This window comes from Psychrobacter sp. DAB_AL43B, assembly GCF_900168255.1.
In the GTDB taxonomy this organism is placed as follows: domain Bacteria; phylum Pseudomonadota; class Gammaproteobacteria; order Pseudomonadales; family Moraxellaceae; genus Psychrobacter.
The window spans coordinates 2363445-2478787 of the sequence record NZ_LT799838.1; the positions used below are offsets into that span (position 1 = coordinate 2363445).

Here is a 115343-nt window from a genome sequence, read left to right on the forward strand (position 1 = left end):
TACGTATAGCATAGTCAATATGACCTACCGAACGATCGGCTGTATTCATTGTGCCTATGACATATAAGTTTTTAGGCAGTTTAATATCTAGTGTATTTTCATACTCATACATAGATTCAACGCTCTCACCACGATATTCAAGCGCATAAATAAGCTCACCTAGGACAGATGGTAGATTAGCGCGATTAATCTCGTCGATTATAAGAATGTACTTACCATTAGGGTTATCAATAGCTTTTTTTGCAAACTCAGCGAGAATCTTATTCTCAACTTCATAGCTGATATTTCCAGCATCATTAGTCTTGGCAGCAATACCTCTAACAAAGTCTTCATAAGTATAAGCAGGATGAAACTGAATTATTTTATACTCACCATGTGTCATCACTTCATCAAACTCAGATAAATCCTCTCCATCCTCTAAATTAAAGTTATTCCAAAGAATGCTAATAAACTCAATATTCGTAAGGTCAGTATCTAATTGATTGTTTTTACTAAGGTAAATATCATTTAGCTTAGTGTTTTTTGCAATTACTCCTAGTTTCTTGTCGTAACTACCAAATAGCTTTAGAGCATTATTCAATATTTTCTCACTGTTTACAGGAAAATATTCATCTGGATAGTAGCTATGTAACACTTTTAACGTGAAACATGGACCAAAAAATTTAATGGAATCATCAAGGTCAGTTTTTTGAATTAGCTTTGATAGCTCATTAGCAATCTGTTTCATTGCAGACTCATCATCAGTTGAATTAGCAACCTTTTTATTGAGCATGTATCTATCGTTCTTCTTACTCCAATATATAGGGTAGTTGTTTGAAAATCCTGGTGAGAATGTACCCAATCTTTCTAACCCTACCTCTAGCCACCAGCAGAGCGAGTCGTTATCCCCATGCCCAATTGCATATTCTGACAAAGAAAGTCCGCTTAAGCACTCCTTAGGAAAAGATTCATAAAATTTAGATAATAATTTATCGTTTTTTGATCTAGCTGATTTTACTTCATCAGACTCTGTATCGAAGTTTTTCACTAAATCATCAATTATGGATTCAGGTGTACCCTTAAGTTCAGGTTGCGTCAAATTCTTAGCAACCAATTTAGCTAGTCGAGTTTTACCTGTGCCTGGCGGGCCTTGTAAAATTACTTGATGCTTGTATTTTAGGAGTGCAGATACTTCATTAATTTCAGTGTTACTCATAACTTTCTCATACCATTTTTTAATATTGATGTTGGTTTCTGCATTGCTATTGGTCATGTCACATCTAGTTAAGGTCTTCCTACCTACAATTTTTAGATCATATGCTGTACGATACCAATCTAATATTTCAACTTGACGCCTTCGCTCAAACCAATCGAAATTTCTATTGGTTTCACTCTTGTATTCATATTCTCCTATTACTTTCACTAAAGCTATTAAAGTTTCCCCTCTTTTAATAGCTACAATGTCTCCAATATCCATATCATTTTGAAAGCTAAGTTGTTGAGCTTTTCTTTTTTCTTTCCAGTCACCCATACCAATGTAACCTACTTGCTCGAGAACCTCTTTTTCACGTTTCCAATTTATATTATCTTCATGCAATTGCATATGCCAAAAATTCATTCTATTACCTTACTCTTATCGAATAGTTAAACGTTTTTTCCTATTCACGGGTTTAATGGCTACAATATTTGTTTACAAAGCAATGTTTGGCATAGTATCACTAACCCTTAGCATTGAATAATACTTATTCCAACAGTTGTTGGTCTTAGCTTTATCAACAATTTTCAGCTATATTAGTCTATTTAAATTCAACATTAAGATTGAACGTGAATATGACAACAAATCAGCGTCCAGAAGACATCGCCCGAGACAATATTGATCGCCAACTTAAACAAGCTGGTTGGTTGGTACAGAAACTCAAGGACTATAATCCTAATGCCGGTCTAGGGGTTGCGGTTAGGGAGTATCCAACTAGCACGGGCCCTGCTGATTATGTGCTATTCATAGATAGAGAAGCTGTCGGTATCATTGAGGCAAAAGCTGAAGACTATGGGCAGAAGATAACGACGGTTGAAGAACAAAGCGCGCGCTATGCCACTAGCGACTTTAAGCATATTGATGAAGCAGATATTGCTTTTCTGTATGAGTCTACTGGTGTTATTACTCGCTTTACCAATCAAAATGACCCTAATCCTCGCTCACGAGAAGTCTTCAACTTTCATCGTCCAGAGACGCTAGAAAAATGGTTTGCCGAGGGCAAGAACACTTTACGTAAGCAACTGCAAGTAATCCCTCCGTTAAATCCAAATAATCTGCCAGCTTCAGAGCTTGATCTGCGAGACTGTCAAGAGCGTGCTATTGTCAATATAGAAAAGTCATTCGCTGAGGCTCGTCCGCGCGCATTGATTCAGATGGCGACAGGCGCAGGTAAAACGTATACGGCTATCAGTATTATGTACCGGTTGCTTAAATATACTGGCAAGCGACGTATTTTATTTTTGGTAGATACCATCAACCTAGGCGAGCAAGCCGAACAGGAGATGATTGTATTCTCGCCACATGATGACAATCGCAAGTTTACCGAACTTTATAACGCGCAAATTATTACCTCGCCACACGTCCCGTCAGGTGTCCAAGTCTATATCTGCACTATTCAGCGTATGTACTCTATCCTCAAAGGTGAGCCGCTAGACCAAGCATTGGAGCAAGAAGGTCTAGAGGAGTATGAGAAACATATCAAAGAGCCATTGCCCGTGGTTTACAACAGCGCCATTCCTCCTGAGTTTTTTGACTTTATATTTATTGACGAGTGTCATCGCTCTATCTATAACTTATGGCGTCAAGTGCTTGATTATTACGATTCGTTTTTGATCGGTCTGACAGCGACTCCTGATAGCCGTACCTTTGGGTTTTTTAATCAAAACGTCGTCAGTGAGTATACCCACGAAGAAGCAGTCGCTGATGGGGTCAATGTAGGCAATGAGGTCTATTTAATAGAGACCAAAATCACTAAGGAAGGCGCAAAACTAACGGCTGAAGAGCTGATAGAACACAGAGAAAAAGTCACTCGTAAAAAACGCTGGGAGATGCAAGATCAGGAAGAAGAATACACTGCCAAGCAATTAGACAAAAACATTGTCAATCCAAGTCAAATTCGTACGGTAATCAGAAGCTTTAAAGATAGCTTGCCCAGTATTTTCCCTGCGCGTAACGAAGTACCTAAAACTTTAATCTTTGCCAAAAGTGACAGCCACGCTGACGATATCATCAATATTGTCCGAGAGGAATTCGCTAAAGGAAACGAGTTTTGCAAAAAAATAACTTATAAAGCGGGCCAAGATAGAGTCGATGATGAGGGCGAAATCACTGAAGAAGGTGAAGCGGCCAAAACCGTACTGGCGAACTTCCGTAATAGCTATAATCCTCGTATTGCGGTTACGGTTACCATGATAGCCACAGGTACAGATGTAAAACCGCTTGAATGTCTGCTCTTTATGCGTGATGTCAAAAGCCGCAATTTCTTTGAGCAAATGAAAGGCCGTGGCACACGTACTCTCGATAAAGAAGGCCTACAAAAGGTCACTCCTAGCGCTAGGAGTGCCAAGACGCATTACGTCATCGTCGATGCTATCGGTGTCACTAAGTCGCTAAAAACCAGTAGTAGTCAGTTAGATACCAAGAAATCCGCAAGCTTTCGTGACCTCGCTACGGGTATCATGATGGGTCAATCTGACACTGATACGGTCAGCTCATTTGCCAGTCGCTTAAAACGTCTTGATATTGCTTTGGAGCCTGAGCAACACGCTACGGTAGAAAAAGTCACTGGCGGTGTGCCATTAAGTGAATTGGTTAAACGCCTATTTACTGCTATCGATATCGATCTCGTGCATGAATCAGCCTGCCAGCTTGAGGGTATCAGTTTAGACGCGACGCCTAGTGATAAATCTATGAAGAAAGCGCAGCATAAACGCGTGAAAGAAGCCAGCAGATGGCTCAATGGTGAGTTAATCACAGAGCTTGAAGAGATCAGACGAGAAAGTGAGCAGAAAATTGATCACCTGAACATCGATGAGGTAACTAATATAGGTTGGGAAACCGATCAAGTTGAAAAAGCCGAGAGTCTTGTCAACCGATTTACTGATTATATAGAAGCCAATAAAGACAATATTACGGCGCTACAAATCTTGTATAATCAGCCGCATCATCGTCAGGCACTCAGTTTTGCGATGATAAAAGAGCTATATGAAGCGATTAAAGCAAGCAAGCCGCCCTTAGCCATATTCAGTGTTTGGGAAGCGTACTCCATCATCGATGGTGTTACGTCGCAAAAGGTGGAAGACGAGTTAACGGCTCTGGTTAGTTTGGTGCGCCGTGTGGTCGGTATTGATGATAAGCTAACGCCTTTTGACAATACGGTACGTAAAAACTTTCAAGATTGGGTGTTTGCCCACAACGCAAGAAGTAAAAGCCCCTTTACAGTGACCCAGATGGAGTGGTTACGATTGATTCGTGACCATGTGACGACCTCGTTTGCGATAGCTTCAGATGACTTTGAGCTAACACCGTTTAATCAATATGGCGGTCTAGGCGAAGCTTATGAGGTGCTGAGTGAAGGTTTGGACTTTGACGAATTACTAAACGAAATAAATATTGAGTTAATTGCATGATAAATGAAGAAAGTAAAAAGAATTACCCCACATCTTGGGAGATCGTAAAACTCGGTGACTTTGCTGATAGTGAGAAAGGTAAAAAACCAAAAAATCAGCAGCCTTTGCAAAATGAGGAATTTCATCTCCCTTATATAGATATTGAAGCATTTGAAAAAGGTATATTCAAAAGCTTCACTGACGGTGAAAAGTGCATTATTTGTGATGATAGTGATTTTTTAATGGTATGGGATGGCTCACGTTCAGGACTAGTTGGTAAAGGTCTAAAAGGTGCTTTAGGTAGTACTCTAGTACGTATTAACCTTCCAATGATCAACAATCTTTATGGTTATTATTATCTACAATCTAAATATTTAGAAATCAATACTAGAGCAAAAGGTGTTGGTATTCCGCATGTTGACTCTTTTTTATTATGGAGTTATGACTTTCCTATTCCTCCAGTAAATGAACAAAACCGTATTGTCGATAAAATTGAAGCGCTATTTTCAGAGGTCGATGCGGGTATCGCTAATCTTACTTTAGCCAAACGGCAACTTACGCAATATCGTCAGTCGTTACTTAAGCATGCTTTTGAAGGCAAGCTGACGGCTAGATGGCGTGAAGATTATGCTGAGAAGCATGGCAAATCATTACCTAGCGCTGATGAGTTACTAGAACAAATTCAAACTGCACGTCAGGACTACTATGACCAGAAAATTACGGATTGGGAGCAAGCGGTTGAAGCTTGGGAAGAGCAAGATAAGGAAGGCGCGAAACCAAGAAAGCCGAGTGCATTTATAAAGCCAGAAAAAAACTCCTCAGTAAATAACTATCTAATAGATTATTTTTATAAAAAAGTAAACTTTTCTGAACTTTACGATGTTTTCATAGGTTCAACTCCTAGTAGAAGTATTTCAGAATATTGGAATGGCGATATTAACTGGATTAGTAGTGGTGAAGTGACATTCTCAAATATTCGCTCTACTAAAGAGAAGATTACGCAGTTAGGGTTAGCCAAAACATCTACAAGTGTTCATCCTATTGGAACTGTTATGCTAGCTATGATTGGTGAAGGAAAAACAAGAGGGCAAGCAAGTATTTTAAAAATTGAGGCGTGTCATAATCAAAATACAGCTGCTTTAAGGGTTAATAACGATTTACTAAGTTCAGAATATTTATATTTTTACTTATTATATAGCTATGAAATGACAAGAAGGATTGGCTCTGGAAATAATCAAAAGGCACTTAACAAAACTGTTATTCAAAACATGACCATACCTATCTGTTCATTTGAAGAGCAAACAGAAATTGCTCAAATTTTAGAAAGACAGAATAACGCTATTGAATCCTCAAAACAAACTTTAGATAAATATTTAAAGAAAGCTACTCTACTAAAAACCTCAATCCTTCATAAAGCCTTTCAAGGTAAGCTCGTACCACAAGACCCTAACAATCCGCCAGCCAGCGAACTATTAGCGCAGATCAAAGCCGAGCGCGAAGCCAAAGCACTGGCTGAAAAGCAGTCGAAACAAGATAAAACTGCGTCAAAAAGCAAAGCGAAAACCAAGTCTGCTAAAACGCCAAATAAATCTAAAAAAGATGAGCAGATAACTTTGTCGCTTTAATTGCTAATGCAAAAGCCATTCAGTTTATCAATACCAGATATCATCCATACGAGAGAAAACCATGAGTGACACAGCAACTCCAAATATTTTATCAAGCAGTCAGCAAATGAGCCAAGCCAGCTCTATCGTCTCCAAGGTTTGGAGCTTTTGTAATACCCTACGTGATGATGGCGTCAGCTATGGCGATTATCTAGAACAAATTACTTATCTTATCTTTTTAAAAATGGCACACGAATACAGCTTTCCGCCTTATAACCGAGATATTGGCGTACCAGAAGGCTTTGAATGGGATAGCTTGATGAGCAAGTCAGGTGCAGCGCTCGAAATCCACTATATCCAGTTACTAAGAGAGCTTGGTAAACAAAAAGGCTTGCTTGGTCAAATCTTTACTAAGGCACTAAATAAGATTCAAGATCCTGCTAAGCTTGGTCGTCTCATTGACATGATAGACAGCACCAAATGGGTACGACTGGGCACTGATGTCAAAGGCGATATCTACGAAGGTATCTTGGAGAAAAATGCTGAGGATACCAAATCTGGCGCAGGTCAATACTTTACCCCAAGATCGCTTATTCAAGCCATCGTTGCTTGTATGCAACCCAGTCCTGATATTACTATCGCTGATCCAGCAGCGGGCACAGGTGGCTTCTTGCTTGCAGCTTATGATTATATAGAGCAGCATCATAAGCTTGATAAAGAAGAAAAGGAAAGCCTAAAGCACAATACATTTTCGGGTAATGAAATCGTCGCTAATACTCGCAGACTGTGCTTGATGAATCTATTCTTGCATGGTATTGGTGAGATTGATGGTGATAGCCCTATCAGCTCAGATGATGCTTTGATTGGATCAGCAGGTAAAAGTGTCGATATGGTACTTGCTAACCCGCCTTTCGGCAAAAAAAGTAGCATAACCGTCACGAACGACGAAGGCGAACAAGAAAAAGAAGATTTTGTTTATAACCGTCAAGATTTCTGGGCGACGACCTCTAATAAACAGGTTAATTTCCTACAACATATTTACACTATGCTCAAGATCAATGGCAAAGCAGGTGTCGTTTTACCTGATAACGTCTTGTTCGAAGGTGGTGCTGGCGAGACTGTCCGTAAAAAGCTACTAGAAGTAACCAACCTGCATACGATTTTGCGTCTCCCAACAGGCATCTTTTATGCCAATGGCGTTAAAGCAAACGTCTTATTCTTTGACAACCATCCTGCTCAAGAAGATGCCGTCACTAAAGACGTATGGATATACGATTACCGTACCAACGTTCATCACACCCTTAAACGCAAACCGATGACGCTTGAGCATCTACAAGACTTCATCACTTGTTATAACGCTGACAATATCCATGAGCGTATCGAAACCTATGATCCTGAAACCAACCCTACCGGACGCTGGCGCAAATACAGTATCGAGGACATTAAAAAGCGTGATAAAACTAGCCTAGATATTTCATGGTTAAAAGACGACTCATTAACAGACCTAGATAACCTACCTGACCCTGAAGATCTAGCTAGCGATATTATCGATAATATTGAAGCTGGGCTGGCAAGCTTCCGTGCAGTTTTGGATGAGCTTGAGGGTTAGTTGTTTTTGATTGTCTAACGTAGATGTAAAAAAGACGCCTATATATTTTATAGACGTCTTTTTTATTCGCTTGAATATATTTGGCTTACATACAGAATTTTCGCGCGAGATTATTTACTACCTGTTGAGGTATTATGTAATCAGCTACTGCTTTGTCTAAACTTTTAGAGTCTTTGTCACCCTCTATTCTCGAATATCGAGGATTGTCACAATTCACGTTAATAATTCCTCTGAATCCGCTCATTTTACCGTTAGCTGTTAATGCTACTAACATAGTTGATGGTATATTTTGTTTAGCGCCAATATAACTCTCAACAGTCATTGGATAAGCCGTCCAAAGCGTTGAATAAACGCCTTCATGTTTGTCATCAAGTATAGTTATACCTTTAGGAAAACTAGGCGCTGCTACAGCAACAGTAGAGATAAGAGATGAAAGTGTTAAAACAGCTATAGATAGTAAAAAAGGCGATTTCATAGTCGCTCCAATATTAGGATTAATGTTACGCAATTATTGCTTAGTAAATATAGCACAATAGAAGTCGCTAAACGCTAGCTAAGCAACCCGTTTTCAAGGTGCTTAGAAGCCTGTCTAACTGCATAGCCATCCGACTTTAATAAATCATCCCAAATATCTAAGCATACATTCAAAATACCTTCATCCTCATCATCAACCGCTTCATCATATATTCTTTGCAGTATCTTAGTTAGTCTATCCATTTCACTATGAACACTCTGTTTAGCTTCAGCGGATAAAGTAGATGTAGCTATTTCAGAGAATAACTGTAATAACATACTTTTATAGCCTTCTAGGTTTAAAACATGATTCTCTAAAGCATAAAACAAGTGATATATCTTTCTATGTGCTGTTTGGGAGTTCATGTAAATATCTAATAGTTCCTCGGTAACTCCTTTATTCCAAAAGTTCTTCTCTCGAACAGAATGTAGCAAGTTATCTCTTACTTTCTGCGAGCTATCATTAATTAAGGATCTGTATACATTCACTAATTTGTGCTCTTGCTCTGCGTAATCGTCCACCGTTAGAAATTGAACTAGAACTTCGGCAATACCTAGCTTAACTGACTCATCAGCTGTTAAAACAGATGATACCTCATTCTCAAATAAACCATTAAAAAGGTAGCGTGCAAAAACTTGTATGCCAGCCTGCTTACGAACCTCTTCATATTCAGAAATAAGCATGAGTTTAACTAATGCCACATACTGCTCTCTAAAGTCATCTGTAAAAGCTGAATTAAAAAAATGATAAGATTCATAAGCACAGCTCATTCTTAAGTCAGATTTACATAAATCTAGAAACCTTTGCAATGCATAATTTATGTCGTAATTTAAGAAAGGAGTCAATAATCTGACTGCTACTATTTTTACAGCCGGATGAGGATCATTTATAGCAGAGTCAATCAAACTCAAATTATCCCGTGCATACTCTTCATTATCCCAAAATATTTTGGCAATACCACCGTATGCAATCCCTCTATAACAGTTTATAGAATTTTGCATTAGACTCTCAGCAGTGGTGTATTCAGCATGATCTCCCTCTTTAGGGTCATATACATTGAGCTTGTTATTGTTAGGATTGGATGAGTGAAGAGCGATTCCAATAAGCTTATTAAGCATATCAGGATAGTCTATAATCTTTGGAGTATCTGCTAATAATCTTGTCAGTGCTTGGCTCTCATTAAAACCTTCAAAATGCCTAATAACTTTATAACGAAGGTCTAACGGGCAAGGTTGCCAGTTTTCCTTGAAATCTTTAGCTAAATTAGATGAATTGTTATCTGCTAATCCATAGCAAATATTTTCAATAAACTCTTTATTAATATTCTTTGGCAGTGTTAATGCCAGTTTTGCAAATCTCGCAGGTTCGTTTTTTACTGCTGTACTCAAGCTTTGTGCAAACATTCGTATGCTAGACTCTGCAATCACATCAGTACTTACAGCTTTCATTTTCCATGTATCGAAGCGTTTCTCATCATTCAGTATGATTTTTTTCCAAGCTTTATCAGATAGTTTGTTTACTTTTATTAAAGGCGATGTGAGAACACCACCAAAAGTTGGGTCATGAGAATAAAAGTAAGTATCACTATAACCTTCAAATCGTCTTTGTAGAACATTATATAAGTCTATGGATCGTTTGCTAATACGATGATTATCAAGTTTATTGAGTAAGAAGTATTGGGCTTCTCCCCAATAACTTGTCCAAAAGTTTCCAAATTTTCTTCTTATTTCTAAAGCATATTTTATACTATCAATATTCTTGTTAAGACCAACATCAAATATTGCAAGTTCAAGATGGTTGAACGTTTCTTTCTCACAATGAGGCGAAAACTTTTCAATCAATTTCCCAGACAGCACCCATTTTGGCTCTTCATAATCATTCCCACAAGCTAACCTAGTAGTAGGATTATCGAGTAGCCATTTAATAACTTGATCAGAATACTTAATAGTTAAGTTAAGCAGAAGATTTGCAATAATGTGCTCTACAACTGGATGCTTATTCGTTAAATATAATGTCAGTAAATTGAATAGCTCATTTGGTTTATCTGTATATTGTTTACCTGCTTCGAAAAGGATACCTAATACACCTCTTATTAAAAAATCTCTATGTTCATTAAATAGAAGTCTGTCTCTGTAAAGCCATATCCTTGTATAAGAGTTTTCATCAATCGAGCTACTAATTATTTTAAAAACCTGAGGCATTAACTTTTCAAGAACATCGTAAGGCAAAGCTTCTGAAATACTTTCTAAGTCTTCGATCTGACCTTCTCTCCATACCTTTCGATGTAGATAGTTATCTAACTCTTCAGATTCTTTAATCTCAAAACTAGAGTCTGTTAATTCTTCTTTATAACTTTCTATGATTAACTGTATCAATTCAATTGCCTTCCTTGGATGATTTTTTGATAACTCATTCCAATTGATATAATTAACTGAACAACCTAGTTGTAAGAGCCTTTTACGTACTATAAACATCGCTTCTGAGTCGTCTTGGATATTCCAATTCAAAGCAGAGTAGCATCTATTATTCCATTGCTCAGATAAACCAATAAATGGCTCAATTTCCTTTATAACAATGCCAGGTGCTTTGTCAGCTATAGAAATTAATAATCGAATAGCTAGATCCATTTGCGAGTCAGATCCATTTAGCCATCTAGAAATCACATTTTGTTCTGAAAGTACCTCGACTATTTGCGGGTGTCCAAAACAAGCATGGTCAATAAAAGGCTGACTTAATTCTTCATTGTCTATTAGACTTATTATTAGGTGGCGTAATGGCGCTTTAATAGTTGTAACTTCACCAATCACATTGATAGCTAAGTACTTAATATGAAAACGAATATCAGTACTATTGAGCAAAGCTAAAGCATTTTTACAAAACACTGATTGTTTAGATTGGGCCAATAGCTTCAGAGCATACTTAATGTGCTCTCTACGGGTGAGTGTTTGTTCAGACTTTGAACCAATCTCTTCAAGCAGCGCATCACTTGACCGTTGAGCGGTATCAAAGAGACGTTTTCCTAAGTGATAATCGAATAGTGCTTGATGCTGGAAGCTGATTTGATTCTCATGCTTATGCAGTATACCTACAGAGATTAGTGCCTCTAATGCATTAGGGTTAGGATTGCTAAGCAAACTTATAGGTATAGAAAACTGCATATTTTGGCTTGCTTTTTCTACAAAATTATCAACAATTGAGTTAGCCAAACTCGTATCAGTTAATATTTTACTCAGCTGTTTTATTCTATCTTCCCAGTACAAGCGAGTAAGGTCTATCTTACTGGTGAAGTCAGGATTGTTATGATTATCTTTAATAATTCGTAAATATAAACTTAACCATATCGGAATTCTCAGAATAGACTGTTTAATAGGTGATAAAGAGTCATAGTTCTCGTAAGGGTCTAAAATTTCTTTAACTTGCTCAGCAGGTAACTCTGATAATTCTATATGAGCAACCTTATCATTGAGATCTAATATCCAATGTTGCAACTGTGGATCTTCTTTTAAGTCAAAATCTCTACAGGCAAGTACCAAACAGATATCATGATTACTTTCTCTTAATTGAATAACTTGTCTGGCAATCTCCTGACATACTTGCAACGCATTACTAGAGTGATTCGCTGTCCAACGTATTGCATCCAACTGATCTAAGATAATGACTGCTTTTGTATCACCCGCAAAAGTATTTAAGCAGAATACAGGTGAATGAGTTAATCCTAAATCACGCCCAAATGTGTCGGCGTTTTTTTCAGGGCGATTTCTATCTAGTCGTATAGGCAAAGATATGTATTCTTGCTCATTAAGGTAATTACAAAGCTGTAGTAGAAAAGCACTTTTACCCATACCTGCTTCTGCTTTGAGTAAGGTGATAGGATAGCTATTCATGAATTCAAGGCATTCTTCGAGTTCCGAACGTTTAATTAAGCTATCCTCAATGAGGAAGGGTTTTATAGTGGATTGAAAGTCACAATTAATCCTTTTTATCTCGGAAAACACCCTTTCATCATTTTCATAAACTCTTAGATTAAATCCCCGCATCTGCATGTCATTCAGTAGTTGGGATGTAGTGATTGGCAAACGGAGTCTATTAGAGCTTATGGGATAGTTTTCTATGAAATCAAGAACATTGTTTGGTTTATCAAGAAATAACCGTTTAGCTATTTTAACGAGTTTGTTCTGTGATTCAGAGTTATTATGAAAAGCAACAACTTCGAAGTATTTTAAAAAATTAATAGCTTTAAGAATATCAGGTTTTTTATCAATGTCTAAATCTAATCTATCACATAACTCTCTAAAAAGTTTACGACGTCTTTCACTTTGGTTTACCTGCTCTTTGATAAAATCTTGAGGATCATCAGTCGTATTTTTAGCACTCAAACTTAGATGAGACAATTGTGTGAAAGACAATGGAGAGACGATCTTAAAAGTACATTTATCTCTTTTAATTTGATAAAACGCTTTTTTTAGCACGCCAGCTTGATCAAGTCTTGATAATGTCCATACATCTGCATCACTATTGCTAGATTTACATTGATGAAACTCTCTGTGACCATCTATTGCTCGGATAATCAAATCTACGCCTATTTCATCTTTACCCAATGGCTCAATGGTAACAGAAGCTATTTCTTCTTCAGCTAGCCTTAATAATTGCTCAGCAACCCAGTTTGACTCATAGCTATTGCCAAACTTATCTGCGAACCCACCACCTTCTAATGCCATAGCTGAATTACCTTCATTAATACCAGTATGTTGAAAATAGTAGCATGAAAGGATGTTTAAAGAAGATAAATGTAGAAACCTTCAATCAAAAAAACCAGAGAGCATTAGCAATCTGGTTATTAAGTACTCTTTAAATTATTACCTACCAACTGTAAGCTGCCCGCCAGAAAAACTTATACATGATTCGCAGAACCAATATGATTGTTTTCTGATATAAGGTATATCTGCTGGTACATCAAGTTGATACGGCCGTCCACAGTACTCACAGTGCACATCATCTAAGTAAGCCTGGCACTCCGCTAATACGCCGAACAAAATATGATAATCGATATGGTATTGTCTGCAGAGTATCTCTATATGTTCTACATAACGTCCATCATGCCCGTATGCCCAATAATCTTCGCATAGTTGTATGTCGGACTGATCTGCATTAGCGCTAAAAATAAGTTTTAAGCTCATGTTTATCTCCAAACCAAATAATTAACGTTAATCACAACGAATAAGGAATCTCGTAATGATTCATAATGTCCAAAAATTTGGTCTCAAGATTCGTTAAGGTATAACGATTCAGCGCTAATCCTTCATTTAGCTCACGTTGCACCCATATTCTAACCGCTTCATCATTATAGAAGATGGGGTTAACGCCTAGCATCTTTGCTAAATGTGAACCCTGTTGTATTTGCAGGTTTACCATAAGCTTGGTAGATAGCGATATCGCTTCAGCACTCAGCCAAATTGAAGCATGCGGCGGTTTAATAAATGTGTTCATGTATAATCTCCTGTAGATTAATATTTACCCCTGTTAGTCGTAATGACTTTCTACAGATTAAATTATACATACATTTTGAGCTATTGCAACTGAAAATAACCTTCTATAGATCTTTTTGTTACTAAATAGAACATTTAACCTATTTGAGAAACTATAGTTTGCTGCGTATTATTTGTTGTAATAACTGATAAGCGCAGCGTTATCTTGGATTCTAAAAGGAGGAACGTTTATTTTTCTTCCTTAACTATCTCATAAAGGTCGCCCACTTCAATATCCAAATATAAACATAGCTTCTCGACAACTTCTAGATCCACTCTAGTGGCTTCTTCGTTATACATGCGTGTGATTGTGCCTCTGTTCACATCAGTATCTCTAGATACATCAGCAATCTTTAGTCTTTTCTCACCCATAATTCTAGATAAATTGCACTTCACCATAACCTCCTCCATATTAAAATAACCTACTGTAGATAAAAATGTCTTGCAAAAGATTATTTTTAGTGTAAATTATGTTCTATAGCAGGTCATAAAGCTATCAGATAATAACACTTTAATCTTTAGTAAGGATTTTACTATGAGTTATACCTATTTAACAACTGAAGAGCTGTCACAACGTATTAAATATGACAGCAAGACCATACGCAACCAGCTTAAAGATGCGGTATTCATTGAGGGCGTTCATTACATCAAACCCTTTGGAGGTAGAAAGATCCTTTTCATATGGCAAAAGATTGAAGAGCTGATGCTGACAGGCTACGACGATACCATTCCATTTGCAGCGGGAGTGTAATCATGGCGAGTATCAATAGCCGTAATGGCAACCTTTATGTAGATTTCCGATACATAAATCAACGTTGTAGAGAGCAAACCTTACTGTCAGACACTAAGCCTAATCGAAAGCGTCTAGAAAATTTCGTTAGCAAAATGGAGGCAGACATTCAATTAGGTAGTTTTCGATATGAAAACTATTTTCCGCAAAGTAAAAAGCTTGAGCAGTTTCAAAGCTTAGAGCTTATGAGGTCAACGAATAGTCATAAGGACTCAAGCTCAGGCTTTGATAGTTTTAGCAAAGTTTGGTTAGAGGAGAAAAAGCCGGAATGGCGGGACTCTCAAATAAGTAATGTGGAAGATATATTTAGAATTTACCTAATTCCTCATTTTAGCAATTTACCGCTAAATACCATTAGCAAAGCCAAAATCATGAATTTTCGAGGCAAGTTAGTCAAAGATGGTAATAACGGACGAACTTTATCAGCGTCTCGCATTAATCATATTATGACGCCATTACGTATGGTGCTGATCGAAGCCTCTGAGCGTTTTGATTTTGACAGCCCTTGGAAGAATATAAAACCACTCAGTGAGCCTAAAAGTAATGTCAGTCCTTTTACTCTAGAAGAGGTCATGCTGATTATCAATAACGTGAGAGCAGATTATAAGCCTTACTATATCGTACGTTTTTTTACAGGTATGCGTACAGGTGAGATTGATGGCTTGCCTTGGAGAAATATAGATTTTGAGCGCCGACAAATCATTATTGATCAGGCAGTCGTTAATGGTGTCATAGGCGAAACTAAAACCTCAGGTTCGAATCGTATTATTCAGATGAACCAACTGGTTTATGATGCGTTAATTGGTCAGCAGAAACTAACTAAACATCAAAGTGAGTTCGTGTTCTGTACAAAAGCGGGTACCCCTTTAAATCATCGTAATGTGACAAAGCGAATTTGGTATCCGTTACTACGATATTTAGAGCTTGATAAGCGAAATCCTTACCAAAGTAGACATACGGCCGCGACGCTTTGGCTTGCTGCCGGAGAATCTCCTGAGTGGATTGCTGCACAAATGGGTCATAGCAACACAAAAATGCTATTCACAGTGTATTCTCGCTATGTGCCAAACCTTACTCGTCAAGACGGAAGTGCTTTAGATAAGCTACTGATAGCACGAGGAATATTGCAAAACATATGAAAAACGCTATATTTAACAAAAAGACATCCGAACAGGTGTCTTTTTTTTGTTTTATCGCTGGATGCTTTGTATAAATGGAGCTACAGTTATTTGAATGGCTTGTAACGGTGGCAGAATAATGGCTAATGAAGATAATCGCTTAAAACAGAGCAATCATATTGAAAAATGGCTAAATTCACATATTTTAGAACTGGGTCATAATCATGAGATCGAAAGCCTGCTTATTGAGCTTACTTTCTTATTAGATACCACCCCTTCTCATTACAAAATAGAGCTTAGAGACGAGCATCAATATTTATCTGCGTGGATTAAAAAACAACGTTCCAACTCAGACTTAATAGATCCTAAAAATAGTCCTATTTACAATAATGGGATTCAAGACAAATCATTTTTACAAGAAGTTAGTGAACGCTATGTTATTGCGTTTCTAGCAAGCCGTGCTTCTTGCCTTAAAATCAATACATATCGCTCAGTTTACTTTCTACTTTGCCTAAAAATGGTTAAGTTAACAGACTATGAGAGCCGTATTAGGACAACCTTAAACGAATGCCGTTATCTGACAACCAAAGTTAGAAGCTTTTTAGTACCTTTTTTGCCAAATATTCTACAAACTCAGGGATTACAACAATTATGGCAGACACTTGAAGAAGGTAGAATTCAATCAACGCAACAAAATGATGTAAATAAAAAACTATCAAGCTACATTTATGAGTTTATTTTACCGATTGAAAACTGCTTTAAGAATGAATCTGGTATTACACGTAACGTCAAACAGGCTGAGAAGCTTGTTGATGGTTCTGAATCTATAGATGACACCACAGGGAACACGATTAGTGATTTAGTTTTAGTTACAGAAGTGGTTAACGATAATAGCGCTTTTGAAGTAGAAGAACGTCAAGATGATGAAGAGCAGTCATTTGCGCAGGTGTCCATTACACAGCCTACTAATTATTATTTGGATAGAGTACGAGCAGAGCAGCAAATAAATAGTCGCCATCAACGGACTATGAGTCAAACGACCGATGTGAACAATGCACATCCAGATGACATCAAGGTCTTAGTTAATAGCTTAATGCCTACGTTACTAAAATTGAGGTTAGAAAAGTTAAACGATATATATGATCAAGATAATATAAACATTGAGTTTGATATCAATCATCAAGCAGAGCTCTATTTGCTAATGCTTTTATTGTCAGGGCTGCCTAATATATTCATCTCTGAAAACCTTAAATTAAGCTATCAGTCTTATAAGTATTCTTTAGAGTTCACACCGACCCGAAGCGTCATTCAAGAGAGCTGGGATGCTAGTCTGTGTGCTGATAACAGAGACAATCTGACGCTTTTTTTTCCTGAAATTGTAGGAAGGTTGCATTACTGCATTGCAAACGATATAAGTTCAAAAGTTTTTGAACAGGTTATACAGCAAGCAAGTAATCAGCTTAAAAATATTAATAAAGAGCATAGAACCAGGCTGACGATAAACAAGGTTAAAAACTATATTTCCCACTTTTTAACTCAGAAAGGACGTGATACTGCTTTGATAGACGTGCTAACGGAACAGCCCATCAATCATCAATCAGCGCTTCCGTATTTTAATGTCAGTCAATACGATTTATATAGTTGCCAGTATGATTTTATTGAACACTTAACTAATATGCTTGACGAGGATCTTTCTTGTGGTAGATATGCATGTCAGTTTTTTACATTGCTAGAAGATAAATTAACTGGGTATTGGGAAAAACAAACGGGCAGTGCTTTAGCTATCAGTGAAATACGTTTAAAGGATGTGGTATCTACACTGCGTGATAGATTACAAACGCAGATTGATGATAGGCATCTTGATGATTTCGAATCAATGGTTGAGATGCACAATACGTTTACTGACTATTTATATATTATGCTATCAATATCTAGTGGTTATCGTCCCGTTAGTGAACCATTTGGTAGGCTCGATCATATTGATACCCTTACTAAGAAATTTTTTATCAGTGATAAAGAAAACCATCAAGATACGCAAGGACGGTTTATTTATCTACCAGATACGGCAAATGAGCAGATTAAAAAGTATGTTCACTTTTTGCAGAAGAACGCTAGTATTCTATCCAGACTAGATAATCCGCTTGGTCATATTTACCAAAGTATCCTTAAAAGTAATATTGGATTAATCGTCTATCTTAATTTTGACAAGGAAACCGATAGGATTACCGAAGTCTCTCTCAACAAAAACTATCTTCATGAACGACTGTCTAAGCATATCAATCTACCTATGAATTGGCATCGTCATTTTATCCGTTCGTTCCAACCCATTGAAGTAGGTCTATATTCTACAAATGAGCATTCAACGCATGAAGTATTTAGTCACGATTTGATTGGCGCATGGATGGGACATGCTGACGCTCTTGGTTTTGATTTCTATAATCGATATAGTGGCCTTAAACGTAGCGAATTGAGACGATTTTCGGTGTACTTGGATCAAGTGCTTAAGAATATTGGTTTTAAGACGATGACACTGGAGAGAAGAAAGTGAATCAGCGTGCATCTGGTATTGAAAAGAGAGAGAAAAATAGAAGTGTAAATTTAGAAAAAAGCCGTAAACAAGCGCAACGTTTGGTTAAAAAGCACGTTGATTTTGATTTGATTACACAATCAGAAGATCAGCAAGAAGTTTTTAATATTATGTGGGAGAAGTTTGACAATGAATTAAAAAAACATAAAAGTTTTCGTAACTATCGCAGCTATGTCCACGGATATAACGAAGCCATCCGTTATTGCCAAGATTATATTGAAGATCATGACATCAATGTAGGCTTTCCAAAATATATTGTGGTCTCTGATCGACCAAAGAGTTTTCGTACTGAGTCATGGTTTATAGACGGACAAAAAATACTTAGATTTTATATTAACTGGATGGATGATCTAACTAATAAAAAACAACTTGTATTAGAAGATCTGATGTTGTCAATGATTTTTCATAGCGCAGTACTAAAAGCACCAGTATTACAGACCATTTTAAATAGCGTTATTGATGGTTCATTAAATATAGAAACTATTTTTGGTTTGCCTTCAATCAGTATCATAGTTGACGATACGACGTATCATACGAATACCATTATAGACTCAAAAGCGGTACATCAAGCTCGAGTATTTTTATCACCATTAACCGCACGATTAATCGACTTATACCATCAGCAACCAAAATTTGATCAAAAAACGACTGGTGCTGAAGTCAAGGACTTATATACCAGTCTACGAATGCGGCTATCGAATAGTCCGACTCCATTGGATATGAGGTTGAGCAATTTTTTGAGTGGGTCAATATATGTGTTGGAGGACTACCTTGGTATAGATATTCCTGAGCACACATGGTATCTGATTATTGGTGAGGAGCATACATACAGTCTACCAAGAGATAATTGGCAATCTATTATTTATAACATCAGTCATCACGCTGACATGCATTATGACTTAAAGCCCCATACATTAAACGTTAGCGTGACCAAAATCAAAAAACCTAATCACTCCATAGCTATAGAAATCGCAAAATTATTTAAAAGAAAAAAAGATCAAAAAGTCTCAAAAACTACGTTTACAGCAGACTTAGAGCAACTTTACCAAGGTTTGCTGTCTGATAGCGCCCCCTTGAATGAACTGGCTATTGTAGGATGGCTTTTGTCTAAAACTGATAACTGTCAAGTCAGTAGCATTCAGACCTATAGTAATATGATCACTTATCGCTGGTTAGTTGTAACTGAAAGTGTGGATTTTTATGACTGTTCTACTGAGGACTTTGAGTGTATTTATAATGAATTGATTGAACTTGGTAAGACTGAAAAAGCTAAGAACACCATAGCTGGTCATATTGACGACATTCATCGTTATATGGTTAATATTTTTAATATTGAACCCATCGCACCGCTATCTTCTGCAACTCGAGCGCATCATAAAACAGGCTATTTATCAGAGACCATGTTTCAAGCTGTTCTAACTAATGCTCAAAACCTTAAGGTAGCTAAGGATGAGTCAGAGGCGATACAGCTTTCATTGATATTAGCTCAACGCTGCGGGCTTAGAATAGGCGAAATAGTTAAAATCAGGCTAAGAGATGTCGCCCAGTCATCAGCTTATCTAGAAGTGCGTGATAATAAATATGGAAATAACAAAACCAGCTCTGCGCTACGGCGAGTACTCTTAAATCAGCTATTGACTGACTCAGATATGTTACTGCTTAAAAGAGTAGTAATCAGGCGGTGTCAAGGAACAGGAGACACTCTCATAGCTAGTCAATCTGGTAGACCTTATCTGTCAGGTGAGATGTCACGTATTTTGACAGACTTGATTAAAGGTACTACTGGTCTTGCATATTTGACAACACATCATTTAAGGCACAGCTGTCTGACCAATTTTCAGCTCATGTCTTTTTTATATGATAACAGCTATCGTTTTGATGATTATGAACATGACAGCTTGCAGGCGCTAAAAAAATTATTGCCCTATGATGAAGACAAGGCACGTGAAATATTGAACTATATCGAAACATCGATACAGTATAAGAAAACATATGCATTAGCTGGCATAGCGGGTCATGCAAGCCCAAGTACTACTTTCGCTTCTTACGTCCATTTGGTAGATATTGAGCTAGGGCTGCTTCTTTATCACACAAATTTTATGCTACAACCTGAACACAGTGACGTGCTAGATGTGCCTAGACGTAGAAAAAGCGAGCTTAAAAACGATCCGATTGCTTTGAATGGCTATTTCATTAAGAAAATAAAGCTCAAGCCGCTTATGAGGCCTAAAATCAAAAGCCAGCTTATAGACCCAGTAGGCGTAAAGCATAAAAAACTTAAGAAATATGCGTTTGATGAAGTACGCCAAGTTCTGAATGCTTACACGAAAAAAGGAGACTATACGCATACTGAGTTAATAGATATTTTTGAGATAGAACCGCATGTTTTTGACGGTTGGCTTAGTAATGCTCAGCTCCTTAGGAATCATGCTGATTTTCAAACCATCCATAATAAACCAAGATTATTTATGTCCGAAAATAGTGATCAGCTCTTGCCGACTTTAGATAGATTTGTTGAAGATAGAGACTTAATGAAGAGAATGACTAATAAATTTCGAGAATTGTACAAGGTGGATAACAAAGATTTCGTTAATCAGTTTGTGTTATATACGCTCAAAAAATCTCAATATCATAAAAACCATATTGGGTTTAATGACTCCGACATACTAAGAGATTATCTAAAAACTCTTCTAAAGCTAGTATATAAAAAAGACATACGCTTAAAAATTTATAATTACGAACAAGCAAATAGCGACGACTTAAAACAATGGCGTTCAAACATTAAAAGTTTTCCAAAATCTCAACTAGAATTCGTGCAGCAGAGTAGCATTCAGAATGTAGGTGCACAATATCAGAAAAAAATACGTGTTGATTTATCACTAGTTAGCCAAACCGAAAATGATAGGATTGAAAAAAGAACCGAGTCTGATCTGCCTATCAGTGCATGGACGGTAAGAACGCTACAAATATTTTGTCACTATGTATTTATTATGATTGGTGATCTTACACCAAGTAATCATCCTCAATGACTTAGGAATAACATAATGAACTTGGCTTCTAAAACCATAATTCCAAACAGTAAGACACAGTTTAGTTTTCACAGTTTAGCTAAAAATCTATATAAAATTATTAATGAAGCCTATTTGTTTGGTGACCAACAGGATTTTTTAGCCGATATGACTCTGAGACCCTTGCCTCATAGAGGACTGCCAATTAACAATATATCGATGATTAGCCAAGGATCAGGGACAAATGCTTATCGTATAATAGGAGGCTGCTTTAATCCCATATTTGATATCAATAACATAAATACTGAAAATACGTTGTTCCACAGTTATAGTCACTCTAAAAAAAGTAGCAAGGGTGAGTTCGAACAAGAGATTATAGATTTTATCTATATGGACTTTATTAGATCTATCTCAATTTTATCCTTAAAAAAGCCTGGGGCTATGGAGCCTCAACTACGGGTGCTTAGCAAAGAGTATAAGAGTGACATCTGGAACGCATTGCTTGATAGCAACAAAAGCTATTTACGCCAGATTGATTTTGCAAACTTGCTAGATACAGAGCGCGATACGATAAGCAAGCAGTGCAAGTCCACTGTTAATAAGAAAAATGGCAGTAATTAGAGCTATGTATTATTGGAGCCTTAGCATTGTTAGTTAGTGTTGAGTTTTAAGACTTGTTTGGCTATATTTCAAGGTAGATTCATTATTAATCACGAATGGTGTTTACCGATGGTTCGAACATAATGATATTATCTACATCCCGCTTGCACGCGTGTGTAGCCAAACGAGGCGTTACTTGAGCTTTCAAAGCCTGACATTAAACTATGGAAGCTTAGCAAATATAAATCAAATCAAAAATCTACGTTATAGCAATTGATATCTAAACTGCTCAATTTAAATACTTATCCGCGGCATAAATCTTTATAGGAACAAGCCTTATATAGATAAGCTTATTCCTATAAAGAAGTATCCATTTAATACAAAGTAAGTACTCAAAAGTATATTAAAAACAATGAAGTAGGTATTAATAGACAATGCAAAAAAAGCTTGCAATGAGCTGCTATCAATAGCATAATTTTGCCATTATAAAAATGGTGGGCTTATGTATACAAGTATTTTTGGTCAGAATAGCGCAGGACATGGGTGGCGGTTTTTATCGATCAGTGTGGCAAGTATTTTGATGAGCATGGCCGCTCAGGCTATCACGCCTGAGCAATACCAAGAGCAGCGTAGTGAAGCCTTAAAGCAGCAACAGCTCGTTAATCCCAATGTTACGATCGATACCAATGTCTTTAAGCCTGCGCCTTCAGCCTCTATCACACCTTCTGCTTCTCAGGGTACTGACCCAGCCTCTCTTCCTTGTTTTGATATCAATCACATCTATCTAACGGGCGAGCTGAGCGAAAAGTTCACTTTTGCATTGACCCCTTATACAATGGGTAAGTCCTCCTTATTTGGCAGCTGTCTATCCGTCAATGACATCAATCAGCTGGTCACCAACGTTCAAAACCGTATTATTGAAGAAGGTTACGTGACTACTCGCGTCTTGGTACAAAACCAAAATCTAAAATCTGGCAATCTATTCCTCACCCTCATTCCGGGTCGTATTGATCAGATAACGGCGGTTGATATCAAAGCCAGTCGTCCTATTTATGTCGATAGCCGCCTCAATAGTGGGGGCAACCCTGCCAACTTTGCGCCTGCCATGCCAATGCAGTCCGGTGATTTATTAAACGTTCGTGATATAGAACAAGCGCTTGAGAACTTTAAGCGTGTCCCTACGGCCGATGCCGATTTCTCTATTGCCCCAAGTAGCCGTATGAGCACGCCGGGTTACAGTGATATCCAAGTCAAATGGCAGCAAGACAAGCGCTGGCGCTTATCTGCCTCTGTTGATGACTCAGGACAAGAGAGCACGGGTATCTATCAAGGTAACGTAACCCTTTCACTAGACAACCCAACTTGGCATAACGATTTGTTGTACCTCTCTTATAACCATGATCTTGATGGCGGTAATGACAAGAATGATGGCAGTTGGGGCTATAACGTTGGGTATGTATTGCCCATTGATAATACCCAACTGACCCTCACGCACAGCGGCTACAACTATGATCAGACGGTTGCCGGTGCCAATCAAGATTATGTCTATAGCGGTGAGTCTTATAACACGGAAGCATTAGTCAGCCATTTGGTTCACCGTGACAACCACAGTAAAACCTACCTAAAAGCGGGCGGTTATGCCAAGCAACAAAACAACTTCATCGACGATACTGAAGTTGAAGTACAGCGTCGCAAAACCTCAGGGTATAAAGCAGGTATTGGTTACGAGACCATCATTGGTAAAACCCAATGGATCGGCGATGTGATCTATCAGCGTGGTACGGCTGCCTTTAATGCCATCAGTCCGCCTGAAGCCTTATTTAATGAAGGCAGTGCGCGTGCCGGTATCATCAAAACCAACATTGATGTCAACCAACCTATTAAGCTTGCTGATAAAGCACTCAATTACCATGCAGCGTTTAAAGGGCAATATGCGACAGAGGCATTGACACCCAATGAGCGCTTTAGCATTGGTGGTCGCTATAGTGTACGCGGCTTTGATGGTGAGCGTAGCTTAAGTGGCGATCATGGTGCTTTACTAAGACAAGAGCTGAGTGCCTATCTAGGAGATAAGCCGCATGCCGTTTATGCCGTTTATGCCGGTATTGATGCTGGTTATGTCAAGCTCGACAATGCTGCGCAAGATGATCTGCTGCTTGGTAATCATCTGGTTGGCGGAGTCGTTGGCGTTAAAGGTTATGTGACGCCGATTAGAACCAGCTATGACTTATTTGCCGGTTACCCATTAGCACAGCCTGACAATTTTAGTGATAAAGAATGGGTAACGGGTTTTAGCTTGGGTTGGCAGTATTAAAGCCTAATTCTAAGCGCTATCAAATTTCTTAGCTCAAAAAAATATTTGTCATCAACAATGTTATACCTAAGGACATCATTATGAACAGTGGTTGCTACCGAGTTATCTTTAATAAAGCCCGTGGTATGCTCATGGTGGTGTCAGAGGCGGCACGCTCTCAAGGCAAAACAGGCAATCCTGCTAATGGCGGTAGTGAAATCAGCCAAGTAGCAGGTGCTTCGCAAACGGCTGCTCAAACCAATAGTACCTATCAAGGCGGTCAGCTTGTAGCGCTGCGCTCGCATGTATTGCTAGCGCTAGGGCTTGCCACCATCGTTGCTAGCAGCGTCAGTATCAGTAATAGCGCTTATGCTGATGCCACGAGTATTGTCGCTGATCGTAACGCTGCTGCCAATCAACAAGCAACCATATTGAAGTCTTCGAACGGCACCACTCAAGTGAATATTCAAGCCCCAAGCGCGGCTGGTGTCTCGCGCAACGTCTTTAGCAAGTTCGATGTCGGTCAAGATGGTGCCATCCTAAATAACAGTCGCACCAATGCTCAAACCCAGCTTGCTGGTTGGGTTGAGGGTAATCCTTATCTGGCTCGCGGTGAAGCCCGCGTTATTCTAAATGAGGTCAACTCAAGTGACCCAAGTCGCCTAAGCGGCTACACAGAAATTGCAGGCGGACGAGCTGAGCTGGTGATTGCCAACCCTGCTGGTATCAGTTGTGCCGGTTGCGGGTTTATTAATGCCTCTCGTACGACATTGACCACCGGTAATGTTTTGATGGATCAAGGCAAGCTCACTGGCTTTGATGTGACAGGTGGTAAGGTTCGTATAGACGGTGATGGTTTAGATACCAGCGGCTCTGACTACACGCAGATATTAGCAAAGACTTCTGAGATTAATGCTGCTGTCTACGCTAAGAATTTAGATGTCATCACTGGTAGCAATAAAGTCAGCTATGAGGCTGATGCTCAAGACACTGTCATCAGTTCAGCGAATAGTAATGCTAGCAACACTACAACCGGTGTGGCGCTTGATGTGTCGGCACTTGGGGCGATGTATGCAGGAAAAATCCGTCTGATCGGTACCGATAAAGGCATGGGCGTGACCAATGCTGGTAGCATCATTGCAAGCTCTGGTGGTCTGCAGTTAGACAATGATGGTAATTTGATTAACTCAGGGAGCCTGATTGCTAATCAAGGTAAAGTCGCTGTCAATGTTGGTAGCAACACTATCAATAACTCGGGCACTATCGCCAGCAGTCGAGATGCGGCAACGCTCAGTAGCAGCTCGCTTGATAATAGCGGGGTGATTAGTAGCCGTGATACTTTAAGTTTACAGCAAACGGGCCTTATCACTAACTCAGGTGAGATCGCCACTGGTAGCTTTGATGTAAAAGCTAACGCTCTAAACAATAGCGGTAAATTATTGCAAACTGGCAGTGGTCAGTTGGCAATTGATACCAGCGCTTTAGTTAATCAACAAGGCGGCATTATTGGGCAAGATTTATATGCTGACGCCAGCATTCCGCCTACAGTCATTCCTACCAAAAAGCCACCAACAACTGCGACTAATGGCAGCAGTGTGGGTATAGATAATAACGATACGACGCAGCCGTCTGAGCCCAATCCTGTACCACTACCTGTTATCTCCCGTGATGGCAATATCAGCGCCAGTAATGTCACTAACACTGGTAGTATTTATAGTAATGGTAAAATTAACATCGCTACCGACACTGTGGTTAACCAAGGCAAATCCAGCTTAGCCGTCAGTCGCTTAGATATTGCTAATAACGGCAGTCTAACCAATAACGGTAGCCGTTTGCAGCTTGAGAACATCGACTGGCAGTTGGCAAACTTCGATAACAGTAAAGGTCAAATCACAGCGACTAATACTATCGCTATTACTTCTGCCGATCAGGTTAATAATAATAAAGGTACTATCGAGGCTGTCGGTAATATTAAGCTTAACGCACAAAACATGCTAGATAATACCAGTGGTTCAATACGCTCTAATGGCACCATAACCACGCAAATCTCAGCGTTTGATAACACTGAAGGAGAGCTTAGCAGTCAAGGGGATATCACTCTTGATAGCCGTGGTAACTTGACTAATAATAAAGGTCGTATTCAAAGCGATAAAAATCTAACTATTAATGCCAAAGGCTTTAGCAATACCGATGGCACTATTATCGGTGTACAACGTGCTAATATTAGTGTCACTGATGACATCACTATCAATAGCAGTAACAATAATATTCAAGGCACTACTCTTGCCTTAACTAGCCGAGGCAATTTTACCAATAGCAGCAAACTGGCGGCTCAAGACGCGCTCACTATTAGCGCCAATAGTATTGACAATAAGCTTGGAGGTGAGCTGATTAGTAATGGCATAACTGAACTCAATGCAAAAACTGATATCAATAATCGCGGATTAATTAACGGCTCGAATACCTACTTAGATGCTGGTAGTACTGTCAATAATTATAGTGGTGGTCGTATCTACGGCGATCAGGTAGCAATAGCGGCTAACACGCTCAATAATACTCCAGACGCCATTACTAATACTGATAACTCAACTCCTGCGCCTGTCATCGCGGCCCGCAATCGCCTAGATATCGGCGTCACTACCCTAAACAATAATCCCAATCAGGCACGCGCTGGTAAGTTTAATACAGACTTTAATGGACAAGCTCGTCTGCTGAGTAATGGCGAGCTGCATATCGGTGGCGCTTTAGATGCGAATCATCAAGCCATGGGCCGTGCCACTACTGTGACCAACAAAGGCGCTTCTATCGAGTCTGTCGGTGATATGAGTGTCAGTACAGATCTGCTTAACAATGTGAATGCGGACTTTAGAAAAAAGACCGTTTTTGTTCGTGGCGACAAAGTTGTTGAATACTCTCCTGCAAATCAAACCACTAGATATGATAAAGATGATATCGAAATTTATGTTCATGGTTGGGATGGTGATTGGGAGAAGACGTTAAGAACGGCGGACGGTGACTATAATGATTATGAGAAGTTTGAGTACGACGCCAAATTGTATAAAGATGAAACGCTTAGCAGTGATGCTAGCTTAATCAGAGCAGGTGGTAATCTTAGTATAAATTCAAATAATGCTATCAATGATCATAGCTTAGTGGTTGACGGTCTTACCTTAACCTTAAAAGATGATCCTACTCAAACCTCTCGTTTTGGCTTTCAAAACATAGGTTCTAGTGGTAATGAAACAGTTAAGCATGTCAACAGCGTCTATTATTCTTATACTACTAAAGATAAAACAAGACCAGATAATCCTCTTAGCGATCGTCCTTACACCTATGAAAACGGACCTTATAACGTAGCTGACGAGAGTAAGGTCATAAATACCTATCAAATGTCTATTCTAAATCAAGACATAGACAAAACCGTTATTGCATACGATGGTATTACTGATAATGATGGACAGCAGATAGATAAAGGGGCAATCGATGAGATACGCAGTAGCAGCACTGCGCCAACCTTACCTAACAGTGGTCTGTACGGGACTAACCCTGATAATAATGCCGACTATCTAATTGAGACCGATCCTGCCTTTGCTAATTACAAGAACTGGCTGTCATCTGGCTATATGTTGGATCGACTTCAGCTAGATCCTAGTATTACTCAAAAGCGCTTAGGGGATGGCTATTACGAGCAACAGTATATTCGTGATCAGATCATGGTGCTGACAGGTCGCTACTATCTTGCCGACTATAACAATCAAGACATCCAGTATAAAGGACTCATGGATGCTGGTGTCACTGCCGCGCAGACTTTAAATCTACGTCCCGGTATCGCTCTCACCGCAAGCCAAGTCGCTAATCTAACCACAGATATCGTTTGGCTCGTACAGCAGGATGTCACCTTAGCTGACGGTACTACCCAAAGCGTCTTAGTTCCTAAAATCTACACCCGGCAAGCGGCGGGACAAATAGATGGCACAGGCAACCTAATCGCTGCTAATAACATCGACATGCAGCTTACGGGCGATCTGAGCAACCAAGGCAATATCGTCGGTCATAAACAGGTTAAGATTAATGCCAGCAACTTGACTAATCAAAACGGTGGCGTTATTGCAGGCGACTATGTTCAAATCGGCACGGTTAACGACTTAAATAACCTTGGCGGTACCTTGCAAGCGGACAACGCCATGCAGCTTAACGTCGGTGGCGACCTGAATAACCAAAGCACCACCTACAACACCGAAGCTGTTAAAGCAGCTAGTACAAGCAGTCGCACAGGCATCAATCAGATAGCCAGCATCTATGTGGGTGATGGTCTCAAAGGACAAGTAGACGCTGATGGTAATCCACTTACCACCTTTGTCGCCAATGTTGGCGGTAATACCACCTTTGCCGCTGGCCGTCTTGATAACCTTGGCGGTAGCAGCTTTATTGACACCAAAGGCAACGTTGCTCTTGATGCCGTTAATGTCAGCTATCAGTCCAATAGCATTGGCGATGCTAACAACTACTACAAACAAGGCGCCTCTCAAGACATTGGTAGCCAGCTAAACAGTAACAACGACCTTATTATCAAAGCAGGTAATGACGTCACTGGCACTGCCGCTCAAATAAATAGTCATAATGGCACCGTTGGCGTCATTGCAGGCAATGACGTTATCTTTAGTGAGGGTCGTAGCACCCAGAACCTAAATACAGCCGTCAAAACGGTTGATAAAGGTACCTTTAGTACTACTAGAACCCAAGATCGCTTTGACTCACAAAGCGATAACGCCATTGCTAGCAACATTGAAGGCAATCAAGTCGCTATTCAAGCGGGTAATGACATCAGCCTAACGGGCACCAACGCCATCAGTGACAAAGGCACTAGTCTCACCGCAAGCAGCAACATCGACATTCTAGCCGCGCAAAACACTTCAAGCGAAAGCACCTTTAGTCAAACTAAAAAGTCAGGATTATTTGGTGCCGATGGTGGCATGGGCTTTACCATTGGCAAACAGCAAAACGATGACAGCAATGCCAGCACTGCACTAACCCACACCGCAAGCAATGTCGGTGCCATCGACGGCAACGTCATTATTAGTGCAGGTGGTAAGTATCAGCAGACTGGCAGCAATATCATTGCAGGTATGGGGGCTGATAGTGATAAAGACATCAGCCCTACGGATCGCGGCAACACCGTCATCCGTGCAAAAACGATCAACATCGATAGTGTCAAAGACGTCTATACCAATCAAAGCGAAACCAGGTTCAAGCAAAGCGGACTTACCGTCTCAGTCTCTAACAGTCTTGTTGACAGTGCCAAAAGCATTGACAGCTTAATCGACGCTGGAGGCAACACCGACAACGTACGCATGAAAGGCATGGCAGGTGTTGCTGGTGCGCTAAAGGTCAAAGCCCTTGCTAAAGAAGCTAACAAAGCCGCACAAGGACTACTTACTGGCGGTGTCAATGCACAAAGCCTTAAAGGCCTTGGCAACACCCGCATTCAAGCCACTGTAGGCAGCCAAAAGAGTCAATCCAACAGCTCAAGCTATAACGAGGTTAACCAAGGCTCAAATATTAACACTAATAACCTAGCGCTTATCGCAACCGGCGCAGGTACTGATAGTAATATCAATATTAACGGTAGTAATCTAAACGTCACCAATAATGCCCTATTCCAAGCGGACAATAACTTCAACGTCAGTGGCGTAGCACAGAACAGTAATACCCGTAGCACTAATAAAAGCTCAAGTACCGCGATTGGCGGTTATGCCGATACCTCAGGTAGTGGTGGCATCACAGCTAGTGCTAGTCGAGGTAAAGGCTATGCCAATAGCGACTCAGTGACCTATGCCAACACTCAAGTCAACATCGGTGGCATCACCACCTTTGACATTGCTAACGACGTCAACGGTAAAGGCGTCGTCTTTAACACCAACAAAGTCCAAGGTCTTATCCGTGGTAACGTTAACATGGAATCACCACAGGATACTTATACCTATGACAGCAATCAAAAGAGCGCAGGCTTTAACCTTGATGTTGACATCATGGGTAACGGCAAAGGCTCAAGTCTCTCAGCCAATGGCGCTAAGACCAACATCACTGCCGACTCTAAGATGGTAGCCCAGCAAACAGGCCTCTTTGCCAATGAAGCCGATCTAGTCGTTGAAGGCAAAGGCACCTTTACAGGAGCCGTGTTCCTGACCTCAGAGGAAGCACAAGCTAATGGCAAAAGTAACATTGTCTTCAAGCAAGGCGTCACCTCAACCGACATCATAAACACCACAAGCTATGAAGGTGATGTGATCTCTGTTGGCCTCAGTGTTGGTAAAATCAAAGATAAACCACAAGCGACGATGAATGGTCTCGGCTATGGCAGTGACGGCGATAGCAACAGTAGTATTACCAAAGGCGGCGTCAGTGGCTATAACGACGAGCAAGGCATATTCACGACGGACAACCGCGAAGCACTTGCTGGTAAGCTTGAGAGTGTGTTTGATGCCAATCGTGTCACTGAGGAGCTGGGGGCGCAGACGCAGATTACTAAAGAGTTCGGCAAGGAAGCGCCGAAGGCCGTTGGAGACTTTGCCAATAATCGTATCAAAGCGATTATAGCTGACACGACTCTCAGCAATGCAGAGAAAAATGCAGCTATTGCCAAATGGGATGAAGGCGGAATCTATCGTGTCGCTGCTCATACGGCGCTTGGTGCATTAGGTACAGGTAGTGTCGAGGGTGCATTAACCACAGGTGGTGTTGCAGCAGCTGCGCCAACGCTCAATGATGTGCAAGCTAAACTAGCTAAAGCACTCATTGATACAGGAATGAGTGAAGATGTAGCCAAAGGTGCCGCAAGTGGTGTGATTAGTTTAACTTTACTAGGTGTTGGCAGTGCCGCTGGACTTGATACGTCGAGTACAGTGACCGCTACTAATGTGGATGCGAACAATAGACAGCTGCATCCACAAGAAAAAGAGTTAGCTAAAGTACTGTTTGAAAAAGCTAAAAAACAAGGGTGGAAAAGAGCAGATGGTAAATCTTATACTCTGCAAGAAATAGAAGATGCCTTACGATGGGCGAACAGTACGAAATATAATGAGAAATATAACGATGATGTAACCATTAGAGTTGGCAATAACGCCAAGGGTGCTGCTATTGATAAAGTCATGTATGACAATGGCGTAGGTGCTGATTTTGAATCAAGACTATGGAAAAATACAGCTTCTACTAGTAAGACGACAACCTTCACTCAGAATTTTTCAAATATTAAGAAACCTGATACCAATCTAGTTAACTTAATTCAAAATCAGACAAAGAGTTATGGTTATAGCTGGACTGGCGGTGTGGTTCAACCTTATAAAGGAAAAACAGCAGGACCTACTACTAGTAAACCCAAACCTCGTGGCAATCAAGCACCAGTCATGACTCAACGAGAGCTGGATGCTCAGAATGAAGCAACATTGAATAATAACGGCTCTGTTCTTTCTGGTGCTTTGCCAGCTTATCAACAGCAACAGAATCAAGAGACCTTTGACAATCTAGTGACAGTAGTTGAAGTTGCAGGATTAGTAATAGGTGCTGGAGAAGTTGTTATTGTTGTAAAAGGTGCGGGTAAGGTTGCAACGCAATATATTGTCAAAAGATCAGCCTTGAACAAGGCTAGAGACGCGGCTAAAAAAGGTACAACCTCTGTAGATGACTTAGTTAAAGGGAGTAAGCCATATACTGGTTCTATATCTAATAGCCAAAGAGGATCTACAGGTGTTACTAAACCTGATAAAATTGATAATGTGATTAGCGACGATCGCAACTATCAAGGTATATACGATCCAAAAGAAGTTAGAGCAGATTTAGAAGCAGTATATGGTCAGAATAATGTAACATCAACCACCATACCTAGAAAACCACATCAAGCTAGTTCGAATAGAGGTGATGTAGTTACTGACATGAATGGTAATAAAGCAGTTGCAATTGAATTGAAAGATGGTTCAACAAAGATGATTCCCTATGATCAACGTGGTTTAGCAATATTTGATGACGTTGTATCTTTCACTACTAAAATTGATGAGAGTAAATCTTATACTGGACAAATGGGTCAAGCATCAAAAGATATGTGGGAAGCTATCAAGAATGATCCAATAGCTAAAAGTAAGTTTAATAATAATCAGCTGAATGATATACAGTTAGGTAAAGCAAAGGTAGAAGGCTATACTTGGCATCATAACCCACAATCTTCTCCTAGCAGTATGCAGTTAGTACCTAACGAAATTCATTCAAATAAAAAAATACCCCATACTGGTCAAAATTCATTAAAAAATGGTAAATAAAGTAGAGGCTAAACTATGAATATTTATAGAGATGGTGGAAAGGTTGATATTGAAACAATATTCGAGGCAGAAAAAGATATAGGCTATGTTTTTCCGAGCAAATATGTTGAAATAGTATCTATGCATGACGCTTTAAGACTGGAAAATAACGTTTTTGATTTTACTAATATTTATGGAGATAGAGATGAAAGAGATGTTAACTTTTTAAGCTTTAAGAAAAATCATCTTGACGGTGATATTATTAGTAATCAAATAAACATATCAGACACTGAAAATTTTGGTCATGAAAATATGGTGTTATTTGGAATAACTGCTAATGGTGATTATGTTTGTTTTGATTATAAAGAAGATATTAAGGCAAATAATCCTAGGGTCGTTCTAGTCTATCATGACGATTTTGTAGACAATGATGATGGTACAAGTTCTATGGCCATTAATCATGTAGCTGAAACCTTTGAAAATTTTATTAATATGTTGCATGAATAACTTTATATAGTGTGACAAACGAGTGTAATAATTACAAAAAAAGCTACGACTCTATAAGACTCGTAGCTTTTTTACGTCATGAATCCAAAAGCAGGTGAAGCACCACGAGTTTATCAATCTTCAATTGCACCGACTACCAATCCTTCTGGAGTGACCAATGTGGGTAATGCAACTCAAACTATAGTACCAAACCGTACATTATGGGATGAACCCATCAAAACTGATGATGTTATTAAGGTGAAGTAACATGAAAGGACTTAATATGGATAAAGAAGAAATAAAACAAGCAGCTATTGAGTTTAAAAAGGCGCTTATAGATTGGAAGTCAAGAGAAAAGATAGCGAGAGTAGCTTCTATTCATCGCCCTGAATGGGTAGAAGAAGATATTCAAAAATCTATTCAATTTAACACCAGACTAGTCAAACCAGTATTAGAAGCATTCGAGCCCATATACCGCCTAGCTATACAGGGTAGAATGGAGAAGCCTTTTTCCTTTCAAAGTTATATGATGACTTATGTTGGTCGAGTACTCGGCGATGAGTTGTCATGGCCTGAAGTTCGTGAGCCGTATCAAAGGATGATTAATAGTTTAAAAGGTGGTCTAACCACAGAGGAGCTAATAGACAGTATTTACTACAGAAATAATTTATTACCCGAGCATTACGACCAAGTGGTTAAAGAAATCGTAGCAGAGGGTTGGAGTCATAATTCGCCACTATAGTTACTAAGAATATTTTTGAGAACATCCCGAGTTCTGTGTATTTGCTCTTGACGATGGACGAGGCGTGAACCCAATCATTAAATATAGGTTGCCCATGCCTCGCACATTTCACGACCATTGAAGAACTCAGGTGTAGAGGCCATGATTTTTATTTGTTAGCTCTTATTGTTTATCATTCCGCACAGGCGTTGCTCTGACCCCTGCCGCTAATCCCGTGCAGTTAAACTTGAGAGGTTTTGATCATGCAGCTTAACAGTAAATCAAACTACGTCTAGTTTAGAGATTGTAGGTAGTCCTTCGCTAATAATGAAACAGTGGCATACGATTTTGGAGGATTAAAGATGTATATTGAGGCTCTGTTAGTAATGCCAATCTAAAATATAAGTATAAAATATATACTTATATTTTCATGCTAAAGTATAATTTTTATGCTTTATTAGTGACCAAAATCAGTATATTTGACTTGATAAATAACTTTGAATTACGCTAAACGTCATTTGGATTATTGTTCTGTATCCCTTTATTTATAATAACTTGCAGGTTAATATAATTTAATATACATTAACGAAATATGGTGGGTCTAGCCTGTCACGCCGGGGGTCGCGGGTTCGAGTCCCGTCCGCTGCGCCATATTTAAAACGAATTTAAACTCTCGAGTTTAAGCAAGTTTCGCCTCAAACATTAGATTGTTTGAGGTTTTTTTGTGTCTGTTAGTTTATATGAGTATTTGATTTCTATAGGTTTTATATTTCATCTCTACTTTCTCGTTAGAAGCAGCTTACTCTTTATTATCATATACGATATAAAATAATCAGCAGACAATCTATCTTGAGGAAATTGGTGACCAACGGCTCGGTGACCATTTTGTGACCAAGGTTGTTAAAAGCCGGAACTGAAGTCGGTCCTGTTTGACAATATTTATAAAGTAGTCTAATTTTAAGAACAGCAATAACAATCGGTAATTTACAGAGCCTAGCAAAGCTTTTAATTGATATGACGATAGTTAAACCTTTGCAGGAGTTCAAATTTTTCACCCGGATAAGTAGTATAAGCTACTAAACACACTGTCCTAAAATTAGGAAGAACCACCTATGTTAAAGAATGTCTATCTTAGCCTTGTGCTACCCTTACTTTTAATTGGATGCACACAGCAATTTGTTGGCGAGCAAGAGCCAATCAAAAATGAAGTTAAAACAGTATCTTGGGATACGCTTGTATCTACTGTCAATACAGGCGCTTATCAATCTGTTGGGCAGCAGCATGATAAAACGGTGAGGTTAGTACTCAATAACGGACAAGTGCTTCAGGCGAAAGAGCCTAATATTGATGATATCTATGAGGTCGTAAAAAACTGCAAAAAATGCGCGAATAAACCATTTCTAACAGAATAATAGCAGTCATCATCTTCCCAAGAGAACTTTATGCTCAACATAGCCAAAAATAATTTTTATACTGGTCAAACATCGCCTCTATTCACTGTAGAAATTGCAAAGCAAGTCCGTGCATTTCATCGTCAAATTGAGGGTTATCAACCGACACCTTTGGTCTCGTTACCATTATTGGCAAAAAGACTGGGTGTAAAATCAATTTTGATTAAGGATGAATCCCACCGCTTTGGGCTCAATGCCTATAAGGCGCTCGGCGGCTCTTATGCCTTAGGACGTTTATTGGCAAAATATCTTCAAACTGATATAACAGACATCGATTTGACAACCGTTTCTTCTAAGCTAGATAAGCCTCTAGTATTTACTACGGCAACTGCGGGTAATCACGGTACTGGCGTGGCATGGGCGTCTTATAAAATGGGACAAAAAGCAGTTGTTTATATGCCAAAAGGGACTTCATTAGCGAGTGCTGAACGTATTCGCAGACTGGGCGCAGAATGCATCATAACGGATGTCAATTACGATGATACCGTGCGCCTAGCAAATAAAACCGCAGAAGAAAATGGCTGGATGCTAGTGCAAGATACTGCTTGGGATGGCTACGAAGAAATACCCACTTGGATATCTCAAGGCTATATGACTATGCCAGATGAAGCGATTGAACAAGCCACTGCTCTAGGTGAAGGCCTGCCAACCCATATAATGTTGCAAGCAGGTGTCGGTTCTATGGCTGGTGGCGTATTGGGTTATTTGGTAGACAAGCTTGGCGCAGACAGCTTTCAAACCATTATTGCAGAGCCTACTGCTGCCGATTGTATTTTTCGCTCAGGTACGAGTGTGCAAGGCGATATAGTCAATGTCACAGGCGAGCTAAACACTATTATGACAGGACTTGCTTGCGGTGAACCAAACCCAGTAACTTGGCCCGTATTAAAAGACAGCAGCAATTACTTTGCTCGCGTTGATGACAGTGTATCGGCAGTCGGTATGCGAGTATTAGGCAACCCTGTATTAGGCGATACTCGGATTATTAGTGGTGAGTCGGGCGCAATCACACTGGGTTTGCTTTATAAGGTTTGTAGTGATACCTCTAACCATGATGTGCGTGAAAAACTGGGATTAAATCAAGATTCAGTAGTCATGATATTCAATACCGAAGGCGATACCAATCCGGCTAGATATAGAAATATCGTATGGGGTTGCCAGAATAACTAATGCTATCAAAACCCTGTACGGAATAACGTACCGACCACCACAAACGTGACTGATAACAACGTCACCAAAACAATATTAACAGCAAATCCATTCAGATTGTCTGCTGATAGGCGTGGTATCACCCAAAAGCGTGCGTGCATAGCAACAGCAGCCGTCATCAGCAAGAGTATTAACTTTATTCCAATCAAAATACTAATATCATTATCAAAAGCAAACCAAGCGCTCACATTGGGCAAGATGTTATGTGCCATCCATAAGCCTGTAATAATCTGAATGGCTAAAGCTGGCATCCCAATCTTTTCAAACTGCTGCTCAAATTGTAACAATGCGTCTAGATTACGTGAAGATAGCACTTTAGGCAGTATCACTAATGCTAAGATTAAATGCCCGCCTGTCCAAATTGCTGCCCCGAGTAAATGCAGGATTAATAGATAGTTGAACATACAGCATCCTTCCAAATAATTAACAAATCATGATTTCTCGAATCATTAAGGTATTGTATTATGAAGCGCGCCAATCAATTACAGCCATTATCACGCCAGCACCATCTTGGGCTTAACCTGTCTCGCCATGCTAAAGAATGCACTGATGAGCCTGAAGAAATTGCCAAACACTGGCTTAACCTCAGCTCTTATATCAGCGATATGCAACATCACTTCCAGATTGAAGACAATTTAATCGCTCATGCTTTAGAGCCTTACCGCGTCTCGCACTCTGACGTTGCCTCGGTACTTGATACGCTTGATGGTCAGCATAAGCAGTTACATAAATTGATGGATACCGTCGAAAAATCTGGTGGTAAAGACGTTACAGTTGCGCAAGTTAAAGAGCTTGGCAACCTATTATACGACCATATTCGTTTCGAAGAACGAGAGTTATACCCTACGGTAGAGAAATATCTAACAGAAGCTGAACTGGACACTGTTTATGCAGCAAGTCCAGATAGTATTAAGCGTGCCGATGAAAATCGCTAGCTGCAATAATAAGATAAAACGTTGATAATATCTTACTTTTAATTGATTCAAAAAAAGTCCTCAGACAAACCAGCCCAATAATGGCGCTCGGTTCATCTGAAGACTTTTTTCTTATCATGCTACAGGCTAGCTTATATTCTAAGGTATCAACTTAAAGAAATGCTGACGATAGTGTTTTAGCTCACGGATAGAGTCGCGAATATCATCTAACGCTAAGTGACTACCGCCTTTTTCAAAGTTTTTAAGAATGTCAGGACGCCAGCGGAAGCACAGCTCTTTAACTGACGACACATCAAGATTACGATAATGGAAGAATCTTTCTAATTCTGGCATTTGACGCGCCATAAAGCGGCGATCTTGGCAGATTGAGTTACCACACATTGGCGACTTGCCACTATCGACCCATTTGTTTAAAAACTTAATCGTTTCAGCTTCAGCTTCAGCCAAGGTCACGGTACTACGGCGCACACGATCGACCAAACCCGACTGCCCGTGCTGCTTGGTATTCCAATCATCCATACCATTTAATTTACGATCAGATACCTTAATGGCAAAAACAGGGCCTTCAGCAAGGACGTTTAAATCCTCATCGGTGACGACAGTCGCTATCTCGATAATCTCATCAGTTAAGGTATCTAATCCGGTCATTTCTAAATCAATCCATACCAGCCCTTTTTTACCTTGATTTTTAATTTTGATCTTATTGGGATGGTCGCTGGTGCTCATAAAGTATCCTATATTTAATATGGTCAATCAATGTTGAGTAAATAAATCAAACAGGTTATAAACAATCATATAAATGGTCTAAGGTTTGCATCCACCACGATTAGAGCGTTACAAAACCACTGTCTAGCGCAGGCGCTTTAAGCTGTATGTTAGCAAATTTTCACGCTACACTGAGCAATATTTTTTTAATAGGTCACAAACCCATGGCATTAATCCGGCAACGCAAACTGACTAAACAACAGATTCGTCGCATCGACAAACAACAGCTGATCAGTCAAGACAGCATCGATGACAGTTTGATGAATGGCGTGGTCATGGCGCATTATGGCAAGCAATTAGAGGTGCAAGTGACCAGTTTGCCATCTGTTATCCCTGAGCAGCCTGAGTTTGCCCCTGATGATCCTGAGCCATTTTGGCAAACACTAGCATTGGGCGACATTTGGCGCTGTCATGTGCGTACTAACTTGCCGATGCTAGCCGCTGGCGATCAAGTGCGTTGGAGCGCCGACTCAAATACGGGCTTTGGACGTATCGAATCGGTCAAACCACGTACATCTCTTGTCTCACGTCCTGACCGTTATCATAAACTTAAGCCTGTCGCCGCCAATGTCGATATTTTGGCCATTGTGTTTGCGCCACTGCCTGCTGCTGCCCCGACCCTAATCGATCGCTATTTAGTCGTTTGCCATCATGCTGGCGTCAAGCCACTATTGGTGCTCAATAAAGCCGATTTACTGGCACAAGAAAACGGCGTCGATACCAATGAATTATTGGCACAATATGCCGCGCTCGGTTATGAGAATGTATTAACCTCAGTCGATTGCCCGGAAAACGTCGCTGATAGCGATGAACAAGAAGGACTTGACGAGCTAAAACGCTATATAGATAAAAAGCTGGTTATTTTTGCGGGTCAATCTGGCGTTGGTAAAAGCAGCTTAATCAATGCCCTACTACCTGAATCTGCACAAAGCGTCAATGTTATCTCTGATAACTCAAAGCTCGGTCAACATACCACCACCACCAGCCGCTTATTGCCCTTTAATCCTGATGACTTGACCCAAGGCGGCATCGTCGATACACCGGGTATTCGTGAGTACGGCATTTGGCATTTGACACCTGATGATATCATTTCAGGCTTTGTCGAGCTTGCACCGCTTGCTGGCGACTGCCAGTTCCGCGACTGCCGCCACACTCATAACAGTAAAGGCTGCGCGTTGTGGGAGGCCGTTGCTGATGGTAAGGTATTGCAGCGCCGCGTCGAAAACCTTATCACGCTAAGAGAAGAGGCTGACACTAAACCTTATTAAGTTTTATTCATTGTTAATCGCTAGGTTGACCATCACACGTTTACTATAGATGACCTTATCGGTATAATAACGCCTTGTTCAATTCGTTAGGCTGTTTTCTCAGCTTAATAGAACACTAATTTTTTGGAGGTATGGTTTGGATCGTGCGCTGGAATTTGTGGGCAACCACCCGTTTTTATTTGGTATATTAGCCGTACTTGCCGTGCTATTTTTTGCTATTGAAAACAAACGTAGTGGCAGAAAAATATCGCCCAATACCCTTGGTATGATGGTTAACTCGCAAAATGCGCAGCTTATCGATATTCGAGCCAAAAAGAAGTTTGCCACCGGTTATATACAAGGCAGCCGCAACATCCCTTTCACAGAGCTTAAAGACCGCATAGAAGAAATCCGTGCGATTGAGCAGCCAGTGATTATCATCTGTGATATGGGCGTACAAGCAGGCGCTGCAATACAAATGATTGGTAAAGACGACGTCTATCGCTTAGAAGGTGGTATTGGCGGCTGGCAAGGCGCTGGTATGCCACTCGTTGGGCTAAAAGATGCCAAGCCCAAAACTAAAGTCAAAGCAAAACCGAGCTTGCATAAGTAGTTTGATAAAGCGCTTTATCAAACGACGACTTGCTATCTATCGATAGTGAATAAAAAAGACACCTCTTCATAGGGTGTCTTTTTTTATGGGGCAATTCTGTGACAGCCAAGACTTTTCGACGCAAATAGCTTGAATTTATCCTACCTATCCCCACTTTATAGTGAGCATAATAGAATATAGGCTTGTGATTTACTTGATTGCAGCCTCTATGAGCACATTTTATAATATTATTCTCTATCCTATAACGATTGCTCTATAAATTTATAAATAAGGATTTACCATGACTGTATCTGTTAAAGTTTACACCACCCCTATCTGCCCATATTGCTCAAATGCCAAGCAACTGCTTAAATCTAAAGGTGTTGAATATGAAGAAATTGGCATGCATGACATGAGCAGCGATGATCGCCGTGCTTTAATGCAAAAAACCAATAACTATCGCACCGTGCCACAAATTTTCGTTGGCGAAACCTTTGTCGGTGGTTTTGATGAACTCAACCAAATGAACCAACAAGGTAAACTTGACGAGCTATTAGCGGGTTAATTTGTTATCTTGCTTTACTGCTTGTCTTTATCTATGTAAATAATATCTGTAAATAACGTCTGTAAGTCACGATAAAGACAGCAATAAAGAGTATTGCTAAAAAATATCGAGATTGAGTCTCGATTTATATTACAATCTTATTTTATTACAATGACAGTTTGCCCAATCATTTGATTAACTTTTAGAGGAATTATCATGGCTGAAGAACAAGTACAACCACAATTGGCACTAGAACGCATTTATGTAAAAGATATGTCACTTGAAGTCCCAGGCGCTGGCGTATTCACTAAAGAGTGGAACCCTGAGCTTGATATCAATTTATCTAGCAATGCCGAAAAACTTGATGACGATCACTATCAAGTCGTATTAACTGTTAGTGTCACGGCGAAAAATGCAGAAGAAGCGGCATTTATTGCGGAAGTTCATCAAGCCGGTATCTTCTTATTGAAAGATATTCCAGAAGATCAGATCGGTCAAATCCTAGGTGCATATTGCCCTAACGTTTTGTTCCCATATGCGCGTGAAGTCATCAGCGACATCGTGACACGTGGTAGCTTCCCGCAGTTATTGCTAGCTCCAGTCAACTTTGATCAAGCCTATGCGCAAAGCCAACAGCAAGCTCAAGTCGATGCTGAAGGTAATGCGTAAGTATTAATTTAAACGCTACTGACTCTATCAGTAGGACGTTTTAATGAAAAAGCCGTTTACTTATGATAAGTGAACGGCTTTTTTACACCTACATTTTGCAGTATTTTTATACTAATAATTAAGTATTAAAAAACCCTGCTGATTGGCAGGGTCTTCAATCACAATAATCAGTAAACAAGCTCAGTGAACAATTTCAACAAAATAACATTAGCCTTTTAGGGCTGATAAGATTTGCTGCTTAACGTCATCAATCCCTTGCGTACCATCAAATTTGTCATATTTAGGAGCATCGTCGCCTTCTTTGGCTTTATCTTGATAGAAACCAACCAAGGTTGATGTCTGCTCATGATAAGTGGCTAAACGGTCGCGAATGGTGGATTCTTTGTCGTCTTCACGCTGAATAAGCGCTTCACCAGTCACATCATCAATACCTTCTTGCTTTGGTGGATTATGATCAATGTGATACACGCGACCTGAACCTGCATGTTGGCGACGACCAGATAGACGCTTGACGATTTCATCATCAGGCACACTAATTTCAATTACATGGTCAATCGCAACATTCGCATCGGCAAGCGCTTGGGCTTGCGGAATGGTACGTGGGAAACCATCTAAAATACAGCCATTAATACAATCAGGCTTAGCGATGCGTTCTTGCACTAGGTTAATAATGAGGTCATCAGAAACCAAACCACCAGCATTCATCACGTCTTTGGCTTGTTTGCCAAGCTCGCTGCCTTCTTTGATTGCTGCACGCAGCATATCGCCCGTTGAGATCTGCGGAATATCATATTCTTTAGAAATGAACTGAGCTTGGGTGCCTTTACCGGCGCCTGGTGGACCTAGCAAAATAATACGCATCATTACACGACTCTCCTTAATAGATAGGATTTTGGGACTAGTAAAACTTAGGGATTGGTGGTTTGCAGAGCTTACCTTACCTTGTGGCTTTCAAAAGCTCAAGTATTTTTAGTCTTGATGCGGAAAGTTATGATGACTTATCTGTTCATGGGACAGGGTTGCGCGCCATAGAAAAGACGATGGCGCGCATTTATTACATACTGATATTTTTATATTTTGATATTGACTCATTAAGGAACTTGTTGATTAATCTCAACATTGACCTGATTTTGATCTGCACTAATCACCACAGGATTACCTGATAAATCTCCTGATTCTGCCGTAGCAGTGCCGCTATGACTAATGCGAGCAATAACTGCTAATTGTACTTTTTCAACACGAGCAGATGCCAGCGTACGCTCAGGCATCATCGCATCCAAATCACTTAGGCTAATACTGGCTTCACCTTGCTTAATAACGCTAATCGGTAAACGTTTAGCGGCAAACGGTGGACCACCTTTCACATCACGTATCGCCACAAACAACACGTCATCAGCTTTTACTAACGGTAGCAGGCTCGCATTAATAGATACGGTCACGTCAATACCTTCAGAGGCTTGCTGCTGCTGAGCCGTTACGTTCGTACTCAGCTCATCCAGACTGGCCAGCGCTTGGGTATGATCACCTGGTTTGGCGGCAATACTATCACGTAAACGCTTAATCCAACCTTGTGCTTCTTCAAAGTTATTACCACGCGCCTCACCCATTGCCATCAGCATCTGTGCCCCTTCATGCTGCGGATTTTTAGCCAACACATCTTGGAGGACACGGCGACTATTGGCATCCAACTGACCTTTATTGGCAAAAAAGCTAATCTGCGCATAGGTGGTTGCAATCTCTTCGTTATCTGGCGATAAACGATAAGCACGCGACAAGGCTTCGATTGCTGAGTCAGTTGCTTCTAATGATAAGAATAACTCTGATAGCCGCATCCAACGATCAGGGTCATCGGCGTGACGATAGACGTTGGTCTGCATAGCACTGATTAATTGCGTACCATCTTCAATCGCCCAAGCTGGTGGCTGATCAATCTTACCGGTCAATAAATCATCCGCCACTTGAGCCACTTTATCTTCTGCTGTCCACAGATTAAATACCGGTGTACGGTCGCTGACTAAGAAATAAGCCAATGCTGCGAGTACTGGTACCCATATCACAACAATCAGGCGACTTTTGATACCAGGCGCCACCATTGGCGTTACTGTACGCTGAGCATCCAATAGTTGACGCTCAAGCTCAATCTTTTGATTTTGATAATGAGTGTCATCAATCGTGCCACTGTCTTTATCCGTTTGCAGTTCTGCTAGACGTTCACGAAATACCCCAATATTGATATCTAGTAGTTGATTGTCAACTGGGTTTTCTCGTAAGCGTGACGCTCGTAACCATGGCATGATAACGATGAGCGCCAGTATGAGTGCAATCAGTAAGCTTAGGGCAATAAATAAGCCAAAAGTAGAAAATAGGGTCATTTTTTATCCTCGAGGCTTGTGATGTCATGATCGTTATTGTCATTACTATTACTATTGGCACGCGATAACAGACGATCAAGTTCAGCTTTTTCTACCGTTGTTAACGCTGCAGCGTTATCTACTGTGACGCCGCTTTGACCGCGCGCAACCCGTTGACTGCGTCTACTTTGCCAAAACCAACCAACTATTAGAGAAATCAGCAGTAATGGTGGAAAAAACCATAGTATCCATGTTGAAGGACGCAGCGGTGGCTTATAAGTAATAAAATCGCCATAGCGCTCTTGCATATAAGCGCGTATCTCTCCATCACTACGACCTTCTTTAATTAAGTCATAGGTTTTTTGTTTTAAATCTTGGGCAATGGGCGCATCAGAACCCGCGAGGTTTTGGTTTTGACATTTTGGGCAGCGCAGCTCTTCGATAAGACCGCGATACTGGGCCTCTTGCTGTACTGAATCAAAGTTATAAACATCAATCGCTGCATAGACACTAATACTAAGCAGGCAGGCTATTATCAAGCTTACTAACTTCATAGTGATTGCTTTCATTTGAATCGCCATCATTTGCACGCCTCCTTGACCTGATTAGGGTCTGGACTAACATTGCCTTTATCGGCATCATTGAGCACCATTAAGCAAGGCGTAATACGACTTTGCCAATTGCTCTCATTAATCTCACCGACAATATGCTGGCGAATAATACCTTCACCATCGACCACAAAAGTCTCGGGCGCACCTGTTAGGCCTAAATCTAGCGCAAACTGGCCCGACAAATCCTGAATAGACATCGAAAATGGATCACCGCCACGGTTCAAATAACCTAGCGCATTGCCAATATCATCTTTATAGTTAACTCCAACCAGATTGACACCGCGCTCTTCTAATTGCATTAAAAAAGGATGCTCAATAATACAAGTTGGACACCAAGAGCCCCAAATATTCATCAAAAATGGCTGATCTGGTAGATTATCATTGGTCATTATACGGCTGGTATCTGACAATAATGGCAGCTCAAAAGTCGGCACTGGACGCTCAAGAGCGGTATTGGTCACGATTTCAGTCGGCTGACCCAAACGCAGATACAACATGATTATGAAACCTGCAAAGACGATCAGCGGTATCAAAAACCATATCTTAATTTGGCTTTTTTTCATCGTTTGACTGCTGTTTTTCTTAGGACTTTTTTGAGGAGACTTATCTGACTGAGTCATATTATTTCTCCCCGATTGTTGCACGTGTTTCTATATCAGCAGCGGTCGTAAAACCTGCTTTATTCGCCGCAATTTGTGCAGGTGTCTTTGGTTTCTTAATTCGGTAGCGCTTATCAAGCATACTTAGTAAACCACCGAAAGCCATAATAAGAGCACCAAGCCATATCCAGCGAATTAACGGCTTCACATAAATACGTACTGCCCATTGATCGCTACCCTGAGCGATAGGTTCACCGAGTGCGACATACAAATCACGCATGAGGTTGGCATTAATTGCTGCCTCAGTCGTCGGCATCGTACTAATGATGTAAGTGCGTTTTTCAGGATGAAGTATCGCTACTACGCTACCCTTCTTAGTGACTGTGACTTCGGCTTGTGTTGCATCAAAGTTACTGCCTCTAGTCTCTCTTAAATCAGTTAATGCAAAGTCATAGCCTTGGACATTGACCGTTTCACCAAGCCTTAATGCCACATCGCGCTCGATACTTAGAGTACTGGTAAAAGCAACACCGATGACGGCTATTAGCACCCCAATATGAGCGGTCTGTTGACCCCAATAGCTCAAACGTAATTGACCCAAACCTTTAAAGAAATTCGGTGCATTTTTGGTTTTGTCTTTAAAGTCGACCGCCATCCAAAACAATACCCAAAAACTCACCGCTAACGTCACGCCGATATTGAGCATGGCAGACGGGCTAACGAAGTAAGTAATGATTGCTGCTAAGACAAGGCTGCTCACAGCAATGACCATACCAACGCCTAACAATGGACGCTTATCTTGTTTCCAGCGGATATTAGAGCCCATACCCATTGCAACCAGCAATAGCCATGTTAAAGGCACAAATAGCGCATTAAAGTACGGAGGACCTACTGATACCTGACCCAAATTAAAGGCATCAGCAATGATAGGATAGAGCGTACCAAGCAGTACCACTAAGGTTGCAATTAAAATAATAACGTTATTAATAACTAAAAACGACTCACGCGAAACCAGTTGATACTGACTTTCAACCGTTAGACGCCAACCACGGATGGCAAACATCAACAAACCGCCGCCAATAATCACGCCAAGTATGGCTAAGATCACAAGACCACGCGTTGGGTCAGCAGCAAAGGAGTGGACTGAGGTAATGACCCCTGAGCGTACAAGGAACGTGCCAAGTAGGCTCAGTGCAAAGGCAAAGATCGCCAGCATAATGCTCCATGCTTTAAAGACCCCGCGCTTTTCAGTGACCGCAAGCGAATGTAGCAACGCCAAACCTGCCAGCCAAGGCATCAACGATGCGTTTTCTACCGGATCCCAGAACCACCAACCGCCCCAACCAAGCTCGTAATACGCCCACCACGAACCCAAAGCGATACCAACTGTTAAGAAACCCCAAGCTGCCAGCGCCCATGGGCGCGACCAGCGTGTCCATACAGCATCCAAGCGTCCTTCCCACAAAGCTGCCATACAAAAAGCAAACGGCACGACCATACCCACATAGCCCATATATAGCATCGGTGGGTGAATAATCAAACCAAAATCCTGTAGGACAGGGTTTAAATCGGCGCCATCGACTGGCAAGTTTGGCAATGTGCGGTCAAACGGTGATGAGGTAAAGATTAACATCGCCAGCATCATCATCTGTACGCCTGCTAATATCACCAATACTCGCGCGCGCATCGACAATGGCAGACCACGACTAAAGTAAGATACCAGCGCACACCACGTTGCCATGATAGTCATCCATAGCAATAGCGAGCCTTCATGCCCGCCCCAAGTTGCTGATAACTTATAATACCAAGGCAACAAAGTATTCGAGTGCTGCGACACGTAGACAAGACTAAAATCATTATAATAAAAGCCTGCCATCAACGCGCCAAACGAGGTAATCATGGCGGCAAACTGCGCCCATGCCAAGCTCGGTGCCAAACGCTGCCAAGCAACATGGTCACGCATAACGCCTATCGTTGGTAATACTACCTGCAAAATCGCCAACATAAAGGCGGCCAGCAAGGCAAAATAACCCAATTCTGTGATTAACATACGGTCTAACCTTGTTTACCTTAATACGGTCATTGTTTATTTTAGGGATTGGTATTTCAGGATATTCGAAAGTATCCCATATTCGTTACTGCTGGTATTTTCTACTGTGATTATTATCTAATTATCCCCATTAGCCATTGCAGCTTAGGGCACTTACAGCATGGTACATTAGCGTCAACTTGTCACGTTTCTGTATCCACAGTGTATGCGATGTGTATAAAGAGTATGAAAAGCTGCCTATCATTGCATCGCTGGAAAAAACACCAATACCAGATGTAACCAACCTGCCAAAAACCCAGTCAAGCCGCCAAGCACAATCAGCGTCAACTCATCTTCACGAAAGGCGGGACGTAATAAGTTTTGAAACTCATCGGGTGACAGTGCGCGAATACGGTCACGAAATAGTCCAAATATTTTACTAGCACGGCTTTCATTGAGCTCAGGGTCACGCAGCGGTACCATCGTTGCGACGATTGATTTATCAATGATGGTATTTTTTAACTGTCCAAACTCGCGGCGACCCAGTCCTACTCGTAAAGTCGTACTGATTACTGGTGACTCTAATACTTTGTAAAGATGCGACTTCATCAACTCACGCGTCTCGGCGGCGCGGTCACCATACATCATCTCATTCATGATGTTCTCTAACGTCACTAAATCCTTAACGACAATCTCGGCAAAAACCTCAGAAACCTCCTCTTGGCGCTTCATAAAGCCACCTTGAAAACGGTATTGAGCGATATGCGGTAATTGCGGTCTAATAAATGGAAAACGACTCTGCAAGGCAAAAAACTTCACATAAGGGATAAAATGTGGCTCCACTGGGTTAAAGACCATCCAGATCGCAATCCAGTTGGTGAGACAACCCCAAACAGCAGCAAAAAACGGTACTGTCCAGTGCTGCGGCACGACTAAAAATATAAACATTTGGATAATGCCGAAAATCAGTCCTATTAGAGCACTAATATGCCAAATAAAATCAATCTCTTTTTGTCCAACTTTTAAGAACATATTAACCATCAAACGCCGATCACTTTCCATTTTATTGACAATCATCTTGCGCATATCGACTAAATCTTCGACATGATAAGTCAAGTCAGTCACCAAAGATTGCATAATACTCGGCAGCTCTTGGTGTGCTTGGGCATACACACGGCGCTTGAGTGCATAAGGAAGATTGCCCCACAGCGCTGGTGAATGATCGAGCATAATCTCATCAATCAAATTTTCGAGATTTCCATCAACCGTATCAGTGATAAATACCGCCATCTGCTCCGGCTCCATCGCTTTAAAAAACTCATCAAGCGAGCCAAGCTTAGAGAGCGTCTGATCAACGATAACCCCTGATATCTTGCCCGCTTTTCTTGGGACAATACCTTGCCAACCGATTCCCGGTAGCCCAAAAAATGGGAAGTTCGGAATACGAATACCCCAGAACTTAATTGGATAAAACAGCATCTTCAGTGCCATCCACACATGTATCCAAGTCACAAATGCTGTCACCGGTGGAATGGTGAGCATGGCAAAAAACTCGGGGTGCTCAGCTATCGTCTGCCACAATGAAGTTACATCCATGACTTTATTTATCCTTGCCGTGATGATGGTCGATGCTAACCAAATATCCTTAGCAGATTAAGAACGCTCAGCAAAAAGAGGCTCTATCTCTAATAGTTATTATAAAATAAATCGCCTGATTTTAGCATACTTGCCACCCATTAGCACAGTTAGACCCTAGGCAAGTTGTGACTAGAGATGACACGTTTTGCACGCGCCCCTCACTCATAAAACCCTTAAGATAATCTGCCAGTGCTGTCAATGACAGCAGCCTCAATGCTCGCAATAGTGTCAGCGACAAAATAAATGACTGGGTACTGCGCCATAGCATTTGTTCTGTTATAATTTACGGTTAAATTTCACTGAATATCAGCAAATAAATGAATGCAAATTAATTGACATTATATTATCGTCATATCGCGCTATGTTATTGAAATACTTTAGCTTATCCTTTATGCTCACCTCGCTTTGGCTTAACGAGACTTGACCTTAAGCAGACTTAATATAGCTGGCTTTTATTTAACCCATATCTCCTTTAATCCCTCTCCTTCTGATTTATCGATTCACCGACCGTCTGGGTACTGACTTTATATGAAAAAACCGCTAACTCCCGATACCGAACAGGTCAACAGTATTTTTACCAGTCGAATTGTTATCCTTGGATTATTGATGTTTTTGGGTTTGATGGGTTTAATAATGCGTTATGGTTATTTACAAGTGTATGCCCACGATAAATACACCACCCAAGCGGATAATAATCGCATTAAGCTGATTTCTGCCCCGCCAAGCCGTGGCTATATTTATGATCGTAATGGAATCATTCTTGCGGACAATCAGCCTGTATTTACCGCCATGCTCAGTCCTGATGAAGTTGAAAACCCAGAGCGCACCTTAAATTTACTGGCGCCTATTTTTGATCTGACGGATGAAAATATTACCGACATTCTAGCGCGGCTAAGTAAAAGTAAAAATGATCCAGTGACGATCAAGATTGACTTAACCGATGCGCAATTGGCGCAGTTTAGTGAACGCAAACCTTTCTTTCGCGGGGTCAGTATCCAAAGTAAGCTGACGCGCTCTTACCCTTATGATGAACTGTTCGCACACGTTATCGGCTATGTGGGACGCATCAACGACAAAGAGTCTAAGCAAATAAATAAGGATCGCTATGCCGGTACCGATCTTATCGGCAAGATTGGCATCGAAGATTTTTATGAAGATATTTTACTTGGGCAACCAGGTTATCAGTCGGTAGAAACCGATGCGTATGGCAATATTCTACGTCAACTCGATACCAAGCCACCGATCGCCGGTAATGATATTACCCTAAGCTTAGACTATGGCTTACAGACTGTGGCCCAGCAGCAGCTTGACGGTCGTCGCGGCGCGATTGTGGCGATAGATCCAAAAAACGGCGACGTATTAGCGTTTGTTAGTAACCCAAGCTATGACCCCAACCCTTTTATCTCCGGCATCTCTTTTAAAGACTATGGCAATCTGCGCGAAGACCTTGATCAGCCACTATATAATCGCGCCCTACAAGGTACTTATCCTCCTGGCTCGACCATCAAACCCTTTGAAGCCTTAGGTGGTATTCATTACGGTTTACGTAATTGGGAAACCACTATTTATGATCCTGGTTATTTTAGCTTGCCTGGAGATTCACACCGTTTTCGCGATTGGAAAAAAGGCGGTCACGGTACCGTCGATCTAAAAAAATCTATCATGATGTCGGTGGATACTTATTATTACAAACTGGCTTATGAAATGGGCATTCAGCGCTTGCATGACTGGATGGTGCGTTTTGGTTTCGGTGAAGAAACCGGTATTGACTTGCCCAATGAAAAATCTGGGATTATGCCATCACCAAAATGGAAAAAAGACACCTACGATAAAGGCTGGTTACCGGGTGAAACTATCTCGGTTAGTATCGGTCAAGGTTATTTCTTAGCGACGCCCCTACAGATCGCTAATGCAACTGCCATGACCGCGAATCAAGGTAATCATATTACTCCGCACTTGTTAAAAAGTAGCGACGGTGCAGCGGCAGTCGACGTCATCACCAAACCGGATGGCAAGATTGATTATAATGGCAAACCATCTGACTGGCTACGCATGCATGATGCCATGGAACAAACGGTCAAAGCAGGTACTGGACGTGGCATCTATACGCCGCGCTATCGTATCGCCGGCAAAACGGGCACAGCACAGGTAAAATCAATTGCTCAGGGTAAAAGCTATAATAAATCCGCGCTGGATAAGCGCCACTGGGATCATGCTTGGTTTAATGGTTTTGCACCAGTAGAAGACCCCGAAATTGCCCTAGCGGTATTGGTCGAAAACGGCGGTGGTGGTAGTGTCGTTGCTGCTCCTATTGGACGCGCTTTATTTGACTATTGGGTATTACAACGCAAATCTAACCCTATCTTGCCGCCAACTGCTGATCAGTTAAAAGTTATTAAGCGCCAAAAATCCTTTGAAAAATTGATGCGTGATGCTATACGTGATAAAGAAGACAAAGCATTAGAAGCAGAAAAAGCAAAGCAAGAAGAAAAACAGAAAGAACAAATTCAAGCTGCTACGACCACAGCAAGCGCTGAGTAAAATATTGAGTATCAATTAGGCAGCTAAGAAAAAATGATGAAAAAGACCTCAAGCACGCGTAAGCCTAACCCAAACCATAAAGCGAAACACGCTGCTGCTGGTGATGTGCGTATCATTGGCGGTCAGTTTAAGCGCCGTACTGTGAATTTTATTGATGCTGATGGCTTACGACCAACCCCAGATCGCCTACGTGAGACCTTGTTTAACTGGTTAATTGCCGATATGCACAGCGCTCACGTACTCGATAGCTGCGCAGGTAGCGGCGTCTTAGGTTTCGAATCCTTATCACGTGGGGCGGCACATTGCACTTTTATAGAAATGAGCGCCGCTCAAAGTCAAATGCTACGTCAAAGTGCCGAACAATTACGCCTTGACCCAACTACTTATCAAATCATTCAAGGTGCAGCCGAGCAAGTTTTGACTCAAAACCCGCTAAATCAGCGCCATTTTGATGTGGTATTTATCGATCCGCCTTATGCAGAAGAGTTGTGGCAACCTATTTTGACCACCCTTATTACGCAGGCATTAATCAATACAGAAACGCTGATTTATTTGGAAGCAGATAAAGCGTTAGAGGAACAATTGAGCGAGCTGGCTGCTAAGCTTGACGAAAAATCGTTCGCTCAAAAAAGCATTAGCCAAGGAGTATTGGGTTTTGAGTGCCTGAAACAGACTAAGGTTGGACAAGTTGTTGCTGGACTTTATCGACTATCATCGTCATAATTGTCTGGTTAAAGAAATCGATTAATAAATGTAAAAAATGTTTAAAACCGCTGAAAAACTGGCCCAACGCTGCAGTTTAATGTATATAAGGCGAAAATAAACCCCAATGCAGCTTGCAAGCGTAGGCGCTACTGCTTATAATGTGCAGTCTGTTTTTTGAGAGCCCCGTTCCCAAGCTAAACTCTCAACGAATTTTAATTTTAAGGTTTTATCATGAAAACACTTAGTGCAAAACCAGCTGAAGTGACCCATGACTGGTTTGTCGTAGATGCTGACGGCAAAACTCTTGGTCGCTTAGCCACGCAAATTGCTAGTCGCTTACGCGGTAAGCATAAGACTTGTTATACCCCGCACGTTGACACTGGTGACTTCATTGTCGTCATCAATGCCGAAAAAATCGCGGTAACGGGTAAAAAAGCGCAAGATAAAAAATACTATCGTCACAGTGGTTACCCAGGCGGTATCAAAGAAACCAACTTCACAAAGCTGATTGCACGTAAGCCTGAAGATGTTCTACACAAAGCGGTTAAGGGTATGCTTCCAAAGGGTCCTCTTGGCTATGCGATGATCAAGAAGCTGAAACTATATGCGGGTACTGAACATCCACATGAAGCTCAGCAACCTAAAGAACTAGACATCTAAGGATATACTTATGGAACGCAATTACGGAACTGGTCGCCGCAAGACGTCTACTGCTCGTGTCTTTTTAGCTAAAGGTACTGGTAGCATTATCGTTAACGGTAAGCCACTTGATGAATATTTCAGCCGTGAAACTTCACGCATGGTTGTTCGTCAACCATTAGAGCTACTTGACTCGCCTACTGCTTATGACTTATACGTCACTGTAAAAGGTGGTGGTATCAGTGGTCAAGCGGGCGCTATTCGCCACGGTATTACTCGTGCGTTAGTTGAGCTCGATGAGACTAACAAGCCTGCACTAAAAGCTGCTGGTTTTGTTACTCGTGACTCACGTCAAGTTGAACGTAAGAAATTGGGCCTACGTAAAGCACGTAAACGTCCACAATTCTCAAAACGTTAATCAAAGCTATCTCTTATTTTCTTGCAGCTGCCGTCTTTATCTCAGAGCGATAGTAAAAGCATTCAAAGAAAGAGTAGATTTGCAAAACCTTATAAGCTGGTCACAGCTTGTAAGGTTTTTTTATGGGTGATACTTTTATTTATGATACTTTTTTATGTATCATGATTATTTATACATAAATGCTTTTTATAAAAAACCACCTTGTCAATTAGCATCTAATGACAGTGCGTGAATTACCTTGCAAAGTAAAGCTTACTACCCCATCATAATCATAACTTTTCATCATTAGTAACGATCTTATGAAAGCGCCTGAACAGTTTGATCCCAGTAAGTCTGATTCAAAAATAAGCATGCCACCATCTGAGGCGGCAATGCATGGCAAACCTACTAAATCACCCGCCATTCCTGATGGCATGCCAACGATTAAGCAAAACCATAAACGAATCGGGCAAATAGATAAAAAACCCTTTGAATGGCAGTTTTTATTGCCTAAATACTGGGGCATATGGCTACTAATGGCCATCATTGTGCCATTAGCCTATCTGCCATTACGTTGGCAATTTTGGCTGGGTCGTAAGCTTGGTATTTTAATCTATAAAGTAGCAGGTACACGGCGACGGGATACGCTGATTAATCTCAGATTGGCATTTCCTGACAAGCCAGAAGCTGAGCGTGAGCTAATGGCGAAACAGGTTTTTGTTAACCAAGGTATCGGCGTATTTGAAACCCTATGCACCTGGTTCCGTCCTAATATATTTACCCGTACGGTGTCTATCTCTGGGCTACAGCATGTGATCAATGCTCAAAACGATGGCCGTCCCGTTATTTTACTTGGCGCTCATTATACGATGCTCGATCTAGGCGCTATGCTATGCACCCAGTTTTTCCCTATGGATGGTATGTATCGACCACAGAACAATGCGCTACTTGATTGGTTCATTTATAACGGCCGCGCTCCCGTATTTGGCAAGCTGATTTCTAGCCGTAATATGCGTGGTTTAGTCAATATTATTAAAGAGGGACATATCGTTTGGTATTCGCCTGACCAAGATTATGGTCTTAAACAAGGCGTCATGGCGCCATTTTTTGGCGTACCAGCAGCGACTATTACCGCAACACGGCGACTGGCTACAGTAGTCAGTAATGATAACAAGCTACCAGCGATAATGGCCTTACATACTTACCGGCAGACGCCAGATAATTTACCCAGAGGTAAACGTCCGCATTATCATCTAACCATTACGCCAGAGTTGGATAACTATCCAAGCAATGATGAAGTCGCTGATGCTACCCGTGTCAATGAGATATTAGAAGGTCTGATTCGTATTGATCCAACCCAGTGGATGTGGTTCCATCGCCGCTTCAAGAATGGTCCTGATGGTCGTACTGATATCTATAAGTAATTGGTGAGAATATTAATCAATCTTTTATGGCTTTAGATTTATATAATATCTTGGGTAAATTACTTTTATTGGTTTCTTACACCGTTATATTTCAGCTATTCCCTATTAAAAAGAAGTTGCAAATTTGCTATACTCTGCTGTTGAAATAGCCACTAACTATGACTTAATGAATAATAAATCAAAATAACGGATATCTTATGAGCGATAATAATCTTGATAATTCGGACGCGCCTAAGCGCATATTGACAGGTATTACCACTACTGGAATCCCGCACTTAGGCAACTATGTCGGCGCAATTCGACCAGCGATAGCATCTATCCAGAATAGTGACAGTGAAGCATTTTTTTTCTTAGCAGACTATCATGGCATCATTAAATGCCATGATCCTGCTGCCATTCATGAGTCCACCAAAGCGATTGCTGCAACTTGGCTTGCTTGTGGCCTCGACCCTGAGCGTGTGACGTTTTATCGGCAGTCAGATGTACCAGAGATACCGGAGCTGGCGTGGATACTCAATTGTTCATGTGCCAAGGGTCTTATGAACCGTGCCCATGCTTATAAGGCATCTGTCGATATCAATAATGAAAAAACTGACGTCGATCCCGATCAAGGCATTACTATGGGTCTGTTTGGCTATCCGGTATTGATGGCTGCTGATATCTTGATGTTTAATGCCACTCATGTTCCTGTTGGGCGCGACCAAATTCAGCATATTGAGATGGCGCGTGATATTGCGGGTACTTTTAATCATAAATATAAGCCGCTATTTACGCTACCTTCAGCCGTCGTCGATGATGAGATGCCCTTATTAACGGGGCTTGATGGGCGCAAAATGAGCAAAAGCTATGGCAATACCATTCCGCTATTTGGTGAGTCTAATCCACAAGTCAGCGCTGAAAAGCAGATGCATAAAGCGATTATGAAAATCGTGACCAATTCACAATTGCCAGATGAGCCAAAAGATCCTGACGATTCTGCTATTTTTGAGATTTATAAAGCCTTTGCTACGCCGGAAGAAATCGCCGACATGCGTGCACAGTTTGCTGCTGGTATTGGCTGGGGCGATGCCAAGCAAGCCTTATTTGATAAAATCAATGCAGAAGTTGCCCCATTTCGCGCGCGTTACGAAGAACTCATGGCCAATCCGAAAGAGTTGGAAGAAATTCTGCAAATGGGGGCAGAAAAAGCCCGTCGCCATAGCCGTAAGCAACTAGACAAAACGCGCCGCGCTATTGGTATCCGTCCCCTTGCTAAGCTTAAATAAGCCTCTGACTGCTTTAACTTATCGTAATCACAGTGGATGCTAAGCGTGCAGACTGAGCTAAAAAATCAACCAGCGGCTTTACCAAAAGTCGCCTCTCTTGTAAACGCGCATCAAAACTCGACAGTTATGGATAGTAATGGCGAGCACGACCATTTAGCTATCCATGATATGTCGCTGCGCATTTATCAAACGCCGGTACAGCATTTGCCAGAAGATCTGTATGTGCCGCCGCAAGCGTTTGCCATTTGGCTAGAGCAGTTTGCCGGACCATTAGATTTCTTGCTATATTTGGTCAAAAAAAATAATGTTGATTTGACTCAGATGCCGATACTGCCGATTACCGAGCAGTATTTGGCATATATCAGTGAATTAGATACCGAGCATTTTGAATTAGCCGGTGATTATCTGCTGATGGCGTCGACGTTAATTGCGATCAAAACTGAGCTGCTATTACCTAAGCCAGAAACGCCTACCGATGAACGCGATCCAAAAGCCGAACTGATTGAGCGCCTTGAGGAATATGCCCAAATCAAAGCCGCCAGTCAGCGTTTGGACAATTTAGTCCGACTTGAGCGCGATGTATTTTTAGCGATGGTTAGCATGCCTAGCCAAGATATTATGAGCGCTGAATTGCCAAGCTACTCACCGACCCTATTGATTGATAGCTTATTTAAAATGCAGCTACAACCAGATTATCAGATGCATACCATTAAGGTTGACGCTGTGCCCCTTGCTGATCGTATTGCCAGTATCAGTCGGCAGCTAAGTACGGATGGTGCCCGCTCCTTTTATGAGCTACTAGATAAAGCTCAAGGTAAGATCGGAGTGGTGGTGAGCTTTGTCGCCGTACTTGAATTAATGAAGCGTCAACTGATTGGTGTGGTTAATACTGATGCAGACAGTAGCACTAGCACAGCAAATAACGCTGATGGCACTCTATCTAATACTGACAACCACCTCGGAAAATTAACGTTACAGTGGTTAGTTTAATTTGCATTGGCTTAATCAAAGTTATCTCAATAAAGTGACCCTAATAAAGAAAAAACAATGAAAGACATGGCTTCACAATCAGCAACCTCACCTTCTTCGGTGGATAAAGAGCTACAGCAGCTCAACATAGTCAGCAAACATATTGAAGTGCTATTACATGCCTCAGAATCTCCATTGACCGCTAACACCCTAAAAAAACACCTTTCACTGTCTACTAAGACGTTAAATCAGGCACTAGAGTTACTACAACAACGCTTAGACACTGGTGTACTAAGTTTACATGAAACGGCCAGTGGTTATCGCTTGCAAATCGCTGATAGCTATAGTGCCTTAATCCAGAGCGTCTTTCCACAACGTCAAGAACGCCTAAGCCAAGCGTTACTTGAAACATTGAGCGTGATTGCCTACAAGCAACCTGTAACACGCAGCGACATAGAACATGTGCGCGGTGTCACGCTTTCAAGCAATATCTTACGCCAATTATTTGATAAAGGTTGGATCGAAGAGAACGGCTATAAAGATACGTTGGGACGCCCTGCTTTGTTGCATACTACAGCACAATTCTTAGATGCCTTTGGTATGAGCCATTTAGATGAGCTACCACCGATGCCAGATATAGACGCCATTAAATCTATGTCTTAGGTTATGGAAACTTAGCCTTTTGAAGCTTAGCCTTTTGAAGCTTAGCCTTTTGAAGCTTAGCCTTTTGAAGCTTAGCCTTTTGAAGCTTAGCATCTGGAAAATCAGCAGCTATAATTTAAAAGTTGAATAAAAATATCTTAGTAAAAAAATGATTTGAAATTTAATAGCCTATTTATACCCAAAAAAAGACAGACCCTGTAGGATCTGTCTTTTTTATAGATTAAATATCACTTAGCGATACTTATAATTGATTAACTTTTATTGATTAATGATATCAACACCTTTTGGTGGTGTGAACTTAAACTGACTGCTGCCGATGCTCGGGTTCAATTTAATGCTGCTAAACTTGATAGAAGTGGTTTGTCCCAAACTGTCATTTAATACCATCATCACTGGCTTACCGCCGCTAAAGCTCATTGATAAACTCTTAAAGCTGGCGCTGTCAGATTTCGGATACAGCACATAGTAGTTTTTATTGGCGTATGGTTGCGTGATTTTAAAGTTCTTATCAATTTTACTTGGGTCACCTGATAGTAGTAGTGCCGGTGTATTGCCTACTTGGCTATCTACGTTCTGTTTGGTTGCTTGCTCTAAATCCTTATCATAAACCCACATTGAACTACCATTAGCCACAATCAGCTGCTCTGATGGTGATTTGGTTTCCCAACGGAAATTATTTGGACGTTGCACACTCATCGTACCGGTAAAAGCACCACTGTTAGCACCCTTAGTGGTTTGGCTAAAATTAGCAGTCATGCTCTTGGTATTGGTTAAAAGCTTATTTAAATTCTTGGCTGCTGTTAAATTACTAGCAGGCGCAGCATGGGCAGATTGTGTTAATGCCATCATAGGTGCTGCAACGCCAAGCGTGGTCATCAAAACACCAGCTAGAGCACCGCCCATTATTTTTTGTTTTAGAGTTGTTGTCTGTTTAATAGATTGATTGGTCAATAAAGTCATTATAAATCCTCTCTCAAAATGCAAAATAGCATAAAAAATAAAACGTTTTATTAAATTTTTGTTTTCAGTAAATGTTTATCTCACGAGAATAAAATCGGTGTGATAAAACAATGAAGACAGTGTGCCAGTTTTTTTATTACGCGCCTAGTCATGATTTGCAATCTTTACTACCGCCGCCATACACGCTTGTAACCGTTGCAATTACACTGTAAGAAACGGTATTTACCGTATTTTTGAATGCTTTTCATATAAATGGCATTCATAAATTTTTAGCTTTTACTTATAATATAGTCAGTCCTAAATAAAAGAAGTGCAAATATTATAACGCGCTATTGGGATAAATTTTTCTTGCTTGCTGTGCCTACGCAGACAGAGGCTACAAAAAACTGATCCCAGCAGCACTGTATTCTTTTAAAAGTGAATCAATTATAATTTATAGAATAAAAAAGCCCTTACTACCAACCGGTAATAAGGGCTTTTTTTAGTCATCAAGTTATTTTATGCAAAAGATAAAACAACCTAGATGGGCAACTAGGCGCTTTCAACCATCACATAACGACGGTTGAATTTACCTTTAGTCGCAAACTTCACCACACCGTCATTTAGTGCAAATAAAGTATGATCACGACCCATGCCAACACCTTCGCCGGCGTGGAATTCTGTACCACGTTGACGAACGATGATGTTACCAGCGACGATGGCTTGACCGCCAAAGATTTTTACGCCGAGCATTTTTGGGTTTGAATCACGACCATTACGGCTTGAACCGGCAGCTTTTTTATGTGCCATGAGAAAATCTCCTTGTTAATGTGACTTATCGCTAATGCGACAACTCTTAAGCTTTTAGTGCGTTATTAATTATCAATAAACTGATAATCGTTAATTAAGCATTAATCGCTTTGATTTTTAACAAGGTATACCATTGGCGGTGACCTTGCTCTTTGTGATAATGCTTACGACGGTTGTGCTTGACGATACGGATTTTTTCGCCGCGACCATGCTCAACAACTTCAACTTCAACGCTAGCACCTTCAACGATAGGTTGACCGATTTTGACAGTTTCACCGTCAACAATCATCAACACGTCTTCGAATTTGATCGTTGCGCCTGTTTCTGCTTTAAGTAGCTCAACTTTAAGCAACTCATCGACGACTACACGGTGCTGTTTACCACCAGTTTTGATTACTGCGTACATTGTATGACTCCGTTTAACCCGTGTGCCGTGGCTGATATCATACCAACACTTCGACGACGAACACGACAGGGAAAAATTAAAGGCAAGATTTTACGGCTTTTTGCTCATAAAAGCAAGCCGCGTCTCTTGTTTTTGTGTGGTGGTAATACCAACAGCCTACGCTCATATCAAACGCAATGTCATTGATTAACCAGCGTAATGTATATCGCTATTAATACAGACCGCCTAATAACAAGCAAGAATATTGGTTAAAATCCAACAGCGGCTATTATAACTTATCTAATCAGATACTTACAGTTTTTTATAGGCAAGCGCTCATTGTTAATAAATTATTGTTTATTCAACTCATAGATTAATGCATTCTAATCAGTTGTATTTTATCTTGTGCCCTTATAAATCAAGCTATATTAGCTAGAATCTAAAGCTATACCCTTCATTCTGCTATACTTAAATCAACAATTTATATAGACAGCTATGCTATTATGCATAAAACGATAGCTTGACCATAAATAGCTATTAAAACATTCTTTATTTTCATTGGTATGATTATTCACTATGACCCGTACTTCTCTATCTAACGCTGCAGCTCCACTATCCACTACGCCATCGATCAATTTATCAACAGCACCAAGCTATGCTGATATTCAAAGCATTGTTGCTGATGATTTTGAAATTATGGATAAACAAGTCTTTGGTAGTCTTAATTCCAAAGTTAAGTTGGTGATGAATGTATCACAGCACGTGATTAATGCGGGCGGCAAACGTATGCGCCCCTTAATTACTCTGTTGTGTGCACGGATGTTCAATGACGAGCCATCACAGCAAGCCATGCATTTGGCGGCGATTACTGAGATGTTACATACGGCAACGTTGGTACATGATGATGTCATTGATGAATCAGGACAGCGCCGTGGTAAACCAACTGCTAATGCCACTTGGGACAATGCGACAGCGGTGCTGGTCGGCGACTATCTGATTGCCCGCGCCTTTAACTTGTTGGTGGGTTTTCAAAGCTTGCCATTATTACAGGTGTTCTCAGATGGCACTTGTGATATTGCTGAGGGCGAAGTATTGCAGCTTCAACATCAGCACAATCCTGAAGCAACTGAAGAAGATTATCTAAACATTATTGATGGCAAGACTTCACGGTTATTCATGATGGCGACTCAAGGCGCAGCGATTTTGCAAGGTCAAACGCAGCACTTGCAGGCGTTAGCTGATTTCGGTCAGCACTTTGGTAATGCCTTTCAGATCGTTGATGATGTGCTCGATTATAGTGGCGATAGTGAATTGATGGGTAAAAACCTCGGCGATGATCTAGCAGAAGGTAAACCTACTTTGCCTACTATTAAAGCACTTGAGTTATTAAAGGACAGTAATAAAGAAGGTTATGAGCAATTACGTATTGCGGTGCAAACGGGTAAAACCCCAAATGCAGAACAATTGATTGCGCTAGTACGTCATTCAGGCTCGCTTGATTACTGTAAACAACGTGCTTTAGAAGAAACCAAACTTGCGCAACAAGCATTGAGTAGCTTACCTGACAATCGCTATCGTCAAGGACTGTATCAATTGACTGAACTTGCCAGCGCACGTTTATTATAATGAGCCGCTATTTATGGTTAAAACCACAAAGATAATTGTGCGCTTAAGTTATTACCTTTAAGTGCAGCACAGGTTTATCATAAACAAATATGATAACGACGCTGTCGTCCTATTTTTTGTGATTGTCATTAATACTAAAACTAATCTAATTCGATTTATCATTCACTAGTATTTCAGGGTTCATAATTAAGTATTGCTAAAGCCAGTTTTTTCTGAACAGCTGATGCTTTGGGATGATTTTTCTACTAATATTCCTCAATCTCATCAAAAAAACAAAAATTAACAATATTGTATTTCATCAACCACGATGAATTTTGTAATGTAATTTTGATGTTGTGCTTGTGTTTCCGATATGTCACGGGCATTTATCATACTAAAAGATGGTTATATGAGGTGCAATTGGTTTTTTGTGCCTTGACTGTGGGGTATACCCTATAGTTTATAATAATTCATTAAATTAAATTTACTTATCCGGTTATTGCGCATTTAACGGCCGATATACTCTGGCGGCGGTAAATACATATTATTTTTTATATCTCATACGTTAAGATTTATCCATAAACTTTTTATACTGTCACTATTTATTATTATGTAATACTTATATTGTCGAGGACATTGATGAAGCATTCTTATCTTGCGCTTGTAATAGCAACTGTACTATCTGGAGCTGTACTGGTTGGCTGTGACAAAAAACAGGACGCCGATGGTGCAGCGGCCGCACAGCAACAAATGCCGCCCTCCGTCGTCAACGTCCAAACTGTGACCTTTGTTACCGTACCACAAGTACAGACTTTTGCTGGACGCACAACGGCATACCAAACCGCGGACGTTCGCCCACAAGTAAACGGAATTATCGACGAAGTGTTGTTCCGTGAGGGCAGCAACGTCAAAAAAGACCAACCTTTATATCGTATTAATACGGATAACTACGCAACGTCTATCACCAGTGGTCAGGCGGCGATAGCACAAGCCGAAGCCAACTATCAGACAGCTTTGGCTAATAATGCCAATGCAAAAGCGGAGTTAGCCAGCCGTCAAGCGTCGCTATCACAAGCACAAAACGACTTACAACGTCTGCAAGGGCTGGTTGCTATCGATGCCATCTCAAAGCAGCAGTACGACCAAGCACAAACCGCCGTACGTACTGCGCAGGCCGCTGTACAAAGTGCTAATGCTGCTATCGGTCAATCGCAAGCGGGTATTGAAAGCGCAAAAGCAGGTATCCAAACAGCGAAGGCCAGCCTACAAGCCAGTACCTTAGATCTGAATCGTACGATCGTACGCGCACCTATCTCAGGTCGTACGGATCGCTCTAGCGTTACCGCTGGTACATTGGTCAGCTCTGGTCAACCTACTCCTTTGGTTACTATCTCACGCCTAGATCCTATCTATGTTGATATCAGTCAATCCTCTTCTGAGCTACTAAAATTGCGTCAGCAAATTTCAGCTGGCAAAGCTCAGGCAGGAATGAGCTCGGTTGAATTGGTGTTAGAGGATGGCTCAACGTATCCTGTACGCGGCGAGTTGGCGTTATCAGAAGCGAAAGTCGATGAGTCTACAGGGGCAGTGACATTACGTGCGGTATTCCCGAATAACAGCAATATCTTATTGCCAGGTATGTATGTCAGCGCCCGCTTGACCCAAAGTGTGATTACCAATGCAGCACTCGTACCACAAAGCGCAGTGATGCGCTCGACCAAGAGTGAAACGCAAGTTTATATCGTTGATGAAAACAATAAAATCCAAGTTCGTCCTGTCACGATTAATGGTACCTATAAAGGGCAATGGGTGATCACTGACGGCCTTCAAGCTGGCGATAAAGTAGTCGTTATCGGTGGTGCAAAAGTCAAGCCTGAACAAGAGGTCGTTGCGAAACCATTAGAAAATCCAAACCCTGAGCCTTCTGCAAAAGGGGCTGCTGCTAAAACACCACAGCAAGCTGCAAAAAATATGGATAAGTCTACCGATGGTAAAACTGCCAACAAACCGGCACAACCAGCCGCCAAATAATTCCATTCAAAGCTAGGAAGACTTAGGGATTTACTATGTCACGTTTTTTTATTGATCGCCCTATCTTTGCATGGGTGATGGCTATTTTAGTCATGCTCATCGGGATAATATCGGTTATCAACCTACCGATTGAGCAGTATCCAGCTATTGCGCCACCAACCGTCACGGTCAGCGCTAGCTACCCTGGTGCTAACGCTGAAACCGTTGAAAACTCAGTAGTACAGATTATTGAGCAGCGCATGAAAGGGCTTGATGGCTTGATGTACATGAAGTCGTCGAGTGCCTCAAATGGTAGTGCCTCTGTACAGCTGTTCTTTGAGAACGGTACAGATTCTGATACCGCACAGGTTCAGGTACAGAACAAATTACAGGCCGCAATGAGCTCGTTGCCCGAGCAAGTACAGCGTCAAGGCGTTAACGTTAACAAAGCCTCTGAAGGCTTTTTAGCCGTGTTTGGCTTTGTGTCTGAAGATGGCAGTATGGATCCTGCTGATATCGGTGATTATATCAACTCTAATGTCGTCGATCAGCTCAGCCGTGTTGAAGGCGTTGGTCAAGTCCAAGCGTTCGGTGCATCTTACGCTATGCGTATTTGGCTCGATCCTGAACGTTTACGTGGCTATAGCTTGGTGCCATCCGATGTGGTCAACGCGGTACGTGCGCAAAACGCACAAGTATCAGCCGGTCAGTTAGGTCAAGCACCTGCTGATACTGATGAACAAGTTATTAATGCAACCGTCACCGTACAAAGCTATCTAAAAACGCCTGATGAGTTCAAAAACATCCTACTAAAAACCGATACCTCTGGCGCGCAAGTACGCTTAGGCGATGTTGCAAAGGTTGAAATTGGTAGTGAAAGTTATAGTACGATTGCCTTGTTTAATGGCCAACAAGCCGCTGGCCTTGCTGTCTCACTAGCGAGTGGTGCTAACGCGCTTGCAACTCGCGAATTGGTCGGTGATCGAGTTGCCGAGCTAGAAGCAAACTTCCCTGCAGGCCTAAAGTCAGTCATTCCTTATGACACTACCCCATTTGTACGCTTGTCTATTGAACAAGTGGTCAAGACCTTAATCGAAGCGATTATATTAGTATTTATCGTCATGTTTATCTTCTTGCAGAACTGGCGCGCGACTATTATTCCGACGCTTGCTGTACCTGTGGTACTGCTTGGTACTTTTGCAGTACTGTATATTGCAGGGTTCAGTATCAACGTACTGACTATGTTTGCCATGGTACTGTCCATCGGCCTACTGGTCGATGATGCTATTGTCGTCGTAGAGAACGTCGAGCGGCTATTGGAAGAAGACCAAAATATCTCTATCAAAGACGCTACGATACAATCGATGGGTGAGATTAGTAAAATCGTTGTTGGTATCGCGCTTATCTTATCGGCGGTATTCGTACCGATGGCCTTCTTTGGTGGCTCAACTGGGGTAATCTATCGTCAGTTCGCCATTACTTTGATTACCAGTATGGTGCTGTCAGCTCTAGTTGCTCTTATTTTCACCCCTGCCCTATGTGTGACCTTGCTAAAACGTAGTAAGAGCCATGAAAAAGGTAATTCTGAGAATCAAAAAGGCTTCTTTGGTTGGTTTAACCGCTCTTTTACCAAAACCAGTCGCTCTTATGAAAATTTCGTCGGTAAAAGCTTCCGCCTTAAATGGGTATATCTGATTGTCTATGCGGCTATTATCGGTATTATGGCAGTGGTATTCTTACGTATCCCTGGCTCATTTTTACCGGAAGAAGACCAGGGTATTATGTTTACCGCCGTACAGCTGCCCGCTGGTTCGACACTGAATGAGACGCAAGCGGTTCTAGATAAAGTGAGCGCTTATTATAGCGGCCAAGAACCGGATAATGTGGAATCAGCGTTTACCATCGCTGGCTTTAGTTTCGTAGGACAAGGACAAAACGTCGGTATCGCCTTCGTAAAACTCAGCGACTGGGCGGATCGTAAAGGTGAAGACAATACAGCACGGGCAGTCTCTGATCGTGCACAGGGTTATTTCTTTACCCAAATTAACGAAGCGACTGTGTTTAATATTATCCCACCAGCAATTAGTGGACTTGGTAACTCTAGTGGTTTTGACTTGATGCTTCAAGACTCCGGTAACGTCGGACACGAAGGTCTGTTAGAAGCACGTAATATGTTACTGGGCATGGCTGCTCAAAACGATCAAGTAGCCGGTGTACGTCCAAACGGACAAGAAGATGCACCGCAGCTTAAAGTTGATATTAACCAAGAACAAGCCGCTGCTTATGGTCTATCCATGGCAAATATTAACAGTGTCATCTCAACCGCGTGGGGCTCAAGCTATATCAATGACTTCGTTGATCGTGGTCGTGTCAAACGCGTATTTGTACAAGGTGAACCTAGTAGCCGTACTAATCCTGATGATATCGGTAAATGGTATGTCCGTAACGATAGCAACGAGATGATCTCATTTGATGCTTTCTCTAGTAGTAAATGGGAAACCGGTTCACCGGGTCTCACGCGCTATAATAGTTTGGCGTCAATGAATATCCAAGGTAGCGCTGCTCCTGGTCTAAGTACCGGTGAAGCGATGGATGCCATGGAAGCGATGGTCGAACAGCTGCCAGACGGCATCAGTTACGAATGGACAGGTCTATCATTAGAAGAGAAGAAGTCAGGTGCTCAAGCGCCGATGCTGTATGCAGTTTCTATCTTAGTGGTATTCTTATGTCTTGCTGCCTTGTATGAGAGTTGGTCAATTCCATTCTCAGTACTATTGGTGATTCCACTTGGGGTATTGGGGGCGGTGCTGTTTACTTGGTTTCGTGGCTTATCCAATGACATTTACTTACAAGTTGGTCTACTCACGGTGGTTGGGCTATCGGCCAAAAACGCCATCTTGATTATCGAGTTTGCGAGGGATCACCAAGAGGAAGGTTATACCTTAAAAGAGGCCGTCATGACCGCGGCGCGGCAACGTCTGCGTCCTATTATTATGACCTCACTTGCCTTTGGTCTTGGTGTTGTGCCATTATTCATCGCGACAGGTGCTGGTTCTGGTAGCCAAAACGCCATTGGTACCAGTGTGGTTGGCGGTGTTGTCACTGCTACCTTCTTAGGTATCTTCTTTATTCCGATGTTCTATATTTGGGTACGTAGCTTGTTTCCGTACAAATATGACACGCCGCCAAATGATGGTGGGAATACGCCTGACAGCTCTAACCCTGATAATCCAGACAATCCAGTTGGACCAACAGAGTATAATGAGCCACCGATCATACATGTTGACGACGATATGCAAAACATGACGCTCTCTAAGAGCTCTCAGCCTGCAAGCTTTGGAGATAATACACAATGAGTTTTAGTTATTTCGTTACCCCCAACTCAGCAACTAAGGCAGTCTCTTTGACTGCCCGCGTTAGCCAAAATAGCGGTCGTTTAATAGGCTTAACGGCATTAGCGATCAGCATGGCTGCTTGTAATACCATTCCAAAAGCGGATATGCGTCCTGTCCTTGCTGAGCCTAATATTCCTATCGGACAAACCTATGGGGCGTTCGATAAGGAGACCGTCAGTACGGCTGAGCAACCAAGCATTGCCAATCAACGCTGGCAGAACTTCTATAGCGACGAGCGTTTAAAAGGTCTGATTGCTTTAGGTCTTGAAAATAACAAAGACTTTGAAAGTGCACGCTTAGCCATTGAAAAAGCACGTGCTCAATATCAAATTAGTGATATTCGCGACTTGCCAAGTATCGATGGTAGCGGTGGCTACAGTCGCTCAGCACAAAATAGCCGCGATAAAAACTCTAGTGGTGCTTATAGCGTAAATTTAGGTCTTGCCAATTATGAGCTCGACTTTTGGGGTAAAATCTCTAGTTTAAAAGACCAAGCGTTGCAGAATTTCTTAGCCACCACGGCTGCAAAAGACGCTACCCAAATTAGCTTAATTAGTAACATTGCCCAAAGCTATGCCAATTTAAGCTACAGTTTAGCGCAGCTGAAACTGGCGGAAGCAACGGTTGAGAGTCGTGAGAAATCACTATTTATCGCTGATAAACGTTTTGAAGCCGGTATTGATCCTAAGCTGCCTTCGTTACAGTCTAGTGCCTCACTTGAAAATGCGAGACTTGCCGTCTTACGTGCGCAAAGCAGTATTTTAAAATCACGTAATGCATTGCAGTTTTTGGTCGGTGGACCGATTCCAACCAATCTGATTCCAACCCCAGCTGTCAGTAATATCACTAGCCAAAAGATATTTAGTGCTGGCTTGCCTAGTGAGTTGCTGCGCTATCGCCCAGATGTGTTGCAAGCGGAATACAACCTAAAAGCCGCTGGTGCTAATATCGAAGTAGCACGCGCGTCTTATTATCCTTCTATAAGCCTCGCAAGTAGCATTGGCGTCAGTAGTGGTAGTTTGGACGACTTATTCAAAAGTGGTGCCGTTGGCTGGTCATTTGGTCCAAGCATTAGCGTGCCTATCTTTGATGCAGGTCGCTTAGATGCCAACTACGATGTCGCTAAAATTGAGCGTGAACAAACCCTTGCTGGCTATGAGCGCTCAATTCAAACCGCTTTCCGCGAGGTCTCTGATGTCTTGGCAACGCGTGCTACCTTAGGCGAGCAGCTCGAAGCCCAATACCGTCTGCAAGACAACTTTGAGCAAACCTATCAGATTGCAGATGCGCGCTTTAAAGCGGGTATTGCTAACTATCTAGACGTTCTTGATGCACAGCGTTCACTGTTCTCAACGCAGCAAGGTATTTTAGATTTAGAGCTACAAAAAATCGTTAGCCAAGTCGAGCTTTACCAAGCGCTTGGTGGTGGTGCCAACCTAGATGTGCCAACTGTTATTCCTACGCCGCAACATAGAAACTTAGTGCAAGTGGCTAACGTAGCTGGCAATAAAGCAAAAGCGGTCAATGCTATCGATGCCGCTAGCTCAGCGCGTGTTGCTTCTGTCCAAGAAGCTCAAGCGATTAAGCAAGCGCAACCAGTAGAAAAAGCCACCTTTAAACCTACTGCTGTGGTTGACGTCAATAATGACGGTAAAACCGATGCTGCTGTAGGCATCTTAACTGAAGAGGCTACTCTGAAAGAAACCAGCGTTGAGCAAGTACCTGTCACGCAGATTGTTGAACCTTAAGTGATCAGAGCGCTATAATCTCGTGAAGGTGCTTTATCCTCACGTTGATAGTCGATAAGTACAAAAAGCCCTACCGACTTGGTAGGGCTTTTTGCTTTCGTCAGCTACTATTGGTTATAGTAGTCGTATTATATTAATACCAAAATAAAAGTTGTTGATACTAAAAAAAGGAAGCATTATGACTTATACTTTTAACCGCCAATTCCCTGAAACTCGTCTGCGTCGTCTGCGTTATAACGACAATGTACGCGCCATGATTCGTGAAGTTGAGCTGCATCCTAAGCACTTTATCGCGCCCGTTTTTGTGTTAGAAGGTAGTAACCAACGCCAATCAATCGCGAGTATGCCGGGTGTTGAGCGCTTATCGATTGACCTGCTCATTAAACATGCCAAAGAGTTATTAGCAGAAGGTGTCACAACTATCGATATCTTCCCGGTTATTGATAATTCACTAAAAACGCCTGACGGTAAATCGGCTTATGACGAAAATGGCTTGAGCGCACGCGCGGTCAAAGCTGTCAAAGATGCTATTCCAGAGATGGTGGTGATGACTGATGTGGCATTAGATCCTTATACCTCACACGGTCAAGACGGCTTACTCGATGACAGTGGCTATGTCGTTAACGATGCAACGGTTGAAGTACTGGTCAAACAGGCATTGGTACACGCCCGCGCCGGTGCCGACATCATCTCCCCTAGCGACATGATGGATGGTCGTATCAAAGCCATGCGTGATGCCTTCGAAGCCGAAGGTTTTGTCAATACCGCTATCATGGCCTACTCGGCAAAATATGCCTCTGCTTATTACGGGCCATTCCGTGATGCGGTCGGTAGTGCTGGCAACTTAAAAGGTGGTCATAAAAAACAGTATCAAATGGACTTTGGTAACCGTGCTGAAGCGCTACATGAAGTGGCCATGGACATCAATGAAGGCGCTGATATGGTCATGATTAAACCCGGTCAACCCTACTTAGATTTGATTAGAGAAGTTAAAAATACCTTTGGCGTACCTACCTTTGCTTATCAAGTCTCTGGCGAATATGCCATGCATATGGCGGCTATTCAAAACGGTTGGCTGACTGATGCGGTTATTTTAGAGTCTCTGATTGGCTTCCGCCGTGCTGGTGCAGATGGTATTTTGACTTACTTTGCTTTAGAAGCAGCAAGACAGTTAAATAATGCTTAATTTTAGCTAATTTGCTTATTTATATTTTTGCTTATTTATATTGTGGTTTAAACTGCAAACCTATCACACCCGCTGCTATCAATCAGCTGGTGTGATTTTTTTTATTGTAATAAGTAAATCTATAAACGCGCACGCTCATGTGGCTCATTAAAGTCAATAACCGGACCAACAGGCACAATACGAGTGGGATTAATATTGGCATGGCTGATGTAATAATGCGCCTTGATATGCGCCATATTTATTGTCTCTGCGATACCTGGTACTTGATATAAATCACGTAGATAACCCCAAAGATTCGGATAGTCAACGATACGACGTATATTACATTTAAAATGACCGACATAAACCGCATCAAAACGTACTAAAGTCGTAAATAAACGCCAATCCGCCCCAGTTATCGTGCTACCTATTAGGTAACGTTGGTCTGCCAAACGCGCCTCTAACTTATCTAACGCATCGAATAGTTTGACTACCGCTTCTTTATACGCCGCTTCTGTAGTGGCAAAACCAGCTTTATAAACTCCGTTATTAACCGCATCATAAACAAATGCATTGATCGCATCGATTTCTGCTATGGATTCTGCAGGTAAAAAATTGCCAGCTATCGCCCCAATCTCATCAAAGGCTGAGTTAAACATCCGAATAATCTCAGAGGATTCATTGCTAACGATAGTATGGGTTTTTTTATCCCATAGTATCGGTACTGTGACTCGTCCCGTATAGTCAGGCTTTGCTGCGGTATAAATTTCATATAAATAATTTGCATCGACGATAGGATCAGCGACAACCCCTGCGCCCTCTGCAAACGTCCAACCTTTATCACCCATAAATGGATGCACCACAGATATCGAGATCAGGTCTTCTAAGCCTTTGAGCTTGCGGAAAATGGTCGTACGGTTCGCCCATGGACACGCCAAAGAGACATATAAGTGATAACGGTTGGCCTCCGCTTTAAAGCCGCCTCGACCAGAGGGACCTGCACTGCCATCTACGGTCACCCAGTTTCTAAAGCCTGCGTCTTCACGCTTAAAGCGTCCGCCGCTAGATGCGGTGTCATACCATTTGTCTTGCCACTGCCCGTCGACCAATAGACCCATATCACTCTCCTCAATATTCTGTTTTGATATTATTTCATGGAACATGCATACTATGAAATCATCATAATAAGCACTCTATTTTGAGAATTATGATAGCAGTTATATATTACCCAGCATTAGCCTTTGTGGTTCTGCTGACAATAAAACATAAACCAATTTTACTGACTGTTTAATATAACTACATAAATAACGGTCTAAATCGCTCAATATAAAAGTATAATAGTCAGTATTATGCCAATAAAAGAATTTTATTAGAAAAAAGGCTTGCAAAGTAGTAGAAACTTGATAGAATACTCAACCTAAATAGGCGTATAGCTCAGTTGGTTAGAGCGCTACCTTGACATGGTAGAGGTCAGCAGTTCGAGTCTGCTTATGCCTACCAAATATTTAGAAAGCCCTAGTCTAACGACTGGGGCTTTTTTTGTCCGTAAAATATGGGCTGTAGTGGAAAATATTTAATTGAAGAATGAGCTGGTATATCACCAAGACTACAAAATAAGATTCAAAGCCATCAACGACATCACTCAATACATTGAGCTTGAATACAATGAGGAGCGGTTAGCAAAGCACTGCTTCTCCCTGACGCAAGACAAGAGCTGTGCTCGCAGTGGCACTAAGATTCAAAAGGGCTTAGGCTATAAAACGCCAAGGCAGATGTAATTTGATTATTATCGTCTAGCTGCGTAAATAAAATCTCCCAAGTTAATGTCTACGGATTTGACAACATAGGTCATTGAATACGCTGGGTTATAAACCGCTGAAGTTGCTCAAGAGTAATCACTGGCTTTATACTCACTGATACTTAATGCTATGCAAAATTAGCGTTACTGAGCTTAAAATAGCCACTTAACGTATTTAAGATTTTCAATATCTATGAGCTAGCCAGCCATCAGCTCACTATACTTTCTAATGCTGCTCTGTCTTCTATGACAAACTGCTCTACCAAAGCAGCAAGTGCAGGATAAATATCTGTTTTTACGTTGATTTTTTGACAGTATTTAGTGAACTGCGGTAGCCAATTGAGTAAAGCAGTATCAAGAAAGTCGATTTGTTCTTGTGCCGTGTTGACCATATCAAGCTGTTGCTCAATACTTTTATTAATCCATAAGCTCATAACGATAAAATATACACTTAAATGGTCATTTGGCTCACGAAACTCAGGATGTAAGCTTAGCTGCTGGCTATCAAGAAAACGCATCATATGCGCCGCAGGTTTGCCATAAAGGTGTTTATCACTGCTCAGATAATAAGAAGCGTAAGGCGGTGCACTATCATCACCACTCAGTAAAAAAATCTGCGCAAAATCTGCGGCAAGCTCAATGGCACGATGCTCTTTAGGGAATTGCTGCAAATTATCAATGGCGACTTTCACGCGATTACTGTATTGCTCAAGTCCGAGACTAACAAATACCTCGTGAATACTATCGTAAGCTTGATTCTGTTGCCACTCATCTAAGGTCGTTGAGGTAAGCTCACGCGCGAAAACATCTGCAAACCAACGATAAAGTGCAGAACGTGCCGGATTAGCAGCTTGCCATTCTTCATTAATATTGATTTTATCTTCAGTTATGTTCATTTTAAATCCAATTTAAGCTGTCTTTTATGTGTTATTGGTGGCTACTTTTATTAAGTAACACATTTATTAAGTAACACATTTATTAAATAGCGGTTTTATTTTTATTAAATACTGGCATTGAGTACTACATTAGAACAGATCGTCTATATAAATAAATGCCTTTGTAAATCACACATGCTATTTACGTCGCATACGGCTTACAAAGGCATTTTTTATCACTTACTGTCCTAAATGATATTAACCCATTTGGGATGATACAGCAGAGCTACCATCTGGATTGACATACTTTGGACCACCGAACGAAGTCACTGCTGGTGCTTTACCAACGAATTTCTCCATCTCGACGATACAAGTATTGGCACTAGGCGCTTGTGCAAGACTTGAGGTACCGATATCAATGGTTAACGTATTAGGGTCACCATAGGTATCTAGCGCACCGATTTCAGGGCCAGTAGGTCCATACCATGCACCCTCTTGGATACGAATGATACCCGGTGGAAAGTTATCAGAGATAACTGCACCAGCCAATAACTGACCACGATCATTAAAGACACGCACAATGTCACCATCTTTGATACCACGAGCTTTTGCATCCTCAGGACCCATGTAACAAGGCTCACGACCTTGTACCGTATAGGTTGCACGGCGCTCTTCAGACTCACAAGTTTGTGAGTGCAGACGGGTATCTGGATGCACTGATTGTAGCCATAGTGGATGCTTATCTGAACCAGGACCACCATGTGAGCGCTCAATTTTCTCCATCCAGGTAGGATGGCCTTTACAGTCATCATAACCATAACTGGCAATTTTGCGGCTACTTATCTCAATAAAGCCTGATGGTGTGCCAAGGGCGTTGACTTCAGGATCTTCAAGGAAATCAGCATGTCTTGTCCAGTTTTTACCCTCTGGGAATAGCACGTAGCCTTTTTTCCAGAATTCAGCAAATTCAGGCATGAAAAATTCTTTTTTCAAGTTATCAGCACGGCACTCTTCGTAGATTTGCTCGATCCACTGCATCTCATTCATATTACGGCTATATTCGATTTCACGATTCATGCGCTTAGTTAATTCATACCAAATATCAAAGTCTGATTTAGAATGATAAAGCGGGTCAATCAGCTTGTGCATGGCAATAACGCCACGGTTACTATAGGTACCGTAAGCATCAATATCATTACGCTCATAAGGCGTACATGCTGGCAGTACAATGTCAGCAAAACGACAGGTTGCCGTCCAGTTATAGTCGACCGCAACGACTGTCTCAACTTTGCGGTACGCCTCTTTCATACGGTTGCGCTGCTGATGGCGATGCCATTGGTTACAGCCTGAAAAAATACCCATTTTATAAGGCGGAAGGGTAACTTTGTGACCATTAAAGTCAATCACTTTACCCGGCTCAAGTAAGCAATCAATAGCGCGAGCAACTGGTATAACAGAGCTATACCCATTAAAGTCTTCGTTATCGTGCTTAGGCTTACGACCAGTATCAAGATTTAGCGGGAACGCACCCGGCATAGAAGCACCTGAAGCTGGTACACCCGATGAGCTATAGTGATGCGAATAACTAATGCCCCCACCCGGCTGACCAAACTGACCAAGCATAGCAGCGATAATCGCTCCCATCCAATAAGGTTGCTCACCATGCTGTTGACGCTGAATCGCCCAGCCGAAAATAAGCTGGGTACGATTCTTCGCCATTTTGCGGGTAAGCTCACGGATACGGTCCGCTTTGATACCACAAATCTTTTCTGCCCACTCTGGGGTTCTCTCGATTTTATCTTCAGTTTTACCCATCACATAAGGAATAAACGCTTCGAAGCCGAGAGTATAGACATCAATGAATTTTTCATCATAAAGCTTTTCGGTATATAGCGTATGCACAATAGCCAGCATAAACGCCACATCAGTATGTGGGTTAACATATTGATGATCACACTCTAGATAGTTCTGGGTTTTACTTTTGACCGGATCAATACAGATGACCTCAATCTCTTTATTTCGAACTTTGGTACGTAATTGCTCTAAGTACTCATAAGATTCGTGAGTTTCGGTATTCCAGCCAACTTGTAAGTTTTTGACAGGGTCATTCGCCCACATAACGATGACTTTTGAATTTTCTAAAATCAACGGCCATGATGTACCTTGTGAATAGACCTCAGTCGAACCTAACACGTAAGGCATAATAACTTGACCAGCACCGGTTGAATAATCCCCTGCTGTACCGACACTCCGTCCATGCATCGCCACAGCGCGTAGCATATGGTTACCACAACTGTGGATCTGTCCTACTGACCGCCAGCCAACGTTGGCCGTATGCAACGCCCAAGGACCGTAATCTTTTTGGATACGCTCAAGCTCTTCATAGACCATGTCTAGAGCAGCATCCCAACCGACGCGTACGAAACGGTTATCACCGCGCTGTGTCGTGTCACTTTTATGACGGTTTTTATACCAGTCAACCCGAATCATAGGATAACGTACCCGTGATGGGCTATAAATAATGCCAGGCACACCCTGTAAAATATCGGTCGGGAACTGATCAAACTCAAAAGGTTGCACTTCAACGAGCTTGTCACCCTGAACATTGGCACGGAAGGCACCCCAGTGTGCACCGGACATTTTCCAGCCGCTCAAATCAGGTTTTTTCCCAGTCTTACTAGTAACGATACTGTTATCGGCAAGTAGTGATGTCGGTAACAACGCGGTACCCGTTAAAGCAGCTAGTGACTTGAGAAAGTGTCTGCGATTGATGTTTTTCATAAGTTATCTCTCTAATTGTTTTCTCTAGTTACGGTCTAGCACCTTGGAACGTGTTTTCAGGCGACCCACTACCTTGAGGGTTCTTTCTAAAGTCTGATGAATGCAGTTGTAGATATTTTAAGACCATAGCTGCACTGTCGTTGTCTAAGTTAGTAAACCCTACCATGCCACTAAATAGTCCTGGCCATTGGTTGGCATCGTGTCCACTCGGGTCTGGTTGACGGTGACAAGTACTACAGCTATCACTATACGTCTGGCTAGCAATGTCCCAAGCTGGCTCGATACTCTCCATGAGGCCTCCTTCGGCAACCCAGAACTGAGCCTTCACTTTTTGCCATTCAAGACCAGTCAGCGGATCTTCTTTAGCTTCGCCTGCTGTGATGAGACTCTTATCACTAGCTAAGTCTTTTTCGATAATGGCATCAGGAATATTTAAACCAAAGTTGGTATACCATACACGACCGAAGCCTTTGTTTTTGCGCCACATATCGAGCTCAATTTGTACCCCACCATCTTTGTGCGCCAACACTTTAACAGGTGCAGCAATTTCTATACTACCTGCTTTAGTCTTTCTATCATCTGAGGTATATAAATCTTGCGGTACAATGTTGTAATAGTTTTGACCATCTTTAATTTTGGTACTTCTGGCTTCAGACAATAGCGAATCAAATGCTGGATTGTGCATACCTTCAGTATTTGGTAACTCGTGCGCAATCCCTTTGTGGCAATCAAGACAGCTGGCATCACGTTCAGCCGCGCTACGCATAATCATTTGTGAGGTGACGCGCATTTTATCAAAATCCATGCTGTCGTAATCATGGCAAGTGCGACACTCTTTAGAATCGTTGGCTTTAAAACGGCCCCACTCACGTTGCGCTAATACCACACGATGATCAAGAAATTTTTCTCGAGTACCAATATCACCCATCAACTGTGACAGTACCTCACGTGAGGCTTGCATTTTACGCGCAACTTTCGCCGTAAAATCATGGGGTACGTGACAATCTGAACACTCTGCCCTAACACCTGTACGGTTTTTGAAATGTACGGTTTTCTTGAGCTCGGGTAGCATGTTGTCACCCATCGTATGACAAGAAGTACAGAACTCTTCGGTATTGGTTGCTTGCATGCCAGCATTAAACCCTGCCCAGAACCAAACTCCACCCGCAAAGCCGATGATGATAAGTATTCCAAGTCCGATCTTTGCGGAAGGTTTAAACAGAAGACGACGCAGCCAGTTAAATAGGCTTTTGATTGCACTCATGATTGCTTTCATGATGATTCCTTACTGTATTTCATAGCCATTTGAATTTCATACAATTTGGGCGGTCATTTGTCCATTTTTTGCGTGAAAATAATAGAGATTAGCGATTGGACAATATCAGTTACTGACGGGACGCTAGTTAACAGGTTAAGAAGGTGGTCCCCAGAACCACATTTGACCGAACCAAATGATGAAACCATAAGCACAAATGAATAACAGCGCTATAAATGGTAAGGCAATAAAAGCCATGACTAGGGCACTAAGCCATTCGCGTCTGACTGGTTGCTGCTGGTTTTTTAGTTGCTGTTCAGGTTGCATAGTTCACCTCTAAATATATTCACGCTGGCTAACAAGTAGTAAAACAGTAATATTTAAAGCTTTTATTTCAAATAAGAATGCTAAATAAACTATTTTTTGTATTTTTATCTTTGTTCTAAATGGTCGTTATATTTTTATTGTTTAGTTTATTTTAAGTTAGATATTGTTTAGTTTAGATTTCATAAAACGCTAAATAACTTAATACCTTACTACCTGTAATGATAACATGGATACTCAATATTCTGTAACTAATCTGCAACATTACACCCTAAAACTTATGAGTTGAGTGCTCATTTAAGTAGCATAAAACAAGCCGCATAAGGCAGGATGAGCTCTATGGCTGTACGCTATTGAAACTGCTCATTTTTATAAAGAAACGCCCCGAAATTATCGAGGCGTTTCTGATCTAGGCTTTTATACTAACTACTCTCTGATTCATGAATAGCTCTGTCGTTAAAATCTTGTTATTAAAACTCATATAACACTGAACACTGAACACTGAACACTGAACACTGAACACTGAACACTGAACACTGAACACTGAACACTGAACACTGAACACTGAACACTGAACACTGAACACTGAACACTGAACACTGAACATTTTTCATCTAACACTTCCGACTAACATTTAAGGCACCTGCTGATTGATTTCAATATTTACTTGTTGCTGGTCACTTTTTAGCACGACTGGATTAGAAGATAAATCACCAGATACGGAAATAGCATTACCAGAATGGCTAATGCGCGCGGTCACAACCAGCTGCTCACCTGATGCGCGTGCAGGTTGTAGCGTTCTATCAGCCATCATTGCGTCTAGATTGCTTAGGCTTAAACTGATATTGCCTTGCTTTAAACTGCTAATCGGTATTCGTTTTGCCGCATAGGGAGGCCCACCTTCAGCGGCGCGAATAGCAACAAACAATACATCGTTAGCGGTTATTAACGGTAGTAATTTAGCATTCACAGTGACAGATATATCTATACCTTCATTAGCTTGCGCCTGTTGCCTGACAATATCGGCCGTTAACTCATCCAAGCCAGTAAGCGCATGCCTATCATCGCTCGGATTTTTTTCCATACGCTGACGCATTTTAGCTATCCAGCCTTGTGCCTGTTCATAGTTACCTGCTTTCGCCTCGCCCCTTGCCATTAACATCTGTGCTGACTCATTATCAGGATCACTTTTCAGGATGTCCTCCAAGACTCGGCGAGTCTCGATATCAAGACTACCTCCATTCGCTAAAAAGCTTAATTGCGCATACTCTGCTGCAATATTTTTGTCATCAGGGGATAGTCTATAAGCTCTCGAAAGTGCTTCTAAAGCCGATTCTGGCTCTTCAAAAGATAAGAATATTTCCGACAATACCATCCAGCGGTAAGAATCATCAGCATTACGATGGACATTGGTTTGAATGGTCGAGAAAAGTCCTGCACCATCTTCAAAAGCCCACTCTGGTAGCACGTCAATCTTGCCGGAAAGCAGCTCCTCTGACACGTCACCCACTCTATCCTGCGCGCGCCATAAGTCAAACACATCACTACGATCGCTGAAAAGCACATAAGCACATATCGCCAATACTGGCACACAGACTATCAGTGCCAACTGACCTTTTAGACTAGGCAATTGCATAGGCGTTGCGATTTGTTCAGCATCTAATAACTGACGCTCAAGTTCTGTTTTTTGAGCGATATATTGAGCATCATCTATAGTACCTATTGCTTTATCAGCAGCAAGCTCACGCAACCTGGACTTGTACACATCGACATTTAGATCAATGAGCCGATTGTCTACAGGGTCAGGCGCATCTCTGCTTGAGCGCAACCACGGTACGATGACTATCAATGCGGCTAATAGCGCAACCAATAGGCTAAAAATAATGAATATGACAAGAGTAGAAAACACAGTCATAAGGAATCTCCTTTATCGCGTGTTTGCCCATTAGATTTGGGTTTCGTCGTTTTAAGATTAGAGGGCTTAGTCTCAGTCTCAGTCTCAGTCTCAGTCTCAGTTAGGTTAGCTTCGTCTATCGTTGCCTCTGTCGTTGTCTTACCTGATTCTTCCCGACTTGCTAACAGCCTATCTAACGCGGCTTGCTCTTTAACTGTTAGTGAACTACTTATATCTGTATTCGGCATAATAGGGCGTTTATTAGGAGCTTTACTACGAGTATGATTGCGCCAAAACCAGCCGCCCAGTATTAAGATTAATAATAGTGGTGGAAAGAACCAAAGTATCCATGTAGATGGACGTACTGGTGGACTATAACTAATAAAATCGCCATAGCGCTCTTGCATATACTGACGAATCTCAGCGTCCGAGCGACCATCTTTTACCATATCATAAGTTTTTTGCTTTAAATCCTGGGCGATAGGTGCATCAGAACCTGCCAGATTTTGATTTTGGCATTTCGGGCAACGAAACTCATCAATTAGGCCGCGGTACTGCGCTTCTTGCCGTTTTGAATCAAAATCGTAAACTTCGATAGCAGCATGACTCAGGTTTGTCGCTCCTATTAATAAAGTGAAAAGCACAAAAACTGGGATTAATACTAGTCTGTAAAATAATGAGGTGTTAGCGTTCATTGGCAGACCTCTTCAACTTGGGTAGATGCTATCTTTTCACCAGTAGCCTCTTGTTGTAGAAGTTTTAAACAAGGATTAATCCGGCTTTGCCAATTTTCTTCGTTTACTTCACCAACGATATGCTGACGAATAATGCCCTTGCTATCGACAACGAAAGTCTCAGGGGCACCAGTCAAACCTAAATCCAAGGCGAACTGACCAGAATAGTCTTGCACAGACATCAAATACGGATCGCCAAGCTCATTAAGATAATTAAGCGCATCACCAATCTCGTCTTTATAGTTCACACCGACTGTATGGACACCACGCTTCTTTAATTCTAAAAAGAAAGGATGCTCATACACACAAGTCGGACACCATGAACCCCAAATATTGATTAAATAAGGAGATGTTGGCATTTGTGAGTCTGTCACCATGAGACTGGTATCAGACAATAGTGGCAACTCAAAAGTTGGTACTGGACGCTCGAGTGCTGTATTGGTCACGATCTCCGTCGGCTTACCCAGTCTAAAAAAAAGCATAATAATGAAACCAATAAACACGATAAGCGGAATCACAAACCACAGTTTAAGTTGTTTACTTTCCATAACCTTAGCGCTCCTCTACTGATTGAGTAACTGAACTATTAACTGATTTGACCCCAGCCTTTATATACTCAGACTTTATATCTATAGGCCTGTCTTCATAGATACCATAGTCAAGATCATCTTCTAGAATTTTGGAACGCTTCCTAGGTTTGATGCGATAACGAGGATCTAACATCGATATCACTACACCAAGTACCATGATAATAGAACCCAGCCAAATCCAGCGAATAAGGGGTTTGACATAGATGCGGATTGCCCACTGATTACTGTCTTCAGCAATAGGTTCACCTAACGCGACATACAGATCTCGGCTTAGTCGATCATCAATTGCAGCTTCGGTCATCGGCATCATACTCACCACGTAAGTACGTTTTTGTGGCCGCAATGTCGTAACCGATTGACCATCTTTACTGACTAAGACTTCGGCTTCGGTCGCATCATAGTTACTGCCTTTGACCTCTGTAAAACCTTTAACCTCAAAATCATAACCTTGAACATGAACACTGTCGCCGACACCCATAGCCACATCAGTTTCAATACTCATACTAGAGGTAAATGCCACACCTATCGCGGCGATTAATACGCCTACGTGGGCGGTCTGCATGCCCCAATAACTACTTTTCAGACGTTTAATACCAGCCAGTCGAGTTTTAGCATTTTTAGTCTTATCTTTAATATCGACGAACATCCATGCCAATATCCATAGACTCAACGCGACAGTCACCGCGATATTAAACATTGCTACTGGATAAACGAAATAGCTGATAATTGCACCCAAAACAGCACTGCTAATACCGATAATCAGTGCCGGTCCAAGTAAAGGTCGACTGTCCTTCTTCCAACGAATATTGGAGCCCATGCCCATCGCGAGCATTACTAACCACGTTAGCGGTACAAATAAAGCATTAAAATAAGGCGCACCAACGGAGACTTGCCCTAAATTAAAGGCATCAGCAATGATAGGATACAAGGTACCAAGCAGGACGACTAAAGTCGCTATTAAGATAATGGCGTTATTGATGACTAAAAAAGACTCACGAGAGATCGCGCGATATTGACTTTCAACAGTCAACTGCCAGCCACGCAGGGCAAACATAATTAATCCACCGCCGATGACTATCGCTAAAATAACTAAAATAACGAGGCCTCGGGTTGGATCAGCTGCAAATGAATGCACAGAGGTAATGACGCCAGAACGCACAAGGAAGGTACCTAGCAAACTTAGCGCAAAGGTAAAGATGGCCAGCATAATGGTCCATGCCTTAAAGACGCCGCGCTTCTCAGTAACAGCCAATGAATGCAATAATGCCGTACCCGCCAGCCATGGCATCAAAGAAGCATTCTCCACTGGATCCCAAAACCACCAGCCACCCCAGCCAAGCTCATAATAAGCCCACCAAGAACCCAAAGCGATTCCTAGCGTTAAAAACCCCCAAGCCGCTTGAGTCCAAGGCCGTGACCAGCGTGCCCATACTGCATCCAGCCTCCCTGCCCACAATGCTGCCATACAAAAAGCAAAAGGCACGACCATGCCAACATAACCCATATATAGCATTGGCGGGTGAATGATTAAGCCAGGATCTTGTAGTACTGGATTTAGATCTACACCATCGACCATTAGATAAGGCAAGGTGCGATTAAACGGCGATGAGGTGAAAATAAGCATCGCTAACATCATCGTCTGCACGCCAGCCATAATAACCAACACCCGCGCACGCATAGATAATGGCAAACCGCGACTGAATAAGGAGACTAATGCTGCCCAAGTCGCCAGAATAGTCATCCATAACAATAACGAGCCTTCGTGACCACCCCAAGTCGCTGATACTCGGTAATACCAAGGTAGCAAGCTGTTAGAGTGTTGGGTCACATATTCCAGACTAAAGTCATTGTAATAAAATCCTGCCATCAATCCCACGAATGACAGCATCATCATAGAAAACTGTGCCCAAGCTAGACTCGGCGCTAACCGTTGCATAGCAGCATTGTGTTTTAAAATACCCCATGTAGGTAATATCACTTGCAATATGGCGAGCACAAAGGCTACCAGCAAAGCAAAATATCCCAGCTCTGTGATTAGCATATATCTGACCTTATTTGATCGGCTTCGGTCATCATTAAGAGTGACCTAAAATTTAAAGTAGACTGATTGAAGTAGAGCTTAAAACCATTCTAACATTAATGATTTATTTTTGATATTTACGTCTCAAATCTTAGCCAAATTTATGCCGGTTTATCGAGACTAATAATGACTTCAAGCCAGCATTTATGCGGAATGTTTGCATGTAAGCATCTTCTTATGAAGCAGTAGGTTAAGACCTCAGAGTGCGTTAAGTACGGAAGCCTACTCAATAAATCATCATTTGCTCTATTACTTTATTTATTTTAGGTAATCAGCGCTTACTTATATTCAACCAACCATAAGACATGGCTCATTGACAGGTAGTTACGAGTTTTTAACATAACTGTGCTGTAACTAATAAGGTAGCTACCCTTAATTGTTAGTATAGTTATATGATATTAATTAAACTTTATTGATTAGCATTTTATCTAACGGCATAACTTTAAAAATTATTAACAACTAATTAGGCTAGAGAGCTGAGAGCATTATGAATATGATAAATAAAAATCTAAAAACTGCTACCATAATCCAACTATCCCCTGACAATAAGCAATCAAACACCACCCGTAAAAAATGGCTATTTGTCATACTAGCAACATCGGCATTAACATTAAGTGCTTGTGATAAAAAAGACGAATCAACGATGGAAGGTTCAGCTCTGGAGATTGACTCGCAAACATCAGAGCAAGAAGCAGCAGCAGAGATAGCTATGGCCAGTGAGCCCATGCATAGTAACCGAGAGGAAAGTGCTATTCTGCCAAGTAACGATATGCCTGAGAATACTGGGGCAGTTTCCGAGGATGGTGCGATAGTCAGCGAAGATATGTCAAATGACAAGGTGGGTATTAACCGTAGTAATGATTCTGAAGTGTTAGACAGTGGCGAAACAGAAGAACGCGTCTCGGCTTATTAAGATTTAAATTCTCGGGATATATCAGAGACCAGTTTATTTGAATCAGAGAACTAGATAATAAAATCTAAGCCCCACTACCAGCAAGTGTCCATTAAACAAGTGTTTTTAGTAAACTTGCATAATCTACTGAAAGTCTAGAGTAAGCACCTAAAGAATAGTAAGTTTGGTGTCGTCCATTTGATTTGCTTATCTTAGCCAGTGAGTTAGCTATCAAAGAGAGGTATTTGGCGTGTTTAAGGTATTGCTAGCTACTTTCTATTGCTAGCTACTTTCTATTGCTAGCTACTTTCTATTGCTAGCTACTTTCTATTGCTAGTTACTTTCTAATGTTTCATTCCCTGAGGCTAAAACGGTAATTCCTTCATCTCTAATTAATATTTTTGCTAAAAACAAACCCAATTCAAACAAGAGCCACATAGGAATCGCTAGTAACAGCATTGATACGCCATCAGGCGGTGTCACTACCGCGGCGACCCCAAAACAGCCGACAATGATATAACGACGCTTATCTTCTAAACTTTTAGTAGAAACGATTCCGACCATTACCAATAATAAGGTGGCCACTGGAATCTCAAAAGTCAGTCCAAACACCATAAATAGCTTGAGGGCAAAGCTCAGGTAACTGTCAATATCGGTCATTGGTATAACGTTCTGCGGAGCGAACATAATAAAAAATTTCAATACACCTTTGAGTACGATAAAGTAGGCGAAAGCAACGCCAGCATAAAATAGAAATATCGAAGACAGTAGTAAGGGAGTAGCGATTTTTTTCTCTTTTTCATATAAGCCGGAAGCCACAAATGACCAAATTTGATACAGGATATAAGGCATCGCTAAAAATGCGGCGACAAAGCCCGTTAAGCGAATGGGTGCCATAAAGTTTGACGTTATGTCGGTGGCAATCATAGTCGAATTGATAGGCAACTGCGCTACCAATGGATCTGATAAAAGATTATAAAGCTCGCGTGAAAACCCTACCAATGCTAAAAATATAATTAAAACGGCAACGCATATTTTTATTAAGTGCGTGCGCAGCTCGATTAAATGTTCAGTGATAGGCATATCACTAAGAACACCTAATGTATCTTCTGACTCATTATTCTGTGTTGTATCTGTTGTCGCCTCAAGTTCCGTAGCAGCTATTTTTTCTTGTCGACTTTTTTGCCGTTTAAATAGGCTCACTGATCCGCCTCCTGTTTAATTAGCGAGGAGGAAGTATCTAGTTGATGGTCTTTATCATAAGAGGTGATTGGCTGATGTGAAGCGTCTAAGCTTTGGTTCTGTGAATGCTCAAATTTTTGCATACTACCGCGCATTTCTGCTATTTCACGCTTCATATCCGACTCAGTCTGACGGATTTTCGCAAGTTCATTTTGCATTTGTTGACGCGTTTCAGCTAGATCAAGCTCAGCCTCTATTTCAGACTGTAGTGTTGATATTATACGACGCATTTTGGCATACCATTGCCCAGCTGTACGGGCGGCCTGTGGCAGCTTCTCTGGGCCCAATACGATTAAAGCAATGACGCCAAACAAGAGTAGTTCGGAAAAACCAATATCAAACATAACAGTCACACATATTAATAGACTACTTAGTGCCGCTATTTATAAGCGGCGCGCTTCATACTTTGTGCTTATCATAAGTGGTGACGGGGCTGATTTCCATATCATCAACCTGACTGCCTGCTTGTGTATCATTTTCATGGCTAAGCACACGTTTCTTGTGAGCATGCTCAGTTTCTTCATCTTTCACTGCTTCTTTAAAACCCTTTACTGCACCACCTAGGTCTTTGCCAGCATTTTTAAGCTTAGCGGTACCAAATACGATTACCACTACCACCAATAAAATTAGCCAATGTGTAATGGAAAAACTACCCATAACGGTATCCTTATATTTTGAGATCTTGTTTAGACCAGTATTTGTAAGTGTGCTTTAGAAACCCCTTCCTCATACTAACATCACAGCTTCAAGCAGCGCAATCACAGTGGCTCTTTCTCTAAACCAAGCATCTGTTTCTCTGGTATATAAAGCAGCTACGATAAGTTTACGACCTGGAGGTCAAAATACTACTTGATTAAATATTAAAGGGTTTCTGTCAGGTTATTATCAGTTTCAATTGCTCTGACTGTTAACCACTATCCAAAATTACTTTGCTATTTTTAATTGTAGAATAGCTATAAGCTAATAGAATCAATACATATAAGATAACGTTATATTATATGATTTGGTCGACCTACTTTGACATGACAGAGGTTGTTGTTACACAAGCTAAAGTAACTGCGCCAAAGATTAGACCACAAAAAAAGCACCGAGCCTTCATGGCTTGGTGCTTTTTGTTTTCAGCTCAGAGCTTTTTTATTTTTAGCTCAAAGCTAGCGTTTACAGCAGTTCTTTACGCAGCTGCGCCGGTGTCTTAGGCGATAATAAACCAGGTGCGACGTCAAGCACGGTTTTCGCACCGGTATCCCCTGCCATGTTCATCTTATAGGTAGCGCGGGCGTAGGCCACGAGCACGCTAGAGGTGAACTCAGGGTTACTGCCGAGCTTTAATGAAAACTCCAACACTTGGTTGTTGCTGTCTTGCTCAGTGCCGCTGACACCGCTGCGAATGACGAAGCCACCGTGGGGCATCTTGCGGTGCTCACGCTCAAAAGTTTGTTGGTCGATAAAGTGTACTGCGGTGTCGTAGTCGGCAAAGTAATCCGGCATGGTTACTATGGTGTTACGTACTATATCGGCATCGGCGCCATCTGCTAGCACAATATAGCATTCGCGGGTGTGCTTCTCGCGTGTGCTAAGTGTAGGCTGCTCACCGTTACGTACCCGTGCCATGGCAGGTTCTGAGGGAATGGTATATTGCACGCCTGACTTAACACCATCCACGCGGCGTACTGCATCTGAGTGTCCTTGGCTTAAGCCTTTGCCCCAAAAGGTATAGGTTTCTCCGACCGGTAAAATGGCTTCACCGTATAAGCGGTTGATAGAAAACAGACCGGGATCCCAACCTACGGACAACATGGCGACTTTACCCGCTTCCTTAGCAGGTACATCAAGCGCTGCAAAGTACTCAGGAATTTTAGCGTGAGTATCGAAGCTGTCGACGATATTAAATAAGCTGGCGAACGCTGGACCTTGCTCAGGCAAATCAGACTTGGAGCCGCCACATAAGATCAACACGTCTATGTCATCTTTGTATTGTGCAATATCGTCCATGGCGTACACAGGAACGCTTGGGTCGATAAGAATAACGGAGGCGGGATCTCGGCGGCTGAATACACAGACTAATTGCATGTCTGGACTTTGCTTGATAGCGGCTTGGGTGCCGCGGCCGAGGTTGCCGTAACCGGCGATGGCGACTCTAATTACTGGGGTCATTATGATTAACCTTACGTTGGTGTAGCGGACAGTCAGTTACTGCTGGTGTGATATGTATCAAGTAATACATATTATGTAATTAACACATATTGTGTAATAAGGGTCTGCAAAAATAGCACGTATTTTAGATCATTACTATTACGAGTGATAGCTGACTTTACATATTTGAATCTATCTGTACGGCCCATCTGTACAAAGCTACTAGTTTACGCACCCTACAAATCACTTGTTAGTATTATTATTGGTATAACATAAAATCGGAATAGAGAAAGTCAGTAAACACTCGGACTATAGCTGGCAGTTTAGTTCCTACAGCAGAAGTTCCACAAAGAAAACAGTATATTATGATTGTCGCTTAGGATAGTTCAGATAAGGCATACCAATATTAGCTATGATAACTTCTGTCCCAAACTCTCCATTTATCAGTTTTCAGCTCATTACCCTTATTGACCGCTAAATAATATTAATTTCATAGCTGAACTTATCTGCTAGCCCGAATGATTCTCTATACTCAATAGGATCACCTTACCCCACTCTCAACTTGAAATAAGCAAATCAAACTGAAGTGGCGGGTTACCAAGTTTTTTGTTGAGTACAAAGCATAGATTATGTGACAGAATTTTACGAATCAATCGATGAGACAAATGCCATAAATCTCTTGCTCGTACCCTTTGTATATTAAATCGTTCTGATAGCTGACCAATGACTGTTTCAACGATACGGCGGGTTTTCATCAGCCGCCTTACCACCGGTTTGGGTCTATCCTCTTTCATGTTGGCTCTGAGTGGCGTTTGTAAATCCACTCCTTGAGCGTCGTAGTACGATGTCAGACTAGGGCTGATATACCCTTTATCAGCGCCGAGCAAACCATGGATATTGTCAGTAATATCAGGCGCAACCGCTCTTTCATCAACATTGGCAGGGGCAACGGTAAAGCCTTTAACCATGCCCGATAAGTTAACCAGCAAATGTCCCTCAAAGCCATAGTACCTCTCTTGCTTAGCTGCACAGTAGCTAAAAGCCGCTACGTCTTGATAGTTTTTATGCCGATAAGCGCGTCCATAATGACAGACGGGTATCGGAAAACCATCCATAAAATGGATGTTGTCACGGCCCTCAAGTTGACTGACTGTATCTTGTATCCGCTGTTTGACCTGCCACAGATTCGCGCAATGCTTTGCGAAGTTAGGATATGAGCCGATGGCTGGAAACCAAGATTGCCAATGCTGGGTAAAGTATTGCCAAATCTGTTTGTCTTGATCAAGGTTTAAAAATTCACCGACCAGTTCCATGCAAATAATCTCAGGATCACTCAGCTTTGGCGCGTAACCTGCACCTCGCAAGGGTTTGGTGACGACTATTTTGTAATATTGCTCTACCATTAAATAGATATTGATGATAAATTCGTCTATGGGCATCTCATGACTCCGTTGTATTCTTGGTCGAAAACAATAGATTAGTGAGATGCTCTTCTTTTTTCAATCCCTTTCGATGTTGAGAGTGGGGTATCACCTTCTAAATTCCTAGCAATGCGACATACCTTCACCAAGTTTTCTTGTTTAGTATTATCCAAATAAGGATCGCTGTGATCGGTTATAAAAAATAGTGTTTCTACGGCAGAAGATACAAACTGACCGCACTTCTTATAGTAAAACGGATAGAGAAAATTCTCAAAGTCTTCGGGAGCTAAAGTCACAAAGGCTTGGTAACGGCTTTTAGGTAGCCAAATTCTTTCACTCAGCAAAACTTTGTCATCGACAATACGAATACGCTCTATATAAATTAAGGCTTTATTTTTACCTAGATTTAGTTTTTGATTAATATCATCGATAGCTTCTATTACCATGATTTTTTTGACTATGCCTGTTGGCGTTACATAACTAGATTCTTTATCACGGAACTTAAAAAACCTTAATAATGAACTTTCAAAATCTGGGCGCTTTAAAAAAGTACCTTTGCCTTGCTGCTTAATTAACACACCCTCTTCTACTAACTTTTCAACCGCTTTACGAACAGTTCCTACAGATACCTGATATTTATCAGCGAACTCCTGTTCCGTAGGTAAAGGCGTATTTTCATCCCATTTACTCTCTGTCAGTAATGTCTGTATATGCCAACGCACCTGCTCATATCGTGGCATTTTAAAGTTCTTGAAATTTTCTATCATTTTTTCACCAGAATGGAAAAGTTTTTATTAACCGATTTCTTTTTAAGCGTGTTCTTGCCTCAAAAAACAAGGTATCTCTAATCATTTTAATGTTGAATCTTAGCTAGATTTTTATGGTCAATCTTCTCTAATTAATGTACCCTTTTTTTTGCTATCACTCTACTCAACTAGAGTCGCTTTTAAGACTTATACGATTTTCTAGTCTTGAAAGCTATTTGTCGACATTAGCGTAATGCTCTTTACTCTGTAAAAACTGCTATGGTTTTTTATAGAATTCATACAGTTAAGGCAAAGGAGCAGTCGTGACGCTTTATATTCTAGCCGCTATAGTGATATGTATCATTTTGGGCTATACCACCAAAATCAATATTGGTCTATTTGCTATCGCATTCTCATACCTGATCGGTTCTTTTGGTATGGGACTAAAGGCTTATGAGATTATTGAGCTATGGCCGCTCAAAATTTTCTTTGTTATTTTTGCCGTTACGCTCTTTTATAACTTTCCTCTCGCTAACGGCGCTTTAGAAAAGTTATCTAGTCATCTAATCTATAAATGTCGTCACTTTCCAGCATTCTTGCCTTTGGTTATTTTCTTTGTCGCCACGATTGTCGCAGGTTTGGGCGCCGGTTATTATACGGTCTTAGCCACTATGGCACCGATGATCCTGCTGTTGTCTAAACGCACTAATTTAAATATCGTTTGCGAACGGCGCGTTTTTTAATTTTAGAAGTGTATAGTTTTGTCTTTTCATTGTCGTATTCTCTAAGAATGTTAAGTCTCCGACAATACTGGGGCCGTTCAGTTTTTTTATATTAAACTTCAGTAGTTAGACCTATAAATACATTTTAAATAATTGCTTAGTTTTCGTGCGTTAAACATTATTTATTAATATGATTCAAAAATAACTGTAAAAAAACGCCTCCGTATTGGAAGCGTTTTTTTAGATCCCAATATAATTAGATAATATTGGCAATCTCAGTATCAATATAAATCTGAGAAGAAGAATTACTATCTACTTGCCATACATTATATTCCTGTCCTTCATTATCTTTAACAGTCTGTTGTGTATTAACCCATCCATTCCCTTGCAGATCAACCGTATCATCACTGTTACCTTTAACATAAATCGGGTTTGACGCTCCAGAGTTGATAATATCCCCATCACTGATATTCAAGGTATTGGCTCCTGTTCCGCTAATATCGATTATCTCATTTTCAAAGATATCCGATAAGCTTATAGACTGACCTGCTCCGCTCAAATTGAAAGTATTAAGCTCTTCACTCAGATTAATTAATGGTGAGTCATAGGTATCATCACTGATATTAATAACATCCTCACCAATCGCTCCAATACTGAAGTTTGCTATACCAGCGCTTTCTACTTGCCAATTGATACTGCCTAATAACTCATCAAGATCAGTAGCCGTTATTTGCAACATCGCTTCATATTCAGCATTACCATTACGATCCACCATGAGCACGCCACTTTCATAAGCAAGGTAGTTACCGATATTTCCAGCCGTTTGATTGCCATCAAGCAAACCAGCAATATCGATTTTATCGCCTTGTGTAGCGTTAAAGTCGGTCCAGTTATCAATGCCATTGTTACCGTTACCGCCCTTAGTATCACCTAGGTTGGTAAAGATTACTGTATCAGCGCCTGCGCCCATAGTGAAACTATCATCTGCAGCAGAGCTGGTGACACTGTCATCATAAACAGAGGCAGTGATTGTTTTACCAACGTTAATCTCTAAATTAGCGGTTTCTTTTACGCCAGTCACAGAAATAGTTTCATAGGTAAAGTTTTCAATCCCATACGCTTCACCATTTGGTAGATAGCTATAACTACCATCTTTATTAACAGTTAAGGTTCCGTACAAACCTTCGATATCAATTGATTTGGCACCTTGATTTGGATCACTGACAAATACAGACTTACTACCAACTTTGAGCTCAGAGACGTTATCTATGCCTGTATCATTATCAAGTAGCAATCCGGTTACTGGGTTAAACGTCGATCCCTTGAACTCGTCTGTATGTACTAAATCGACGACGAATTGATAGCCTTTAATATTCCCACCTGCAAAACCGCCGCTAGTGACAATATTAATCTTATATGCACCAGCGGGCAGATCATAAATAGTGTCATTCAGAGACTGGCCTTTATCGCCAGATACTTGCTTTGTAAAAACCTCGCCAGTCGTGGTATTGGTTAGCGTGTAGGTTACGTTCTTAGCACTACTTTGAACATTAATCGTCGCTGATGCCACTTTATTGGAACCAATTTCAAACGTTTCTTCCATCGTGTTACCGTGGTTGCCTACCGCTTTATAGTCACGATTGTACTGAATGTCAGAAGTGACGTTTTGCTCATTTACCGTTGCCTCATTAAAATCATTAGTAGCAGTATGAGTGCTAATCTTAATATTTAAGGTTTCAACAGCAGCTTTACCATTTGCGTCTTTAGTCACCAATCTAAATGAGTCAACTTCACCATAGGGTGGCTTCCAAGTAGGGTTATTAGAATTATTATCAACACTATAGGTGTACTCCCCATTTGCATCAATTGTGAGTTGTCCGTACTTACCTTGATAAGTCACTGGTGCGCCTGAAGTGACAGACTCTTCGCCAACTTTGAGTATCACGGTACCAGCATCAGGGGTGGCATCACCTTCAATCTGTCCCGTAAACTTAGAAGGTATGTTGTAATCATAGATTGTATCGCGATCTACATATAAGCCATTACCACTAAGAAGTCCTAGTCCACCAGCTGTTAGTAAAACGGCCTTATAATCTCCTTCACCAAACTGTAAAGTCAAAGGATCCGATTTTCCACCAAGGAATGGAACATTGAACCAGTTTTTTTCAAAATGTACTTGGACATACTGTCCTGTATTTTCATCTAGCTTGTAAACGGCCATACTATAAGTTTTTGCAATATCTACTCCGCCACCACTACCATGTAAGGTAAGCTCACGCATTTGATTATCACCAACCGTGAATTCAAGTGGCGGCTTGCCTCCTAGTAGCTCAAGATCCAGCACTGATGACGATCCAAAACTTAAGTCAAGAACCCCAAAACCCACCGCATCTTTAATGGCGGAATCCTTCGTATCTAAGATTACTGTTGGCTCAATATCAACAACGAGGTTCTCATCTACTTTAATCTGCTGATCAACAGGAAGGATGTTTAATTGAATATTAAGGTCTGCAGAAGCGGTATTACCGTCAGGTGATGTAATAGTATAAGTGAAGCTCTCCTCACTGCCATAAGGTCCGCGGAAATCTTCATTAATTTTATACTCATAAGTACCATCAGAAGATATGGTTAATGTACCGTATTGCCCCTGAATGACATTGCTTCCTGTTTCAATCTCTTGTACACCATTAAAAGAGGTGATTGAAGTAACTGTTGTACCGCCCGGCAGTTCATCGTAACTAAAGTTTGAGTCATCACCTGCTAAGATATCTCCTGTCACTGAACCACTGACCGCTGTTGCTTCGGAATAGTCTAAAACGACATCTTTTTTAAACTCTAATGTATAACCGGTCAGCGCCGAGATGCCTTCACCACCGGACATGACAAATAACCATTGCCCTTCATCTAAACTAAACTTAGTATCTTTGGACACACCACCTAGTAAATAGGACACCACCCAGTTCTCTTTTACTTCCTGTATTTCCCACTCATTAGTAGATTCGTTTAATTTATACAGACTTAGATCCATTGTACCAACAACTTGTATACCGCCAGCATTACCTTTAACGGTCACTTCACGGACTTGATCTTCGCCTACCTCTAGTACCACTGAGTTGTTGACAACGTTAGCAACAACGCCTGCACCTAGTACAGGGCCTAAACTTGCACCAACAACGGTAAAGCCAGTCTTATCCAAGTCTGATGGTTTCTCATTTTCTGTTCGTGATGGTGTAGCATCTAGTTGGAAATCAACAAAGTTATCTGCAGCAGCGATAATTTCATCTGTGTTGACGGTATAATCTTTTGTGGCATTTACAGTACCGGTGTTACCCGCTTTATCCGTTGCGACAATACTAATTTCAATAATCGCATCAGCATCTGCCACAAGCTCAGTACCTGGAACGTCAATACTAAAATTACCATTGACATCCACTGTACCGGTATAGTCAATACCATTGACGGTAACCGTCACGACATCGTCTAGCGTGAATTCACCCGACACGGTGCCCGTAACAGCCACGTCTGCCTCTGATTCTGCTTTGTTAATTACGTTGTCAGCAGTTAAGTCATTGATAGTAATCTGGGTGCTGATATCGTCAGGAGCAATCCTGTCCACCGTATAATCTTTAGTGCTGCTCACACTACCGATGTTTCCAGCTTGATCAGTGGCAGACACGCTCACTTCAATGATCTTATCAGTATCTGCCACTAGAGCAGTACCTGGAACGTCAATACTGAATTTACCATTGATATCAACGGTACCGGTATAACCAGTGCCATCAACCATCACTGTCACGACATCACCGACTGTGAATTCACCCGACACTGTGCCGGTCACTGCCACGTCTGCTTCAGATTCTGCTTTGTTGATGGTGTTGTCATCAGTTAAGTTGTCAACAACAACGGTGGTGGTTGCTGCTGTAGGCGCGTCTGTGTCCACTGTATAGTCTTTAGTGCTGCTCACAGTGCCGATGTTTCCAGCTGCATCGGTCGCAGCAACGCTCACTTCAATGAACTTGTCAGCATCTGCTACGAGCCCAGTACCTGGAACGTCAATACTAAAATTACCAGAAAAATCTACTTTGCCTGTATAATTAATACCGTTAACTTTTATCGTTACAGTGTTTCCTTCACTGTAATCACCAGAAACTTTACCGGTAATAGCAATATTACCTTCAGCCTCTATAGCATTAATAACGTTATCGGCCGTTATGTTATCAACGATAATCTCAGTAGTATTATCATCAGGAGCAACGGTATCAATAGTAATAGTAACGCTCGTACCAGTGAGATTGCTTGCAGTGGTTGCTGTCAGCTTTTCTGAACCTTCACCCATAGCAGTAATGTCGTCTTGATTGACAGGAATGCTCCATTTATTATCGGCACCAACAATAGCAGTACCAATAATCTCACTAGCTTCATTTTTTAAGACAATGGTATCGTCTGCCGTACCAGTACCTGTCACATTAAAACCAGTATCCGCTTCTTCAGCATTGACAATATTATCACCAGCAATTGGAGAGGTAATCGTTAATTCCGTAGCCGGAACAATGGTAATATCGGCGGTCTCAGAATTCACGTTACCGGCTGGATCTTTAGCAGTGATCGTCAAAGTTTCTAGCCCGTTACCCATCGTAGTAACATCTTCTGGAGCGACCGCAATAGTCCATTTACCATTAGCGCCTACAAAGGCAGGACCAATCTCAACCTTAGTATCTGTTCCGTAAGTTAAGGTAATCTTGTCACCAGCTGTACCAGTACCCGTCACGTTAAAGCCTTTTTCAGCTTCTTCAGCATTGACAATGTCATCGCCTGCGATTGGTTTATCGACTGTTAGTAGAGCGATGGTATCTACCGTTACTGTTACTGCAGGCGCAGCTTCACTCACGTTACCAGCAGCATCTTTAAGGTTGTAGCTTAAGCTATGATCACCATCGGTAAGGGCTGTTTCTGGTGTTAAAGTCACGGTGTTATCTGGGTTGGTGACTGAAGTCGATGGCACAACTTTGCCATCAATTACCAACTGCGGAGTGCCATTAGCCACTTTGATCAGCAGGAACGATCACACTTGGGGTGTTGTCGTTAGTGACGCCACCAGAAGCAATCATTTCAGCAGGGTCTAGAACATCGCCGCTGCCATCGTTAGCAACGTTGTCTGTAATAACAGGGGCGTCGATTGGGTCAGTTGGGGCGGTGATGTCAACCACACCAACACTTTCTGTCAATTCCTCTGATTTGTTACCAGCAACGTCTTTAATGCTCGCAGTTATGTCCAGCGATTCGCCTTCTGCTGGTGCAGGGACTTTAACAGTGACTTCTTTTGCATTGATATCTGCTGGCGTTAAGACTTTCTCAACACCGTTAGCCACGACGGTGTCACCTGCAACGGCATTGGCTGGAAGGCCTATGACAACGTCTACATTGCCGTCAGCATCAATCTCAGCAGCATTCAGGAATTCATCACCATTACCAACCACGATACTGGTTGGCTTACCTGGAGCAATGGTGTCAACAGTGATATCAACAGGTATACTTGGAGCACTGCTGTTACTTGCTTTGTCTGTTACGGTGGCAAAAACACTATAGTCACCATCTTCAATAATACCACCTGGACTATTTGGAATGGTGACGGCGGCAACGCCAGCTATTGCTTCAGGACCAGTTACAATATGGGTAATCTCTACTGGATCGCCATCACCGGTTGGGACAACCGTTATGGTAATAGTGTCACCTTCTAATGTACCGGTTGGTAAGGTGACTTGGGTTTTAATACCATTTGCAAGCTCTTCCGCATTGACACCGTTTTCCGCTTCTGGAATGGCAATGACTGGAGCAACTTGATCTGCTCCTTCTTGACCACCAGGCGCTGTGGTGTCTTCTGCCACAATATCAGTAGGTTCAGACTTATTCCCCGCCGCATCAGTTGCCGTCACAGTGATGGTCTCACCATCAACTAATGGTGTCTCACTGGTGTCAATCTTATAGTTACCATCGTCATCAGCAGTCACGGTGTAATCAGGAACGCCGTCACCATTGATATCAACATTAACAGTAGCGCCAGGCTCAGTACTGCCTGTGATAAGCGTGCCTTCAGGGTTGATCTCAGCGGTTGGTGCATCAGGAGCGGTAGTATCTTCTGCCACAATATCAGTAGGCTCAGACTCATTCCCCGCCTTATCCGTTGCCGTCACAGTGATGGTCTCACCATCAACTAATGGCGTGTCACTGGTATCGACTTCATAGTTGCCATCATCATCGGCAGTCACGGTGTAGTCAGGAATGCCGTCACCATTGATATCAACATTAACAGTAGCGCCAGGCTCAGTACTGCCTGTGATAAGCGTGCCTTCAGGGTTGATCTCAGCGGTTGGTGCATCAGGAGCGGTAGTATCTTCTGCCACAATATCAGTAGGCTCAGACTCATTCCCCGCCTTATCCGTTGCCGTCACAGTGATGGTCTCACCATCAACTAATGGCGTGTCACTGGTATCGACTTCATAGTTGCCATCATCACCGGCAGCCACGGTGTAATCAGGAACGCCGTCACCATTGATATCAACATCAACAGTAGCACCAGGCTCAGTACTGCCTGTGATAAGCGTGCCTTCAGGGTTAATCTCAGCGACTGGGGCATCAGGGGCGGTGGTATCGACTGGTGGTTTACTACCATTATTATTACTACTACCGCTGCTACCTAGAGCCGCACCTAATAGTCCTACGCCCGCAAGACCCACTAACCATGGCAATGCATTAAAACCTTCTGTTTCCGTCGCGCCTATCCACCAAGGAGCAATCTGTGGATTTCCACCCAGCGCTTGGCCTTGTATATCGCCTGTTTCTAACTCGGTGACATAGTCTGCCACTTCACCTGAATCAGGAATGTAATAGTAATAGCTACCATCTTCTGCCATGCCTAGAAGTGCGCTGTCGATATCATCGTAAAACCCTTCAATAATAAGATCGGGATTTTCACTATCGCCTTCAAACGAGACATGAAGGTCTTTATCTATTCGTTTGGTAATAATGTGGTTTGGAGCGTGACCCGTCGATTCATCAAGTAGCTCATAGTTAATTTTATCAACGGCTTTGATTATTGTAGGTTTGCCATCTTGGGTAACAACTTTGTGCTCAGTAATAGTTTTTATTTGGTCATTTACTTTAACGGTGATAGTGCTCATGACATCATCCTTGAGTGATTAGTTCTAAATGAGATAGGTATCAATATAGAGTTATGAGTTAGTTTAATTATTCCCTTTACTTACAATAGCAACAACTCGGCGGTTGTTTCGGCGACCCTCTTCAGTATTATTGGTATCGATTGGCATCGTCTCGCCGTGCCCTATGCTGCTCAGACGTACAGTCTCTAGACCATATTGATCTACTAGAATGTTTTTAACGATGTTTGCACGAGACTGAGAAAGTTTTAGGTTATAACTTTCAGGTCCTTTATTGTCCGTGTGACCTGCTAGAGTAACTGCCATTTGCGGATAAGATTGAATAAAATTAGCCATACCATCTAACACTGCAGAGTGATTACTTTTAATACCTGCACTATCAAAATCAAACAGCACATTGAATTGAGGAGGGTTTTTAATTTCTATGGGTTTATCGACAGTAGAGGCCGCGATAGGTTGTTGTAGGAGAGCTACAGATGGAGTTGCGGCGGTACAGTCCGATACGACTCGACTAATTTGATGCGTTTGCTGGGAACTTCCGTTTAATAGCACTAACGCTTCATCAGCAGGTATCTGCTTAATAACAGGTCGACCTGTTTCTGATAGATCGACTTGTAAATAAGTCGTCGTTTGAGGAATAAATTGATAGTTTTTAGAGTGAGAAATGACTTTACCACTTTCACTATTTAGGATTTCTGCATTGATGGTCTGTGAGGCATTGCAAATAATCAGCTCAGAATAATGGCCACTTTTTAAACTAACCTGAAAAAGGTTATCAGATCCAACGCCTATATTGATATTACTGGACTGCTCACTATCATGAGAATCACGAAAAAAGACGATTCTGCTTTCATTAGTTTCTAAATTTGCATTAGTAGGCTTATAAAACACTTCGCCACTCTTTTTCCAAGTGACGGACTTAATTTGGTGACTAAAGTCAGAGGTGGATAACATAGGATCAGTTTTGATAGTTTGGCAACCTACTAAACCAATCGTTGCAAAAATTGCAGTCGATAATAATATAGTTCTGCTGTCCATAGCGTCTTGTTCCGGTAAATGAAAAATCTAGTTTATAAACATTCTTTCTATTACTGTATACACCCAATATCTTTATGGAATTAAACTAGATTTCCATAATGAAAGTATGGCTTTATAAAACGTAGTAATTAGTTTTTTATTACTGATGCGTTAATTTTATTATAGCTTTCTGTATTTATAATGCAATCATGTAAGTTTGCTCAAACCTATATCATCAATCCTAGTATGGAATAAAATATATTATGATTTTATTAAAATTAATTAGATAAAATCATAGCTGATAAGCCCATTAAAAAAATGTATTCCATAAGGTTGTTATTAGCTATATTAAAATTATGGTTTACTATTAAATTCGAGAAAATTGATTAATAAAACTATCAAGATAAAGCCAGATCATTAGAAAACCTTACTATTCTTATAGCGTAGATATATATCAACGAGGCATTCTAATACTAGAAAAAGTATTTTTTTATAATGATTAAATTTCGTAAAAAATAGTGAGCTACCTTAGTGTTTACAATACTTCTACATTTAGGCATCTTCTTTACCTTCTACGTAAATTCGTATGAAAACAATATAGCTCGCAGTAAAAAAACTGCTGCTAATCCTATTATTACTACCAGTGTAGGCAATGATTGGCCGCCAATTAAGACTCAAGCTTGTATGAATGCCTTTGATACCACGAAAGCTCTATAAAAAGTCGATAATAGTCAAGTAATATATTTACATTTGAGTAAGAAACCTATAATTCACACTCATGCAAATAAACCTATTAGAACCATAGAAAATAGCGACGCTAACCTTTTTTATTCCATGAAGTCAGACGCTATAAGCAATAAAAAAGTTACAATAAAACAACAATAAATTAGAGAAACAACCAATTATTAAAGTAGTACCTATTTTATCTAATGATGAAAATTTAGAAAACATTAAATGTGATGTAGTTTTTCTTAATATAGATACACTTATACCCAATTCAAAATCTCAAATAGATAAATGATATGATTTGATAAAAACTGAAATAGAAGAAAATAACAATCAACTTAGTAACGCTATTAACGAAGTGAAAAAACGTAACCAACAAAAAATAGATGAAATACAGAAAGAGCAGGTTAACACTAACAAGTATATTTATAATAATGAATATACTAAACTTTCTACTAAAGGTATTGAATAAATCCCTATAAAAACGAAGGCTTCTTAAGTTATAAAGTAAACACTTAAAAAATCAGTTATATGGCTGTTAAAGTATTGTTCACTAACAGTTTTTATAATCTTATTTTAAAAAATTTATTCATAAACGAACCTAAGTCGACTTTATTTACTAATAACAATGTTCAATAAAATTCATTCTTTTACTTATCAACCTAATTATACAAATCGTTAAATAACGTTAGCTATTTTTTTCCTTAGGTTAAAAAAATAAAGTCACCAATTGACAGATAATTAAACTCTGTTAGAATCTGTAACACGACTGTATTGTTTTACAGTCTAATTATTGTAATTAAAGAATAACTAACAAATAGGAAGGGAATCACATGGCGAGTATCGATGCTTCTTTACAGGAATTAATGACACTTGACGGAGCTATGGGAGGTTGTGTAGTCGACTATATGTCAGGCATGGTTTTGGGTTCTATTGGCTCAGGAGTAGACTTAGAACTAGCAGCTGCTGGTAATTCACAAGTCGTAAAAGCAAAAATGGAGACAATGAAGTCTCTTGGCATCAACGGTGGTATCAATGATATTTTGATCACCCTTGATACACAGCTTCATATTATTCGACCAACACCTAAGCATCAGGATCTATTTATTTATCTTGTACTTGATAAGGCTAAAGCAAACTTAGCTTTAGCACGCCGCAAAGTGCAATCAATAGAAGATAGTATCGAAATATAGATTTGTTAAAATATTTCTGTTAATAAGCTGTAAGAGCAGTTTTATTAACAGGGATATTTTATTGTGCCTATTAGGGTACATAACAGTGAACTGGGCTGTGCTCAGTTATTACTTAATGACTTTTTTAGAATTTTAGCAAGGATGCGAGGGGCGAAATGAAATGTATTGCATACGTCAGTGAAGTGCCTCTTACTAATGGTGGTGTTCGTCTACCTGTTGGATTGTCAGGCATAGTTAGAGCTTCTAACAGAAATAAAGCATCCGATATAACCGGCTTTTTATGCTACCGCCATGGATACTATATTCAGGTTATTGAAGGGCCTGATAGAGAAGTAAGTCAGCTGGCATCGAAGATAGAAGTTGACTCTAGACATGAAAATTTTCGGGTTTTCATTAATAAACGTATTTCTGAGCGATGTTTTCCAGATTGGAGAGTAAATGTCTTCGATTTTATAGATCAAAGTCCTTTATTTAAGCAATTCATTACGGGTTATAGAGCAGAAATAGCCAATCTTACTGAAGCGCAGAAACTACCTATCCAATACTTCCACGATTTAAGCTCTATACCTGATTCAGACCATTCAAATATCAATTCTAGCCAAAGTTATGAAGGTAAGAACCTAAGGTTACTTGCTTGGCCTGATTTCAATCTTATTAATCAGTCGCAAATGATTATAGATTTATGCGTCAAACTAACCAAACAACCTTATTCATTCGACCAGTTGCTTGATGATGATCAACTGGGTACACGTGAACATATCATCACAACCCTCGAAAAATTTGACGCACTGGGAATATTGAAAGTGACAGAATCAGAGTTGCTGAAAGAACCAGAACAACCAAAAGAACAAAAACCAGAAACACAGACAAAAAAACCTAGTAGTTTTTATGGCGCTATCAAAAAATTTCTAGGAATGAGGTAAAAAGTGGACTATCAAAAATTAGCAATTATTGGAGAAGTTGGTGCTGGGAAAACTCAGATAATCGAAACCCTAAGCGAAATCAGTCCTTTTGGTACAGAAGCAAAGTCCACTATTGATATAGGTAAAGAATATACAACAGTGGGTATTGACTACGGGCGTATTACGCTTTCTGACAGTATGGCGCTGGGTCTTTATGGCGTTCCAGGACAGGAGCGTTACTCCTTTTTATGGGAGTTTGTGAATAACTCTCTTTGGGGACTGCTTATTCTTATCAAGTACGGGGAAACTCCCAACTATGATAATCTAGACAAAATGCTAACTTTTTTTGATCCAGAGAAAAGTCAAACTACTTGCATTGTTGCAATAACACACTGCGAAGACGCTGATGAGTTTGACCTAGCGGTCCTTGGTCAAGAAATAAGAACTATGTTGATGCACCATAAAGTTGTTGCTCCAGTTATCAATATTGATCCTAGGAGTCGAGAGTCTGCGACATCCCTTCTCGTCTTATTTAATGCACTTAATAGTGAAAAATAATTTTAAATATGATTATGCCTAATGGGAAAATGAATGTGAAAACAGAACTGTTAAAGTCCATAAAAGAATTGTGCGAGAGTAATAAAGAAATTGTGTTAGTTAGCTTATGTACAACTGATGGATTTCCGATAACGTATTTATCAATAGATGAGTTAAGTGCTGAAGCTGACAAGATGGCAGCAATAAGTAGTACTCTTGCGGCATTAAGCAATTCATCTGCTCGTCAAATGAATCAAGGTGAATGCGATATTACTATCATTGAAGCATCATCTGGAAATATGCTATTTGTTACAGCCAACTATTTAGGAACACCTTGTGTCCTCACTGTTGTAGCAAACACAAAGATGACATTAGCAGAAGCCAGATATAAAACAAAAAAACTTACCGTTTCTATTGCTCAAATATCTGAATGATATAACGAAATTTCTGAATGAACACTTAAATTAACGCACAAAGCACCATGCTAATTTAAACCATCAGATCTATTAGCTTCTGTTTTTTTTATTTATGACGAAACCGACTCATAACTCGCACTACGTCCCGAAGCTTGAGATTTTTGCAGCATACCCTTCTCTACTAAATCATTGATATCCCGTAGTAAACCGCCCCGGGATTATCGGAGGCTCAACATTCTGAGAGAATATGCTAATGAAAAAGTGAAACCCTATTCCTAAAATTGGGAACAGAGCTGTTCGAATACTCATTGAAGCATTAAACGGTTATCAAGACATCTATCAGAATGGATAAGTAACCCTATAATGAAAAACTCAGTTCAAACTACGTTAAATCGAGTGGGACTTACCGCTTTAGTGGTAGCGTCATTAATATCTGGAGCGGTGCAAGCAGCAGACAGTCATGATCGTCTAAAGAGTGCAGTTGATCAGCAAGCCAAACTCTTAATGGATGAGCATAATATTCCAGGGATGTCCTTTGGCGTCATTATTGATGGTAAATCGTATTTTTATAACTATGGTTTGGCTGACAAAAAAGCCCACAAACCTGTGTCAGAAAACACTATCTTTGAATTGGGCTCTATCAGTAAAACTTTCACTGCAACCGCTGCCAGTTATGCGGAACTCAATGGCCAGCTGTCACTAAATGATAGCGTGGATAAATATATCCCTTACCTAAAAGATAGCCCGATCGGCAATACCAAGCTAATAAACCTAGCCACTTATACGGCTGGTGGTCTACCGCTTCAAGTGCCTGATGAGGTTAAAAACAATAAAGAGTTACTCCGCTATTATAAATCGTGGCAGCCTGTCTTCTCAGTAAACTCAACGCGTCTGTATTCCAACGCCAGCATCGGGCTGTTTGGTTACATCTCTGCATTAAGTATGGGCTCTGATTACACATCGCTAATGGAAAATAAAATACTGCCGTCACTCAGCATGCCAAATACCTTTGTTAATGTTCCTAGTGATAGAAAGGCGGATTATGCGTTTGGCTATAACGCTGCTGGAGAGCCGATAAGAGTCAATCCCGGCATATTGGACGCCGAAGCCTATGGTATTAAATCAACCAGTGCAGATATGACGCATTTCATGGCGGCGAATATGGGGCTAGTGCCGTTGGATAAAGATATTCAACAAGCGTTAGATAATAATAGAAAAGGCTATTATCAAGCGAGCACTTTTATACAGGGATTAGCGTGGGAGATGTATCAGTTTCCAACAAAGCTAGAGACACTGCTTGAAGGCAATTCAGCGGAGGTGGTGCTTAAGCCTCAGACAATTACGACAGATAATCATCCAATACCTATTTTAAATAACGTATGGGTCAATAAGACTGGCGCTACCAATGGTTTTGGCGGCTATATCGCTTATATTCCTACTAAAAAGACAGGTATTGTCATCTTAGCAAATAAAAACTATCCTAATGCAGATAGAATCAAAGCAGCGTATACCATCTTAGAAAGTGCGATGACTCATTAATTGAACATGAGTGATAAAATAGCATTATAAATCATTAAGAACCCAGCTAGATTGAACTGAGCCCCAAATGTTGGACGGTTTAGTTTACCCCAAGGACTGAGTTCTGTACTGCACAGGACTCAGTCCTTTCAGTTTCATCTGAATACGCTCATTGTTGTAATAATGAATATACTCGTGAATCTGTTGTTCTAAATCCTCAATCGTTTGAGGTTTTTCAATATAAATCGTCTCACACTTAAGTGTCCCGAAGAACCCCTCCATCAGTGCGTTATCTAAGCAGTTGCCTTTTCTGCTCATACTTTGCTTAATACCATGCTGTTTAAGCACCTGTCCAAACTGTCTCAGTTGATAATGCCATCCTTGATCAGAGTGCAGCATTAGTGCCTTATCGCGACACGCTTTAGTCTTTGCTAAAGCATCATCAAGCATCTTACTAACTAAGTCATAGGTCGGGCGCCTTGAGAGCGTATAACTGACGATCTCATTGTTATAACAATCGAGTATAGGCGATAAATACAGCTTATTATCACCCACCTTAAACTCAGTAATGTCAGTGAGCCAGCGTTTATGCGGATGACCTGAATAAAACTGGCGCTTTAAATGATTCTTCGCGATTTTACCTTGTTGTCCTTTATAGGAGCGGTACTTCTGACGTCTTATCTTTGCGCTAAGCTTCATTTGACGCATAAGCTTAGCAATGAGCTTATGGTTGTGATGAATCCCTAGGTACTTTAACGCGGCCGTGACTCTACGGTAGCCATACCTGCCTTTATGCTGATGGTAAAGCTCAGTTATTCGCTGTTTCAAATCAGCGTACTTATCGTCACTCTCAAGCTTTGTTCTATGGTAATAAAAGACGCTTTTAGGCAGACATGAGGCTTTAAGTAAGTCAGATAAACAACAGCTATCCCTTAGTGCTTCGATGAGCCTTGCTTTGTCACTGCTTGTTCCTTTTGTTTGAGCAAGGCATCTAGCTTTTTTAGGTAGGCAACCTCCGCACGTAGGTATTCATTCTCACGTTTGAGTTCTGCTAGTGTTTTTTCATCATCTGGTTTGTCGGTAATAAATGGCTTGGTCATGGCGGTTCTACCTTTACGTTTGGATATTAGTCCAGACATGCCATAAAGCCGATACGCTTTGTGCCAATGACAATTAAGGCAGGTGAGCTGATGTTGAACGTTAAAGCGACCTCGGATTGACTTAATCCTTGCTCTAACATGGTCGTAATCACGTGATGTTTAAACTCGCGACTATAGTGAGCTTTACTCGACTTTGGCTTGATGGCATCTATGCCACCGCTTTGGTATTGCTTAACCCATTTTTGTACAAGTTTCGAATCTACTTTAAACTTCTCACTTGTGGCAAGTCCGGTATGTCCTTGCCGATAGTATGCGATGACTTCGATCTTGAAGTCTAGTGTGTAACGCATAAAAATACCCCATAAGTTGTGTCCAACTTATGGGGGTCAGTTCACATGCTGGGTTCTTTACGTTTACCTCTTAAGAGCAGCCTTCGACAAGATAGATTGCGGCTGGGATACCGATATCAATGCTTTCCACCTCACCTTTTAACAGTCTCTTATTATCTGCTGTCCACTCAGTCGTTTTAATCTTATAGTCATTAAGCTTTTGACCACCCTTGATATGATATTCAATTTGTAGAGGCAATTTGTCCTCTTTATTATCAAGCTCAATATTTTCGGCTGTTAATGACTCTCCGAGTTGGCTATCTTTTATTACCTTGAAATTAACATTAGCAAGCAGACTATAGTAATCACCATCGACCGCATATTTATCGACCTCGTAAGTAAGGGCGTCATTATGCGCCTTCATAACGTCTGTGGCTGAATCACCGACATTGATACCTTTATAGAACGGTATGTTTGGATCCTGAATACTGATCAGCGCAACTTTATTATCTATAACCTGATACAGCACAGAGGCACGTTTGCCGTACTCTTTATCTACATAACTCAGTGTTGGATGACTGACGTAATAGCATGAGTCGTTATCGCCCTCTGCTTTGGTCAATCCTAGGTCACTTAACAGCTCTGGTGTAATGACCTGTCCAAAGCTGAGCTTCTCGTAACCTGACGGACTTACGGTTTGCTCATCTAATAGATTTACTACTTCGAGAGTCTCTGTTTTATCCGTAGTGGTAGCATTTATAGGCGCTGGATTTATAGACGTCTCATCCTTCTTAGCCATACCTTTATCTGTAACATCAGTCTGCGCAGCGGCGTTATTATTTGAAGATGAAGGCTGTGAGTCGCAGCCTGTTAATAATTGCGCAGTACCAATTAATAAAGTGGTGATTATTGCCATTTTAATTATCGGTAAGGGCGGTTTTTCATGAAAAGCTAGCATGGCTAAACTCCTAAATATAGACTATGCATACTAATATACGCCTCAATGGGAATACTCTAAACCGGCTTTTCTGTGTTTATTTTCGAGCAGCTGTGTCAGATTGAAACTGACGCCATAAAACGCATTAAATAGTCCGTTAATGATAGTCCGTTAAAAATAAAAGCGGTACGCTAAAAACAGTGTTCCACTGGTATAAATCTATTAATGCACAACCGGCGTACCTTCCGTGCTAAATGCAAAACCTTTGTTACTGAAGTTACCAATCATTACCGCTTCAATGACTGGTCTGACCGTTTCATCTATACCTTCGACTTCAATAATAAAATTCGCGCCCGAACCGCCTTTGTCTTCTTCTTTTTCGACAATATAATTTAAAGTTGCCATCGCTGGTAGCTCAATGGTTTCTGTTAAATATGACTTTACAAGCTCGCCATCAGTACCGTAATAATCTATTTTATTAATATATAGCGATTTTTTTAAGGTCGTGTTGCGCACGCTCAAGGTCGCTGACAGTAAAACCTTTCGATTGTCTCTATCGGTATAAATATCTGAATAAATCGGCACATAAAAAGTTTGTTTATAGCCAAATTGGCTGTGATCAACATTTTTTGAGGTTTTTTCAAGCTCTTTAATTGGGTCTTGATGCTTCTCTGAAAACATGACATTTGGATCTTGTTTAGACTCATCACAGCCGCTAAACAGTAGCAAGCCAGCAATACATAGCACGGATATGCGACATTTATTCATAACGTTATCCTCTATCGATTAGTGTACTTTAACCCCAACACTACGCAAAAACTGATTGATATGTTTGTTAGCGCCGTAGACCACCAGCACATCGTCTGCTTCCAGCACTTGCTCGGGCGTTGCTAAACCCTGAATATCGGGCTTGCGTTGGGGGCGACCAAAGCTGTCTTCATAATGCTCGTAGCGCATGGTACTCAGCAGCTTAAGATTAAATTTATGTTCCATTTGTAAAGCTGCAATCGTTTTTCCAATTAAAATATCTGGAATGCTAATCTCAACGATACTAAAGTGTTCCGTTAAACTAAACGAGTCGACGAAATAACGTAGCGATAGCCGTTTTGCCCAGCGCATCGCTGATTCTTTTTCAGGATGAAAAATATCATCAACCCCAATCGCTTGTAAGACTTTTTCGTGCAGGGGGTTGATACTACGACTGATTAAACGCTTGGCTTTCAAGGTTTTAAACAGTGCCGTCGCCATCACATTTGCCCCTTGGTCTTCACCAATCGCCACCACGACGATATCAGTATCCATAATAGGTAGACCGTTGACCGTATACTCATCGGTGGCATCCATGCAGATGGTATGAGTGATAAGCTCTTTATAAGCTTCAACCTTTTGCATGCTGCTATCGATAGCAATGACCTCATGACCTTGGCTGGTCAGCGCCATACCGAGCGAGGAGCCAAAACTTCCTAAACCTGCGATGATATATTTCATAATATTCCTTGTCACTTATGTAATCGTAAATGCAGCAATTGTGGCGATGCGTCATGATTAGTTAATAGTAATCTCTTCGGTTGGATAACGATAGTTACGTTGATGCCTGTTTTTAAGTAGGGCAACAAAAATAGTCAACATGCCGACGCGCCCAACAAACATAATCACTGAGACCACAAGCTTGCTAAAGGTCGATAAATCAGCGGTTAAGTTTAAGCTGAGACCTACGGTGCTGTATGCCGAAAAACATTCAAAAATAACTTTAATCAAATCAAGCTCGGGCTGATCGTAACTGATGAGCGTCACGCCCAGTCCAATGACCAATAATGACAACCACATAATCGAAAATGCCCGACGAATAGAGATGTCGGCAATCTCACGTTGGAATACTTCAACTTTGGTCTGACCGCGCGCTAAGCTCAAGGTATTTAAGACCGCAATAGCAAAGGTGCTGGTTTTGATACCGCCGCCTGTTGAGTTCGGGGACGCCCCAATCCACATCAAAAAAATGGTCAGCATAATGGTCGGGAATGCCAGCGCGTCCATATCCGCAATATTAAATCCTGCCGTACGCGGGGTCGCAGCCGTAAATAACCCCGTGATGACCTTGCCATAAAAACTGCTATGCTCAGCCAGTATGCCGTTATATTCAAACATCAACACCCCAATCAGCCCGATCAGCAATAAAACACCAGAGGTAATCAACGTGATACGGCTATTAATACTTAGCAGCCACGGCTGATAGCCATAACGCGGATCATGAGGATGGAGCGCCCTTTGGGCACGATGACGTAAATAGCGCAGTAGGTTGACGACAATGATAAAACCCATGCCACCAAATAAGAAGGTAGTACTGATAATCAGCTGTAACGGATAATTGAAGCGTAGCGAATCATCATATAAGCCGGCACTAAAGGTAGAGAAGCCTGCATTACAAAAGGCGGAGATGGCATGAAAGGCTGAAAAAAATAGTCGTTCAGAGAAGTTCATACCGGGTAAATCATAAATGCTGATATAAATCAAAATGGCTGCCAGCGCCTCAACGCCAAAGGTGACGTATAAAATAGACTTTAAGGTCGTGACCATATCGCCTAAGCGCCGTGAGAAAGTCATTTCACTAATACTGAGCTGGGTCTCATAACTGACGCCACCTTTAAAAAAGTAGCTAAAATAAGTCACAAAAGTCAGAATACCAAGCCCGCCAATTTGAATCAGCCCTATGATAATCACTTGCCCAAAAGTAGTGAAACGCGTTGCCGTATCTACCACAATTAGCCCTGTCACACAGACCGCGCTGGTAGCAGTAAATAGCGCATCAACAAAGGATATAGGCTCAGTGGTCGCGTTGGGCATCATCAATAGTAAAGCCCCAACCAATACCACTGATAAAAAACTTAAGATAAAAAACTGACCGGGGTTTAAAAAGGCACGATTAAGACTAAAGTTATTGTCAGATATTTCACGAATGAAAGTGACAAACACGGCAATCTTAATGGCAATAAAACCATCAACCGGCATCGATAGCCCTGAACGCGCTAATTCAGTGAAATGTACTGCTAGTAAAATCAAAATGGCCACACTGGTTACTAAATCAAAAACGGCCACTTTATTTACAGACAGCCGCGTCTTTGCGCGCACATAGCGCCAAACCGTGGCGACAAACCCTAATAAAATGATGGTTAAGTAGAAAAGGTGAAAAATATGCTGTAGCCAAGTTGATAGTGTAAAGCCACTATCGATTAGGGCAACCCCGACTCCGATTAGACTAATAAAAATAGTGAGCTTGTTCAATAACCGGTACGGTAGGGCTGGATGCATAGCCTAATTCCATGAAAGGAGTAACGATAATACTTATACTCCTTTTTTTAGCCATGCACTAAGATTGGTTTTAAATAATCGTAACCAGTCATGACAACTGACTTCTACCGTCAAATCTGTACAAACAAACTTGGGAGGTTTTACTCAAGCGGCTTGACGATAATAATCAAATCACATCTGTCTTGGCGATTTATAGCACTGTAGTAGCATAATAAATTCGGACAGCTAATAAAAGCTCAACGATTAAATTTTGTGCCAATTTTCAATCGCTTTGTATTCGGTTTCTAGTCCAACATCAGTAGTGCCCGCAGTGACAGCTCTTAAAGTACGCTTTTATAAAAACCAATCATTTTAACGTCATACATGATGAGATAACAGTTCGGTTTAATCTTTGTACATAGCTGTCCTTTGCGTTCCCTCTTCTGTGACAATATTGGCATCGACAGCAAGCTGACATGTCATCGTATTGTCATCTTTCCTTAATCAAAATGTCATAATTGCTAGTTACACTACCGACCTATGCAAGATAAGTAATTAAATTTTTAATTATAAGTGATTGGGTTGGTTGATATGTTAGAGCTTAGAGGTGTGACTAAAAAATATGATGGCAAAGTTATCTTTGAAGATATCTCCCTCAAAATTAATAAGGGCGAGATCGTCTCGATACTAGGGCCTTCTGGATGCGGTAAAACAACTTTATTACATATTATCTTAGGTTTAACTGATATTAATGACGGTCGACTGGCCTATAACGGCGAGGATATTACTCGTGTACCGATGAGGCAAAGAGGCTTCAATATCGTCTTTCAGGATTATGCTTTATTCCCAAATCTCAATGTCAAACAAAACATCGAATACGGTCTACGTAACAATCCCAATGTCAGCACGCAACAAGAAGTCGATGAACTAGTCGACTTACTTGATATCAAAGCCCATCTCAATAAGCGTATCAGTCAACTATCCGGCGGTCAAAAGCAGCGAGTAGCACTCGCGCGTACCTTGGTTATGAAGCCTAAAATCCTACTATTAGATGAACCATTATCTGCGCTAGATGGCGTCATTAAAGAAACCATCAAAGAGCGCATTCGTGAGATTTCAATACGCTATCAGCTGACCACATTAATCGTCACACACGATCCCGAAGAGGCTATGACGCTGTCTGATCGCATCCTACTGCTATCGGATGGCAAAGTGGCGCAATTCGCCAAACCTACTGAGATTATTCGTAATCCTGCCAATGACTTCGTCAAAAACTTCATTCTTAATCAGCTCAATATTAAGCGTCGAAATATCTTAAGTTTATTTGCAGACGATACCACGCAAGTCGATCCTTTAAGTAAATACACCCAAAGCCAGCACTACGGTCAGGATGATGCCGTTGTGGGTCATCGCTATGCCAATGCCAATGCCAATGCCAATGCCAATGCCAATGCTAATACTAATGCTATCAGCGACAGCAATAAGAAAAAAGTGAAAGATGCCGCTATCAGTTAATGCTAATTAAAAATACCGTGAATGAGAGCCTTTGACCATTTGATCGTCTTGGATAATTATGAAACTTAGCAATCCACCACTCGTAAAAGTAATTTGGCTATTTGTTAGCATTTTATTTATCGCCTTTATGTTTGTGCCATTAGTCAAAATGTTGGCACTGTCCTTTAATGTCGGCGATGGGCTTGGACTAGAGAACTATACCAGCATTATTAGTACGGATAGCTTTAAGCAAATCATGCTCAATAGCTTCTCTGTCGCGACGATTAGCGCGCTCAGTGCCACACTACTTGCTTTTGTTTTGGCGTATACCGTGCATTGGACCAACCTGCCCAAAGGTTTTAAACAGTTCATTAAGCTTGCCGCTTTATTCCCTATGTTATTGCCAACGGTGACTTACGGCTTTGCCATTATCTACACCTTTGGTAAACAAGGTTTGCTGACTCAGATTCTTGGCTTTCAGCTGTTTGAAGAAATATACGGTTTTTATGGGATGTGGCTTGGTTATACCATCTACACCTTACCCATTGCCTTTTTATTACTCAATAATACCTTTCAGTATTTGGATAAAAAATTCGTCATCGTCTCAGAGTTAATGGGAGATTCTCATCTTCGCCAATTTGATATGACGGTGATTCGTCCTTTAATTGGTACCTTTGCAGCAGCATTAATTCAATGCTTCTTCTTAGCCTTTACTGACTTTGGTATTCCGGCATCAATAGGCGGTCAATATAACGTTATTGCCACTGAGCTCTATACCCAGATACTCGGGGCGTCTCCTTCCTTTGAAAAAGGAGCGGTAGTTGCGCTATTTATGCTTATTCCATCGGTATTGAGTATCGCCATATTGTGGTATGTCGCACGCTTTAACATTCGCTACGATTCGGTTGAACATATTGACTTGCCTAGCTCAAAAATAAAAGACCGAGTTTTAGCGGTGATATCTAGTGTTATTTTAGCTTCACTATTATTGGTGTTTGCCGTGATATTTATCATCCCATGGATTAAGTCATGGCCTTATCAGATGGAGTTCAGCACTGAGATAGTCAGCAAGGTTTTAGAGTCTGCCAATCTGATGCGAGTCTATAAGAACTCATTACTTGTGGCGGTATTGACAGCGGTTTTTGGCACCTTGATTACTTACTTTTCGGCTTTATTATACGAGCGCTCAAACTTATTCAAACTTGGCAAATTCAGTATTGAGAGCTCAGCATTGGTGACCAATACAGTGCCGGGGATGGTCGTCGGTATCGCCTACCTCATGGTATTTTCAGGCTCAGCGGTCGCCAACACTATCTTTATTATTGTTATCAGTAACATCATTCACTATTTCTCTACTCCTTATCTTATGAGTAAAAACGCGCTGTCGAAAATGAACTTAGGCTGGGAGACGACCGCTGGTTTATTGGGTGATTCATGGTTTACGTCACTACGCCGCATTGTCATTCCCAATTCATTTTTCACCTTGATTGAAGTGGCTTCGTTTTACTTCATCAGTGCCATGGTCACGATCAGTGCCGTCATCTTTATCTCTGGTGCCAAAACCATGGTGTTAACCACAAAGATTGTCGAATTACAGCATTTTGCACGTTTTGATGAGATTTTTATCTTATCGCTCATGATATTAATGACCAATATTTGCGCATTGATCTTATTTGCCATTATCCGTCACATTCATAGCAAACGGTTCTACGGTATAAAGAAAATAACCGCCGAAACGACTGTTACAGCAACGGCGGCTTAATCTAGCGATAACTTTTATATCAGCCGTTTTTTAATAACTAACTTTTTAATAATTTAAATCTCAACAAAATATATAGGATAAATGATGTTTTTATTTAAGACGTTAATGGTGAGTCTTGCCTGCGGGATCATGTTGGCTGGTTGTAGCTCGCCGTCTATAGAGGGAAATAGTAGCAGTAATGTAGAAGAAGTGGTCATTTATAGTAATGCCGACCAAGAGGCGGTAGCGGTCATTCAAGACGTTCTAAATGAAGCAGGATATGAAGGTCAGTATGTCTTTCAATCGTTTGGTACCGGCGAGCTGGGTGGTCGTTTATTGGCTGAAGGCGACAATATAGAAGCAGATATGGTCACTATGAGCTCGTTTTATTTAGAAAGCGCTCAGGCTAAGCAGCCGATGTTTAAAGAGTTAACCTTTGAAGTAAAGCCGCAAGTGGCGGTCCCAAATTACTATGCGCCAATATTAGGCTTCACTGGTGCCATCATCTTAAATACTAAAGAGATGGCAGCGCAAAATCTGCCTAGACCGACCAATGCCAAAGATTTGGCAAAGCCTATCTACAAAAATAAAATTGCGATGGTTGATCCAAATGGCTCATCAACTGGTTGGTTATTTATTCAGGATATTACTGCTACATATGGCATGGGTGCTGAAGGGCAGCAAATCATGAACCGTATCCGCGAAAACGCCGGGCCAAACTTAGAGTTATCAGGGTCAGGTCCAATCAAAAAAGTCATGGCGGGTGAAGTACCCATTGGTTTCGGTTTGCGTCACCAAGCAATCGCCAACCAAGATAAAGGCTTACCCATTGATTTTGTCGATCCTAGTGAAGGTAACTACACCTTGACTGAGTCGCTCGCGGTGATTGATAAAGGTGCTAACACCAATCCAAATGCGATGAAAATGGCAGAAATTATCGTTAAAAATGCACGACCCAATCTGCTAAAAATATATCCAAACGTGGTCTATGAGGGCGAAATGGTCCCATCTGAGAATCAAATAAAAAATAGCAAAGTTTATAATGAACCGCTAACGGCTGAGCTGCTAGACAAGCATCGGGTGTTCTTTCATGGACAAGCTGGGCAGTAGAACCTGCTAGTAGAAACTACTGTTTAAATAAGCTATCTACTCATATTTATATCTCATTTTTAAGCACTTTCTAAATAAATTTTACACTTCGAATATAACTTTTAAGAAGAATAATTATTATGAAATTAATGACTGAACTATCTGACAAACACTATGATGTGGTCGTCGTCGGTGGCGGTATTGTTGGTCTTGCCAGTGCCTATGCGGCGGTTAAAAAAGGTCTGAGCGTGGCGCTGGTAGAGCGTGAGTCGCAGAATAAGGATGCATCCGTTCGCAACTTCGGCTTTGTCACCGTCAGTGGTCAACGCCGTGGCGAGCATTGGCAACGAGCAATGCACTCACGTAATATCTGGGCAGAGATTGCCCCACAAGCAGGTATCGAGGTTGAGCATAGCGGTCTGCATATGCTTATCCAGCGCCCTGAAGCAATGAGCGTCGCTGAAGCATTTTTAAAGACAGAAATGGGCGAATCGTGTCACCTATTGAGTCAAGCTGAGATGAATGAACAAGCTCCTTATCTCAAAGAGGGTCTGGGTGTTCTGTATAGTCCTCACGAGCTTAGAGTCGAGTCAAATACCGCTATTGGTAAATTAGCGCACTGGTTAAACCAATCGCAGGGTGTTGATTTTTACAATAAAACAGCGGTTCATTCTATTGAGTTACCCGTGGTTCATACCAGTCGCGGTACGCTGCATGCTAGGTATTGCGTCGTCTGTTCTGGGTCTGATTTACATAGCTTATATCCGGATACCTTAGCGCAGGCCAACGCCACACTCTGCACTCTAAATATGATGCGCGTCATGCCTAAAACCTCCTTTAAATTAAACGCTGCCGTCATGTCAGATTTAAGTTTTGCTCGTTATGATGGCTTTGCACAATTACCTGAAGCCAAAGGATTGATTCATTTGTTAGATGATATCCAGCCAGCTGAACGCAAGGCTGGCGTGCACTTAATCGTCGTCCAATCACTGGATGGATCACTCATCATTGGCGACAGCCATGATTATAGCGACAAAGAGTTGCCGTTTAGAGATAGTTATCAGGACGATTTGATTCTCAAAGAATTTCATCAAATAATGAATGTTGGTGAGGTAGACATTATCCAGCATTGGTCAGGGGTTTACCCTAGTGCAGAAAACGTGGTGTTTAAAGCCTCTCCGGAAAAAGGCGTCGTCGTCGGTAGCATCACTAGCGGCACAGGTGCATCGACAGGATTCGCCTTTGGTGAAGAGTTAATCAACTTAGTATTGGAGTCAAAATAATGGGTACAAATATCAATAATATTAAAGCGCAATTCGACACTATCAAGCTATGTGTCTTTGATATGGCAGGCACTACCGTTAATGAAGATAATTTAGTTTATAAAACCGTACGTGATGCCATTAATCACACATTACAAGAGGCTGGGCAGACTGATAAGCAAGTCAATTTGGCTATGTGTCTAGAGTTTGGGGCGGGCAAAGAAAAACGGCAAGCGATTAGCGATATACTTAACGAGCGGTTAAAAAATGATAATACGCTTGCTGTTGATATAGAAAAATGGACAGATACTGCTTTTTATACATTTAAAGCAGCCTTAGCACCAGCCTATACTCAAGAGACGGTGAAGACCTTCGATGGTATGCTGGATTTGTTTGACAATTTAAAAAATTCAGGCAGAAAAGTCGTCCTTAATACCGGCTATGATTCTAAAACCGCCAATAAGATTTTGACTATCTTAGGGTGGTCAGTAGGCCATGAGATTGATGCTTTAATTACAGCAGATGATGTGGAGAATGGCCGTCCTGCGCCAGATATGATTACCCTTGCAATGGACAAGTGTGGCATTGCAGATCCACAGCAAGTTTTGAAAGCTGGTGATAGTGGTATCGATATTGAAGAAGGAAAGAATGCTAACTGTGGTCTATGTATCGGGGTGTTGACCGGCGCACAAACTAAAGACCAGCTTGAGAAATATGCACCTGATATTGTGTTGGCTAAACTTACAGATTTGGCTGAATTAATGTAAAAGTAGCAAGTTTTCTTTTACTTAACTCACTATATCCTGCTTTAGAAAACTCTAATTAAAGAGAACGCCCCAGTGAGACTGGTTATCAAGATTTAGGTGCTTGGAGACTCATGACAATTACAGTAGTTATAACCATTTCATTGTTTCGCAATCGGTATATAGTCGATTCACTTTAAAAAAAATACAGTATTGCTGGTATGAATGTTTTGAAGCCTCTGTCTGGCGAAGTGCACAGCAAGCGAGAAAAATTTATACCAGCATAGTGTTGTGACAATCGTAGGTATTTTTATTTTGAACTGACTATATTAGATAGCGTATCATTATAAATAAGATGATATTGGACATTCAATCATCTTAAAAGATTATTCTATTATTTACAGAACAGTAAAGCAGTACTCTTTATTCTGCCTCTTTTTCTGCGAGTCTATCACTCGCAGATTTGTCTTCAGCAACGCCTGCTTTCCAATAGGAAAAAGCATATAACTCATCTTTCGACCACTTTTTCTCGCCTTTCAGATAGTGGCGGATGGCTTTAACTGACGAAAATTCGCCAGCGACATAAGCAAATCGGCTTAGCTCAGCACTTGGTAGGGTGAGAGACTTGAGCGTATCAGCTAATTGACTGCCTTGCATAGGATATGAATTGTGTAGCCATGTCATCTCAATATTGGCCGAGGTTGGCAAATCCTGTTCATCTTCTTTACTGTGAACCTCGATGACGCATTGCCCTGTCGCAGTGTCAGGCAGACTTTCCAGTATTGACCCAAGTACCGGTATAGCGGTAGCATCACCAACGAGTAGAAAGTGATCTGCTGCCGGATAAAGTGATTTCTTTTTCGGGTTCATAAGCACACCGAGCTCATCGCCAACTTGAGCATGTGTTACCCATCCGGAGGCAGGCGCCTCATCACCATGGGCAACAAAGTCAATCCAGATGTGTTGTTTTTCGATGTCCACACCACGGTGCGTATAAGTACGTTTAGTAAAATTAGCTTGGTCATCTAGATCAAGTGTTTGGGTTTTATCTACAGGTATGAGTAGTTTGTTATTTGCGCCAACGGTCATGGTGGCAATGTTGGTAATAGTATCTGGCTGCCCTGTGAGATAGACGCGAATATAATGCGGGGTAAGCATTTGCTTGTCTGTAACCGTCATTACTTCTCGTACTGGTTTTTGATTTATTATATTAATTGAGGTGTTATTCATATGTTTTTTCCACTGGTTTGACTATTCTTAACATTGTCGATCATGTTACGGCTAACACGAAAAAACAATGTCAGCTCGGCGGTCGTTAAATTTTGA

At 41.2% G+C, this 115343-nt stretch carries 89 protein-coding genes, 1 tRNA gene and 2 pseudogenes (2 of these 92 cut by a window edge); 48 read left to right on the plus strand and 44 right to left on the minus strand.

Annotation, left to right across the window (positions count from 1 at the left end; all coding sequences use genetic code 11):
* Positions 1–1597 carry the 5' portion of an AAA family ATPase gene (locus DABAL43B_RS10065; protein WP_079692246.1) on the minus strand. It extends 314 nt beyond the left edge of the window, so 1597 of the gene's 1911 nt are visible here — the first part of the coding sequence; its start codon is at positions 1595–1597; its stop codon lies beyond the left edge, outside the window.
* A gap of 212 nt (positions 1598–1809) precedes the next feature.
* Here DABAL43B_RS10065 and DABAL43B_RS10070 point away from each other — a divergent pair, with 212 nt between their 5' ends.
* From DABAL43B_RS10070 to DABAL43B_RS10080, 3 genes are all read left to right on the plus strand, one after another.
* Positions 1810–4644, plus strand: a complete 2835-nt coding sequence (locus DABAL43B_RS10070; RefSeq protein WP_171996345.1) for a DEAD/DEAH box helicase family protein — start codon at positions 1810–1812, stop codon at positions 4642–4644.
* On the plus strand, positions 4641–6248 hold the full coding sequence (locus DABAL43B_RS10075) for a restriction endonuclease subunit S (RefSeq protein WP_079692248.1): 1608 nt from the start codon (positions 4641–4643) through the stop codon (positions 6246–6248). The genes DABAL43B_RS10070 and DABAL43B_RS10075 overlap by 4 nt, the downstream gene beginning before the upstream one ends.
* Before the next feature lie 61 nt (positions 6249–6309).
* Entirely contained in the window at positions 6310–7836 is a 1527-nt protein-coding gene (locus DABAL43B_RS10080; protein WP_264753817.1) for a class I SAM-dependent DNA methyltransferase, read from the plus strand.
* An 85-nt stretch (positions 7837–7921) separates the two neighbouring features.
* On the opposite strand, the gene DABAL43B_RS10085 is transcribed toward DABAL43B_RS10080, so the two are convergent.
* From DABAL43B_RS10085 to DABAL43B_RS10105, 4 genes are all read right to left on the minus strand, one after another.
* The gene (locus DABAL43B_RS10085; RefSeq protein WP_079692249.1) at positions 7922–8311 is read right to left on the minus strand and encodes a hypothetical protein; all 390 of its coding nucleotides are present in this window, start codon (positions 8309–8311) and stop codon (positions 7922–7924) included.
* A 74-nt stretch (positions 8312–8385) separates the two neighbouring features.
* Positions 8386–13068, minus strand: a complete 4683-nt coding sequence (locus DABAL43B_RS10090; RefSeq protein ID WP_079692250.1) for a hypothetical protein — start codon at positions 13066–13068, stop codon at positions 8386–8388.
* 490 nt (positions 13069–13558) lie between these two features.
* On the minus strand, positions 13559–13837 hold the full coding sequence (locus DABAL43B_RS10100; RefSeq protein WP_079692252.1) for a hypothetical protein: 279 nt from the start codon (positions 13835–13837) through the stop codon (positions 13559–13561).
* A gap of 227 nt (positions 13838–14064) precedes the next feature.
* A complete protein-coding gene (locus DABAL43B_RS10105) occupies positions 14065–14286 on the minus strand; it encodes a helix-turn-helix transcriptional regulator (protein WP_319823000.1) in 222 nt (73 codons plus the stop codon).
* A gap of 124 nt (positions 14287–14410) precedes the next feature.
* Between DABAL43B_RS10105 and DABAL43B_RS10110 the strand changes: the two genes are divergently transcribed.
* From DABAL43B_RS10110 to dpaL, 12 genes are all read left to right on the plus strand, one after another.
* Entirely contained in the window at positions 14411–14626 is a 216-nt protein-coding gene (locus tag DABAL43B_RS10110) for a hypothetical protein (protein WP_079692254.1), read from the plus strand.
* 2 nt (positions 14627–14628) lie between these two features.
* Positions 14629–15804, plus strand: coding sequence for an Arm DNA-binding domain-containing protein (locus tag DABAL43B_RS10115; RefSeq protein WP_079692255.1), 1176 nt, complete (start codon positions 14629–14631; stop codon positions 15802–15804).
* Positions 15805–15922: 118 nt separating this feature from the next.
* Complete coding sequence (locus DABAL43B_RS10120) at positions 15923–18331, plus strand: hypothetical protein (RefSeq protein WP_079692256.1); 2409 nt, start codon at positions 15923–15925, stop codon at positions 18329–18331.
* Positions 18328–21399, plus strand: a complete 3072-nt coding sequence (locus DABAL43B_RS10125) for a tyrosine-type recombinase/integrase (RefSeq protein ID WP_079692257.1) — start codon at positions 18328–18330, stop codon at positions 21397–21399. Before DABAL43B_RS10120 ends, DABAL43B_RS10125 begins: the two co-directional genes overlap by 4 nt.
* A gap of 15 nt (positions 21400–21414) precedes the next feature.
* Positions 21415–21999, plus strand: coding sequence for a hypothetical protein (locus DABAL43B_RS10130; RefSeq protein WP_079692258.1), 585 nt, complete (start codon positions 21415–21417; stop codon positions 21997–21999).
* Positions 22000–22480: 481 nt separating this feature from the next.
* A complete protein-coding gene (locus DABAL43B_RS10135; protein WP_079692259.1) occupies positions 22481–24292 on the plus strand; it encodes a ShlB/FhaC/HecB family hemolysin secretion/activation protein in 1812 nt (603 codons plus the stop codon).
* Positions 24293–24372: 80 nt separating this feature from the next.
* A complete protein-coding gene (locus DABAL43B_RS10140) occupies positions 24373–32580 on the plus strand; it encodes a hemagglutinin repeat-containing protein (protein WP_079692260.1) in 8208 nt (2735 codons plus the stop codon).
* A 15-nt stretch (positions 32581–32595) separates the two neighbouring features.
* Positions 32596–33066: an SMI1/KNR4 family protein gene (locus tag DABAL43B_RS10145; RefSeq protein ID WP_079692261.1), complete on the plus strand. Its 471-nt coding sequence runs from the start codon at positions 32596–32598 to the stop codon at positions 33064–33066.
* Between the two features lie 78 nt (positions 33067–33144).
* A complete protein-coding gene (locus tag DABAL43B_RS14260) occupies positions 33145–33312 on the plus strand; it encodes a hypothetical protein (protein WP_171996346.1) in 168 nt (55 codons plus the stop codon).
* A gap of 16 nt (positions 33313–33328) precedes the next feature.
* Positions 33329–33787, plus strand: a complete 459-nt coding sequence (locus DABAL43B_RS10150; protein WP_227516672.1) for a hypothetical protein — start codon at positions 33329–33331, stop codon at positions 33785–33787.
* Between the two features lie 1091 nt (positions 33788–34878).
* Positions 34879–35178, plus strand: coding sequence for a hypothetical protein (locus tag DABAL43B_RS10155; RefSeq protein WP_079692263.1), 300 nt, complete (start codon positions 34879–34881; stop codon positions 35176–35178).
* 30 nt (positions 35179–35208) lie between these two features.
* Positions 35209–36387, plus strand: coding sequence for a diaminopropionate ammonia-lyase (gene dpaL / locus DABAL43B_RS10160; protein WP_079692264.1), 1179 nt, complete (start codon positions 35209–35211; stop codon positions 36385–36387).
* Between the two features lie 5 nt (positions 36388–36392).
* Here dpaL and DABAL43B_RS10165 read toward each other — a convergent pair whose 3' ends face one another.
* Complete coding sequence (locus DABAL43B_RS10165) at positions 36393–36830, minus strand: CopD family protein (protein ID WP_079692265.1); 438 nt, start codon at positions 36828–36830, stop codon at positions 36393–36395.
* A gap of 60 nt (positions 36831–36890) precedes the next feature.
* Here DABAL43B_RS10165 and DABAL43B_RS10170 point away from each other — a divergent pair, with 60 nt between their 5' ends.
* Positions 36891–37361, plus strand: coding sequence for a hemerythrin domain-containing protein (locus tag DABAL43B_RS10170; RefSeq protein ID WP_079692266.1), 471 nt, complete (start codon positions 36891–36893; stop codon positions 37359–37361).
* A 138-nt stretch (positions 37362–37499) separates the two neighbouring features.
* Here the strand turns inward: DABAL43B_RS10170 and orn are convergent, their stop codons facing one another.
* A complete protein-coding gene (gene orn / locus DABAL43B_RS10175) occupies positions 37500–38087 on the minus strand; it encodes an oligoribonuclease (protein WP_079692267.1) in 588 nt (195 codons plus the stop codon).
* 203 nt (positions 38088–38290) lie between these two features.
* Between orn and rsgA the strand changes: the two genes are divergently transcribed.
* The 4 genes from rsgA to secB all read left to right on the plus strand — a co-directional run bounded on the left by rsgA (position 38291) and on the right by secB (position 41178).
* On the plus strand, positions 38291–39394 hold the full coding sequence (gene rsgA / locus DABAL43B_RS10180) for a ribosome small subunit-dependent GTPase A (RefSeq protein ID WP_079692268.1): 1104 nt from the start codon (positions 38291–38293) through the stop codon (positions 39392–39394).
* A gap of 136 nt (positions 39395–39530) precedes the next feature.
* Positions 39531–39986: a rhodanese-like domain-containing protein gene (locus tag DABAL43B_RS10185; protein ID WP_079692269.1), complete on the plus strand. Its 456-nt coding sequence runs from the start codon at positions 39531–39533 to the stop codon at positions 39984–39986.
* Between the two features lie 280 nt (positions 39987–40266).
* Positions 40267–40530 carry a glutaredoxin 3 gene (gene grxC, locus DABAL43B_RS10190; protein WP_079692270.1) on the plus strand — a complete coding sequence of 88 codons (264 nt, stop codon included), beginning with the start codon at positions 40267–40269 and terminating at the stop codon, positions 40528–40530.
* A gap of 195 nt (positions 40531–40725) precedes the next feature.
* Positions 40726–41178 carry a protein-export chaperone SecB gene (gene secB / locus DABAL43B_RS10195; protein WP_079692271.1) on the plus strand — a complete coding sequence of 151 codons (453 nt, stop codon included), beginning with the start codon at positions 40726–40728 and terminating at the stop codon, positions 41176–41178.
* Between the two features lie 207 nt (positions 41179–41385).
* On the opposite strand, the gene adk is transcribed toward secB, so the two are convergent.
* The 6 genes from adk to DABAL43B_RS10225 form a co-directional block, all read right to left on the minus strand.
* Positions 41386–42042: an adenylate kinase gene (gene adk, locus DABAL43B_RS10200; RefSeq protein WP_079692272.1), complete on the minus strand. Its 657-nt coding sequence runs from the start codon at positions 42040–42042 to the stop codon at positions 41386–41388.
* A gap of 227 nt (positions 42043–42269) precedes the next feature.
* Complete coding sequence (ccmI, locus tag DABAL43B_RS10205; RefSeq protein WP_079692273.1) at positions 42270–43550, minus strand: c-type cytochrome biogenesis protein CcmI; 1281 nt, start codon at positions 43548–43550, stop codon at positions 42270–42272.
* Positions 43547–44110 carry a cytochrome c-type biogenesis protein CcmH gene (locus tag DABAL43B_RS10210; RefSeq protein WP_413771843.1) on the minus strand — a complete coding sequence of 188 codons (564 nt, stop codon included), beginning with the start codon at positions 44108–44110 and terminating at the stop codon, positions 43547–43549. Before DABAL43B_RS10210 ends, ccmI (DABAL43B_RS10205) begins: the two co-directional genes overlap by 4 nt.
* Positions 44110–44760, minus strand: a complete 651-nt coding sequence (locus DABAL43B_RS10215) for a DsbE family thiol:disulfide interchange protein (protein WP_079692275.1) — start codon at positions 44758–44760, stop codon at positions 44110–44112. Before DABAL43B_RS10215 ends, DABAL43B_RS10210 begins: the two co-directional genes overlap by 1 nt.
* Position 44761: 1 nt before the next feature.
* On the minus strand, positions 44762–46789 hold the full coding sequence (locus tag DABAL43B_RS10220) for a heme lyase CcmF/NrfE family subunit (protein ID WP_079692276.1): 2028 nt from the start codon (positions 46787–46789) through the stop codon (positions 44762–44764).
* Between the two features lie 240 nt (positions 46790–47029).
* A complete protein-coding gene (locus DABAL43B_RS10225; RefSeq protein ID WP_079692277.1) occupies positions 47030–48364 on the minus strand; it encodes a hypothetical protein in 1335 nt (444 codons plus the stop codon).
* A 570-nt stretch (positions 48365–48934) separates the two neighbouring features.
* On the opposite strand from DABAL43B_RS10225, the gene mrdA reads away from it, so the two are divergent.
* The 8 genes from mrdA (at position 48935) to scpB (ending at position 57009) form a co-directional block, all read left to right on the plus strand.
* The gene (gene mrdA, locus DABAL43B_RS10230; protein ID WP_079692278.1) at positions 48935–50947 is read left to right on the plus strand and encodes a penicillin-binding protein 2; all 2013 of its coding nucleotides are present in this window, start codon (positions 48935–48937) and stop codon (positions 50945–50947) included.
* Between the two features lie 36 nt (positions 50948–50983).
* Entirely contained in the window at positions 50984–51670 is a 687-nt protein-coding gene (gene rsmD, locus DABAL43B_RS10235) for a 16S rRNA (guanine(966)-N(2))-methyltransferase RsmD (protein ID WP_079692279.1), read from the plus strand.
* A 213-nt stretch (positions 51671–51883) separates the two neighbouring features.
* Positions 51884–52312 carry a 50S ribosomal protein L13 gene (rplM, locus tag DABAL43B_RS10240; protein WP_079692280.1) on the plus strand — a complete coding sequence of 143 codons (429 nt, stop codon included), beginning with the start codon at positions 51884–51886 and terminating at the stop codon, positions 52310–52312.
* Positions 52313–52322: 10 nt separating this feature from the next.
* Entirely contained in the window at positions 52323–52709 is a 387-nt protein-coding gene (gene rpsI, locus DABAL43B_RS10245; RefSeq protein WP_079692281.1) for a 30S ribosomal protein S9, read from the plus strand.
* Positions 52710–53008: 299 nt separating this feature from the next.
* A complete protein-coding gene (locus tag DABAL43B_RS10250; protein WP_079692282.1) occupies positions 53009–54112 on the plus strand; it encodes a lipid A biosynthesis acyltransferase in 1104 nt (367 codons plus the stop codon).
* A 197-nt stretch (positions 54113–54309) separates the two neighbouring features.
* Positions 54310–55377, plus strand: coding sequence for a tryptophan--tRNA ligase (gene trpS / locus DABAL43B_RS10255; protein WP_079692283.1), 1068 nt, complete (start codon positions 54310–54312; stop codon positions 55375–55377).
* A gap of 126 nt (positions 55378–55503) precedes the next feature.
* Positions 55504–56367, plus strand: coding sequence for a segregation and condensation protein A (locus tag DABAL43B_RS10260; protein WP_079693092.1), 864 nt, complete (start codon positions 55504–55506; stop codon positions 56365–56367).
* Positions 56368–56433: 66 nt separating this feature from the next.
* On the plus strand, positions 56434–57009 hold the full coding sequence (gene scpB, locus DABAL43B_RS10265; protein WP_079693093.1) for an SMC-Scp complex subunit ScpB: 576 nt from the start codon (positions 56434–56436) through the stop codon (positions 57007–57009).
* A gap of 1 nt (position 57010) precedes the next feature.
* Here the strand turns inward: scpB and DABAL43B_RS14575 are convergent, their stop codons facing one another.
* The 4 genes from DABAL43B_RS14575 to rplU all read right to left on the minus strand — a co-directional run bounded on the left by DABAL43B_RS14575 (position 57011) and on the right by rplU (position 59164).
* A complete protein-coding gene (locus tag DABAL43B_RS14575) occupies positions 57011–57124 on the minus strand; it encodes a pentapeptide repeat-containing protein (protein ID WP_079693094.1) in 114 nt (37 codons plus the stop codon).
* A gap of 143 nt (positions 57125–57267) precedes the next feature.
* Positions 57268–57969, minus strand: coding sequence for an outer membrane lipoprotein chaperone LolA (gene lolA / locus DABAL43B_RS10275; RefSeq protein ID WP_079692284.1), 702 nt, complete (start codon positions 57967–57969; stop codon positions 57268–57270).
* A 531-nt stretch (positions 57970–58500) separates the two neighbouring features.
* Positions 58501–58758 carry a 50S ribosomal protein L27 gene (gene rpmA / locus DABAL43B_RS10280; protein ID WP_010199200.1) on the minus strand — a complete coding sequence of 86 codons (258 nt, stop codon included), beginning with the start codon at positions 58756–58758 and terminating at the stop codon, positions 58501–58503.
* 94 nt (positions 58759–58852) lie between these two features.
* Positions 58853–59164 carry a 50S ribosomal protein L21 gene (gene rplU, locus DABAL43B_RS10285; RefSeq protein ID WP_010199185.1) on the minus strand — a complete coding sequence of 104 codons (312 nt, stop codon included), beginning with the start codon at positions 59162–59164 and terminating at the stop codon, positions 58853–58855.
* Positions 59165–59839: 675 nt separating this feature from the next.
* On the opposite strand from rplU, the gene DABAL43B_RS10290 reads away from it, so the two are divergent.
* From DABAL43B_RS10290 to hemB, 5 genes are all read left to right on the plus strand, one after another.
* Positions 59840–60769, plus strand: a complete 930-nt coding sequence (locus DABAL43B_RS10290) for a polyprenyl synthetase family protein (protein WP_197684695.1) — start codon at positions 59840–59842, stop codon at positions 60767–60769.
* Between the two features lie 618 nt (positions 60770–61387).
* On the plus strand, positions 61388–62779 hold the full coding sequence (locus tag DABAL43B_RS10295) for an efflux RND transporter periplasmic adaptor subunit (RefSeq protein WP_079692286.1): 1392 nt from the start codon (positions 61388–61390) through the stop codon (positions 62777–62779).
* 35 nt (positions 62780–62814) lie between these two features.
* The gene (locus DABAL43B_RS10300; protein WP_079692287.1) at positions 62815–66114 is read left to right on the plus strand and encodes an efflux RND transporter permease subunit; all 3300 of its coding nucleotides are present in this window, start codon (positions 62815–62817) and stop codon (positions 66112–66114) included.
* Positions 66111–67901, plus strand: a complete 1791-nt coding sequence (locus DABAL43B_RS10305; RefSeq protein ID WP_079692288.1) for an efflux transporter outer membrane subunit — start codon at positions 66111–66113, stop codon at positions 67899–67901. Before DABAL43B_RS10300 ends, DABAL43B_RS10305 begins: the two co-directional genes overlap by 4 nt.
* A 178-nt stretch (positions 67902–68079) precedes the next feature.
* Complete coding sequence (hemB, locus tag DABAL43B_RS10310; protein WP_079692289.1) at positions 68080–69087, plus strand: porphobilinogen synthase; 1008 nt, start codon at positions 68080–68082, stop codon at positions 69085–69087.
* 119 nt (positions 69088–69206) lie between these two features.
* Here the strand turns inward: hemB and DABAL43B_RS10315 are convergent, their stop codons facing one another.
* Positions 69207–70184: a glutathione S-transferase family protein gene (locus tag DABAL43B_RS10315; protein WP_079692290.1), complete on the minus strand. Its 978-nt coding sequence runs from the start codon at positions 70182–70184 to the stop codon at positions 69207–69209.
* Positions 70185–70489: 305 nt separating this feature from the next.
* On the opposite strand from DABAL43B_RS10315, the gene DABAL43B_RS10320 reads away from it, so the two are divergent.
* Together DABAL43B_RS10320 and DABAL43B_RS10325 are read left to right on the plus strand one after the other, a co-directional pair.
* Positions 70490–70566: transfer RNA gene (locus DABAL43B_RS10320), tRNA-Val, on the plus strand.
* 77 nt (positions 70567–70643) lie between these two features.
* Positions 70644–70844 (plus strand): annotated as a pseudogene (locus DABAL43B_RS10325) (hypothetical protein); the annotation flags it as partial.
* 229 nt (positions 70845–71073) lie between these two features.
* Here DABAL43B_RS10325 and torD read toward each other — a convergent pair.
* The 8 genes from torD to DABAL43B_RS10365 form a co-directional block, all read right to left on the minus strand.
* On the minus strand, positions 71074–71760 hold the full coding sequence (gene torD / locus DABAL43B_RS10330) for a molecular chaperone TorD (RefSeq protein ID WP_227516674.1): 687 nt from the start codon (positions 71758–71760) through the stop codon (positions 71074–71076).
* Between the two features lie 237 nt (positions 71761–71997).
* Positions 71998–74520 carry a trimethylamine-N-oxide reductase TorA gene (gene torA, locus DABAL43B_RS10335; RefSeq protein ID WP_079692291.1) on the minus strand — a complete coding sequence of 841 codons (2523 nt, stop codon included), beginning with the start codon at positions 74518–74520 and terminating at the stop codon, positions 71998–72000.
* A 28-nt stretch (positions 74521–74548) separates the two neighbouring features.
* Positions 74549–75796, minus strand: coding sequence for a pentaheme c-type cytochrome TorC (torC, locus tag DABAL43B_RS10340; protein ID WP_264753818.1), 1248 nt, complete (start codon positions 75794–75796; stop codon positions 74549–74551).
* A gap of 135 nt (positions 75797–75931) precedes the next feature.
* Positions 75932–76102 (minus strand): periplasmic nitrate reductase, NapE protein, encoded by a 171-nt coding sequence (locus DABAL43B_RS14180; protein ID WP_121509207.1) that lies wholly within the window; start codon positions 76100–76102, stop codon positions 75932–75934.
* A gap of 631 nt (positions 76103–76733) precedes the next feature.
* On the minus strand, positions 76734–78014 hold the full coding sequence (gene ccmI, locus DABAL43B_RS10350) for a c-type cytochrome biogenesis protein CcmI (RefSeq protein ID WP_079692292.1): 1281 nt from the start codon (positions 78012–78014) through the stop codon (positions 76734–76736).
* A complete protein-coding gene (locus DABAL43B_RS10355; protein ID WP_079692293.1) occupies positions 78011–78688 on the minus strand; it encodes a cytochrome c-type biogenesis protein in 678 nt (225 codons plus the stop codon). The genes ccmI (DABAL43B_RS10350) and DABAL43B_RS10355 overlap by 4 nt, the downstream gene beginning before the upstream one ends.
* A complete protein-coding gene (locus DABAL43B_RS10360; RefSeq protein ID WP_079692294.1) occupies positions 78685–79275 on the minus strand; it encodes a DsbE family thiol:disulfide interchange protein in 591 nt (196 codons plus the stop codon). The genes DABAL43B_RS10355 and DABAL43B_RS10360 overlap by 4 nt, the downstream gene beginning before the upstream one ends.
* Positions 79276–79279: 4 nt before the next feature.
* Complete coding sequence (locus DABAL43B_RS10365) at positions 79280–81358, minus strand: heme lyase CcmF/NrfE family subunit (protein ID WP_079692295.1); 2079 nt, start codon at positions 81356–81358, stop codon at positions 79280–79282.
* 526 nt (positions 81359–81884) lie between these two features.
* Here DABAL43B_RS10365 and DABAL43B_RS10370 point away from each other — a divergent pair.
* Positions 81885–82310: a hypothetical protein gene (locus DABAL43B_RS10370; RefSeq protein ID WP_145952530.1), complete on the plus strand. Its 426-nt coding sequence runs from the start codon at positions 81885–81887 to the stop codon at positions 82308–82310.
* Positions 82311–82622: 312 nt separating this feature from the next.
* Here DABAL43B_RS10370 and tatC read toward each other — a convergent pair whose 3' ends face one another.
* The 6 genes from tatC to DABAL43B_RS10400 all read right to left on the minus strand — a co-directional run bounded on the left by tatC (position 82623) and on the right by DABAL43B_RS10400 (position 87852).
* Complete coding sequence (gene tatC / locus DABAL43B_RS10375) at positions 82623–83492, minus strand: twin-arginine translocase subunit TatC (RefSeq protein WP_079692297.1); 870 nt, start codon at positions 83490–83492, stop codon at positions 82623–82625.
* On the minus strand, positions 83489–83875 hold the full coding sequence (tatB, locus tag DABAL43B_RS10380; RefSeq protein ID WP_079692298.1) for a Sec-independent protein translocase protein TatB: 387 nt from the start codon (positions 83873–83875) through the stop codon (positions 83489–83491). The genes tatC and tatB overlap by 4 nt, the downstream gene beginning before the upstream one ends.
* Positions 83876–83930: 55 nt before the next feature.
* Positions 83931–84188 (minus strand): Sec-independent protein translocase subunit TatA, encoded by a 258-nt coding sequence (gene tatA, locus DABAL43B_RS10385; RefSeq protein ID WP_079692299.1) that lies wholly within the window; start codon positions 84186–84188, stop codon positions 83931–83933.
* 501 nt (positions 84189–84689) lie between these two features.
* Positions 84690–85685 carry a diaminopimelate dehydrogenase gene (locus tag DABAL43B_RS10390; protein WP_079692300.1) on the minus strand — a complete coding sequence of 332 codons (996 nt, stop codon included), beginning with the start codon at positions 85683–85685 and terminating at the stop codon, positions 84690–84692.
* A 536-nt stretch (positions 85686–86221) separates the two neighbouring features.
* On the minus strand, positions 86222–87103 hold the full coding sequence (locus tag DABAL43B_RS10395) for an IS982 family transposase (RefSeq protein WP_079691658.1): 882 nt from the start codon (positions 87101–87103) through the stop codon (positions 86222–86224).
* Positions 87104–87141: 38 nt separating this feature from the next.
* Entirely contained in the window at positions 87142–87852 is a 711-nt protein-coding gene (locus DABAL43B_RS10400) for a GntR family transcriptional regulator (RefSeq protein ID WP_079692301.1), read from the minus strand.
* 302 nt (positions 87853–88154) lie between these two features.
* On the opposite strand from DABAL43B_RS10400, the pseudogene DABAL43B_RS10405 reads away from it, so the two are divergent.
* Positions 88155–88553 (plus strand): annotated as a pseudogene (locus DABAL43B_RS10405) (SLC13 family permease); the annotation flags it as partial.
* Positions 88554–88809: 256 nt separating this feature from the next.
* Here the strand turns inward: DABAL43B_RS10405 and DABAL43B_RS10410 are convergent.
* The 3 genes from DABAL43B_RS10410 to DABAL43B_RS10420 all read right to left on the minus strand — a co-directional run bounded on the left by DABAL43B_RS10410 (position 88810) and on the right by DABAL43B_RS10420 (position 96766).
* Positions 88810–93597 (minus strand): BapA/Bap/LapF family large adhesin, encoded by a 4788-nt coding sequence (locus DABAL43B_RS10410; protein ID WP_079692303.1) that lies wholly within the window; start codon positions 93595–93597, stop codon positions 88810–88812.
* Entirely contained in the window at positions 93590–95731 is a 2142-nt protein-coding gene (locus tag DABAL43B_RS10415) for an Ig-like domain-containing protein (protein WP_079692304.1), read from the minus strand. Before DABAL43B_RS10415 ends, DABAL43B_RS10410 begins: the two co-directional genes overlap by 8 nt.
* A 63-nt stretch (positions 95732–95794) precedes the next feature.
* Positions 95795–96766 (minus strand): OmpA family protein, encoded by a 972-nt coding sequence (locus DABAL43B_RS10420; protein ID WP_079692305.1) that lies wholly within the window; start codon positions 96764–96766, stop codon positions 95795–95797.
* A gap of 1006 nt (positions 96767–97772) precedes the next feature.
* On the opposite strand from DABAL43B_RS10420, the gene DABAL43B_RS14265 reads away from it, so the two are divergent.
* The 6 genes from DABAL43B_RS14265 to ampC all read left to right on the plus strand — a co-directional run bounded on the left by DABAL43B_RS14265 (position 97773) and on the right by ampC (position 102058).
* Positions 97773–97943, plus strand: a complete 171-nt coding sequence (locus DABAL43B_RS14265) for a hypothetical protein (protein WP_171996347.1) — start codon at positions 97773–97775, stop codon at positions 97941–97943.
* Positions 97944–98304: 361 nt separating this feature from the next.
* Positions 98305–98664, plus strand: a complete 360-nt coding sequence (locus tag DABAL43B_RS10425; RefSeq protein WP_079692306.1) for a hypothetical protein — start codon at positions 98305–98307, stop codon at positions 98662–98664.
* 155 nt (positions 98665–98819) lie between these two features.
* Positions 98820–99587, plus strand: coding sequence for a BLUF domain-containing protein (locus DABAL43B_RS10430; RefSeq protein WP_079692307.1), 768 nt, complete (start codon positions 98820–98822; stop codon positions 99585–99587).
* 3 nt (positions 99588–99590) lie between these two features.
* The gene (locus DABAL43B_RS10435; RefSeq protein ID WP_079692308.1) at positions 99591–100124 is read left to right on the plus strand and encodes a GTP-binding protein; all 534 of its coding nucleotides are present in this window, start codon (positions 99591–99593) and stop codon (positions 100122–100124) included.
* A gap of 35 nt (positions 100125–100159) precedes the next feature.
* The gene (locus DABAL43B_RS10440) at positions 100160–100537 is read left to right on the plus strand and encodes a roadblock/LC7 domain-containing protein (protein ID WP_145952531.1); all 378 of its coding nucleotides are present in this window, start codon (positions 100160–100162) and stop codon (positions 100535–100537) included.
* 345 nt (positions 100538–100882) lie between these two features.
* The gene (gene ampC, locus DABAL43B_RS10445) at positions 100883–102058 is read left to right on the plus strand and encodes a class C beta-lactamase (RefSeq protein WP_079692310.1); all 1176 of its coding nucleotides are present in this window, start codon (positions 100883–100885) and stop codon (positions 102056–102058) included.
* Positions 102059–102142: 84 nt separating this feature from the next.
* Here ampC and DABAL43B_RS10450 read toward each other — a convergent pair whose 3' ends face one another.
* The 7 genes from DABAL43B_RS10450 to DABAL43B_RS10475 all read right to left on the minus strand — a co-directional run bounded on the left by DABAL43B_RS10450 (position 102143) and on the right by DABAL43B_RS10475 (position 107709).
* Positions 102143–102982 carry an IS3 family transposase gene (locus tag DABAL43B_RS10450; RefSeq protein WP_079692112.1) on the minus strand — a complete coding sequence of 280 codons (840 nt, stop codon included), beginning with the start codon at positions 102980–102982 and terminating at the stop codon, positions 102143–102145.
* Positions 102970–103137, minus strand: a complete 168-nt coding sequence (locus DABAL43B_RS14405) for a hypothetical protein (protein WP_227516675.1) — start codon at positions 103135–103137, stop codon at positions 102970–102972. The genes DABAL43B_RS10450 and DABAL43B_RS14405 overlap by 13 nt, the downstream gene beginning before the upstream one ends.
* Positions 103138–103163: 26 nt before the next feature.
* Positions 103164–103487: a helix-turn-helix domain-containing protein gene (locus tag DABAL43B_RS14410; RefSeq protein ID WP_227516676.1), complete on the minus strand. Its 324-nt coding sequence runs from the start codon at positions 103485–103487 to the stop codon at positions 103164–103166.
* Positions 103488–103557: 70 nt separating this feature from the next.
* Complete coding sequence (locus tag DABAL43B_RS10460) at positions 103558–104424, minus strand: hypothetical protein (RefSeq protein WP_079692311.1); 867 nt, start codon at positions 104422–104424, stop codon at positions 103558–103560.
* Between the two features lie 201 nt (positions 104425–104625).
* Positions 104626–105171, minus strand: a complete 546-nt coding sequence (locus DABAL43B_RS10465) for a DUF3124 domain-containing protein (protein ID WP_079692312.1) — start codon at positions 105169–105171, stop codon at positions 104626–104628.
* Between the two features lie 18 nt (positions 105172–105189).
* Positions 105190–105891 (minus strand): potassium channel family protein, encoded by a 702-nt coding sequence (locus DABAL43B_RS10470; protein ID WP_079692313.1) that lies wholly within the window; start codon positions 105889–105891, stop codon positions 105190–105192.
* Positions 105892–105948: 57 nt separating this feature from the next.
* Positions 105949–107709 carry a TrkH family potassium uptake protein gene (locus tag DABAL43B_RS10475; protein ID WP_079692314.1) on the minus strand — a complete coding sequence of 587 codons (1761 nt, stop codon included), beginning with the start codon at positions 107707–107709 and terminating at the stop codon, positions 105949–105951.
* 570 nt (positions 107710–108279) lie between these two features.
* Here DABAL43B_RS10475 and DABAL43B_RS10480 point away from each other — a divergent pair.
* From DABAL43B_RS10480 to DABAL43B_RS10500, 5 genes are all read left to right on the plus strand, one after another.
* Complete coding sequence (locus DABAL43B_RS10480; protein ID WP_079692315.1) at positions 108280–109203, plus strand: ABC transporter ATP-binding protein; 924 nt, start codon at positions 108280–108282, stop codon at positions 109201–109203.
* A 58-nt stretch (positions 109204–109261) separates the two neighbouring features.
* The gene (locus tag DABAL43B_RS10485; RefSeq protein WP_079692316.1) at positions 109262–110944 is read left to right on the plus strand and encodes an ABC transporter permease subunit; all 1683 of its coding nucleotides are present in this window, start codon (positions 109262–109264) and stop codon (positions 110942–110944) included.
* 81 nt (positions 110945–111025) lie between these two features.
* Positions 111026–112033: an ABC transporter substrate-binding protein gene (locus tag DABAL43B_RS10490; RefSeq protein WP_264753819.1), complete on the plus strand. Its 1008-nt coding sequence runs from the start codon at positions 111026–111028 to the stop codon at positions 112031–112033.
* A gap of 119 nt (positions 112034–112152) precedes the next feature.
* The gene (locus tag DABAL43B_RS10495; protein WP_079692318.1) at positions 112153–113295 is read left to right on the plus strand and encodes a TIGR03364 family FAD-dependent oxidoreductase; all 1143 of its coding nucleotides are present in this window, start codon (positions 112153–112155) and stop codon (positions 113293–113295) included.
* On the plus strand, positions 113295–114041 hold the full coding sequence (locus DABAL43B_RS10500; protein WP_079692319.1) for an HAD family hydrolase: 747 nt from the start codon (positions 113295–113297) through the stop codon (positions 114039–114041). The genes DABAL43B_RS10495 and DABAL43B_RS10500 overlap by 1 nt, the downstream gene beginning before the upstream one ends.
* Before the next feature lie 399 nt (positions 114042–114440).
* On the opposite strand, the gene DABAL43B_RS10505 is transcribed toward DABAL43B_RS10500, so the two are convergent.
* Positions 114441–115247, minus strand: coding sequence for a siderophore-interacting protein (locus DABAL43B_RS10505; RefSeq protein ID WP_079692320.1), 807 nt, complete (start codon positions 115245–115247; stop codon positions 114441–114443).
* Positions 115244–115343 carry the 3' portion of a MarR family winged helix-turn-helix transcriptional regulator gene (locus DABAL43B_RS10510; RefSeq protein WP_079692321.1) on the minus strand. It continues 350 nt past the right edge of the window, so only the last 100 of its 450 coding nucleotides appear in the window; the start codon falls outside the window, past its right edge; the stop codon is at positions 115244–115246. The genes DABAL43B_RS10505 and DABAL43B_RS10510 overlap by 4 nt, the downstream gene beginning before the upstream one ends.

Coding starts and splice junctions, on each gene's coding strand:
- orn (WP_079692267.1), bottom strand. CDS start 38,087: ATGAGCACCAGCGACCATCCCAATAAGATCAAAATTAAAAATCAAGGT.
- DABAL43B_RS10260 (WP_079693092.1), top strand. CDS start 55,504: ATGGATAGTAATGGCGAGCACGACCATTTAGCTATCCATGATATGTCG.
- DABAL43B_RS10365 (WP_079692295.1), bottom strand. CDS start 81,358: ATGCTAATCACAGAGCTGGGATATTTTGCTTTGCTGGTAGCCTTTGTG.
- DABAL43B_RS10395 (WP_079691658.1), bottom strand. CDS start 87,103: ATGCCCATAGACGAATTTATCATCAATATCTATTTAATGGTAGAGCAA.
- DABAL43B_RS14260 (WP_171996346.1), top strand. CDS start 33,145: ATGAATCCAAAAGCAGGTGAAGCACCACGAGTTTATCAATCTTCAATT.
- DABAL43B_RS10485 (WP_079692316.1), top strand. CDS start 109,262: ATGAAACTTAGCAATCCACCACTCGTAAAAGTAATTTGGCTATTTGTT.
- DABAL43B_RS10100 (WP_079692252.1), bottom strand. CDS start 13,837: ATGAACACATTTATTAAACCGCCGCATGCTTCAATTTGGCTGAGTGCT.
- DABAL43B_RS10460 (WP_079692311.1), bottom strand. CDS start 104,424: ATGCTAGCTTTTCATGAAAAACCGCCCTTACCGATAATTAAAATGGCA.
- ampC (WP_079692310.1), top strand. CDS start 100,883: ATGAAAAACTCAGTTCAAACTACGTTAAATCGAGTGGGACTTACCGCT.
- rplU (WP_010199185.1), bottom strand. CDS start 59,164: ATGTACGCAGTAATCAAAACTGGTGGTAAACAGCACCGTGTAGTCGTC.
- rsgA (WP_079692268.1), top strand. CDS start 38,291: ATGGCATTAATCCGGCAACGCAAACTGACTAAACAACAGATTCGTCGC.
- rsmD (WP_079692279.1), top strand. CDS start 50,984: ATGAAAAAGACCTCAAGCACGCGTAAGCCTAACCCAAACCATAAAGCG.
- DABAL43B_RS10070 (WP_171996345.1), top strand. CDS start 1,810: ATGACAACAAATCAGCGTCCAGAAGACATCGCCCGAGACAATATTGAT.
- DABAL43B_RS10210 (WP_413771843.1), bottom strand. CDS start 44,110: ATGGCGATTCAAATGAAAGCAATCACTATGAAGTTAGTAAGCTTGATA.
- DABAL43B_RS10475 (WP_079692314.1), bottom strand. CDS start 107,709: ATGCATCCAGCCCTACCGTACCGGTTATTGAACAAGCTCACTATTTTT.
- DABAL43B_RS10355 (WP_079692293.1), bottom strand. CDS start 78,688: ATGAACGCTAACACCTCATTATTTTACAGACTAGTATTAATCCCAGTT.
- DABAL43B_RS10290 (WP_197684695.1), top strand. CDS start 59,840: ATGGATAAACAAGTCTTTGGTAGTCTTAATTCCAAAGTTAAGTTGGTG.
- hemB (WP_079692289.1), top strand. CDS start 68,080: ATGACTTATACTTTTAACCGCCAATTCCCTGAAACTCGTCTGCGTCGT.
- DABAL43B_RS10220 (WP_079692276.1), bottom strand. CDS start 46,789: ATGTTAATCACAGAATTGGGTTATTTTGCCTTGCTGGCCGCCTTTATG.
- grxC (WP_079692270.1), top strand. CDS start 40,267: ATGACTGTATCTGTTAAAGTTTACACCACCCCTATCTGCCCATATTGC.
- DABAL43B_RS10250 (WP_079692282.1), top strand. CDS start 53,009: ATGAAAGCGCCTGAACAGTTTGATCCCAGTAAGTCTGATTCAAAAATA.
- DABAL43B_RS10130 (WP_079692258.1), top strand. CDS start 21,415: ATGAACTTGGCTTCTAAAACCATAATTCCAAACAGTAAGACACAGTTT.
- mrdA (WP_079692278.1), top strand. CDS start 48,935: ATGAAAAAACCGCTAACTCCCGATACCGAACAGGTCAACAGTATTTTT.
- DABAL43B_RS10145 (WP_079692261.1), top strand. CDS start 32,596: ATGAATATTTATAGAGATGGTGGAAAGGTTGATATTGAAACAATATTC.
- DABAL43B_RS10295 (WP_079692286.1), top strand. CDS start 61,388: ATGAAGCATTCTTATCTTGCGCTTGTAATAGCAACTGTACTATCTGGA.
- DABAL43B_RS10420 (WP_079692305.1), bottom strand. CDS start 96,766: ATGGACAGCAGAACTATATTATTATCGACTGCAATTTTTGCAACGATT.
- secB (WP_079692271.1), top strand. CDS start 40,726: ATGGCTGAAGAACAAGTACAACCACAATTGGCACTAGAACGCATTTAT.
- DABAL43B_RS10120 (WP_079692256.1), top strand. CDS start 15,923: ATGGCTAATGAAGATAATCGCTTAAAACAGAGCAATCATATTGAAAAA.
- DABAL43B_RS10430 (WP_079692307.1), top strand. CDS start 98,820: ATGAAATGTATTGCATACGTCAGTGAAGTGCCTCTTACTAATGGTGGT.
- dpaL (WP_079692264.1), top strand. CDS start 35,209: ATGCTCAACATAGCCAAAAATAATTTTTATACTGGTCAAACATCGCCT.
- DABAL43B_RS10360 (WP_079692294.1), bottom strand. CDS start 79,275: ATGGAAAGTAAACAACTTAAACTGTGGTTTGTGATTCCGCTTATCGTG.
- torD (WP_227516674.1), bottom strand. CDS start 71,760: ATGAACATAACTGAAGATAAAATCAATATTAATGAAGAATGGCAAGCT.
- DABAL43B_RS10170 (WP_079692266.1), top strand. CDS start 36,891: ATGAAGCGCGCCAATCAATTACAGCCATTATCACGCCAGCACCATCTT.
- DABAL43B_RS14405 (WP_227516675.1), bottom strand. CDS start 103,137: ATGACCAAGCCATTTATTACCGACAAACCAGATGATGAAAAAACACTA.
- DABAL43B_RS10305 (WP_079692288.1), top strand. CDS start 66,111: ATGAGTTTTAGTTATTTCGTTACCCCCAACTCAGCAACTAAGGCAGTC.
- DABAL43B_RS10215 (WP_079692275.1), bottom strand. CDS start 44,760: ATGACTCAGTCAGATAAGTCTCCTCAAAAAAGTCCTAAGAAAAACAGC.
- tatA (WP_079692299.1), bottom strand. CDS start 84,188: ATGGGTAGTTTTTCCATTACACATTGGCTAATTTTATTGGTGGTAGTG.
- DABAL43B_RS10165 (WP_079692265.1), bottom strand. CDS start 36,830: ATGTTCAACTATCTATTAATCCTGCATTTACTCGGGGCAGCAATTTGG.
- DABAL43B_RS10465 (WP_079692312.1), bottom strand. CDS start 105,171: ATGAATAAATGTCGCATATCCGTGCTATGTATTGCTGGCTTGCTACTG.
- ccmI (WP_079692273.1), bottom strand. CDS start 43,550: ATGACCCTATTTTCTACTTTTGGCTTATTTATTGCCCTAAGCTTACTG.
- DABAL43B_RS10140 (WP_079692260.1), top strand. CDS start 24,373: ATGAACAGTGGTTGCTACCGAGTTATCTTTAATAAAGCCCGTGGTATG.
- DABAL43B_RS10400 (WP_079692301.1), bottom strand. CDS start 87,852: ATGATAGAAAATTTCAAGAACTTTAAAATGCCACGATATGAGCAGGTG.
- DABAL43B_RS10495 (WP_079692318.1), top strand. CDS start 112,153: ATGAAATTAATGACTGAACTATCTGACAAACACTATGATGTGGTCGTC.
- DABAL43B_RS10115 (WP_079692255.1), top strand. CDS start 14,629: ATGGCGAGTATCAATAGCCGTAATGGCAACCTTTATGTAGATTTCCGA.
- DABAL43B_RS14180 (WP_121509207.1), bottom strand. CDS start 76,102: ATGCAACCTGAACAGCAACTAAAAAACCAGCAGCAACCAGTCAGACGC.
- rpsI (WP_079692281.1), top strand. CDS start 52,323: ATGGAACGCAATTACGGAACTGGTCGCCGCAAGACGTCTACTGCTCGT.
- DABAL43B_RS10425 (WP_079692306.1), top strand. CDS start 98,305: ATGGCGAGTATCGATGCTTCTTTACAGGAATTAATGACACTTGACGGA.
- DABAL43B_RS10135 (WP_079692259.1), top strand. CDS start 22,481: ATGTATACAAGTATTTTTGGTCAGAATAGCGCAGGACATGGGTGGCGG.
- DABAL43B_RS10300 (WP_079692287.1), top strand. CDS start 62,815: ATGTCACGTTTTTTTATTGATCGCCCTATCTTTGCATGGGTGATGGCT.
- DABAL43B_RS10490 (WP_264753819.1), top strand. CDS start 111,026: ATGATGTTTTTATTTAAGACGTTAATGGTGAGTCTTGCCTGCGGGATC.
- DABAL43B_RS10370 (WP_145952530.1), top strand. CDS start 81,885: ATGAATATGATAAATAAAAATCTAAAAACTGCTACCATAATCCAACTA.
- DABAL43B_RS10500 (WP_079692319.1), top strand. CDS start 113,295: ATGGGTACAAATATCAATAATATTAAAGCGCAATTCGACACTATCAAG.
- DABAL43B_RS10085 (WP_079692249.1), bottom strand. CDS start 8,311: ATGAAATCGCCTTTTTTACTATCTATAGCTGTTTTAACACTTTCATCT.
- DABAL43B_RS10105 (WP_319823000.1), bottom strand. CDS start 14,286: ATGGAGGAGGTTATGGTGAAGTGCAATTTATCTAGAATTATGGGTGAG.
- torA (WP_079692291.1), bottom strand. CDS start 74,520: ATGAAAAACATCAATCGCAGACACTTTCTCAAGTCACTAGCTGCTTTA.
- DABAL43B_RS10150 (WP_227516672.1), top strand. CDS start 33,329: ATGGATAAAGAAGAAATAAAACAAGCAGCTATTGAGTTTAAAAAGGCG.
- ccmI (WP_079692292.1), bottom strand. CDS start 78,014: ATGACTGTGTTTTCTACTCTTGTCATATTCATTATTTTTAGCCTATTG.
- DABAL43B_RS10090 (WP_079692250.1), bottom strand. CDS start 13,068: ATGGCATTAGAAGGTGGTGGGTTCGCAGATAAGTTTGGCAATAGCTAT.
- lolA (WP_079692284.1), bottom strand. CDS start 57,969: ATGACTTTATTGACCAATCAATCTATTAAACAGACAACAACTCTAAAA.
- DABAL43B_RS14410 (WP_227516676.1), bottom strand. CDS start 103,487: ATGCGTTACACACTAGACTTCAAGATCGAAGTCATCGCATACTATCGG.
- torC (WP_264753818.1), bottom strand. CDS start 75,796: ATGAAAGCAATCATGAGTGCAATCAAAAGCCTATTTAACTGGCTGCGT.
- tatB (WP_079692298.1), bottom strand. CDS start 83,875: ATGTTTGATATTGGTTTTTCCGAACTACTCTTGTTTGGCGTCATTGCT.
- rplM (WP_079692280.1), top strand. CDS start 51,884: ATGAAAACACTTAGTGCAAAACCAGCTGAAGTGACCCATGACTGGTTT.
- DABAL43B_RS10505 (WP_079692320.1), bottom strand. CDS start 115,247: ATGAATAACACCTCAATTAATATAATAAATCAAAAACCAGTACGAGAA.
- DABAL43B_RS10390 (WP_079692300.1), bottom strand. CDS start 85,685: ATGACCCCAGTAATTAGAGTCGCCATCGCCGGTTACGGCAACCTCGGC.
- trpS (WP_079692283.1), top strand. CDS start 54,310: ATGAGCGATAATAATCTTGATAATTCGGACGCGCCTAAGCGCATATTG.
- DABAL43B_RS10110 (WP_079692254.1), top strand. CDS start 14,411: ATGAGTTATACCTATTTAACAACTGAAGAGCTGTCACAACGTATTAAA.
- DABAL43B_RS10080 (WP_264753817.1), top strand. CDS start 6,310: ATGAGTGACACAGCAACTCCAAATATTTTATCAAGCAGTCAGCAAATG.
- DABAL43B_RS10480 (WP_079692315.1), top strand. CDS start 108,280: ATGTTAGAGCTTAGAGGTGTGACTAAAAAATATGATGGCAAAGTTATC.
- adk (WP_079692272.1), bottom strand. CDS start 42,042: ATGATGCGTATTATTTTGCTAGGTCCACCAGGCGCCGGTAAAGGCACC.
- DABAL43B_RS10075 (WP_079692248.1), top strand. CDS start 4,641: ATGATAAATGAAGAAAGTAAAAAGAATTACCCCACATCTTGGGAGATC.
- DABAL43B_RS10315 (WP_079692290.1), bottom strand. CDS start 70,184: ATGGGTCTATTGGTCGACGGGCAGTGGCAAGACAAATGGTATGACACC.
- DABAL43B_RS10415 (WP_079692304.1), bottom strand. CDS start 95,731: ATGAGCACTATCACCGTTAAAGTAAATGACCAAATAAAAACTATTACT.
- DABAL43B_RS10225 (WP_079692277.1), bottom strand. CDS start 48,364: ATGGATGTAACTTCATTGTGGCAGACGATAGCTGAGCACCCCGAGTTT.
- DABAL43B_RS10155 (WP_079692263.1), top strand. CDS start 34,879: ATGTTAAAGAATGTCTATCTTAGCCTTGTGCTACCCTTACTTTTAATT.
- scpB (WP_079693093.1), top strand. CDS start 56,434: ATGGCTTCACAATCAGCAACCTCACCTTCTTCGGTGGATAAAGAGCTA.
- rpmA (WP_010199200.1), bottom strand. CDS start 58,758: ATGGCACATAAAAAAGCTGCCGGTTCAAGCCGTAATGGTCGTGATTCA.
- DABAL43B_RS10470 (WP_079692313.1), bottom strand. CDS start 105,891: ATGAAATATATCATCGCAGGTTTAGGAAGTTTTGGCTCCTCGCTCGGT.